Source organism: Desulfobaculum xiamenense (assembly GCF_011927665.1).
Lineage (GTDB): Bacteria > Desulfobacterota > Desulfovibrionia > Desulfovibrionales > Desulfovibrionaceae > Desulfobaculum > Desulfobaculum xiamenense.
This window is the reverse complement of record NZ_JAATJA010000001.1, coordinates 105,019-220,361: the sequence shown is the minus strand read 5'-3', so window position 1 is coordinate 220,361 and position 115,343 is coordinate 105,019. Positions and strand designations below refer to the sequence as shown.

Genomic DNA, 115,343 nt, shown 5'->3' with positions numbered 1-115,343 from the left:
ATGCCGCAAGTGCGTGGACCTGTGCCGCTTCAAGTCGCTGATCATGATGGCCGGATCGGTCATGGTTTTTCCCGAACTCTGCCACGGCTGCGGTCTGTGCACTCTGGCCTGCCCCGCACGGGCAATACGCGAGGGGGCCAGGGAGATCGGAGTCGTGCGCACAGGCGCGACCGCAGGCGCGGACTCGGCGCGCATTCCCGTCGTTGGCGGCGAGATGCGCATCGGCGAGGCCATGGCCCCGCCGCTCATTCTGGCGGTCAAGAGGACCGCGCCTGCCAGCGCCGTACGCCTCATCGATTGCCCGCCCGGAACGAGCTGCCCGGTCATCGCCTCCCTCGGCGGGGCGGACCTTGCCGTGCTCGTTACGGAGCCGACCCCCTTCGGCCTGCACGACCTCGAACTCGCCGTAGGCGTCCTGCGCAAGATGGACATTCCCTTCGGCGTGGTCATCAATCGGGACGGCATGGGTGACGACCGCACCCACCGCTACCTCGAACGCGAGGGCATCCCACTTCTGGGCACCCTGCCCCACTCCGCCGAGGCCGCGCACTGCTACTCCGAAGGACGGTTGCACGTGGACGCCCTGCCCGGATTCCGCGAAGCCTACGCGAGCATCTGGGAGAACATCCGCACGCTGGCCGCACGGGAGGTGTCGCGATGAAGGAACTGGTAGTCATCAGCGGCAAGGGCGGCACCGGCAAGACCACCGTCACCGCCGCACTGGCCGCGCTGGCCGGTCACAAGGTCATGGCCGACTGCGACGTCGACGCGGCGGACCTGCACCTGGTGCTGGCCCCTGAAAATCGCACGGCCACGGAATTCTACAGCGGACAGGTGGCGGTCATCGACCCCGAACGCTGCATCCGCTGCGGCGAATGCGCGACGAACTGCCGCTACGAGGCCATCGACGCGGACTTCACGGTCCACAAGGAGCATTGCGAGGGCTGCGGCGTGTGCGCCTACGTCTGCCCGACCGACGCGGCGGGCATGATCGAACGCATGTGCGGGCACTGGTACAGCTCCGAAACGCGCTTCGGCAAAATGATCCATGCCCACCTCGGCATTGGCGAGGAAAACTCGGGCAAGCTCGTGACCACCGTGCGCAAGGAAGCCCGCAAGGCCGCCGAGGAAGTCGGCGCGGAACTCATCATCACCGACGGCCCTCCCGGAGTCGGCTGCCCGGTCATCGCCTCCCTCGGCGGGACGGACCTCGCGCTGGCCGTGGCGGAGCCGACACTCTCGGCCCTGCACGACCTCAAGCGCGTGCACAAGTTGACGCGGCACTTCCAGGTGCCCATGATGGCCGTCGTGAACAAGGCGGACATAAATCCGCTGCTGACGGAAGAAATTCGGAATTGGTGCACGGAATCCGGCGTTGAAATCGCTGGCGTTCTCCCGTACGACCAGATCGTGACCGACGCACAGATCCACGGACTGAGCGTGGTCGAGCATGATCCCGACGGTTTCGGACAACACATGCGCAGCGTATGGGACAAGGTGTCCCGAAAGCTGTTCGCCTGAAAGGCATAGCCTAGGAGGAACGAAATGAGCGAATGCGGAAGCTGCTCCGGCGGAAACTGCTCCGGAGGCTCCTGCCAGGAGAACCCTCAGGATCTGAAGATCAAGAAGGCTCTTGGCAAGATCAAGCATAAGATCGTTGTCATGTCCGGCAAGGGCGGCGTGGGCAAGTCCACCGTCGCCACCAACATTGCCGTGGCCCTGTCCATGGCGGGCATGAAGGTCGGCCTTCTGGACGTCGACGTCCACGGCCCCAGTGTCCCCCGTCTGCTTTCCCTGCAGGACGAGAAGCCCCACATGGAGCGCGACTGCATGGAACCCATCGCATGGAGCCGCAACCTCGGCGTCATGTCCCTCGGTTTCCTGCTGCCCTCCAAGGAAGACGCCGTCATCTGGCGCGGACCGGTGAAGATCGGCCTCATCCGCCAGTTCATCTCCGACGTCACCTGGGGCGACCTCGACTTCCTGATCATCGACTGCCCTCCGGGAACCGGCGACGAGCCGCTTTCCGCCTTGCAGGAGCTTGGTCCCGACGCCAAGGCCGTCATCGTCACCACCCCGCAGGGCGTGGCCATTGACGACGTGCGCCGCTCCGTGACCTTCTGCAATCAGGTCGGCAACGAGATCTTCGGCATCATCGAGAACATGAGCGGTTTCGTGTGCTCCAAGTGCGGCAGCGTCGAAAACGTGTTCGGTGTTGGCGGCGGCGAGAAGCTGGCGCAGGAAACCGGCGTGCGCTTCCTCGGCCGCATCCCCATGCATGCGGACGTGGCACGCTCCGGCGAAGAGGGCTTCCCCATCATGAAGCTCGGCGATCACAGCCCCGCTGGTGAAGCGCTCAACCACATCATCAAGCCCCTGCTCGACCTCGCCGGTCGCCTGCAGGAGCAGCAGGACACCTCCAAGCCCGTCGATGGCGCCCTCTCCGGCGACAACGGAACGACCCGCGTGGCCGTGCCCGTGGCCGCAGGCCAGCTGTGCCAGCACTTCGGCCATTGCGAGAAGTTCGCCCTGCTCGACGTGGACAACGCCACCCGCACCATCACCAAGGGTGAACTGCTTACCCCGCCCCCGCACGAGCCGGGCGTTCTGCCCCGCTGGCTGGCCGAGAAGGGCGCAAAGCTCATCATCGCCGGCGGCATGGGCGCACGCGCCCAGAGCCTGTTCACCGAAAGCGGCATCAAGGTCGTCGTCGGCGCACAGGGTGGCGATCCCGAAACGATCGTCAACGCCTACCTCGCGGGTCAGCTGACCGTGGGCCAGAACATCTGCGACCACTAGCCCCCGCAATTCCCACGCATTCCCGGCGGCCGGAAGCGAAAGCTTCCGGCCGCTTCGCTTTCGTGCCCCAAAACTCCGCAAGATCATCCAATACGCCGCCACCGCCCCGCGCTACGGTGCAGTCGTTCGTTCGGCGAGAATGCCAACGGACGATACCCACCCACCGAAAGGAGACACGTATGGAATTCGCGGAAATTGCCCAACTCATGGATGGCGGAACGCTCCACCTCGCGGCAGGCCCGCTCGACGCATCGACCCTGCCGTGGAACGAGCACCCGGCCTTCGAAGGTGTGGCGCTCAAGCATCTGGTCACCGGCGCGGAAACGGCCGGAGCGTTGAGCTGCCACATGGTGCGCGTGGCCCCCGGCTGCACCCTCGCCATGCACGCCCACGCCGCGCAATGGGAACTGCACGAAGTCATCTCCGGCAGCGGCACGGCGCAACTGGACGAGACGGAAATGCCCTACGCTCCGGGCACGCTGACGATCATCCCGAAGGGGACGGACCACCGCGTCGCGGCGGGCGATGACGGCCTCGTGCTGCTTGCCAAGTTTTTCCCGGCCCTGCTATAGCTTGCGGTGCACACGCACACTCGCCACGCAGGAAGGACACGACCCATGCCGCGCAGGCCGAAAGCGCAAATCACCTTCCACAGTCTGCCCGGCATTCCGGGCTTTGAAGCCGTACGGGCGCGGAACATGGCCAATGCCTTCCCGCGCCACGTCCACGGCGTCTACGTGCTGGTGCTCGTCGAGGACGGTTCGCGCCTGCTGCGGCGTGGCGACGCGACCTTCACCATTCCCGAGGGCTGGATGTACGTCCTCAATCCCCACGAGGCCCACGCCTGCGCTCCGGCCTCCGAGGCGGGTTGCGGCTACCTCGCCCTATGCATGGACGGCGAGGCCCTGCGCGACATCGCCGCATGCACAGAAATGCCGTCCGCCCCGTTCTTTCGGTCCGAACCCTTCGCCGATGCGCTACTCGCCACGCGCATGCGCCAGCTCTTCGCCAAGCTGGAAAGCGCACCAAACGCCGCACATGCCACAGACGCAGCACATGCCCTGCACGGACTCGTCACCGCGCTGCTGGCCCGTCACGCCACACAGCCCCCCGCGCAGGACAGACAGCCGCACCGCGCCATCACGCCGATCAAGGACTTTTTGGAAACGCACTTCGCCGCGACGCCGACCCTCGTGACCATCGCGCAGGCGGCGTGTCTGAGTCCCTGCCACTGCCAGCGCATTTTCACCCGCGAGACGGGCCTCTCCCCGCATGACTGGCTCGTGCGCATACGCATACGCAAGGCCCGCGCGCTGCTCGACGCAGGCTGCCCGCCCACGCAGGCGGCCCTCGACGCGGGTTTCGCGGACCTAAGCCATCTCACCCGGACCTTTCGCACCGCCATGGGCACCACGCCCGGCCACTACGCCGCCAACCGCCACTGACCAGCGCAACGCGCGTCCTCACACAGCAACAATCGCGCTCGCACAATATGCAGTGCTCCAACGCCACCGCACGACGCATGCGAAGAACACTTGACCGCAGGGCACGCATCGCGGTAGCCGATGCAGGTGCACTTGCGGCGCAAACGCCGAATATCCCGCAACGACGGAAGAAACGGCATGCGCAATGGCCCACACGGCGCACCGGGTATACCCAAGCGCCGCGCAGGACCGTCCGCCGTTGCGCAACAGCACGAGCGGCATTAGAAACACCATCGCCACCGGCGGTTCTCCGGGCCTCGGTCCGGACTACATCCACAGCATGCGGACATTCGACCCGCGACGTCCCGTGGATGCGCCAGAACCGCCCGAGTGGCATCTCGCCGAAGGAGGATCACCATGAATTCCGATTGGATCACGGTTGCCGTCTACCCCGTCCTGAACGAGGAAGTGGCAAGGGAAGTGCAGCGCTGGGAGTACGTCGCCGAGGACATGGCCCTCTACCCCGAGCGCAACGTCCGCTACGTCGAGAAGGACAATCAGGTGCTCGTGCAGGTCAGCCAGAGCATCAATCAGGCCTTTGACGGCGCCCTCGGCGTCGAGTAGTCCGCGCGGCCAGACCACGCGAAACGGCCGGGGCAATCGCCCCGGCCGTCTCTTCTCCTCCCCCCTGATGCACCGTTTCAGCCAACAGCGCTACTGAATGCGCGTTGGCGGAAACAGGCGAAAGACCTCTCCCTGCGTCGGTGCGCCCTGCGGCAGCGGCTGCTCGATAACCGGCTGCGGCGCATCCATTCGCGTCGGCATCCGCAGCGGCTCGGCCATGGCGGGCATGCCCCCGGCCACCATCCGCCCCTGCGGATTCAGATACGACTCGAAAACATCCTCGGACGACTCGGGAGCCAGCAGCCGGGCGACAACGCCCTTTTTCGGCAACGCCCAGTCGAACGCCGACACCTGCACGCCATCCTCCAGCCGCACCACCCGCACGGACACGAAGACGTTTCGCGCGTCCACCGTGTAGCAGCCCACCAGCAGGGCTTGCGCGTCGAACTTCTCCTGCATGAGCTGCGCCGTCTGGCGGGTGAGGGCGAACTCGCCCTGCCCCTCTCGGATGCCGAGCTCACGACGCAGGCGGATTTCCACCACGTCGTACCCGCCCTGCACAAGGCGCGATACCACCTGCGCGGACACCAGCCGCCCAAAGGCCGACGAGCGGTCGAAGGCATCCCGATCCACGAACGTCGCGGCGAGCATGCGCGTCCCATGCGGCATGCGCGTGGCGAGATTGGCCGCCAACCCGTCAGCAGCAGCAAAGCTCCCAGCCAGAAGCGCCTCCCCCTCGAAGCCGCCGCCAACCTGCTGCCCGACCTGCTGCATGTACGGCCCTGCGGCCTTGTGCGAACTATCCCGACTGGCGCAGGACACCGTCGCCACGGCACACAGGACCACCAGCGCGATATGTATGGAAATGCGTGCGGACACGGCGAGCCTTCCTTGTCTAGTTGTTGGTCACGCCCATGGGACGCGACGCGTAGGGTTTCATGTCCTCGTCCGCAACGGGCGCAAGGGCGGTTCCGTAGTGCCCGCTGTCCGCGTCGTTGATGTAGTAGATGTCGGACGAATGCGTGACGAAGCGGTTGTGCCAGACGAGGCCCGACGTCACCACCACCTCGTGCGCGCTGTGCGGCGCAAGATGCCCAACAGCCACATCCGCCAGCAGTCCGCCGGCTCCTGCCGCATAGATGGCATCGGCCCCCAGATCGCGACTGACGGCCACGCCCGCGCCAAGGAGCGTCAGCAGGCCGGGCGGCGTGCGCTGGAACCGGCTACCGTGCTTCACGACCTGAACCTTGTAGCGCAGCACGAGCTGCCCCTCGTCCCGGTCCGCCACCTGCAAGCCCTCGTACACAAGGCGCGAGCGCAGAAGCTCGCGAAAGACCTCGGCAAAAGGCCCTTCCGTCTCGGGCTTCACGTCGATAGCCAGAAGCCGCAGCTCCACCCTGTCGTCGAGCGCCTTGGCCACCTGCGCCGCAACGTCGTCGGCCAGCACGCCCCAGTGCTGGGCCGCCTGCATGGTCCGCTGGGTCTTCATCGGGTAGGTCGAGGCCACGGGAATCTGCGAGTTGCACCCCGCAAGTCCCAGCCCTGCCAACACGACAGCCGCAGTAATGAACAATTTCCGCATTGGTCGCCTCTCCGATTGTGCGGCGTGAACGATCTTTCGCCGCGTTGATGGTCCTCGCGCGGGCACGCTGCCCTTGCGGCGAACGGACCATCGCAAATACTCCATCGACCGGATGGCAAATATTCTTTAGCGCTGTAGAGCTTTTTCCGATCCCCCCTGTCCGCACACGACGCGAAAGGCCGCGGGAGCACCTCCCACGGCCTTTCGCGTCGTCCAAATGAACGCCATCAGATCAGAATGCGCGCATACTCTTCCATCTCGACCTCGGTCCAGCGCTTGCTGACCCAGTAGGCCGTGGCCCAGATCATCACTGCGGCGGCCTGCGTGTCGTTGAGGCGCTTGAGCTTCGCTTCGAGGTTGGCCTTTCCCGCGCCATGGCGGGTATGCAGCAGCCCAATGTCGCAGGCGTCCTGCACGCGCAATTGGAGATAGGCCAGCCGGGACTGCTCGGGCAGAAGCTTCACGTCCCGGTGCGCTTCGAGGATGGTCAGAAGCTCCGCTGCGGAGAAAATGCCCTTGACCTGATTGATGGACCTGAAAAACGTGTCCGCCGCCCACGGGACCACGAATTCCGCTCCGGCGCTCTTGGTCCGGAAGTATTCCTTGAGCCACTGTTCGTGTTCGGGCGAAACCCGCGCCGCAACCTGAGCCATCACGTCCTCCCGCCACCTCGGCATTCAGAGCATGCGCACACACCACTTCAATCCATATACATTCCACACACAAGTCGATCAAGATTTTTTCTAGAAAGATGCACACAAAACACTATCACAGCAAAATATCATCGCATATGAAACAATGCGATGCATAGCCACGGTATTCCATTCGTCATAAAGCGGCTTTCCACCCAACATATCCCGTTTACATCCCATCCTGATCATCATACATGATTTCGACCACATGCACATGCGGCCAGTTCTTCCCCGTGACATAAAGCCGCCGCTGTACACAGTCCCACGCCAACCCGTTGGCCACCCCGCCCCCGGCCCGTTGCGCCTCACGCACAAGGTCAGACAGATCAATCCAGTAACGAACCGCGCCACTGTCCGGGTCGATGGCGGCCACGCGCGGGTCATGCCACACGTTGGCCAGTACCAGCCCGTCCATCCATTCCAATTCGTTCAACAGCCGCACGCTCTCCCCGCCGTCATGCACGCGCACGCGCCCGCATGCGGCGAAGGTCGCCGGGTCACGAAAAACCAGCACATCGGAGCCATTGCTCTGCACGAGCCGCTGCCCGTCGAAGGCAAGCCCCCACCCCTGCCCCGAATACTCGAAACGCCCCGTCCGCGCGAATGTCGCCACATCATGGACGTACGCCTCGCCACGTCGCCACGTCAGTTGGACCAGCGCATCGCCCACGCGGGCAAGTCCCTCGGCGAAGACATCATCCGACAGGCGCACCTCCCGCAGGACGCGTCCCGTCCGCACGTCCACCTCGCGCAACGCGGAGTGCCCGTAACGCCCCACGCTCTCATGAAAGACATCGCCATCCACCACCAATCCCTGCGTGAACGCTTCTCTGTCGTGGGGCAGGCTTGCGAGCACCCGGAAACGAAGAACCGGCGCGCCACTCTTCGCCTGTTCCACGCCACCAGCCAGACACGGCAATACAAGACACAACACGACAAAACAATGCACAACCGCGCAAAACGCCCAGCACGCGCTGCGTTTCAGACAATCACCAGCGCGCTTACACGGCATGAGTCATGTCGCCTCCCTTACATGTTCTCGAAACGCAACAGGGCACGCGCGCACAAGAGGATGCGCGCCAGTGGAATATTGTCTTTTTTACTTGACTTCGTCAGCCATAATGAAGACTACAAACTTGTCCCGCGTTATCATGAATGGATGATACAAACCGGCGCGGGGAGTTGCACACGTTTTCTTTCAAGGAGTTTTCGAAATGGTCAAGTCGATTTACGTGGGGAATCTTCCCTGGAGCTGTTCCGAAGATGATCTTCGCAAGCTTTTCGAGGCCTACGGCGATGTCAATTCCGTCAAGATAGTCGAGGATCGCGAGACCGGACGGTCCCGTGGCTTCGGTTTCGTCGAAATGGAGGCCGACGCTGCGCTCAAAGCCATCGACAATCTTACGGAGGCAACGCTCGGCGGCAGGTCGCTCCAGATCAACGAAGCCCGCCCCCGCGCCCCGCGCCCGCCCCGCAGGTGGTAGTCGCCCAAGACGGCGAAGGGACGCAAAGAAACAAAAAAGCCCGTACCGCGCATGGCGGAACGGGCTTTCCTTTCGTATGGGCATCTCGCGCGGAAGGTGGGACTACTTCTTGTCGAGTCCCTTGATCTCGCGACCAAGCTGGGCCATTTTCGCCCGAATATAGCACGAGGCGAGGTCGCCCATGTCCGAGTCATTCCCGGTCTGGGCAAGGCCGTACTGGTGCAGATCCTTGTCGATCTGCTTCTCCATGCGCTCGGATTCGAGGAACATGAGATAGATGAGGATCAGGGCCGCGTTGTTGTCGTCAGTGCCGTCGCACAGCGTTTCAAGCTGCGGCATGGGCACCGTCTCGAACAGTCGGTCCAGAAACATGGCGATCCACTTCTCATAGAGCTGGGGCAGAAGCGGCGGCACGATTTCGGCAAGGCGCTCGGTGGCGCGCTGATCGGCCTCGCCCATGGTCACGCCGAAGAACTCCACGAGGGCCTCACGGCGCCGCTCGGCAGTCTGGTCGAGCTTGCGCAGCAGCACCTCGCGGATATGGGCTCGCATATCCTGAACGTCCATGGCTACGCGTTCCCCCTCAAGGTGGAATTGGGGCAGGTGTCGCTCTGCATGCAGATTTCGCAACCGCCGCGATAGGGGAAAGGCGTGTAGACGGCGTACTGTCTGTTGATGCTACCGATCTGGTCGTTCCATTCGAGGCCCTGCGCCTCGAAGAAATCAAGCACCTCACCCATGGGGCGAGGCAGCGGCGTACAGCTATCGAGCAATTCGGGAATGACGTTCTGGGCGCTGCTCATGACCAGCGTGATGGCGAGATTATGGAAGGCCATGCCTTCCTGCGGGGACTTCTGCCAGGCTTCCTCCACGGCGTTCTCCACGCCCTCGCTCAGATAGAGGAAAAGGAAACCTTCGTCATTCTTGGCGGTGGACGGGATAAGCTTGAAGGCAAACATCCTGTCCGTCCAATCGTTCCAGGCAGTCTCAAGCCTTTCGAGCAATTCCTGCTCGATTCGGGACTCGCCGCAGATTTCGAGGAAATACATCACGTCGAATTCCGGCTTGGGCTGGACCGGCGTCACTTTCAGTTCACTCATGGCTGACTCCTTGGAGCTGTGATGCACGGGCCGCGATGGCCGCCCGTCGGGTGTGTGTATCCTCTTTGCGCCCAAGGCTCAACCGCTAACCCCGCGCAAGCCGTCACATTGCATCGGCAAAACGTCGCACGCTTGACTCCGCGCCCGCACACGCCTACCCATCGTATAATGAGCATGGACCACGCCGACACTGCGTCACCACGCACCATCGCATGGATTGGCAACCCATTCTTTGCGCAGGCCCTCGTGGCGCAGGGTTTCCGCATCGTCCACATCCCGCTGCCGACAAACCGCATGTTGGGCTTCGACGACATCGCGGCGGCCTGCGGTGGCACGCCCTACGCCACCGTGCTCGGCGACGTGAGCACCACGCCCCTCTTGCGCGACGTGGAATCGTGGCCGTGCCTCACGGCCTTCCACTGCGTGGACGCGCACATCCACAGTTGGCACCCACTCTACGCCCAAAGCTTCGACCTGTGCTCCGTGGCGCTTCGCGGCGAAATCGAACGCTTCCGGCATTCCGTGCTGCCGGACGAGCGCATCCTGTGGCTGCCGAACTTTGCCTTTGACGACATCCGCCCAGCCCCGGCCCGCGCCGCATGGGACCTGCTTTTCGTTGGCACTGTGGACCGAAAGACAACCCCGCGCCGCAAGGCCTTTCTCGACGCCCTTGCCCTGCGGCTACCAAATCTTGTGGTCATGCAGGGCGATTTTCGCGCCCTGTTTCCGAAGGCGCGGCTGGTGCTCAACTACTGCGAACGCGGAGATCTAAATTTTCGGGTCTTCGAAGCACTAGCCTGCGGAAGCTGCCTCATCACGCCACGCGTGGGCCACGGGTTAAGCGACCTGTTCGCCGACGGCGAGGATCTTTTCATCTACGACACGGACAACATGGACGGACTTGTGGCGCTTGTGCGCTCGTGCCTGTCCGACCCGCAGCGCTGCGCCCGCGTAGCCGAAAGCGGCCGCCGCAAGGTGGACGCCGCGCACCGGGAGACGCACCGGGCGGCGCAATTTGCCCAGTGGCTAAACGGATTCGACGCCCACGCCCTCGTGGCGCAGCGGCTTGAACGCCGGGCGGAAATCCGCAGCGCTCTGCGTTTCATGTATCTGCTTTTGGCGGAAGACACCCCCGGCGAGCGCCTGAAGAAGGAATACCTCGACATGGCCCTCCCACTCGGGGGATGACCTCGGGACGGATTTGCTCTATAGCCCATGGCTCAGGGCACGCGCCCATCGAAACGACATCATGAAAAGGAGATCTGATATGGCCAATCCCCAGGTCTGGATCGAAACCACCAAGGGCGACATCATCATCGAGCTTTTCGAAGACAAGGCTCCCGAAACCGTAAAGAACTTCCTCCAGTACGTGGATGACGAGTTCTACGACGGCACCATCTTCCACCGCGTCATCGAACGCTTCATGATTCAGGGCGGCGGCATGGACCTGATGATGCGCGAGAAGGAAACCCGCGAGCCCATCAAAAACGAGGCCAACAATGGCGTGGCCAACGCTCGCGGCACCGTGGCCATGGCCCGCACCATGGACCCGCACAGCGCGACCGCGCAGTTCTTCATCAACACCGTGGATAACGGCTTCCTGAACCACTCCAGCGAAACCCCGGACGGCTGGGGCTACTGCGTGTTCGGTCAGGTCGTCGACGGCATGAAGACCGTGGACAAGATCGCCAAGGCCCGCACCCGCACCCAGGGCTACCATCAGGACGTGCCTGCGGACGCCATCATCATCAACACCGCCCGCCGCGTCGACTAGTCGCCGCTTTTTTTCGCGCCGGGGGCACCAGCCTCCGGCCGCGAAAAAGGCGGGACGCACACGCCCCGCCTTCCAACCATTCCTTCCTACGCGAACTCTCCAGCCGCAAATCCGCTGGACCACGCCCATTGCAGGTTGTAGCCGCCAAGGCGGCCCGTCACGTCCTGCACCTCTCCCGTAAAGAACAGCCCGGGCACGCCGCGCGCCCCCATGGTCTTGGACGACAGCGCGGCCGTATCCACGCCACCCGCCGTCACCTCGGCCTTTTCCCAGCCCTCGGTTCGAGAGGGCATGACCGTCCATGCGCCGATGCGCCGCGCCACGTCGCGCAGGGCCTCGCGGTTGAGTTCGGCAACGGGCTTGCCGCCGTGCGCGCCGATCAGCATCTCCGCAAGCCGTCCCGGCACGTGGCGCGACAGCACGTTTCGCAACAGAGCGCGTCCGCCTCGGGTCGCACGCTCCTCGTCCAGTAGCGCCTCAACGTCGCCGCCCGACAGCAGGTCGATCGTCAGTTCCTCACCCTTGCGCCAGTGGCTGGAAATCTGCAACACGGCGGGGCCGGACAGACCCTTGTGGGTGATGAGCACGTCGTCCGTGAAGGCAATCCTTCCGCACGATACGCGCGCCGAAAACGACACCCCGGCAAGATCCGAAAACGACCACTGCGGCACCACCAGCGGTGCCAGCGCAGGCCGAGGCGGCACCACACGCACACCGAAACGCGTGGCGATCTCATAGCCGGTGGACGTCGCGCCGACGCCGGGCCACGAGCGCCCGCCCGTTGCCACGACGAGTGACGCGCTGGAAAAGGTCTCGCCGCCGGTACGCACCACGAAACGCCCTGCGTCCATTTCCACGCCGCGCACCTCACGCCCCATGTACAGCGAGGCTCCCGCCTCTCCGGCCATGCGCTCAAGGCATCCGGCCACCGCACCGCCGCCCTGCGCGCAGAACAGCTGGCCCGGGGCCTTCTCCTCGTAGCTCAGTCCGTTCTCCGCCAGCAGGGACACGATGTCCCACGGGGTGAAGCGCGACAGGGCCGACTTGCAGAAGTGGGGATTCTCGGAAAGGTAGTGCTCCGCCTCGCAGTCGAGGTTGGTAAAATTGCAGCGCCCGCCGCCTGCTATGCGCACCTTGCGTGCGGAACGCCTGCCGAGGTCGAGCACGGCGGTACGCCGTCCGCGCCCCGCTGCGCCAATGGCGCACATGAGGCCCGAGGCCCCAGCGCCGATGACGATGACGTCGAATGTATCCATGGTGTTCTGTCCTTTTCGCGCGGTCTGGCCGCGCCAAATATGTCGTAGCGCCTAGCGCCGGATTCCCCACGCGGCTTCGAGCTGCGCCCGGCCCTCGTGAATGATGCGCATGTATTCGAGTTCCATCTCAAGCATCTCGCCGTCGCGCCGCCGCAGCCATTCCGACAGCCACGCCATGCGCAGGCCAAGCACCAGCGGATGCAGCCAGCGGGCATTGTCCGCCGTCAGCACGCCTTCGGCCCACAGGCCATCGACAAACGCGGCGACAAGCCCCCGCGTCAGATACGCCGGGTCCTCGCTGCCCACGCAGCCGATGCAGTTGGCGGCGTCGTACAGTTCCGGCCGTAGCCCGGAGAATTCCCAGTCCACCACGACGCGCACGCCCGGTCCACCCCAGATGACGTTGAGGGGATGAAAATCTCCGTGCCCAAGGGCCATGGGTGCAGTGGCATAATCGGACACCAATTCGTCCAGAGCGCCCCGGACCGGCGCAAGGGCGGCGGCCACATCGGGCCGCAGGCGGGCAACGGTTCCGGACAGGTCGCTAATGTATCCCGCAAGGGAGAACGGCGCATCGTCGGCGGGACAGGGCACATGAAGCCCACAGCGCTTGAAGTCGCCAAGGAAAGCGGCCAACGCGCGCCCGCGCTCGCCATCGGCTATGTACTCGGGCCGGGGCAGCGGATCGCCTAAAACGAAAGGCGTCACCTGCCAGTCGTAGCCCTGCGCGGCCACCACAGCCCGCCCCTCGCGACCGGGAATTGGGGCGACCACGCCCGCACAGCCCGCGTCGGCCACTGCCCGCAGCATGGCGGCGATGCGTTCACGACGCGGTCCCTGTCCCGGATTGAGACGCTCCAGAACCCACAGGCGACCGCCGGTGTCCTCCACCACGCGCCGCCATCCGCAGCGCTCCGGACTCCCCGCCAAAGGAAGGTCCGCACGCACGCGCCCGAGTTCCAGTCCGAAATCCGAAAGCGGGGCAGCCAGTGCCTGTGCATCCATCACCATCGTCACCTCATTCGAATCGAAAAAGAATTGCCTTCGCAACAGGCGCGAAGCCACACGGCGATACGCCGCGCGCCCGGCACAGTGCCACGGGCACATGGGAATGTTCAACGCGAAAATGCACACTCCCCGCGCAGAACCGCCCCACCCCGCGAGAAGACGGACACCCGCAAAAAACACCCGACCGCAACTTTCCGCGCCGAGAAACATTGCGCTTGATCGCGTTCAGGGATACCCGAAACTGGTCGTTCACATTCCCTACACCATCAACACACTGGGTTCGCGCCCGATGCGTCGCCGCCCGAGGATTCGCCATGGACTTCCCCGCTGCCCTCCTTCCCCTGTTCAAAATCGCGGCCGTGTTCGCGACCATGCTTGGCGGCATCCGCCTCAAAATCGGCCTTGGCCTGTCCATCCTGTGCGGCGGCCTACTCACGGGCGCGCTGTTCGGTCTTCCCGTCGCCATGTGGCCGCAGACGGCGCTCTCGGGCGTGCTGAACGACAAGACCATCTTCCTCGTGGCCATCGTGGCACTGATCATGATCCTTTCCAACCTGCTGGAAAAGACCGGCCAGTCCGCGCGGCTCATGGACGCCCTGTCCGCCTACCTGCGCGAACCGAAACTGCGGCTGCTGTTCTTCCCCGCGCTCATCGGGCTGCTGCCCATGCCGGGCGGCGCGGTGTTCTCCGCGCCCATGGTGGACAGCGTCTCTCGCGGAATGGGCCTCTCGCGCGAGGACAAGGTGCTGGTGAACTACTGGTTCCGCCACATCTGGGAAATCGCGTGGCCGCTGTATCCGGGCATCATCCTCGCCTCGTCGCTGTCCGGCGTGCCCATCACGAGGCTCGTGCTGCACACTTGTCCGGGCATATTCCTGTGCCTGTTCCTCGGCTGGCGCTTCGTGCTCGCCCCGGTCATGCGCAGGCTGCCAAGCCGCACCGCCGAGGCCACCGACACACCGCGCAATCCCATGCGCGCGCTGCGTGAGGGGTTGCCGCTCGTCATCGCCATCGCCGGGGCCATCGGCATGGAAGCCGTGCTGAGCGCCTTCGCGCCGGACGTGCATTTCGAGATCGGCATCATCATCGCTCTCGCGGCGTCCATCCTCTGCGCAGTGATCCAGAACGGCCTGCCCATCGCGCCCATCCGCTCCACCCTCACCGGGCGCTACCTGTGGAGCATGCTGTGGGTGGTGGCGAGCATCTTCATCTTCAAGCAGTTCATGGAAGATTCCGGCGTAGTGACGGAGCTGTCGCAACTAGCTGGCGGCACGGCCGCGCTGATTGTGGCCACGGTATGTCTGCCGCTTCTGGTGGGCATCATCTCCGGCATCACCATGGCCTACGTGGGCAGCACCTTCCCGCTCATGCTCGGCATGCTTGCGCAGCTGGGCATGGAAGGCCAGACGCTCCAATACACGGTGCTGGCGCTCTTTTCAGGCTTCACGGGCATCATGGTTTCCCCGCTGCACATCTGCTTCCTGCTCACCTGCCGCTACTTCGAGGCGGACATGGCCCGCGCGTGGCGGGGACTTCTTGCGCCGTGCTCGCTCGTCATGCTCTTCGGGTGGGTCTGGTTCGCATTTCTTCGTGCATGACGCATCGGGGCGGTTGTCCGAAGCAGCCGTCCCATGTACACTAGCCCCATGAAAAAACACGCGAAAGGCGTTCTCGCGGCCCTCGCGCTGACTGCGGCCCTCCCGTTTTTCGGCCCACCGCAGGCCTGCGCGGAGACCTTCCTCCGCGAGGACTTCGCCACACTCGATAATTGGAAGGAACAGACCTTCAAGAAAATTCCCCGCCACACCACCTACACGGCGGGCAAGGTCAACGGGGTGGACGCCCTCATGGCGGACAGCCGCTCCTCGGCGTCTGGACTCGTCTTGCAGAAGGTCTTCGACGTGTACGAGCACCCGCTCCTGCGCTGGCGCTGGAAGGTGGGCAACATCATCCCCGAGGCCGACGGCACGAAGAAGACCGGGGACGACTACCCGCTTCGCATCTACGTGGTCTTCACCTACGATCCCGGCTCCGCCACGGGCTTCACCAAGCTGCGCTATTCGCTAGCGAAGATGGTGAACGGCGACTATCCGCCCCACTCCACGCTGAACTACGTGTGGGCCAACGTGGAGAACACGCCGGACCACTTCCGCAGCCCCTACACGGACCGCGCGGCCATCATCCCGCTACGGCGCGGCCCGGCGGACGCCGGAATATGGCTGGAAGAAAGCGTGAACATCGTGGACGACTACCGCCGCGTCTTCGGCGAGGACCCGCCGCACAAAGCGGCGCTGGCCATCATGACCGACACGGACAACACCCGTAGCCGCGCCACGGCCTTCATCGACTGGATAGAGGTGGACTAGGGACCGCCCGGTTCCAAACGCTTCACCCCTGAATCTGTGAGGCAGAATGCGGCCCGCCGGACCGCCACTTCTTCTACGTCAAAAACCCCGCCCTGCGCTCCCCGCGCGACAGTGCCCATCCCGAAAAGCTCATCGACCCAAAAAAATGGGGCGGACCGACATATGCCGGTCCGCCCACGAAATTGACACGCCAGAGTGAGCCGTCACGGACGAGATGCGAGATCCCGCCTGTTCCGGCCCACCCTGACAAGGGTTACTTTCAAGTTAGGCTTTCTTCTTCCTTCCCGCGATCTGGTAGCGCCGCTGCGAGTCGAGCTCGACCTTGCGCAGGCGCACGGACACGGGAGTGACCTCCACGAGTTCGTCCTCGCGGATGAAGTGCAGGGCGCGCTCAAGGGTCATGGGCTGCACGTTGGTCAGGATGACGGCGTCGTCCTTGCCGGATGCGCGCAGGTTGGTGAGCTTCTTGCCCTTGGTGGGGTTCACGTCGATGTCGTTCTCGCGGTTGTGCTCGCCCACGATCATCCCCTCGTAGACGGAGTCGCTGGGATTCACGAACAGGCGGCCACGCGGTTCGAGGTTGAACAGCGCGTAGGCAACGGCCTTGCCCGGACGGTCGGACACGATGGAACCGGTGAAGCGGGACGGGAACTCGCCACGGTGGTCGCCGTAGCCCTCCAGATAGGAGTTCATGATGCCCGTGCCCTTGGTATCGGTGAGGAATTCGTCACGGTAGCCGATGAGTCCGCGCGAGGGAATGGAGAACTCCATGCGCACACGGCCGGAACCGTTGTTGATCATGTTGGTCATGCGACCCTTGCGCTGGGAAAGCTTCTCGGCGATGACGCCCATGAACGCCTCGTCGCAATCCACATAGAGATGCTCGATGGGTTCGAGGAGCTTGCCGTTCTCGTCGCGCTTGAAAATGACCTCGGGACGGCCAACGTTCAGCTCAAAGCCTTCGCGGCGCATGGTCTCGATGATGATGGCCATCTGGAACTCGCCACGGCCCTTGACCAGAAACGCATCGCGGTCCTCGGTGTCTTCCACGCGAATGGCCACGTTGGACAGGGCCTCGCGCATGAGGCGCTCGCGAATCTTGCTGGAGGTGACCAGCTTGCCTTCCTGACCAGCCAGCGGCGAGGTGTTGATGCCGAAGCGCATGCTCACGGTCGGCTCGTCAACGGTGATGCGCGGCAGGGCCTGCGGAGCGTCGACGGTGCAAATGGTATCGCCGATCTTCACGGCCTCGATGCCGGAGAGCACGATGATGTCGCCGGGCTGGGCGGCAGAGGTATCGGCCACCTTGAGTCCGTCGTAGGTCTGGAGGCGGGACACGCGCAGGGTCTTCTGCACGCCGCCCTCGCCGATGCACACCAGCTGGTCGTTGCCGTGGGCCGTGCCGTTCAGGACGCGGCCAATGGCCAGACGGCCGAGGTAATCGGAGTAGCCGAGGTCGGACACCAGCATCTGGAACGGTGCGTCGGGGTCGTAGGTCGGAGCGGGAATCTCGTCGATGACCGCGTCGAGCAGCACGTGGAGATTGGTGGCCTCTTCCTCGATGGTGCGCTTGGCAATGCCCTGACGGCCAATGGCGTAGAAAAGCGGGAAGTCGAGCTGGCTTTCGTCGGCTCCGAGGTCGATGAGCAGGTCGTAGACCTCGTCGAGAACCTCGGCGGGGCGGGCGTCGGCGCGGTCGATCTTGTTGATGACAACCATCAGCTTCAGGCCGGCGTTCAGGGCCTTCTCAAGCACGAAGCGGGTCTGCGGCAGCGGACCCTCGGAGGCGTCCACCAGCAGGATAACGCCGTCGCACATGGAGAGGGAACGCTCGACCTCGCCGCCAAAGTCGGCGTGGCCGGGGGTGTCGATGATGTTGATCTTGCGGTCGCGCCAATGGATCGAGCAGTTCTTCGCAGAAATGGTGATGCCTCGTTCGCGCTCGATATCCCCGGAGTCCATAACGCGTTCGTCGACTTCCTGCCCCTCTCGGAACACGCCACCCTGCTTGAACATCTGGTCAACAAGGGTCGTCTTACCGTGATCGACGTGGGCAATGATTGCAATGTTGCGCAGCGACTCGTTGCGCGCGGTATTCTTAGGCATCTTCCTATCCTGTAAAGTGGGAAAAACAGCTTTTGATGGGGAGGCTCGAACCATTGGGCCAGCCCCGCGCCGGAGCGCGAACCGGGGTTTCTAACAGACCCATCCTCGAATAGCAATGGCAAAAATCATTGCCACCACGAATCGAGCACCACATACCGCCCGGAAAGCACATCCGCAGCGGGTCGAACGTCCCAGATCACGCGGCGCAGACCGCTGGCCGGATCGAGAAGCGGCAGCATCACGCGCACCGTCGCCAGCCCCACGGCCTCCCCCGCATCGCGAATGGCGACCTCGGTCCCAGTGGCAAGGGAGCGCGCCAGTTCCGGCGGGATGTCCGTGGTCAGTTCAAGATGCGTCACGTCCACCAGTTCCATGATCGGCTTGCCCCGCCCGGCCCACTCCGCCACGTTGCCCTCGGCGCGGGCCACCACGCCGGAAAACGGCGCACGTAGCGTGCAATCGTCCACGTCCAGCTCCGCCACAGCCTCGGCGGCCTCGGAACTGCGCTGCTGCATCTGCGAGTAGCGCACCTTGATCTCCAGATTCCTGTATGCCTCCTCGGTGATGATGTCGTCCTTCAGCAAATCCTTCTGCACGTCGCGGTCGTGGCGGGCCTCATCCACGCCGATGGCGGCGGCCTCAGTACGGATGCGGGCGTTGCGCAGATTCGCCACAGCCTGACGTTCATCCAGCCGCCCCAGCACGTCGCCAGCGGCGACTTCGGCCCCCTCGGCGGCGAGGAATACGATGAGGCCATCCCGGGCAAAGGACAGCACCGCCCGCCGCAGCGGACGCACCACGCCGCCCACGCTCTGCGCCCCGGTCTGGACAATGGTGGCGGCCCCACCCGGCGAACCATCCTGCGCCGCCACAGTCCACGGCACAGCAAGAACAAGCCCACACACCACCGTGAGCAACGCGAGACGAAAGACCTCAAGCCAACGCGCGACGTTTCTCATAGCCACAGGTCATACCTCGTCATTCGTTTGAGCGGCCGCAGCACATGCTGCCACAGCGGGCGCGGCTCGCCCATGATGACCGCCATGCCCCCGATGCCAGGCGGCGGTTCCGGCCCATCCGCAGCGAGGGGCACATGCACGCGCACGTCGAAGCGACGCGTCACCCCGTCCTTCTGCCCAACCTCGGCGATGCTCTGCACCACGCCAGCAATGGTTCCAACCGGCCCGGACGGCAGCAGAACGCGCACCTCCTGCCCCACCGCCACATACGACAGGTCAGTCTGGTCGATAATCACATCAGCCACGCGACTCTCGCGCGGAATAAGCGAGAGCACCGTTTCGCCCTTGGCGTAATGCCGCCCGAAAAGCGAACGCGGCGGTGGACCGTCCACGATCCATCTCCCCTGCGGCAGGCGCACGGCAAGGGCCGAGGTCCGCGCGTCAAGCAGGCGCGCCTCGGCTACGAGGGCCATCTCGCGGGCGGCCAAGCGCCGTAGCGCACCGCCCTGTCCGGAAAGCCCCGCCATGCGCCGCTCCAATTCCTGCGCCTCACGCCGGGCCTCCAGCTGCCGCCGTTCAAGTTCGAGGTCCGGCGATGACAGGGCCAGCAGCACATCCCCCGGCGCACAACGCGGCAGGCGGTCCTGACCGTAGGCCACGGATGTAACGAAACCGGACTCCGGCGCGTGAACGACGATCATCTGCGCCCCGACCTCGCACGGCGCGTAAACGCGCATGCGCGGCGACCACACGGCGAGAATCACGGCCAGCACGGCCAACGCCCCCACGGTGAACCGCCGACGCCCGCCCTTCCAGAAGGACCGGACCACCAGCGCCTTCAGCGTGCCGGGCCACGATCCGAGCAGCTTCGAAAACAGGCGAAACACAAGCCAATAAAAGATCAGCACGGCCACAAAGCCCTTGGACCGCGCGAAGCCGTAGCCCATGGACAGTATCTTGCCGAATACCGTCCCCAGATACAGGCACATCCCCGCTCCGTAGGTGATGAAGATGCGCGTCTCACGCGGGGACGGCTCCATCGGCGCGTCCACGGGCATACGCAGCAGGTGGCGCTTGAGCCCCCACGAGAGCATGGACAGCGAATTCTGCCGCAGGTTGGGCAGTTCCATGTAGTCGGACAGCAGATAGTAGCCGTCGAGCTTCATGAGCGGATTGAGATTGAAAAGCACCGTGGCGGAGATGCACACCGTGATGACCACAAAGGCCAGCCGCCCGACCAGCGCGCCGACGTCCGTGAAGAACCACACGAACACCGCAAGCGAACCGAGAAGCAGTTCGAAGTAGACCCCGGCGAAGACCACGTACATCTTGTGGCGCTTGTTCTCGAAGAGCCATGCGTCGTTGACGTTGCAGTACATGCAGGGATTGATGAGCACGAGGAGCAGGAAGCCCATGTCGTGAACCTCGCCGCCGAAGTTCTTGCATGTCAGGCCGTGGGCGAACTCGTGCAAGGCGATGACGACGAGGATGAGCGGCCACGCCGTGAGTAGCCCCGTCAGGCTGCCGAAGACGTACGACGACACCTCAAGGAAATCGCTGGCGAATCGCCTATGTTCCACGAAGACGAGAACCAGCGCCAGAAGCATGAGGCCGACGCAGACGTGAACCACCGCAGGGCTCCACATGAAGCGGATACGGTCGATGATGCGGTCGAACAGGGCGTCGGGATCGTAGACATGGAACCGCATGAAGAGCAACGAACCCTGCCGTTGCAGGAACCGCTGCTTGTGCGTCTCGCGCAGGCGCTCGACAAGCGCGGCGTTCTCCTCCTCACGCGTACGGCGCAACAGGCGGTATTCGCGCGCGGAATTGTAGAGCGCCACGGCGGAATCCCTATCGTACTCGTATTCCTCGCTCTTCGCATTAAAGGCGCTCACCAGCCGCGACAGGCTGCTATGCCCGTCAAAAAGTTCCAGCATGCCGTACTGGCCGGGGTCGAACCGGAAATACTGCTGACGTTCCGGCTCCTTGACCACGTACCACGTCTCGTTGGACAGCACCTGCCTGCGTATTTTCAGATCGTCACGCAGAGGCTGGGGAATGATGTCGGCCATGGCGCCCTCCGCCTACGGTCCCAGCCAGAAGGCCAGCAGGTTGACCACACGGCGCAACTGCCGCAGCACCACGGACACGCCCGGCGTCGCCACGCGCGCCTTGCCGCTCATGCCGGGACGCAACGCCACCTCGGATTCCGTCACCTCCACCTCGGCCACGAAGGCCTCGCGCCCTATCTCGCCAGATTCCCCATTTCCGGAAGACTCGGCGGCCTCGGCGGGCAGACTGTAGGACCGCCCCACATGCGCCACCCGCCCGCGAAAGCGCAGGTTCGGCGCGGAGCGCACCGCCCCCACCACGTCCTGCCCCACGGCGATGTCCATGACCACATCCTCCGGCACCTGCACCACCACGGTCAGCTTGCCGGATTCCGCGAGCCGCAGCAGTTCCGCGCCCACCGGCAGACTCGCGCCCACCAGCTCCTCCAGCCCTGTGGACAGCACCACCCCGCCACGCGGGGCACGGATGTCCACCTTGCCGAGGTCGGCCCCGGCCTTGATGGCCTCGGCCCGCAGCGCCTCGCGCTCGGCCGCCAGTCGCCGGACCTCGGCGGCGCTACCCGCCGCGCGAGCCTCCACGATCTTACGCTCCACCACCGCAAGCTGCGACGACGCCTGCGTCAGACGCAGACGCAGCGGTGCGGGGTCCAGCCGGGCCAGCATATCGCCCTCGCGAACGGTGTCCCCCTCCTTCACGACAACCTCGGCCACCGTCCCCGCCACTTGCAGGAAAACACCGTAGCCCAGCCGCGCTTCCACCTCGCAATCGCCGGTAAACGAGCGGAAACGGGGCACGAGATGCAGCGCAAGCAGAAGCACCAGCGCCACGGCTCCGGCGACCGCCCACTTGCGCCACCCGGCGAACGCCCGCTGCCCGCGCTCCGCAACCTTTCCGAGGGTTTCGGCAAAGGGCACGCGCTGATAGAGGCTGGCATTGCGCACGGCCACCGCGGTCTGATTGGCAAGGATCGACAGCAGGTCGGCCTTGCCACCATCCGCGAAGCCGGGCGTCGCACTCTCGAACCACAGGACGCCAAGCTGCCCTTCCTCGTCGGAAAGGGGCATGGCCCACACGGATTCAAGGCCGTTGCCTTCGAGGTATTCCAACCACACGGTCCGCTGCCCGCGCATCTGCCGCGTGTAGCTTTCACGATCGCGAACGTAGACGGTACGGCCAGCCTCGCGCGTCTTCTCCATAAGCGCGAGCATGGCCTTCTGGCGGGAATCGCCCGCATCTATGGACGTCTCGCCGGACAGGGCCGCGAGCATCAGGCTGTTCTTCGATTCATCGAGCAGGCCCACCGCGCCAAGACTCAATTCCACAAGCTCGCCCGTCATATTGACCACAAGGCCGAGAACCTGATTCAGATCCAGCGTGGACGACACCTGCCGCGAGATGCGCAGCAGTATCCCCATCTCCTTGACCTTGCTCTCGGATTCGAGAAGCCGGGCGTTCTTGATGGAAATGGCAGCGCTGCCCGCGATATCCTGCACGAGGAGAAAGTCGTCGTTGGTGAAACGGCTCTCGAAGCCGCTCTTCTTGTTGAGAATCTGGATAGCGCCGTAGACGTGGCAGTCCACGACGAGGGGAACGCAGATCATGGACTTGGTGGTGAAGCCCGAGGTCTTATCCACATCCGCGGCAAAGCGCTCGTCGCGGGTGGTGTCGAGCACGACCTGCGGCGAATTTTCCTGAATGACCTTGCCGACCACGCCCTTGCCCAGCGGGAGCCGCAGGCCGAGCACCTTGTCCGCCGCCGGTCCCTCGGCCTGATGACACACGCTCTCGCGCGTGCGCCAGTCCACCATCCACAGGGAACCGGCCTCGGCGTTTATCGCCTCCAGCACGCGCTGGAAGATCACGCCCATGAGCCGCTTCATGTCCGTGGTGGAAACGAATTCGCGCGTCAGATCACGGGCGAGCTTGCACCGCGCCAAACGCCGTTCGAGATGCTGCGCGCGTTCGACGGGATCGGACGGCAATTCGTCATCGGTAATCGCCCGATTGCACTGTGTGTCCATGGATTCGGGACTGTCCATGCCTCACGCTCCTCCATGCGGACGACAACCGTCCGAATGCGGATGTTTCGACACGCGGGCAGGCATGCTCCCGTCCCTCGGGAACTGCCCCAGAATGCAACGGCCCGGCATGGCGGAGCGCCGTTTCCAGCAACGACGCTCCGCCACAGGAATCCTAGACAGGCGGTCCCTCGGGCGGAGCGCCTATGTCGACCATCAGGGTGATGGTGCCGTCGCCATTGTCCACCATATCAGAAATCGGCCAGGAGTTGATCGTGTAGGAGCCGTCGGGATTGGGCGTTGCCTCGGGCGGCAGGGGCGAGGACGAATCAACCATGTCCGCCGGGACCGTGAACTGATTGGCACCCATGTCCACTGCATCCGGCGAGAGAGGCAGCGTCCACGTGCTGGCCGAGGGATCGGCCGCGTTGTAGTCGAGCCCCCATGCCGGTTCTCCGTCCGCGCCAGCCGGTTCGCCATCGAACAGCGGCGAGATAAACTCGTTGACGTATCCGTCGGGATGCGGCGGGGGCACATGGCCCATATCGCCCTCCATGAAGGGGCCTTCCTCGCCGCCGTAATCGTGGTGATCATCCATGTGTTCGCCCTCGTGCGGACCGCCGAAGAGCTCATCGGCCGTCATGCCGTCTGGCGGGAACGGGGGCGCGCCATCGGCCACCCACTGATCGAAACCGGCCTGCAACTGCGCCGCGATGTCATCGACCGGGGCATCCGGCGGCAGGCCCGCGATGAAGTCGTCCATGAGAGCCTTGGCCTCGTCGGGTGTCATCTCGCCCTGAAGCTGCGACGCGAACTGCTCGGCCTGCGCCTTCAACTCGGGCGAAGGCTCGAAGTGTTCCATATCACCCTCGCCGCCCGGGGGCATGTAGCCCTCATCGCCCGGAGGCATTCCCCCTTCGTCACCCGGGGGCATATAGTCTCCACCCTCGGGCGGCATGTAGCCTTCGCCTTCCGGTGGCGGATACATTCCGCCGTCATCGGGAGGCATGTATTCCTCACCCGGCGCAGGCCCGGCATATTCGCCTTCCGGCGGCATGTACTCGCCACCCTCGCCGCCCGGAGGCATATAGCCTTCATCACCCGGAGGCATTCCGCCTTCATCACCCGGAGGCATATAGTCTCCACCCTCGGGCGGCATGTAGCCCTCACCCTCCGGTGGCGGGTACATTCCACCGTCATCGGGAGGCATGTACTCCTCACCCGGCGCAGGCCCGGCGTATTCGCCCTCCGGCGGCATGTACTCGCCACCCTCGCCGCCCGGGGGCATGTAGCCTTCATCGCCCGGAGGCATTCCCCCTTCGTCACCCGGGGGCATATAGTCTCCACCCTCGGACGGCATGTAGCCCTCGCCCTCTGGTGGCGGGTACATTCCGCCGTCATCGGGAGGCATGTACTCGCCACCCTCGCCACCCGGGGGTATGTAGCCCTCATCGCCCGGAGGCATTCCCCCTTCGTCACCCGGGGGCATTCCCCCTTCATCACCCGGGGGCATATAGTCTCCACCCTCGGGCGGCATGTAGCCCTCGCCCTCTGGTGGCGGATACATTCCACCGTCATCGGGAGGCATGTATTCCCCGCCCGGCGCAGGCCCGGCGTATTCGCCCTCCGGAGGCATGTACTCGCCACCCTCGCCACCCGGGGGCATGTAGCCTTCATCGCCCGGAGGCATATAGTCTCCACCCTCGGGTGGCATGTAGCCTTCGCCCTCCGGTGGCGGATACATTCCGCCGTCATCGGGAGGCATGTACTCCTCACCCGGCGCAGGCCCGGCGTATTCGCCTTCCGGCGGCATGTACTCGCCACCCTCGCCGCCCGGGGGCATATAGCCTTCACCACCCGGCGGCATGTACTCTCCACCCTCGGGTGGCATGTCCGGTGGCATGTCCGGTGGCATATCTGGCGAAGGAAGGAACCCGGGACCATGCATAAGTTCCTCGGCGGTCAGGCCCTCATCGGGGAACGGCGGCGCGCCATCGGCAACCCACTGGCTGAAGCTCTCCTCGAACCCGGCCCGAATCTCCTCAATGGGCGCATCGGGGGGCAAGCCGTCTGCCCAGCCATCGAAAATCCCGCGCACCTCGTCGGGACTCATGTCCCCCTGAAGCTGCTGTGCGAATTCATCCAGCTTCGTCATCTCCTCGGGCGTCAGTTCCGGTCCCATGTCCTCAGGATGAAAATCATCCGGGGCATCGGTGCCGGTCATCGCCTCCGCGCCTTCCGCGAACTCTGCCCCGATCATGCCCGGAGCGATCCGGTCCTCAAGCTTCTCGATGCCCTTTCCAGGCTTCTTCTTCATGATGACCTCCTTGTGTTGCGAATGCCTCCATGTTTCACCGGGAACCCTTCGCGACGGCAGGGAGAATTTCTGGGCAATCAACTGAAAACCGTTATGTGGCAGGAACTATCGGCGATCATGGGTCCATGTTCAATGTCATGAATCACGCAAGCGATGTCAATCCATTCATCATGGCGGACCGCACAAGTCTCGCGCACCGCAAAAAAGCAGCCATCATTCCGGACGGCAACACACAAAAGAAAAGAATGACGCAAAACATCCTTCAATTCCAAAGGACATCACATGACGCCAATGACAATATTCAAGGCATTCAACCCACTCCACCTCCGCATACTGGCGCATTCCTCTTGCCTGCGCATTCTCCATTCATGTAATGATTGATGATGAACATCCTCCGCCAGGCAGCCGATACTCCAACACGAAACGGCCCGAAGGTTCTAATCTTCGCGCTTTTCATAACCGTTGCCCTCGCGACGGCTGGCGCATCGGCATCCCAGACGAATTCAACGCCCCCAAACGGCGAGCCCCCCATCATCGTGACCATGGACAGCGACGCACCTCCGCTGGCTTACATCGGGGCCAGCGGCAAGGCTGCGGGACTCCTCGTGGACATCTGGCAGCTCTGGGCGCAGCGTACGCAACGCGAGGTACGGTTTCTGCCCGCCAACACACAGGAGGCCCTTGCAGCCATCGCCAGTGGACGCGCAGACATCCATGCAGCCCTCGCGCCGACGCAGGAACTGCGTGATCGCTTCGACTTCGCCCCCGCCATTTACGAGACGGGCATCCATCTCTATTCGCCAGTCGGCCATGGCCCCAAAGCAACCCCACAAGGCCTCGGCGGATGGGATGTGGGCGTCATCGCCAATTCGCCAACAGGAAGTCACCTGCAACAAAAAATCCCCGACGCGCGCATCATCTTCTTTGGCAGTCCGGAACAGATGATCCTCGCCGCACATGAAGGGCGAATCGGCGCATTCGCCGGTCCGGCCCCGGTCATGGATTCCCGGCTGACTGCCCTTGGCCTATCTGCGGATTTCAACGTGTCGCCCTCGGCCATCATCCGAAGCATGCTCCACCCCGCCATTCCCCATGCGACGCCACACCTTTCCGCACTTGTCCGAAAAGGGTTTCAGTCCATCAGCCATGCGGAACTCGCCGAAATCGAAGCCCGCTGGATCAAGGACACGTCACTTCGCCACTTCCGCCCGCGTCGGGACGATCTCGGCCTCACGGAACACGAAAAGAAATGGCTGGCCGTGCATCCCGTCATCCGCATGGCCGTCGCGCCCGACGACCGTCCGCTGGGATTCATCGACGACGGAGAATTTCGCGGAATCACCCACGACATCCTCGCCCTCATCGCAACCCGCCTCGGCATCCGCTTCGAGTCCGTCCCTGCGGCCACCCCCACAGACGCCATCGAGCATGACCTCGCGGACATGCGTGTCGCCACGGACACCTCCGCAACTGGCGGCGAACGTCTTCTTCCTTCCGCACCATTCCTCCGGCTCCCCGGCGTCGTCATCGTCCGCGAAGGCCAACGCGACATCACGGCCATGGATTCGCTGACCGACAGGCTCATTGCGATCACCGGGGATTCTCCCATGCTCCGCCAACTCCTCTCTCGCCATCCGGACCTGCGCTACATTCCAACGCCGGATGCCCGCGCCGCCCTTGAGCTTGTCGCCTCCGGCGCGGCGGACGCCATGTTCGCCAGCATGCCCCACGCCAGCCATGACCTTTCGAAACCAGGCGTCACCAATCTGCGCACGGCCTTCACGACCGATTTCAACGAGGAGTACCGCTTCGCAATCCGTAACGACTGGCCAGAGTTGCCCGCCATCATCGACAAGGCCATCATCTCGATCAAGGAAAGGGAAATCACCGCCATCCGCGAGAAATGGATCAACATCCACAGCACCTGGACGCCAAGCCCCATGCTGCTCGCGGCCATGGGCTGCGTCGCGGCGGGCTTGCTCCTCAGCGTGTACTGGAACGGCCGCCTCTCACGCGAGGTAGCCCAAAGGACGAAAACCGAGGAATCATTGCGCCGCATGGCCGAGGCCGACCAACTCGTCTCCCGTGTTTCCCTGCTCATGATCGAGAACGACTTTGCCACAGCCATCTCGGAAGCCCTGCCCCACATCGGCAGGCACCTACGCGCAGACCACTGCCGCCTTGTGGAATTCAAGCCCGATGGAGAAAGCCTCTCCGTAACGCACGAATGGTGCGCAGGTAACATCCCACCGGCACGACAGGCCCTGGAAGGAAAACACATCTCCCTGTTTCCGACCCTCGCAATGGCCTTCGCCGACGGCCAACCGCAGGACATCCGCGACACGTCGGCCTTCGCGCTGGCGTCCCCTCAACAGACGGAGCTTGTCGAACGCCACGGCGTCCGCAGCATCCTTCATGTCCCGCTCATCTTTTCCGGAAAACCCATCGGCGGCATATCCGTCGATTCGGGCAGAAGCGCTCCGCCATGGGGCGAAGAGGGACAGCCGCTGCTCTCCCGTGTCGCGGAAATCCTCATCATGGCCTCTACCCGCTCCACGGCGGAACATGCACTACGGGAAACGGGCGAACGCTACCGCAACGCGACCAAGGCCGCCGCCGAAGGCATGTGGGACTGGAACCTCGAAACCGGCGAAGCCTACACCAGCCCGTCGTTCTGGAACAGCCTCGGCTACGACACCACAAGCGTCCCCGCGCGGGCTGAGGACTGGGTGGCCTTCGTCCACCCGGCGGACAGAGGCAGACTGGCATCGAGCATGCGCGATCCGCGACAACACGGGAATACCTTCGAGATCGCCTACCGCATCCGCAACGCGCAGGGCGAATTCCGCTGGATACTCTCGCGCGGGCAAACCGTTGAGCATGCCGACGACGGACGGCCACTGCGGGCCACGGGCACCCATGTGGACATCACGGCCCAGAAGCAGGCCGAGCGCGACCTGCGTCTGGCGCAGACATCCCTCGAAAATTCGCAGGACGGCATTCTGTGGGTCCGGCAAGACGGCACGCACATCTTCGCCAACGACTCGATGGCCCGCCTTCTGGATTTCGATCAGCAGGAACTGCTCGCCCTCACCGTGGGGGATGTCCATCCGGAACTCGCGCAGCGTCCATGGACGGAAACGTGGGCCAGCCTGGAACGGCAGGCACCGGCGATTTTCGAGACCCTCGCAAAGACCAGAACAGGTCTCGTCTTCCCCGTGGAAATCTCGACCACCTTCATATGCCTCGACGAGCAGAATTTCCTGTGCCTCTCCGTGCGGGACATCTCGGAGCGCAAGCATGCCGAACAAGCTCTCACCCAGAGCGAACGCCGTTTCCGCGCCCTCTACGAGCACGCCTCGGACGGCATCATCCTGCACGACAAAAACGCCAGCGTCATCGAAGGCAACCCAAGCGCCCGGGAACTGCTGGGATATGATGCGGAAGAATTCGGCGGGCAAACGCCATCCCTGCTCTTCACCCCGCAGGATGCGGACCGCTTCACACAAGGGGTGATCGGCATAGCCAACGGCGAGACCTGGCGGACCGAGCTGGACATGCTGCGCAAGGACGGTTCGTCCTTCCCGGCGGAATTGAGTTGCAGGCTCGTGGACAGGAACATCGTGCAGGTCATCCTGCGCGACATGTCCGAACGCCGGTCCATGGAGCGCGACCTCGTCCGCATGCGCGACGAAGCCAACGCTGCAAACCGGGCAAAGACCGTCTTCATGACCAACATGAGCCACGAAATCCGCACACCGCTCAACGGCGTGATCGGTATGACGGAATTGCTCGCCAACACGCACCTCACGCATCGGCAGCGGGAATACGTCTCTGGCATCCGCCAATCGGGCGACGCGCTGCTCGCCATCATCACCGACATTCTAGACTTCGCGCGGATCGAGAACGGCAACATCGAATTCGAGACCATCCCCTTCAGCCTGCGCGACAGCATCTTCGACATCCTCCATCCCCACTCGTTCGAGGCCGCGCGCAAGGGGCTGCACTTCGTCATCCGCATCGACGAAAACGTCCCCGACATGCTGCTGGGCGACCGCGCCCGCCTTGGGCAGATACTCGGCAACATCGCCTCGAACGCCGTGAAATTCACCGAAGAAGGCGAAATCTCCGTGGCCGCCAGCATGACGGAGGAAAGCCCCACCAGCGCCATCATCGTCTTCGCCGTCAGCGACACGGGCATAGGCATCGACAGCGACAAGCGGGAAGCCATCTTCAAGTCCTTCGAACAGGCCGACGGCTCCACGACGCGGCGCTACGGCGGCACGGGGCTCGGGCTGACCATAGCCGCGGAACTCGTCCGCCAGATGGGGGGGGCCATCACCGTCGAAAGCGCCCACACGCAGGGCAGCACATTCACCTTCACCATCGAATTCGCGAAATCACCCATCCCGCTTCCACCGCCAACTCCCGGCTCACAGATCACCCTGCGCGGCCGCAGGGGCCTCATCGTTGACGGTGGACGCGCCAGCCGAAAATATCTGCGGACATCACTCGAACAGCTCGGCATCCGTCCCATTGTCGCCACAACCGGCAAAGAGGCCCTCGATCTGCTCCAGACCTCCTTCGAGCGCAATGAACGCATCGACGCCGTTCTCGCGGACCGCGACCTCCCGGACCTGTCAGGGGCGTCGTTCGCCCGTAGCCTGCGCCGTCTTCCGCATTACGCGAACATTCCGCTCATCGTCCTGTCCTCGACGGACGAGCCGCAGGACCTGCTGGCCCTGCGCCGACATGGCGTCACGGACATCATCGCAAAACCCGTCCTCGCGGACCAACTTCGGCGCTCCCTCGTCCGGGCGATGGCCGAACCGACCGCTCCCCCGATGCTCAACGGCCATCCGGACTCCGCAAAACCGCGAATCCTCCTCGTCGAGGACATGGAGATCAACCGCAACGTCGCCGTCAACATGCTGCGAACCTTCGGGCTGGACGCCTCCGTGGCAACTAACGGCAAACAGGCCGTAGAGTTGTACGAAAACGAGGACTTCGACGTCATCCTTATGGACGTGCAGATGCCGGTCATGGACGGACTGGAAGCCACCGGCCGCATCCGGGAGCACGACGCGAAGCGGGAGAGGCACGTGCCCATCGTGGCGATGACAGCCCACGCCACGGACGAGGATCGCTCGACCATACTGGCGGCGGGAATGGATGACTTCATCGCCAAGCCCTTCCGACCTCACGAGCTTTTCGAGGCGCTGCGGCGCAACATCAACATTGCCCAACGGCTCGCGCCCGCGCAGGCACAGGGCGCAGCGTCGCACAATGCGCAGCGCGTCACGGACGGCTACGTGCTCGACACCGACCGACTGGCCATGAGCTTCGGCGGCAACGGCGACTTTCTGAAGGAAAACGTGGATCTGTTCCTGAACGATGCGGCACAGAAACTTACGCATCTCGAAGAACGTCTGAAGGCCGACGATGCCCCTGCGCTGGCGAAACACGCCCACGCGTTCAAGGGCACCATCGGCTACTTCGACGAAGGGGAAGTGTTCATGGCCGCTGCGCGGCTGGAAAACGCGGCGCGCGATGAGGATATGCGCACCGCACGGCAGGCCCTCGACGAGCTGCGGCTGCGCGTGGAACACCTGACCAGAGCGCTCGGCTCGCTATTCTGAAACCAACCAGAAATCACGTCACCCCGCGCTACTCCTCGCGCTCTTCGCCATCAGAGGTCACATGCCGACCGGCCTCGCCCCCGGAGGCGCCCATGCGGAAGAACGCCATGATGCGCTCAAGCTCCCGTGCCTGATTCGACAGCTGGGCTGACGTCGCGAGCGTCTGCTCCGAAGCGGCGGCATTGCCCTGAATCACCTGATCCAACTCCTGCAATGCCTTGTTGATCTGCTCGGCCCCGATGTGCTGCTCCCGCGTGGCGGCGGAAATCTCCTGCACCAGATCCGCCGTACGGTGGATGCCCGGCACCAGCTCCCGCAGGATCACACCCGCCTTTTCGGCAACCTGCGCACTGGAAGAGGACATCTCGCTGATTTCGCGTGCTGCCTGCCCACTGCGTTCGGCCAGCTTGCGGACTTCGGCGGCCACCACGGCAAAGCCCTTGCCGTGCTCCCCGGCCCGGGCCGCCTCGATGGCCGCATTCAGTGCGAGAAGATTGGTCTGCCGAGCAATCTCCTCGATGATCATGATCTTCTCGACGATGTTGTGCATGGCCGCAACCGTTCCGGCCACGGCGTCGCCGCCTTCCTGCGCCTTCTCGGCCACCTCGGCCGCGATGCGCTCCACCTGCTGCGCATTCTCCGCATTCTGCCTGATGTTGCCGGTCATCTGCTCCACGGAGGACGACACTTCCTGCACGCTCGCCGCCTGACGCGTCGCGCCTTCGGACAGACTCTGCGACGCGGACTGCAACTCCACACTGCCATTGGTGACGTTGGACGAGGCCAGCCCCACATCCCGGACCACGCTGTGCAGCCTATCGCTCATCTCGCGGAAGGCCCCGGCCATGCGCCCCATCTCGTCCCGGCCCCGCCGGGTGACCCTGCGCGTGAAATCGCCCTGCGCCATGGCTCCCGCCACGGACTGCATCTCCGATATCGGCTCAATGACGCTACTGCGCATCACGAGCCAAACCACCGCGGCCAAACCGACCAGCAAGACCGATGTCCACGACACCGTGCTCAACTGCGCCGAGGCGATCTCGCGATTGGCGGCCTCAAGGGAACTCACAATCTCGAAGGCCCCGTGAATGTCGCCGTCTTTCCATCCCTCGCGAATGCCTCCGGTAGGATCGACGCTTCCCTTCGGGTCGCCATGGCAGTGCAGACACTCCGCAGTCAGCCGAATGGGCCGGAAATAGCGAATGGCGTCGGCCTCGTACACGACATACTCATCCAATGCTCCGCCCCTCAACGCCTCGATAACGCGTCTCTCTAGGGGCGTCGGCTCGTTTTGTGGATTGCGCGGGGCGATCTTCGGCACCCGGAATTCGTAGCCAGCCTTCTCGGCATTGGCGCGCGCCATGTTCAGAGCGGTAATGACAGGCACTGCGTCCAGCACCTTGTCCGGAGGCAGCTGGTCCAAGGGCTGCATAATCCCGGCTTTCAGCTTGGCGGCCATCTCCTCGCGCCCGGCCTCGGCCATGAGCACGATGGCGCGGCTGCGGGCGAGTATCGTCTCATGCGCGCCCTCGCGGATTTCCGCCACCTGCATCACTGTCAGAACGATACCCATCAAAAAAGGCCCAACCAGGGCCACCGTTAGCGTCTTCCAACGAATGCTCACATTTCCGAACATGTTGAACCTCCTTTCGCCCAAGGCACCGGCACGCGCCTATGCCTGCATGTAATCGAGCAGACTCTCGACATCGAGCACAAGCGCGTCGCGCTCGCCGATCATGCCGTATCCGAGTATGGGAACGCGATAGATGTCCTTGACGGGTATGGTGAAGTTGGCCACCACCACCTGCTGCTGGCGCAGCACCTCGTCCACAAGGAAGGCCGCGCGGCGGTTGCCCACCTTGATCACCACGGCCTGCGAGGAACCATTGACGCCACCGCTGGCTGCAAGGCCGAAGTAGCGGTCCAGCCGGAAAAGCGAATAGAGTTCGCCCCGCACGTCGACGGTTTCCTCCCCGCCCGGCATGGACGCGATATCCCGCCTGCGCACGGCGTAGACCTCAAGGACGGACTGGCTGGGCACCACGAACAGTTCGCCCGCCAGACGCACGATGAGCGCGTCCACGATGCCCTCGGACAGGGAACGCTCAAGAGGGATGGCCAGCGTGAAAACCGAGCCCTGCCCCACGTTGCTGCGAATGCAAATTTCTCCGCCGAGCTTGCCCTCGATGGAATGCGCCACGGCATCCATGCCCACGCCACGGCCGGACACGTCCGTCACCTTCTCCGCCGTGGAGAATCCGGACTTGAGGATGAAGCGCAGTACCTCCTCCGGAGCGATGACCTCGTCTCCGGTCATGAGTCCCCGTTCCACGGCCTTGGCCCGTATCCGTTCGGGGTCGATGCCCTTGCCGTCATCCTCCACGGTGATGAAGGCCTTGTCGCCCCGCCGTTCGGCGGAAAGCGTCAGCGTGCCGGTCTCGTCCTTGCCCGCCATGGCGCGGTCCTCGGGCATCTCCATGCCGTGGTCCACGGCATTGCGCAGCAGATGCACCAACGGTTCGTTGATGTGCTCGACGATGGTCTTGTCGAGTTCGAGATCGTCGCCAACCACCTCGAAACGCAGTTTCTTGCCCATCTTGAGGGTCAGGCTGCTCACCAGCCGATGCATTGGCGTGAAAATCTGCTTGAGCGGCACGAGGCGTATCTTCTCCACCTCGTTCTTGATGCTGGCGATGACGGTCTCAAGCTCCTTCATCCCGGCGATGGCCTTGGCATCCAGCGAGGGATTCTGGGCGATGACCGCATACTGCGTCATGAGCTTGCCCACGTAATCGATGAGTGTGTCGAGCTTTTCGGTGCTCACGCGGATGGACGAAATTTCGGAGCCGCCCTTGCCGCCTTTGGCTGGTGCCGCTGGCTGGGCCTTGGCCTTTCCGGACTCGGCCTGCTGGGGCGCGGACACTTCGGCATGTTCGTCATCGGCGGTAGCGGACGCCGCCGCATCCTGCGGCGCGGACTCCGTTGCGGACGACTTTCCGGGCGCGCCATCTGCGTCGCTGCGCTCGCCGCCCGCCTCCTGCGGCTCCACGTACTCGCCACTGGCCCGCAACTCCCGAATCTTCTCCGCGCGGTCCTCCACGATGCCCGCCATGGAAAACAGCAGCTGGCGCTGCCCGTCCGCCATGCTCAAAAAAGCCGTGACCATCTCCGGCGTCACAGGGGCGATGCCGTCGATGAGCATATCCATGAGGGTGGCCACATTGGCCGACGGATAGCGAACGTTCAGCAGACCGAGGCGTCCGAGCGCATCGCTTAGCGCCTCCGGACTCACCCGTCCCTGTTCGAGAACGAGAATGCGCTCCTCAAGGGCCTCGATGCATTGTTCGATGCTCTGCTTCATCAGTTCAGCCCGCCATTGTCATCGGGCGTGGGGCCGGTATCCGGCGCGACGCCCTGCACGCGAATCGATGAATCGAACCCCCAGCCGTAAAATGTTCCCTTGCATCCGGGGCCCATGCCGGACACACGCAGGTCGAGGCGTCCGGCGAACTCTTCGAGCGTCTCGAATCCGGCGCGGTTCATGGTGAGGACTTCAGAAAGGTCGACGACGACGCGCATGCCGGAGTCCACAGCGCCAAGCGCGGCACGCAGAATCTCCCGGTGCGCGTCCAGATGCACGCGCGGCATCGACACGCGCGCCACCATGCATCCATCGGAACTTTCGATATCCACGCTGCCGACAGCAGCCGTCGCAGCCCCCTCGCCGCCACCGGAGGCCTTCTCCAGCCGGTCGAGGACGGAATCCATCTCGCCCTTGTCCGGCTCGCCCATCTCGCGAATCTGGTCCAGCAACTGGAAAACGTGCGTCACGGCATGCATGGCGGCGGTAATGTTCTCCTCGCTGTGCTCCAGTTCGCCCGCCTGCAATTTCTTGAGAAAGCTCTCGACCTTGTGGGTGAAGGTGGAGGCGATCTCGAATCCGCTCATAAATCCCGTAACACCCTTGATGGTGTGCAGCGGGCGCGCAAGAACCTCTATCCCGTCCTGCACGCGCCCCTGACCGAGCAGATCGGTCCCCTCCATAATCAGCGGATAGAAATCGTCGTTCACCTGCGAATAGAATTCCGTGACCATCTCATCACTTTCGCTCATGCCAGCCTCCGGCCTCTCACTCGAAGATGAACCCCGCGCGCACGAGTTGATCGCGAATCTTCTCGCCATCGTATGGCTTCACGATATACCCGGCAGCCGCACACCCGTTGAAGGACTGCATCACGGTCTTCGGGTCCGAAAGCGCTGTGGCCATGATGACCGTCACGGGGTCGAGATCGCGCTCGGCCTCGAACTCGCGGATGCGCTTCAGGGCCGACAAGCCGTCGAGCACAGGCATCATGATGTCCATGACAACAAGATTGTATGGCCGACGCTCCTCGCTCGCCATGCGGAATGCCGACACGGCCTCCTCACCGTTGACGACGATGTTGACGTCGAAAAACGGCGCAAGATGCTTCCGCAAAACCTCACGCGATACGAAATCGTCCTCCACCACAAGGGCTCGCATCATGTCCTCCCCTTGGCCTGTGCCGAATCACTCAAGACAGCGCGCGATGTAGTGGGCCAGCTCCTGCTCCTGCATGGGCTTGGCCAAAAAGAACGTCGCACCAAGTTCCAGCAGGTTGCTTATGTCCTTCACCCCGACCACCGCGGACATGATGATGATCGGAAGATCCATGAACTGGCTGTCGCCCCTAAGCGTCTTGATGAGCTGCTGCCCATCCATTTCGGGCATCATGATGTCCGTGATGAGCAGATGGAACGTGTTGGCGGCCTTGAGCGCCTCGTAGGCATGTCTCCCATTGGGGCTAACGAAGGGAACATGCCCGAGTTTGCTGACCATTTTCGAAACCGTGAGCTGCGCCACGTAGTCGTCTTCTGCAATGAGTATTTGTGCCATCGCTTTTACCCCCACACCTGAAAATAGCATGATTCGGCCCAGCGCTGCCACCGAAAAACCGTTTTCCGCGGCCAGTCGCCGCGCCTTTCGTCATATGTCCCGCAATTCCCGTATCATGGCGTCCACATGTTCACGCAGGACCGCCACCCCCTCCCCCGCGAGGGACAGATCGCCCGACCGGCCTATCCTTTCGAGCCCAAGGGCCGCCTCGTACACCCGCCCAGTGCTGAAACAGCCGATCGTCCCCTTGAAGGCATGGGCCAGCTTCCCAAGCGCCTCGGCATCGGCCGCGCGAATGGCTTCCTCGAACTGACGGAAGCGCTCTGGAGCGTCATCGATGAATATCTGCGCGTTTTCGAGAATGAAGTCCCGCTGGCCGCCGAAGCTTTCGGCCATGCGTCGCGGGTCGAGATGCGGTCCGCTTGCGGACGCCTCCGCAGATGTGGGCACCGAATCCTCCTCCACGCCAAACGCCGTGGGGAGAGCCTCGCCACCGGTCATGGCCTCAACCGTCACGCCGTCCGGCTTCGCAGCCTTCGCCACGGACGACGCCACAATGGCGTCCACCTCCTGAGCAGGAGCATTGCCCGGCACTGGCACGTCCTGAGACCCGCCCGCCATCGCGGAGACGACGCGCTCCACGGCCTCGAACATGACCCGAGGCGACACGGGCTTCGGCACGAAATCGTCCATTCCGGCGGCCTCGAAACGTTCGCGGTCGCCGCGCATGGCGTGGGCGGTCATGGCCACCACGGGCAAATGGCCGCCAGCGGTGCGCTCGCGCTCGCGGATGATGCGGGTGGCCTCCACCCCGTCCATCTCCGGCATCTGCACATCCATGAACACCATGTCGAAACGGCCATCCTCAAGCAGGCGCAACGCCTCCACACCGTTTCCGGCCACGGTGACGCTGTGCCCGAAGGAGACAAGCATCCCCTTGGCCACGTTCTGATTGATGACCGTATCCTCCACGAGCAGAATCTCCAGTTCCCGCCGTGATTTCAGATGACGCGAGGTAGGCTCCGCCTGCCCGGATATCCCCACGTTCTCCCAACTGCCCACGGCGAGCGCCACCGCGCGCATGAGCTCCGCTGGCCCCACCGGCTTGACGAGGCAGGCCACCGCGCCCAGCTCACGGGCACGGCGCTCCTCCTCCTGCGTCGCGGCCGAGGTGAGCATGATGACCTTCATGCCCTCGAATTCCTTGCGACGGCGCACCGCGCCAAGGAAATCCAGTCCGTCGGCTCCGGGCATCATGCGGTCGACGATGGCAAGGGCGTAGGGCCGCCCACGCACCACTGCACCCTCCATCAACCCTATGGCTTCGGAGACGCCGGACGAGGCCACCGGCGTCATCTTCCACTGACGCAGGCTCTCGGACAGGATGCGCCGATTCGTTTCGCTATCGTCCACCACGAGCACCCGCACGTTTTCGAGCACCGACAGATCGGGGATGCCCGTTGCGGGAGCGACCGGCGTTGGCGATTCCTCAAGCAGGACATCAAAAACGAATTCGCTACCCTGCCCCGGCTCGCTGCGTACGGCGATCTCGCCACCCATGAGGTTCACGAGCTGCGCGGAAATGGCCAGCCCAAGCCCCGTCCCGCCGTAGCGCCGGGTGATGGTGCCGTCCGCCTGCACAAAGAGATCGAAGATGCGGCGCTGGTCCTCGTGATTGATGCCGATGCCCGTATCCCGCACGGAGAATCGCAGCAGCACCCGCACGCCGGAGTATCCACCGAAATCGACCTGAACGACGATCTCGCCAACGTCGGTGAACTTCACGGCATTGCCAACGAGGTTCAGGATGATCTGGCGCAGACGCTTGGGGTCGCCGAGCAGATGGTCCGGCACGTTTGGGGCGACGCGCATGACCAGTTCAAGCCCCTTCTCCGCCGCCCGGCCGCCAATGGCGTGCAGGTCGGTATAAAGAGAATCGCGCAGGCTGAAGGGCACATGGTCGATCTCCAGCTTGCCCGCCTCGATCTTGGAGAAGTCGAGAATATCGTTGATGACGGTGAGGAGCGATTCGCCCGAAACGAGAATGGAGTTCACATACTCCCGCTGGCGATCGGTCAGCTCGGTATCGAGCAGCAGTTCGGACATGCCGATGACGCCGTTCATGGGCGTGCGTATCTCATGGCTCATGTTGGCAAGGAACTGACTTTTGGCGCGGTTCGCGCCCTCCGCGGCCTCCTTTGCGACCTGCAACTCGGCCTCAATGGCCTTGCGCAGAGTGATGTCCGTATAGGTGCCAACCACACGGGTGGCCACGCCGGTTCCCGCCTCGTCGAGAATGAAGGCCCGCGCCATCACCCACACCGTGGAGCCGTCGCGATGCACCATCCGGTAGTCCATGCGGAACATCTCAACGTTTTCGATATGCCGTCGGTAAAGTTCCTGCACACGCTCGCGATCCTCTGGATGCACAAGGCGCGCCCACGTCTCCGCCGTATGCGGCAGGTCATTCTCCGCGTAGCCGAACATGGAGAGGAAGCCCGGACTGAAATACATCTCCCGCTGACCGATGCGCCAATCCCACAGCCCGTCGGACGTGGCCTTCATGGCCAGCAGAAAGCGCTGCTCGCTCTCGAAAAGCGCCATCTCGACGCGCTTGCGGTCGGAGATGTCGAGCATCACGCCCACCACGCCGCCCTCGCCATCCAGGGAACCGACAAGGGAACGCGACACGATGTAGTCGTGCCGTCCGCCCTTTGCGTCTTCGAAAGCGGCCTCGTATTCGAGGATGCGCTCGCGCGTCGCGGCGAGGGAATCGTCCGCACGAATCCCGCTCTCGGCCAGCGTAGGCGGCAGGCATTCCTTTTCGCTGCGCCCCAGCACCTCAGATTCCCGCTTGTCGAAAAGCGTAAGAAAAGCCTCGTTCACGGTCACGTAACGACCGGAGGCGTTCTTGAGGAAGACGGGCGTCGGCAGGCAATCTATGAGATTCTGCAAAAAGCTGTGGCTGCGCGCCAGTTCCTCCTCGGCGCGCATGCGCACCCGCACCTCGGACGCGAGACGGCGATTCCAGTAGGCAATGACGAAGAAGACCAGCAGGACCACCGCCCCCATCTGCATGCCCACTATCCACACCCGTCCGGAATCCAGCCCGGCCTCCACACGCACCCCCACCCAGCGCCGCAGGATGCGATCACGCTCGGCGGGCGGCACGGCGCGCAGACCCTTGTCCAGAATGCCTGCCAATTCCGGCCAATCCCGACGCACGCCCACCGCGAGACGCAATTCGTTGCGCAGCACGCAGGCGACACGCAGATTGGCTATGCCCTGCCGGGGAATGGAATAGCTCGCAGTGGCGAAATTGCTCAGGCAGGCATCCGCCCCACCCATGGACACGGCGGACCACATATCCTCCAGCTTGTCCACGCTCGTCAGATCTATGTCCGGATAACGGCTCAGGATGCCGTACGCCGCGTCATCTGCCAGCGAAACGACACGCTTGCCGAGAAGGTCCTCGATGCCGGAGTAAATGCCGTCCTCGCTACGGGCCACGATGACCCACGGCGTTTCGTAGTACGCCCCGGAAAAGATCAGCATGGAGCTGCGTTCATGGGTTGGCACCTCGCAGCCTATGCCGTCCAGGACTCCGCTGCCGACCTGCTCGACAAGCCTGCCCCACCCATCCACGGGCACCAGCCGAACGCCCAGCCCCACGCGTTCGCCAACACTGCGCAGGAAGTCCACAGCGATTCCGGCTGGCTCGCCCTTGTCATCCACGAAGGAATACGGCGGGAAATGGGCCGGGATACCAAGCGTCACGGAGGGATGCCGCGACAGCCAGCCACGTTCCCACGCGCTCAGGCGCAGTTCCTGCGGCTGCGCACGGAACCGGAAGTCGTCCGGATTGCTGATCCAGCGCTTTTCAAGCTCCAGCAGCTCATCGCGCCGAATCGACTCGAAGCCGTCGTTGATCGTGGCCACCAGTTCCGATGCGCCCTTGACCACGCCCGGTCGCACATCCTCCACATGTCGCCACGTGGTGAGCTTGGCGAACAGGGCCTCAAGGCCCGCCTCCCGCAGAATGGCGCGCGCGGCGACCGTCGGCGCGAGAAACCCGTCCAGCCCGTTCTCCTCCACGGCGACCACGGCCTGCCGCACGTTCGCGAAGGGAATCTGCCGAATGTAGGGAGCCTCCCATTCCAGACTCCGCGCCGCTGCGCTCCCCTCGGGAACGGCTATGGCCGCGCCAAGAAAATCGTCGAGACCGTGAGGTCGGAACCTGTCGCTCCTATAGAAGACAGCCCACTCCTCGCCGTACACGGGCCCGGCGAAGTCGAGCTTCCAGGCGACATCGGGCCGCGACACAAGGCCCGCATGCAAATCCGCGATGCCGGACTGGACATCGCGCACCGCGCCAGTCTCGTCGTTCAAGAGAAACGACACGCCCCTTCCCGTCCGCTCAGACCACAGACGCCAAATATCCGCGAACAGGCCTGCGGCACGCCCGTCCTCCGTGGCGAAACTCCACGGCGGATCGTCCCTGTTCATGGCAACGACGAGGGAGCGTCCACGATGCTCCTCGCGCAACGGATTCCAGCGGTGTTGCAGGCTACGTAATTCATCCTCGCCGATGGCGAGCATCCCCTCGCGCACGGCCCGCAACAGCAGGGCGTCGTCGCTTCGAACCAGCGCCTTCAAGGCGCTACGTTTCAAGGGACGGTCCGCGTGATAGCGAAACGCATCGAGAATGCCGCGACTGCGCAGGGCGCTCAACGCGGGCTGTGTGGGATGGACAAAAGCCAGCACCTTGCCGGATGCTACGGCACCAAACAGCCCGTCCACCGTCTCGAAGGTACGCACGGCCACCGCGCCGCCGTCCTGAAGCCCCGGAACGCTCCCCCCCACGGGCCACGACGCGCCAAGCTCGAAACCATGCAGATCGGCGGGAGTCTTCACACCATACAGCCGCGCGCTGAAGAACAGACTCGTCGTATTGTCGATTGGCAGAGCGAGGCTCTCCATTCCGGGCACGGTACCATCCGACGCCGAGAAGTCATGCGCAATGTCGGCCTGATCGGCAAGGACCAGCTCCCTGCCATCCCTGTCGGCGGGCACGAAGGTCACACGAACGCCCGTGTGACCGCTCCAGGCCTGCCACAGATCGGGCAGCAGCCCCCGCATCCTGTCCCCCGCCCGCGCGACGGAATATGGCGGCAAATCACGTGGCAAGGCCACACGCACGCCCCCGAGTTCGTCGAACTGCCCGGATTCGGGCTTCTCCAACGGCGCGGCCCCCATCCAGTCCCGAAACACGGCGGCAAGTTCCTCCTCGGAAACGCCACCGAGGGTGGCCTGCACCGTTTCGAGCAGCCTTCGGTTTCCCTTGTGCACAGCGGCGCACACCTCGACCGTCAGCGCGGGATTATCCGACAGCGTCACCTGCGCCCCGGCCCCGGCGTACGCCAAATACACGGAGGCCAGAGCCTCGGGCATGACTGCGGCGCTGACCCGGCCATGAGCCAATGCTAGACACAGTTCCCCATAGGTCGGGAAAATGGTCGCACCATCGAGCATTCCCGCATCAGCGGCCATCTCGTAATCGAAATTTCCTGCGACGACGCCGAAATCATGTCCGGCAAGTTCGGCAATGGTTTGGGGGGCGCCATCGGGAAAGACCTCCGGGCGCGAATAGACATACATACGTATGGAGGCGAAGGGACTGGTGAAATCGAACAACCTTTCGCGCGATGGCGTCCGCGCGACGGCTGGCAGCACGTCCGCCTCGCCCTCGGCGACCATCCTCAGGGCTTCACTCATGGGCGCGATCTCGAAACGGACATCATGGCCGCTGCGGGCCGAGGCCATTTTCCACAGATCGACGAGAATGCCTCGCGCCTCGCCCCGCGCCCCCAGAAAATAGTAGGGACGAGCTTCCATGAACGCCAGCCGCACCGGCGGGCCGACATCGTCGGGTGCGGCACACACCCGCCCGGAACCGAGAATCCCGCACACGAGGACAAGACAGCCGAGCGCCAGTGCGATGCGGCATAGCGAATGTCCCGCCACGCGGCAGACGCCGCGGGTGGACTGCGGGCGGTTCCTATCCCTCGTCCGGATAGGCGTCTCGAATCTTGAGGATGTCATCCAGATTCCCCAGCAGCAGATCCGCCAACGCAGGTTCGAAAAGCCCACCCCGCTCGTGACGCACAAGCTCCACGATGCGTTCCAGATCCCATGCCGCCTTGTACACGCGCGGCGTGGCAAGAGCGTCGAACACGTCGGTTATGGCCGTGATGCGCCCGAAGACGTGTATGTCCTCCCCCTTGAGTCCTTCGGGATATCCCTTCCCGTCCCAGCGCTCATGATGCTGCAAAGCCACCACGGCCGCCGAACGGATGATCTTGCGGCTCGAACTGCGAAGTATCTGATAGCCGAGCACGGTATGGCTCTTCATGACCTCGAACTCCTCCGTGGTCAGTCGGCCCGGCTTGAGCAGTATCGCATCCGGAATCCCGATCTTGCCGACGTCGTGCATGGGCGAGGCGAGCCGCAGGAGTTCGGCCTCCTTCTCATCGAGTCCATAGGCCAGCGCCAGAAAACGCGAATACTCGGCCACCCGGCGAACATGATTCGCCGTCTCGTGGGAACGGCTCTCCACCACGTCGCCAAGGGTGAAGATGAGTTCCTTCTGGGTGCTGATGATCTCGCGATTGAGCAGGATATTGTCGAGCGCGGTGCCCGCGTTGGCCCCAAGAATCCGCAGGAGCCTGTCTTCGAGCGCTTCGAGGGGGCGACAGCAGCGTAGGTAGATGTAGTTTGCTGTGTCGCTCTTGCCGGTAAAACGCGCGGCAAAGGCGTTTCCTTCGCAGAACCAGCCGCCATTGCCCTCCGCCCCGGCCAGCATGGGCATGGCCTCCGGCGCTGCCTCTCCCACGGATGCGCCGAGCATCCGCTCATAGCCGCCGATCCCGGCGACAACGCTCATGTTCTCTCCCGAACCGGACGCGGCAAAGCCCGATGCCGTGCACTCCCGCCCTGTGTTGCACTCCTGCCGGACAAGACCTCGAAATTCCTCCAGCCACTCGCGGCAGAACTCCTCGGCGTCGCGCTGCATGAGTAGCCGCCCGGACGATGCGATCACTCGCTCCAGCCCGCGCATGCTCCGTTCGATGGTCACGAGGTCCTTGTAGGAACGCACGGCCCCGATGATCGTGGTGTAGAGCCGCTCCGCGGTCAGTTCCGTCTTCTGCTTGTAGTCGTTGATGTCATACTGATCGACCACCTCGCGCTCCGGCGCATGGCCGGGCTGTCCGGTGCGCAGAATGATCCGTACGCGCCTATCCCTGACCTCCTCGCGAATGAAGCGGACGAACTCCAGCCCGGCCTGATTGGTTTCCATGACCACGTCGAGCAGGATGACCGCGGTATCCGGATGCTCCCTGATGAGCTCGCGCGCCTGTGCGGCGGAGTATGCGCTCAAGCACTCGAACCCTCGACCCTCGAAGGAGAAATCCCGCACCACCATGCGCGTGACGCGATGCACTTCTTCCTCGTCATCGACAATCATGAGCTTCCACAGCGGATCGTCGCTCGTCGCGGCCGCCTTCTCGGCTGCAAACACCATATTTCGATTTTTGTCGCGCATTCCCATCACCCCATCACCCGGCCATCGGTTCCGCTACCCTGAAGCACAGGGAAAAATAGAACTGACTGCCTTCCGTGGGTTCGCTCTCGACCCAGATGCACCCGTTCATGCGCTGGATGATGTCGCGGGAAATGGCCAGTCCCAATCCAGCGCCCGACAGCCTCTTGGTCATGTAATCCTCCCCGAGGGAGAACGGCTCGAAGATAGATTCGAGCCTGTCAGCCGGAATCCCTATCCCCGTATCGCTGACCACGAAAAACAGGGCTATCTCGTCCTCATCGCGAGGGGATGGCGTCCTGTCGCCGATGGTCGCCGCGAAATTCTCGTCCAGCAGGAAAACCGACAGCGTCACCGCACCGCGCTCCGTGAACCGGATGGCGTTGACGAGCATGTTGACGAGAATCTGCCTGAGTCGCGCAGCATCGCCGATAAGGCGCTCGGGAACCCTCGGATCGACATTCCAGTGCAGTTCGAGGCTCTTCCAGCCCGCCTGAATCTGCATCACGTCCATGGTTCGCGCTATCTCGGTGCGCAAGCGGAACGGGCGCTCCTCAAGGACCAACGTCCCCTCGCGGATGCTCGACATCTCAAGGGCGTTATTGAGAATGGCCAACAGGCCCTCGCCGGACTTGCGGATCATCCGGCAGTATTCCATGTCCTCGCCCGCCACCATCTTTTCCATAAGGAGATTCGTCAGCCCGAGGATGCCGTTCAAAGGCGTGCGCAATTCGTGACTCATGTTCGCGAGGAACTGGTCGCGAGCCAGACGGGCGGACTCGGCCCTATCGCGCTCGACCTCCAGCTCCGCTCTGCTCCGCTCCAATTCACGCAGATGCCGATACGAGCGCACCGCCGTGGTCAGAGACGCGAAGAGGCGTTCGTCGGTCAGTTCCGTCTTGTACTTGTAGTCGTTGATCTCGTATTCGAGGAGCACTCGCTTCTCCGGGGCCTCGCCGGGCTGCCCGGTCCGCAGCACGATGCGCACGAAGGGATTGCCCAGCTCCTCGCGTATCCACTGCGTCAGCACCAGTCCGGCGTCCGGGGTCTCCATCACCACGTCGAGCAGGATAACGGCCACGTCGCCATTCTGTTCGAGCACCCCGCGCGCCTCGGCCGCAGAATAGGCATGCAGGAATTCAAGCCCCACGCCATCGAACAGGAAATCGCCGAGCACCAGCCGCGTCAGCGCATGGACCTCACGCTCGTCGTCCACGACCAGCAGCTTCCACCGCTCCCGGTCGGCGACGGCCGCATCATCCTCGCGGGCGAAGACCAATGGTTCGCCCCCCTGCCCGCCGGGGAAAAGAAGCCTGTCATCCCTCATTCGTCATCTCCAGACACGCGGGTACCGTTATCGTGAACCGCGTCCCCTTTCCGGGAGCGCTCTCGCAGCGGATGTCGCCCTTGAGCGTCTGGGTCACGAGATTGTAGACAATCTGCATGCCAAGCCCCGTGCCGCCACGGGCGCGCTTGGTGGTGAAAAACGGCTCGTAGATGTTCTTGAGCGTCTTCTCGTCCATCCCGACGCCATCGTCGGCATATTCGAGAACGACATCGCCCCCCGCGCGACGGGCGGAAATGGATATGCTGCCGTCCGAGACCCCGTCGAAGCCGTGCATCAGCGAATTCATGACGAGATTCGTGAGAATCTGCATAAACGCTCCGGGATAGCTCTCCAGCTCGATACCCTCGTCACATTCCACTTGAATGGAATGCCCGGCTCGGCGGCACTCGTGGCCAATGCTCACGAGCACTCCACGGATATAGGCGGCAAGGGCGAAGCGCCGCTTCTCGCCGGAGGTCTGGTCCACGGCCACCTTCTTGAAACTGCGGATGAGCTCCCCCGCGCGGTCCAGATTGGCGAGGATGGACGACGACGCCTCCTCGACATTGCGCAAATAAGCCTCGAACTGACTACGCGTCAGCGTCTCTCCTTCCAGATGCCCCCGCATCTCTTCGGTCTTTCGGACAAGGAACGATGCCGCCGTAAGCCCGAGCCCCACCGGGGTGTTGATCTCGTGGGCGACGCCCGCCACCAGCCCGCCAAGCGACGCCATCTTCTCGGACTGAACGAGCTTCTGCTGCGTACGGTGCAATTCATCAAGAGACTCGGACAGGGAGCGGTTGATCTCCTTCTGTCGTCGTTCCAGCGCAAGCAGCCGCTCCCCGACCTGAAGCCGGACTTCAAGTTCCGAGGCCACGAAAGGCTTGACCACGTAATCGTCCACCTCGCCCTCCCGAAACCCCGTCACCATGTCGTCGATGTCCGACTTGGCCGTCAGCAGAATGATGTAGGTATACTGGCGCTCTCCGCCGTCCCGGCGCACGCGGCGCGCCAGTTCCAGACCGTCCATCTCCGGCATCATCCAGTCGGTGATGAGCATGTCCACACCTTTGGCGGTCCCTCGGAACACGTCGTAGGCCTCGCGCCCGTCGGCGGCCTCGACGACCTCATGTCCCCACGAATTGAGCGTATGCCGCAGGACGTTGCGGGGGATCTTCTCGTCCTCGGCAATGAGAATCCTCACAGTCGTGGCTCCTCCATGCTGGCGCTCCTGCAAACCAAACGGTCCGCCCCGCACGGGGGCAGGCCTCCGACTCCACCGATCGACGGTGGAAAGACAGTTACCGATACTGCCCAGTATCGCACCCGGCAGAAAAATCGCAAGCCGATTCTCCCGATTCGTCGCTCCCTCCAAGGCTATTTTGCCATCAACCACGAAGCGCCCTTGTCTTTCCTTCCCCCATTCCGGTAGAATGACCCGGTACTGTGCCCAAACCGAAAGGAAGACGATGACCTACCTCATCCTGTTTCTCGCGATCATCTGCATTGCCATCCCAGCCGTGGCGCTGTGGCCATGGCTGACGCTCTCGCACGAGCGCCTGCGCAGAAAACAGACCGAACGTCAGCTTGAACGAACGAGCATTCGCGATCAGGTCTTCGGAGACCTCTCCCAGACCTTCCTCACCGAACCATATCCGAAAGCCTGCGCCCACGCGCTCGAACGCGTCGGCACCCATCTGCAGGCCGACCGAATCGTGCTGTGCTCATTCTCCCCGGATCACGAGGAATTCACGGTGACTTCGGAATGGCTCGCCCCAGGTGTCACAGCACTGACCCCCGTCCTAAGAGAAGTGAAAACCGCGCAGCACACCGCGTTCACAGCCCCGCTCATCGCGGGCGGGAAGCTCTCTCTCCCCTCGCCGACCGCGCCATTCGCGAACCACGTCCTTCCGCCCAACTGGCAAACGGCCTCCCTCCTCGCCATTCCCCTGCGCGACGGAACGCGCACCACGGGATTCCTCTGCGCCGACAGCGCGGCCATACCCGCGCCGTGGACGCAGTCCGACGCGGAGCTTCTCGAACGGCTCGCGCTGCTCATCGAACGCTACGCGCTCCAACTGAAGGAACAGCAGGCCCGCAAGGAAAGCGAACAGCGCTACAACATCGCCGCCCGCGCAACGTCGGACGGCGTATGGGACTGGAACATCACGACCGATCAGGCCTACTTCAGCTCCAGTTCCATGCGGATGCTCGGCCTCGACGCGCACGACGGACCCCGCACCATGGAGGACTGGGAGAGCCACATCCTTCCCAGGGACCGTCAGGCCATATCCGAACGCCTGCAACAACTAACCGCCGAAAAGCCGCAGGGCTTCGAGCTCGAACTGCCCATGCTCGACGTGCGCGGCAGGCTGCATTGGCTTCTGGCAAAGGGGCTGGTGGTCGCCCATGACCACGCGGGCAAACCGAAACGCGTCATGGGCACCCACACCGACATCACGGACAGAAAACTGGCCGAACAGGCGCTGCGCGAAAGCGAGGAACGCTTCGCGCTGGCCATGGACGCCAACATGGACGGCATATGGGACTGGGACATCCCGTCGGGAAAGGTCTACTTCAGCCCCGGATGGTTCAGGATGCTCGGCTTCGGTCCCGGCGCCCTTCAGGGACGTCCGGAAACATGGCAGGAACTGGTCCACCCGGACGACAGGGTGGATATCGACGAACACATCAAGCAGCTCATGGATGTGCGGCAGGGATTCTGGACGCAGGAATTCCGCATGCGCACGAGTCTCGGCACCTATCGCTGGATACTCTCACGCGGGCGGATCGTCGCGCGCGACGAAAATGACCGCCCACTGCGCGCCATCGGCACCCACACGGACATCACGACACTCAAGCAGGCCGAACGGACCGCTGGCGAAGCGAGCAAGGCCAAGAGCATCTTCCTCGCCAACACGAGCCACGAAATCCGCACGCCCATGAATGGCATCATCGGCATGGCGGAAATGCTGCTGCAAACGCAACTGTCATCGCGCCAGCGCGAATTCGCCCAGACCATCCGCGACTCCGGTTCGGCGCTCCTGACCATGCTCGACGACCTTCTCGACTTCTCGCGCATCGAGGCAGGAAAGCTGCGGCTTGACCCGCAACCGTTCAGCCTGCGCCGCTGTCTGGCGGATGTCGTCCGCCTCGTCTCCCCGCTTGCGGCGACCAAGGGGCTCAACCTCGTGCTCGACGTGGACCACGACGCGCCCGACGCCCTCATCGGCGACGACTCCCGTCTGCGGCAGATTCTGATCAATCTGCTGAACAACGCCCTCAAGTTCACCGCACATGGGGAAATCGTCGTGCATGCGCGCCACGGCATCGACGACGGCAAGGTTCGGCTGGATCTAGCGGTCTCCGACACGGGCATCGGGATACAGCCCGAGCGCACGGCCAGCATCTTCGAATCCTTCGTGCAGGAGACGACCTCCACATCGCGGAAATACGGCGGATCAGGCCTCGGGCTGTCGATATCGGCCCAACTGGCCCGGCTCATGGGCGGCGACATAGGTGTGCGCAGCATCCCCGGCAAGGGAAGCACGTTCTACTTCCATGTCCTCATGGAGTTGGATGACGCGGAACCGCAGGACACGATCAGCCTCCCCGATCCGCTGAAGCTCCTTGGCACCACGGCTCTCGTCGTGAACCACAGTCCTGCCTGTTCGCGTGTCATGCGCGAAACCCTCTCGCTCTGGGGAATGCGTGTACTGACCGCCGAAACTTGGGAACAGGCCCGCGACGCATTGGGAGAACTGTCCCGCGCCGAACGGGCCGTTCTCGTCGTGGAGCACAAGCCACCCGAAATCGACACGTTCGTCTGCGCGGAGGACGCCCGCACCTCAAGCGGCATCCCCGCGCTACCGATCATTCTGCTTAACCCCAATGGGCATCCGGGCATCTGCTCCACCGCTCGGGAAAGAGGGTTCCTGTGCCTCGCCAAGCCGATTTCGGAAACGGAACTCGTTTGCGCCATAGCAGCAAGCGTGGGGCTCATCACACCGCAGGAGGCGGCGTGCGTAAAATGCGCAAACGACATCCCCCACGAGCAAAAGCTTTCCCTGCCGCCACTTAGCATCCTGCTGGCCGAGGACTCGCCCATCAACCAGAACGTGGCCCGCAGCATGCTCGAAAGCTTCGGGCACAGGGTAACCATCGTCGCCAACGGGCATGAGGCGCTGGAGGCGTTTGCGAAAGCGGAATTCGATCTTGTTCTGATGGATGTCCAGATGCCGGACATGGACGGTGTGGAGGCCACGCAGGCCCTGCGCAAAACGGAACGCAGCGGGAAAAGGACGCCCATCGTCGCCCTGACGGGTCACGTCATGGAAGGGGACAGGCAATGGCTGCTGGAATCCGGGATGGACGGCTACATCAGCAAGCCCATCTTGCCGGCCACGCTGAAGCAGGTCATCAGCGACGCGCTCGTCAAAGCTGACGACAAGGACGCGCCGCCACTCACTCCTCCATCAACCCGATGAGGCGACGAAGGCCGGATTCGCCCTCGAAACTGCCAAGGTCGGTCTCGGGAAACATGGCGTCCACTGCGGCGGGCATCCCGAACACCGCAAGCGACAACGCGTTCGCCAACTCCATGTCCCGCCGGAGCGCTTCCGGCTCGAAATGCGGCTCGCGCATCCCGCGCATGACCATCGTCTCGTAATTGCTCCGGGCCAGCGTGTCCCGAAAACGATCACTGCGAGTGAGCGCACCCCGCGCACGCTCGTAACGCGTCGCCAACGCTCCGGCCAGATCACCGTCGGGCGGCACATCCTCCAAAAAAGCTGCCGTCCAGCGCAGAGCATCGCCCATGCGCCGGACATCGCCCTCCACCAGCGCAACCACGTCCGCAACGAAAGCGGCATGCGGTTCATGCCACGCAAGCCGCGCATGGCGAAGCGTGACCAGCAGCTCCACGGCGTCCTCGCCCTCGCCGAAGCGCTCCCGGATGGCCGCACGAACCACCGACGGCGCGGTCCGGTCAATATGCAAACGCTTCACGAGCAGACGTGCGGCGGCAACATCGAATGGCACATGCAGCCGCTGCCCATCCCCGCAGGTGACCACGGGTGAAGGCGCTGCGGCCAGCAGGTCCGCAGCGAGCGGCGCGACGTCCTCCGCGCCAGGCTCCACACGGCACAAAAGCGGCTCCAACGCGTTACAGAGAGCGTTGTCAGGATACACCAGCAGTTCCGCCAGCGGCGCATGCTCCGGATGCTCCGGCTCCGCCAGCACCCCGGCCAGCGTTGCACCGTCGCAGTCGCCAAGGGTCCGCTCGGCATAACGAACACCTTCCGTCCCCAGACCATGCCCCTCGCAAAGCCACCGCGCGATGACGGCGACGATCTCCGCCCGATACGCCTCCCGGACGCCCTCCCCCTTCACTACGACCATGACTGCACCTCCGAATCCCCCCACGAACGCTATGATTCCACATGCAGCGATTGCGCCACGCGCTCAAGCGCGGCTTCGGCGGCGGAATGATCGAAGGCCCGAATGGCGGCGTCCAGCGCACTGAGCGCGGCTGCGTCCCCGTGCCCCAGAACCATGTCCGCGAGCCGCTCGTAGGCGGCCCCGGCCCCGAAGCTGTGCCGCGCAAGCTGTTCGCGCAGATCGTCCATCGCCTTGCGCACCTCCTGCGCGTCAAGCGGTCCCACCTCACGCGAAGAAGCTTCCGGCTGGCCCGTTTGCACCGGGAGCATGCCAATCCCCGAAAGAACCATCTCCAGCGCGCGCACGAAGGAGGAAAAGACCACGGGGGGCAATTCCTCCGCCCCGGACGCGATAGTGCGCTCCACGGCCTCCGCCGCCGCATGCAGATCGCGCATGCCAAGGTTGCCCGACACGCCCTTGATCGTATGGACCAGCCGCCGGGCCGTCTCGCGCTCGCCCTCGGTGAGAAGGCGCGCTAGCTCGGCCGACGCGTCCCGGTACTGAACGTCGAATTCGCCCAGAAGATTTCTGAAAAGCTGAACCTTGCCGCCCACCTTGCCCAGTCCGCCCACGATGTCGATGCCCGGCAGGCTGTCCGGCAATCCTGCGCCCCCCTGCTCCGTAACGACCTGCGTGGCGTCCTTCACCCGTGCGACGGGCGGCCCGCCGCGAACCAGCCGAGCGAGCACGGACAGCAGCACGTCGGGATCTATGGGCTTCGGCACATGTTCGTTCATGCCTGCCTGAAAGCATCGCTCGCGGTCGCCCGCCATGGCGTGCGCCGTCATGGCGATGATCGGCAAATCGGCGAAGCGCTCCTCGGCACGGAGGCGACGCGTCGCCTCGTAGCCGTCCATCTCCGGCATCTGAATGTCCATGAGCACCGCATCGTAGACCTTCGCCTCCACGGCGGCCACGCCCTGCGCGCCGTTGGCAGCGATATCGACCTCGTACCCGGCGTCGGCGAGAATTTCCCGCGCGACCTGCTGATTTATGCTGTTGTCCTCCACCAGCAAAACACGCGGCCCACCGCTTGCGGTCGGCGCTGACGAAAACGCGGCTGGCTCCGCTTGCGGTTCAGGCTCGTTGTCACTCGGGACCTCTTCCTCGGGGACAGGCGCGATGCCGCCCCCCAAAGCTCCAACTAGCGCGTCCGCCAACGTGGACTGGCTGGCGGGCTTGTTCAAATATCCCGAAATGCCCGCCCCCGCCGCGCGGCGCATGGCCTCCTCCCGCCCATGCGCGGTCAGCAGCAACACTATCGGCTTCGGCATGATGGCAGGGTCCTCGTGGATGATTCTGGCCGTGGCGATGCCATCCATCCCAGCCATTCGCCAGTCGATGATCACCATCTCGAAATGCCTGCCCATGGACGTCGGCTTGCGTAGCATGTCGAGGCCGGCACGCCCGGACGACGCCGTTTCGACCTCCAGTCCCAGATTCAGAAGCATGGCCTGCACGATCTCGCGCGAGGTGGAACTGTCATCCACCACCAGCGCTCGTCGGCCACGCAGATCGACCATGCTCGGCAATCCGCGCACGGCGCTGTCATCCACCACGAACGGAATAGTGAAGGCGAAGGTGCTTCCTTCCCCCGGCGCGCTTTCAACACGAATTTCCCCGCCCATCATCTCCACGAGCCGCTTGCTGATGACCAAGCCAAGTCCGGATCCGCCAAACCGACGCGCCGTGGAGTCTTCCGCCTGTCCAAAGGACGAGAAAAGCCGCGATCGCTGTTCCCCAGTCATGCCTATGCCGGTATCGGTCACTGTAAAACACAGCACCACGCCATTCTCCGCCGCATCGGCGGCCTCGTCCCGGCGCACGGAGAGCATCACCCGGCCACTTTCGGTGAACTTCACGGCGTTGCTCACCAGATTTGTTAACACCTGCCGCAACCGAAGAGGATCGCCCCGCACCCCGCGCGGCACGTCCGGAGCGACCTCCACATCAAGGTGTAGCCCCTTCTCCTCCACGCTCATACTCATGAGGGATGTCACCTCGGACAAGACCGCTTCGATGCCGAAGGGCACGGTCTCCAGCTCCAGCCGCCCGGCCTCAATTTTGGAAAAATCCAAAATGTCGTTGATGATCCCAAGTAGCGACACCGACGCCATGTGCATCTTCTGGATGTAGTCCCGCTGGCGCGGCGTGAGTTCCGTCTTGAGCACCAGATGGCCGAGTCCGATGACCGCATTCATGGGGGTGCGGATTTCGTGGCTCATACGGGCGAGAAAATCGCTCTTGGCCCTGTTGGCTTGGTCGGCCGCCTCCCTCGCACGGAGCAGTTCGGCCTCCATTTCTCTGCGCGCGGTGATGTCGTGTTCCACGGCGATGAAGTGCGTCAGCGTCCCATCCTCGTCCCGCACGGGCTGCACGTCGAGCGCCAGCCAGAATTCCCGCCCGTCCTTGGCGTAATTGAGCAGTTCCGTACGGAACCCCTCGCCCATGCGCAACCGCGCGGACATGAAGCGGAGCGTGGCGGGATCGGTGTCTGGTCCCTGCAACACGGAACCGGGAGTGCGACCACGCATGTCCTCAAACGTGTATCCGGTAATGCGCGTGAACGCCTCGTTCACCCACTGCGTCCGACTGTTCCCATCGGTTATGATGACCGCGCTGTCCGTATACCGTGCCACCAGCGACAGTTTTTGCAATTCTTCCTCGGTGCGCTTGCGCTCGGTAATGTCACGTATGGACCCCACCGCGAACCAGCGCCCCTGATGCTCGAAGGACGATACCGCGCGCTCAACCAGAAATCGCGAACCATCCTTGCGAATCGCCTCGAAGTCCATGACGCTACCCACAACAGGACCGCTGCCGCTACGGGCGAACTGCGCAAGGCCACGCGCCGCCTCATGACGGACCTCCTCCGGTGCCATCAGGGCATGAGCATCGCTGCCGATCGCCTCGTCAGCCGTATAGCCGAACATCGCCTCCGCAGCGTTATTCCAAAAAATCACCTTTCCGTCGGAGTCCATCATCACTATCGCATCGTGAGACGACTCGTTCATCGCCCGGACCACGGACTCGCGTTCGCTCACCGCCTCAAGGGCGGCATGCAACTCCCGCGTCCGCTCCAGAACGTGCAGCTCCAGTTCCTCGCTCGCCTGCTGCAACGCCTTCTCGCGACCGGCCACCCGACGGGCCATCACGTTGAAATCGCGCGAAAGCAGCGCCAGCTCCTCGATGAACTGCACATCCGGCGTTTCGACTCCCGGCACGCCTTCAGCCACATCATGCGCCGCACGACGCAAACGGGTCAGCGGTCCGGCAAAAAGCCCCCGCATGGCATACATAACAGGCAAAAGCAGAAAGGCCGTCAGCACGACCACTCCAAGGGTCATGCGCATCAGAAGCCGCCACCGCCCCCTCTCCTGCGCCTCCCTATCCCAATGGAAACGCAGTACCACGTTCATTCCCGCAAGCGACTGCTCCTGCGTCGCGCCGGATGCCGTGTCCCCGAAGGTGGCAACCCGTTCCCCATCCACGATGACGTCAAACCCGCCATCATCGAACAGTGACGAGACATTTCCGCGGCGGTCGAGGCTTTCCACCGGCAATTCCGCCACCAGCACACCCTCCACCCCCACGTTGTAGCGAACGGGAACGGCAATCCGCCAATAGGCCCTACCGTCCTTGCGGGAAACGGAATAGACACGGTCGGCGTCGCCAGACATCAACGGCTCAAGCTCGGGGATGGATGAATAGTCGAACAGCGGTGTTTCACGGGTGGCGTGAATGATACGGCGGCGGAAATCGAGCAGGACGAATTGCGGACGTTCGCCGAACAGTGACAGCCCGCCCATGAAGTCAACAAGAATCGTGCGCGACGTGTCTGGTTGCATAACGCCCTGTCGAATCACGGAAAAAGCCGCATGATCCTGCAACACGAAACTGTTGTATTCGAGAAACGACTCTATGGCCTGCCTTGCTCCGCGCAATTGACGCGACAGCAATTCTTCCTGAAACGACGCAACAACGCTGTTGAGCTGGATGAACATCCCAAGCCCCGCGCCAGCGACGAGAAGCGTGCCCACCACGATATGAAAGATGATGACAGCCCGCGATACGGGCATGCTGAAGCGTGACATCCGGTGCTTTCCTCCGGCTTCAGCGCGGCAGGAGAACTATGGTGCCGTCCTCGGCATACCGCGCCATCACCAGCTCATCGTATCCGAGCGCGTCGTGCGCATCGGGATCGGTCTCGGAGAAGGGCCTGAACGGCCGAACGTATGTCTTCACCAGCCCCTCCACGGGAACCGGCAAGTGCTCCAGAGCGTCGCGAATCCGCGCCCGGTCGGCCCGAATGTCGTCGGTCAGGCCGCCAGCGGTCCGAACGGCCGCCGCAAGGAGCAGCCCCATGTCGTACGCATGAATGAATCCGGCCGGGGCCGCGATGTCCGCTCCTGTGGTGATGACGTCCGGATACAGTCGGCGGGCCAACGCCAGCACGGCCCGCCCCACGGAGTCGTCTGGATCGCTGACGAACGAAAACCGCGTTTGCAGGAAGGACAGGTCGAGGTCACGACGGATTTCCGGCCCCACCGCCTTGTGGAAATCCCCACCGGTCAATCCCCAATGGCTGAGCACCGGCAAACGCTCAAGGGGGCCGAGACTCGCCATGGACAGCATGAAGGCCTTCCCCTCGGGCGCGTTACCAACAAAGAGGATGCAATCCGCCAGCCCGGACCGCACTTCACGCAGCAAAAGCCGCGCGGCGCTCTCGGAAATGCCCCAGTTGAACCAGTAGGTTCCCGCTGGCCTCACTCCCCGCTTGGCAAGTGCCTCAACCATCACGGCCTCGTTCGAGTGCCCCCACCCCGTCTGCTCCAGAAGCAGCGCCGGACGCCGAAAGCCTCGCACGTCCACCGCATGGGCAACCATGACCATGCCAGCCTTGGCGTCATCCACGGAAACACGGAAGATCCAGTTGTCGCGCGACGGATGCCGGGTGATGCTCGACGCCGCCGCCCACGGCACAAGCGTCAGGATGCCGTTGGCGTTGATGAAATCCCTATTGGCCAGAAGCGGTGGCGAATGCAGCCCCGTGACCACGGCCAACGCCCTATCATCCGCAAGAAAGGCCTTGAGATTCTCCAGACTGCGGCGGGAATTCCCCCGATGGTCCGCCCTGATGATCTCCACCGGCACCCCGCCGAGCGTTCCGCCGCTCGCGGCGATGGCTGTCATCAGTCCGCGCTCGATGGACTCGCTGGACTCGCGCACCCCCGTCCAATCGGCATCCATGTGGATACGAACGACATCCGGCCCGGCAAGGGCGCTACCGCACCCCGCACACCACCAGATGACGACCGCCAGACACAGGCGGCACGCAACGCGCCACCACGACAGAATACACCCATCCATGCTTCACTCCCGGGATGTACCGCACAGCCACAACGCTCCACCGCGCAAAGTCATCCACCATCCGGCATGATAGCAGATTTCCGCGCTGTCCGGCAAACCGGGGAACCCCGCACGCGTCACGAGCGCCCGCCGGCTGCGCTTTGGCAGGAACCGCTTGACTTGCGGCGCAGGAACGCTATTTCTTTTCGACCGGTCACCAGACGCGGGAATACATCTCGGCACAGTCAGGGCGCGCTTTCAGCCCGCCGCCCCGCAGACCGGCATACGCCAGCAACGCAAAGGAGACGCATCCATGTACAATCTTGTCCTCATCCATAAAGGCAAGGAACTGATCATCTACAATTCCGAGAATCTTCTCGTGATGAAGCTCGAAAAGGAAAAGCACATCCGCGGCCAGCGCCCCGGCCTCGTCGAAATCCGCGACGCGGAAACCGGCGAAACCATCGAGTAGGCGTCTCCCTATCGGGATTCCAGAGGAAAAGGCCCGCAGCGCATGCTGCGGGCCTTTTCTCGTGCCTAGAAATGGCAGACCCCCGTCGGTGGTGGGGCACCGGCGGGGGTCATGTCCAATCTGTTGGTACTTCCGTGAGATCACCATCCCGATTGTGGGATGGGAGGATGATCCCTATGTTGCATCGCCCCAATTGTGGGAGAGGGGCGAATGAACGCGCTTGTCGGGCTTACTGGGCCTGAGGCTGAACCTCGACGGCCGGAGCGATGCCCTGAATGTTCTTGGCGGCTTCGGCCATCTTCATGGCGCGATACTGCTCGATGGTCAGGAACTGCAGTGCGCCGAACTTGCAGGCCTCAACGCACGCGCTGACTTCCTTGCCGTTCTGGGCGCGCCACTCCTCGCACTGGTCGCACTTGAGGGCGACAGCGCGGCTGGAGCGAACGGGGTTGTTGTCACCGAACACGGGGTCCTTGTCCGCGACGACGATAGCGCCGAACGGGCAGGCCATGACGCACATCTTGCAACCCACGCAGTACTGGTGGCGCACACGCACCACGTTGCCGTCCTGCACGATGGCACCGGTGGGACACACCTTGGCGCACGGCGCATTCTGGCAATGACGGCACTGGATGGGCATCTTGAGATCATCGGACTTGTAGACCTTGATACGGGGCTCAAGCTGATCCCTGTTCTTGATGATCTCCTTGCGGGTCAGGTTGTAGTGGGCCTCGGCGCAAGCGATCTCGCACTTCTGACAGCCCTTGCACTTGGACGGATCCGTGTGGATGACGTATTGCTGCTTTTCCTGCTTATCCATTTTCCGCACCTCTCGATTTAATTTTCCACATCAAGACTTTCAACGAGAAGCTCACGGCCGGTCTTCAAATCCAGCGATTCACTGCCGCAGGATGGGCAGGCGTAATGGTCGGGCTCCTCGAAAACGTTATGACACTCGTTGCATTCCCACGTGACGGGAACCAGCGTGATGGCCAGTTCCGCCCCCTCGGCCGGAGTCCCCTCCGCGCATATCTCGAAACAGGACGTCAGCGTACGCGCCTCGAGACAGGACATGGCACCCACCTTGAGCCGCACGCGCGTAATGCGCTTTGCGTCGTGGCGGGAGGCCTCCTCCTGTGCGATGGCGAGTATGCTCGTGACTATTGACAGTTCATGCATGTCGGTTCCGAACTCCGGCCGGGCGCGCGGTCGGTCAGTCTAGCGCTCCGTGCACGAAAGGCACGGGTCGATGCTGTTCACGATGAGCGCGATGTCGGCGACCTTGCAGTCCTTGAGCATCACGCGCAGGGCTTCCCAGTTCACGTAGGTGGGCACTCTCCACTTCAGGCGCTCGGGCTTGAGGGTCCCGTTGGTGCGCAGGTAGTAGATGAGTTCGCCACGGGGTGCCTCGGACCGGGAGACGGCCTCGCCAGCCGGGATCTCCGGCAGCGGGTTGCACACCGTCGGTCCGGCGGGAATATCCCGCAGGCACTGCTCCAGAATCGAGATGGACTCGAAAATCTCGCGCAGGCGCACAATGGCGCGAGAGCGGACGTCGCAGCCCGTCTCGGTGACGACGTCGAACTTGACGCGATCGTATGCGGCGTAGGGGGTTTCCCTGCGCACGTCGTTGTTCAGATTCGAAGCCCTCGCAACGGGGCCAACGGAACCGTGGTACACGGCCTGCTCGTAAGGGAACATGCCAATGCCCTCGGTCCTTGCCTTGATCTGCGGATGGGTCAGGTAGATGTGCAGAAACTCCTCGCAGGGCTTCTTGATCTCTTCGAGGGTCTGCTTCATGTACGCGATGAGGTCGTCAGTGAGGTCGTACTTCGCACCACCGATGATGTTCGCGCAGATGTCCATGCGGTTGCCCCACACGGTTTCCTTGAGGTCCTGCATCTTCTCGCGCAGTTCCATGGCATGCATGAACAGCGACGCGAAGCCGATGACATGGATGCCAATGCCCACGTTGAACATGTGGGACGCGATACGCTTGACCTCGTCAGCGATGGTCCGCAGGTACAGCGCGCGCTCGGGCACCTCGATGCCAGCGACGTGCTCCACGGACATGCAGTAGGTCAGCGGATGGTTGTTGGAGCACAGGGAGCATACGCGCTCGGTGAGCACCACGTTCTGGAACAGGTTGCGCTCGCGGGCGAGGGCCTCCATGCCGCGGTGCGCGTTGCCCGCATACATCTCGATGCCCTTGACGATTTCGCCCTCGACGTTGACCTGGAAGTACATCGGCTCCTCAAGAGCCACATGCAGCGGTCCGACAGGAATGGTGAAGTTGCCCATTAGTGAACGACCTCCCCGGACTTGTCGCCCATGATCTTCTCCCAGAGCGTGTTGGTGCACGCGCCGTTGCCCATGGTGGACAGGGGCACGAGGCGCTCCATGGCCTTGGGCTGCGTTTCGTTGGTCAGGAACAGCGGGCGCGGATTGGGATGGCCGGAGATCTCGATCTGATACAGCTCGTGAATCTCGCGTTCCGCCCAGTCGGCGGCCTTGTGGTAGGGCGTGATGGACGGGACGGTGGGCGTGGTGCCCTCCGGCACGACGCGCAGCGTCAGCGTGGTTCCCTTGACCACGAAGTGATAGCACACTTCGTAGAAGCCCTTTTCGGACGGATTCTGGGGCGCATGGGCGGTGATGGTCACCAGACGGCCGGACAGGGGCACCAGCCCCTTGGCCATCGGCACCAGATCGGCCGCCGTGGGCACCTCGACCCAACCGTAGTCGTTATCCTTGTCGTCCGTGGTCCACCGAATCTCGGCGTCCGCGGAGACGCTCTTTACGAGCGCCACGATGGAATCCTTGCGTTCGATATTCATCTCGTTACGCTCCAAGCTGTCGAGCGGCCCTCTGGCGTCTGCACTCGGGGCAGAGCCGGTAGAGCTTCATGATGTCTTCCGTGGGTTCCCCATAGATCTTCTTGAGCATGGCAAGCGGCACACGCGGCATGCGGGTGCTGCATTTCTCGCACTTGTCGTAGGTAATGAACTCGTGCTCGCGGAAGGTGAACTTCTCGCTATTGAGATGCGCGGTGGACCAGTCATTGGAGAGCTTGATGGCTCCGGTGGGACAGAAGCGCTCGCACAGCCCGCAGAAAGTGCAGGTGTTGTGCCACACGTAGAAGTCCTTGCCGGAACCGTCCTCGCGCTCGACCTGACGGATGGCACCGCCCGCGCAGACGTTGATGCACATGCTGCAACCCGCGCACGCCTTGGAATCCACGCGAACCTTGCCGCGCAGACGCTTGGGCGTGTGGGTCTCGCCGAAGGGGAACGGGTCCGTCGAGGGGCCCTGCAGGAGATTTCTCCAAAGTACTTTCAGGAATGTAAGCATGACGGCCCCCTTAAATCCTGGTCTTCCAGATTGCCAGCGCCTTGGCCACACCTTCGATGATGGCCTGCGGTCTGGGCGGACATCCCGGGACGTTGACGTCCACGGGAATGATGGAATCGAGCGGTCCGGGAATGGAATAGCTGTCCCGGAACACGCCGCCGGATATGGGGCAGATGCCCACAGCCACGGTCACCTTGGGATCGGGAATCTCGTTGTAGACGCGCAGCACCTTGTCCTTCACCGCCGCCGTGACCGGGCCGGTGATGAGCACGATGTCCGCGTGCTTGGGGCTGCCACAGTACTTGCAACCCAGCCGCTCGACGTCGTAGCGGGGAATGAGCGCCGTGGTAGCAAGCTCCACGTCGCATCCGTTACAGGAGCCCGCGTTGATGCGGTACAGCCAGGGCGACCGGGCCGCCATGCTCTGGAGTTTTTCTGCAATCTGCATGTCGGTCACCTGCCTATCGGATGAAATAGGTTAACCCGAGGCTGACATATGCGAGAGTCGCGGGGTATTTCAGATAGAACTTGAAGGTCTGGTCGGTGCGCAGACGGCCCATGGCCGCACGCACCAGCGTCACGGAGAACAGCATCAGCAGCATGCACTTCACCGCGAACCAGCCCATGTTGGTGATCCAACCGCCGGGAATGGTCCCGGGGAAGAACATCACCACGCCAAGACCCATGACCACGACCATCTTCAGCGCCGCGCCGAGGTGGAACATGGCCAGACCCGGGCCGGAGTACTCCAGCAGCGGGCCTTCCAGCACTTCGGTTTCGGCCTCGGCGAGGTCGAACGGCACGGAGCCGAGCGTTCCGGGGATGAACATGAGGAACGCGAGGAACGCCGGGAACATGGTCCAGTCGAAGATGAGCGAACCGTTCTGGAGCTGGTATTCCACGATCTTCGCGAAGGAGAACTCCGCGACGCCGCCGGTGGCGTGGCCGACCTTGAAGGCCACCGCCAGAATGACGGCCAGAAGCGGAATCTCATAAGCGAACATGAGGATCATCTCGCGCGATGCGCCGATGGCGCCATAGGGCGAGCTGGACGAGGAACCGGCCAGCATCAGCGCCAAGGCGGGCATGGGCAGCAGGTAGAGCATCATCAGCATGTCGCCAAGGCCTTCGGCACCGTTCCACACGCCGGGGATGGGCAGCACCATGGCTGCCACCATCATGCCCATGAAGCCCAGAATGGGGGCGAAACGGAACATGGGGGTGTGGCCCGAGGCCGGAAGGATGGTCTCCTTCCGGCCGAGCTTGACGATGTCGAAGAACGGCTGGAGGATCGGGGGACCGACCCTCCTCTGCATTCTTGCAAGAACCTTCCGATCAACACCCTTCAGAAGCAGTCCCAGGCACAGGGCGAAGACGCCGCCCGGGAACACGAGCATATGGAAGGCGTAAGAGAACAACTCTTTCATGATCAACCCTTCCTGTTGAACGCGAGAAGTGAAGCGGGCACGGAAATCCACTGACGCAGCACGGTGATGGCCGGCTCGTAGAGGTTGTCCGCGGAGATGTTCAGTTCCTTGGGACCGAGGTCATTCACGCCACAGGTATGGATGGCGTTGGTGCGCTCCTTCTTGCTCATGAAATGGAGCACGAGGCGAGCGGCACCGTAGGCCAGACCCATGAGGATGGCGGTGTCCACGGCATTCCAGGAACCCGCACCGGAAACTACGCCGCCGAGCGAGATGTCGAGCGGTGCGAAGCCGGCGTCGGCAATAATCGCGTTAATGGGCGCAAGCAGCATGCCCGGGAACACGCCGAACAGCACACAGCCGCCAGCGAGAATCATCATGGGCACGCGCATGTTCTTGGGCACTTCGGTGACATGCGCCAGCTTCTCGGACGGCTGTCCAAAGAATGCCGAGTGCAGGAACTTCACGAAGTACGCCATGGTCAGGACGCTACCGGTCAGCGAAAGCAGAGCCAGCAAGATTTCGTCCTCGGCCATGAGGCCATGGTAGAGCATCCACTTGGAGGTGAAGCCGTTGAACGGCGGCACGCCAATGGCCGAGAAGGCCGCGATGGCGAAGACCGTCAGCGTCAGCGGCATCTTCCTGCCGATACCCGAAAGCTGGTTCAGGGAATCGGCGTGGGTGCGGTACATGATGGCGCCCGCGCACAGGAAGGCGAGGTTCTTGAAGAACATGTGGTTGGCGAAGTGCAAGAGGCCAGCAGACACCGTCAGCGAGGTTCCCGCACAGATGCCGAGCACGATGTAGCCCAGCTGGGAAACCGTCGAGTAGATGAGCATCCGCTTCAGGCCGGACTGGATGACGGCCATGGCCGCCGCGTAGAAGATCGTGATGCCCGCCACCCAGGCAAGGGCATACATGATCGTGGGCTGTCCCCAAATTCCGGACTTTCCGGCGAAGAATCCCGCGCCGCCCAGAATGAAGAACAGCTTCAGCAGGCCAAAGGGTCCGGACTTCAGAAGCACGGACGAGATGTAGCCGCTGACGGGGGTCGGGGCCGTGGCCGGGTGCATCCAGATGTCGATGCGCACGGGCAGCATGGCCGCCTTCATGGCGAAGCCGATGGCAATGAGCGCCATGGAGGTGTAGCCGACATAGCCGGGCATCTGCCCGAGGGACTTGGCCAGAACGCCGATCTCGAAGCTTCCGGCCGCAGAGCTGAGCAGGACGATACCGAAGAACATGAACGTCGCGCCCAGCACGTTGAAGATGAAATACTTGAAACCTTCACGCAGGGACGCTTCCGTCTCCTCGTGAATGATGACGAAGTACAGGGTCCAGCTGCTCATGATCTCCCAGAACATGAAGAAGCTGAACAGGCTGTTGCTTCCGGCCACACCCAACAACCCGCCGATCATAAGCAGCAGGAAGCTGAAGTAGCGCCACTGGGTGTGGCTGTGGTCCATGTAGCTCACCGAGTAGACGGTGTTCAGGATGCCCATCAGCACGATGAGCAGCGCGTAGCACAGGGACACGGTGTCGAGGCTGCCCCAGTAGAACAGCACGGCGACGAAGGACAGAACCAGAACGCCCACGGAAGCCCATCCACATTTCTCAAGGTCTTTGCGCATGAAGTACGGCACGATGCCGCCAAGCATGGGGATGAGCGCAAACGCGGGCCACGGAACCGAGAGGTCCGGCAGGGGCTGGGCAGCCAGCTTGCCGCTTGCGACCAGGGTATCCGCCACGGGCACCACATATCCGAGCAGAGCCTGCGGATTGATGCCCATGTAGAGGGTCAGGAAGGCCAGCACGGCCATGGGGGCCAGGCAGGTCGCCGGGGCTTCAGCCACGGCGGGGCCTTCGTATTTCTCGAAGAACATGATGCGTACCAGGCGCATGTAGTACAGAACGCCGATCAGTCCGCCGCCCAGAATGGCGCATGCCAGAAGCATGTTGCCGGAGTCGAGGCAGGCATAGACCATCAGGAACTTACTCGCAAAGCCGCCGAAGGGGGGGAGGCCCATGACCGAAAGCGTGGCCATCAGGAAGCACACACCTGTAACGGGCATTACGCGCCCCATACCCTTGAGCTTATCTATAGAGTAGGAACCTGCACGCATGATCACCACGCCGATGCACAAGAAGAGAAGGTTCTTCATGATGGCGTGGTTCATGACGTGGGCGAGGCCGCCCACGACGCTCAGGTACGTGCCAAGGCCCAGCGTGACGGTGATTTCACCGACCTGCGCCATGGTGGAGTACGCGAGCATGCGTTTGACGTTGGTCTGTCTGAGCGCCATCACCTCGCCGTACAGCAGCGTTACCGCGCCGACGAGGGACAGGAGCGATCCGATGTGGAGCGCGCCGGTCGTTCCGTTCATCACTCCCGAGCCCATGATGCCGAAGCCGACAAGCACGATGCCGTAGATGCCGGTCTTGGTCAGAATACCGGACAGCGGAGCGGAGATGGAGGACGGAGCGACGGGGTGGGCTTCAGGCAGCCAGCTGTGCAGCGGCATGAGACCGGCCTTGACCGCGAAGCCGATGAGGCACGCGAACAGGATGCCGGCCGCAGCGCCGGGAGCCAGCGTGGCGGCGGCCTGCGGCAGCGCGGCCAGCTCGAAGGTACCCGTCTGCGCGTGAAGCAGCAGCAGGCCAAAGAGCATGGCGTACGCGCCGGAGGCGCACATGAAGAAGTACTTGAAGCCCGCCTTGATGGCGGCATCGGTCTGCTCGTGGATGACCAGGAAGTACGAGGTGAAGGTCATCAGTTCCCAGAAACAGTACAGGGAACCGAGATCGCCCGCCATGCACAGACCCACCAGCGATCCCTGCATAAGCAGCAGGAAGAACCAGTAGCGGTCAGTGTTCTCCTTCCCCTCCATGTAACCGATGGAGTACGAGGTCACCGCCAAACCGATGAAGGCCATGATCAGCGCGAAGAATCCGGAAAGCGGAGTCGGCGCGTCGGTGGCCAGCACCAGCACAAGCGAGAGGCCGGAAAGAAGAACGGCCAGACTCTCGCGAACGCGGAATCCGGCCACAACCTTGGGAGCGAACCTCGACACGAGAAGCAGCAGGAAGCCGCCCACGTACGGAACCACCGCAGCCATGGGCCAGGGAGATTCGAAGTGCGGCATGTTCTGCGGCACGTCGTAGCTCGCGGCCACCCAGCCCTCCACCATGTGGATGAGGGACTCGGGCATGGCATGGGTGAAGGCCACCAGCAGAGCGAGACCACCAGCCAGAAGCGTCAACGGAGACATGGCTTCCGGGGCGGATTCCTTTGCGGCGTCCGCCGCATCGCTCGTTTCGAAACAGATGGCCTGCACGATCTTCAGCGTGTACCAGACGGCGACGATGCTGCCTGCGAGCACGAGGATCGCGCTGAGAAGGTGGCCCGTCTCGATGGCTCCGTAGACGACGGCGAGCCTGCTCACCGCACCCTTAAACGGCGTGAAGCCGAGGGCGGCGAACATGGCGAAGCCGAAACAGTAAGCCATGAGAGGACTGGAGGCGTGCATCCCGCGAAGCCGGTCGAGATCGAATGACCCGACTTTGCGGTACATGGCGTACAGAGTGACCAGCGCCAACGCACGGATGGAAAGTTGATAGAAGAGGTGCAGCGCACCACCGGCGATGCCGGTGAAGGACCCGGCGCCAAAGCCAACCAGCGTAACGCCAACTTCTGCAACGCACGACATTGCAAACAGTTGGAGCACGTTCCGGTAGCGTTTGAGCGCCCCCAGTTGTGCTACCAAACAGATGATAGCACCCAGACAGACTGCAAACGAAATGGAATAGATAGGTTGCACAGTGTCCATGTCAAAATACCCCCCTTAAGGTACACACAAAGACATGGACACCGTACAGTATGTTAAAACAAAAAACCGTAATCTGGGTGACACTTTTACATCTTTTTGTCGTCTTTCCGACGGCTTTTTTCCCCAGACAACAGTGATTTCCGAGCGCTCGACCCCGCTGTCAGAGTCAGTCCGCGCGGCGACGAACCATGGTAGGCCGCTGCGAGGACGATGCACCGTTTTCAAGCTCGCCAAGCTCGTGGATCACGTACTTTCCACGGCTCAAACGCGTCAGCACACCATCCTTCTGCATCTCGTTCAACAGCGTGGATACGGTCTGCCGCGTCGAACCGACGAAATCCGCAATCTGCTTCACGGACAATCCTGTCGAGACAACAACGCCAGCGCGGTTCTCCTCGCCCTTGTCACGGGCTTCCTGCAGGAGAAAATCACACAGACGCATTTTGATGTCCTTGAAGGCGAGGCGATTGATGATGTTCAGCGTATTGCGCAGATGCTCGCCAAGCACTGTGAGCGTCGCCAAAGAAAAATAGGGGCTGTCGGCGGCCTGCCGCCCGAAGGTCTGCATCTCGGAGACGAGAATCGTCGTGTCCGTCAGGGCCTGAAGGGATGCGCGGGTATGCGTGGTGTACGCGTCTCCTTCCTTGAGGATGGCGAGATTGAACTCCTTGTCCTCGTCGGCGAGAAACACGCGAATCCGCCCACGCTTGACCACAAAGATCTGGTTCCCAGCCTCTTCGGGCGTGAAGATCATGTTGTTCTTCAGAAACCTGCGTTCGCGAAACATACGGGAAAAGTCCGAATGCTCAGGGCTTTCGAGAACTTCCAGCATGTTCATGGGCGCCATACTCGTATGCGTAATCATAGTGGATGCCTTCCTCGGCTCATTTTTCGCCTGCCTCGTATCCGGCCTCGTCCACTTCGGTCAGCCTTCCGAAGCGCGGTGCCAAAGCCTGAACAAGTTCACGGCTTCAAATGGTGCCAAACCCTGGACAAGTTATCAATCCCTAATTCCGGAAGCATTTCGGGGCATTCAGCCTTTGCCCGTCCATTTTGCTCGACCAGCCGGGAATTTTAAGCCACTCGTCCCCGAAAAATGCAGCCCTGCCTTTCCGGTCGGGGGTCTGTGTTTATCCGAATGAGAAAATCTTCGCAAGACAAGATTTTCGTCATACCCAACTATCCGAAAACCTTTCCTATTCACGCCAAGTCCATATTTTATGGCATGAGATCACAAATTGATGAAAACAGAAAACATGTCATATGGCCGACATTCTCTTGCACAAAGACAATGTGCATTCTGCAATGTATGTATCCTTTGCGAACTCCATCGCACATTCAATCCGAAATCACACTCTTGAGTCGCTTCATTATCTTTAGTGCAACAGCATATTTGCATCGGCAATTCCCCCACACGTCAGCACACCAACGGCATTTACCTGCCAAGACATCATTCGCGTCAAAACTCGATAAGTATCCAATGTCAGCGCGGCGACAGTTTTGACACGCAATACAAAATCGAGCAAATACACTCTTACATGATCATTTTTGCTTGACGAAACGATCTTTTACAAGACGATCTTGCAATGCAGAACACAAAAAATACATAAGCATTGCATACAAAAAGCATTGCGAACGGCATTTGTGTCATACGGAAGACAGTCCATTTTGAACGCAAAGCCGTTTTGGGACGATATATACAGCGACCAACGCCGCGTTAAATTTTTCACAAAAAATTTTCCAATGAGGTAATCCCATGCGCAACATGTTTTCCGTACTCGTAATCGAAGACCCCTACTCCACCCGCAAGGCGTCCAATCGGCTCCGTCAGGCGGGCTGTTACGTGCTCACCGCCTCCAGCTGCACCGAGGCGCTCGACAAGATGCCCGAGTATGTCGACGCGGTCGTCATCGATTCCGACACGCCCAACCTGTGCACCCGCAGCTCCCTCTCCAATCTGAAGGAACGCGCCCCGAGAACCGCGGTGGTCGTTCTGGCAGGCGAAAACAAGTTCGCCATGCTACGCAATCTGAAGGGTGCCGACGGCTTTCTTTCCATGCCCTGCAACACCCCCCAACTGCTCGACACGCTCCGGCAGGGCTTTCTGAACAGCCCCAAGGGCCGAAGCGCCGCCGACCGCGCAGCTCTCCTCGTGGGTGCCCGTCCGCACATGGACAGCCCCGCGCCGATGCACGCATAGCGTCGCCAGCGCACGGAGTTGCCGCTTCGGATTTCTGCCATATCCGCTGACCGCGCACTCTGCCGCACAGACAAAAAGCCCCCGCAGGCACTGCCTGCGGGGGCTTTCATGTATAATGGACAATGGATCAGATGCCGTAACGCCGAATCTTACGCTGCATGGTCCTGATGTTGAGACCGAGTATGTCTGCGGCCTCGTTACGCCGCCAGCGGCATGTTTCGAGCGCCTTCACGATCATGATCCGCTCCAGACGCTCCACGGCATCCTTGAGGGTTCCGGAGCAGTCGGGTTCCGCCACGGTCACGAGACCCGCCGTCGCCGCGGAAGCCAGCACGGCTTCCTCCGTAAGGCGCACGTCCGAAAAGTTGATCTCGCCGAAGGCCACGTAACGATCCAGAACGTTCTGAAGTTCACGCACGTTGCCCGGCCAATCGTAATCCTCAAGGGCGATGCGCACGGCCGTGGGAATGGTGGTCCGTCCACCCTCGCCACCCTGCCGTGAAAGAAAATGGTCGATGAGCAGAGGAATATCCTCACGTCGGTCGCGCAGGGGCGGCACCGTCACCGGCAGAACGTGGATGCGGTAGAAGAAATCCGCACGCATGTCACCCTTGCGAACCATTTCCTTCAGGTCGCGGTTCGTGGCGGCGATGATCCTGAAATCCGAACGCCTCGGCACCGTCTCGCCGACCGGGGTATACTGCTTACTTTCGAGGGCACGCAGCAGCTTGACCTGAAGATTAAGGTCCAATTCACCAACCTCGTCGAGGAACAGCGTGCCGCCGTTAGCCGCGGCCAGAAGTCCCGGCTTGTCCGCGTTGGCGCCGGAGAACGCCCCGCGCTTGTGACCAAAGAACTCGCTTTCGAGTAGCTGCTCGGGAATGGCGCCGCAGTTGACCGGCACGAACTTTCCGTCGCGTGTATTGAGGTCGTGGATGGTCCGCGCGACGAGATCCTTACCCGTGCCGGTTTCGCCATAAATTATGACATTTGTGCCGCTTTCGGCGGCCTTCATGACCAGCCTGTAGACCTGCTGCATGGCGTCACTACAGCCGACAATGTCGCCGAAACGGTAGCGGCCTTTCAGAGACGATCGCAGCCGCTCGTTTTCCTGCTTCAGCTCAACCTCACGTAGCTTCTGGGCGCTGACGTCGAGGATGATGCCGTCGAGCGTCTGGGGCACGCCATTTTCGTCATACCCCGGCTCGCCCTGGTCCCATATCCACTTTATGTCGCCGGACGACATGGTCACCCGATACATGAGCTGGTAGGGGCGATGCTCAAGAATGGCCATGCGCGCCTCCTGCTGAATGCGCGAAAGGTCCTCGGGATGGGTCATGCGCTCAATGGTGTTCCAGTTGTCCCGCACCATCTCGTCTGGCGTGAACCCGAGCAGTTCCAAACTGCCCCGGCTGGCGAATTCGAGCGTATTGTTAAGGTCGGCGTCGATTCTACAGCGATAGGCCATGCCCGGCAGGTTATGGAGCAGCCGCGCCAGCCGCGTCTCGCTCTGTTGCAGGCGTCGACGAATATCATGAAATTCCTGCATCCGAATGCGCAATTCGTCACATTCCTTCCGCAGTTCCTCGTAGCTCTTGTTGTCCATCGAACTATCCTGTCGTGTTTCGCGACATTTCTGTCGCCATGGCATTATCCCTTGCGCCACAGGGTTTAGTGAGAATTATCACGACATTTCTGTCGTCTCGCAGGGAACCTTGTTACTCATTTCTCAAACCATTGCAACCGCCATTCCCGCCGGTCACCATTTCCGGCCATTGGCACGAAGGATGCTAGCTTTTCGCGGATACTCCCTGTGCAAACGCACCCACTCACGTTCAACATCGGAGAGCTCGAAGCAATGATGACAACAAGCGCAACCATCGCGCAGCTCAAGGAGCGGCACGATCTTGCCTTTGCAAAGAAGGGCCTGGCATGGGCACTCGGGTCGGGAATGATCTGGGGCCTCGAAGGCGTGGTGCTCGGCATGGCGCTGGCGCTGGCTCCCTTCGCCGATTCTCCCCTGTGGCTGCTCGCCCCGCTCACGGCGTCGTGCATGCATGACTGCACGGCGGCCCTGTGGACACTGGCCTACAACTGGCGGACGGGACGCCTGCGCGAGGTGGGCCGCAGCATCTTCAGCAAGCCCGGCCGATTCGTGTGCCTCGGCGCGCTGTGCGGCGGCCCCATCGGTATGGGCGGCTACCTCGTGGCACTCAAGCTGGCCGGACCGGCCTACGTGATGCCCATCACATCGCTGTATCCCGCCGTGGCCTCGGTGCTGGCCATGATCTTCCTCAAGGAGCGCATCTCCCGGCGCGCGTGGCTGGGCCTTGGCCTGTGCATCGCCGGAGCCTTCATCATCGGCTACACGCCGCCCGAAAGCGGTGTGAGCGACCATTTCTACCTCGGGCTGGGCATCGCCCTGCTGGCCACTATCGGCTGGGGTTCGGAAGGCGTTCTGGCGACCTACGGCATGGACCTCATCGACCCCACCGTGGCGCTCAACATCTACCAGATCGTCTCCGGCGTCTTCTACCTGTTCGTCATGCTGCCCCTGCTCGGCGGGTGGATCGTGCTCTCAAGCGCGCTCACCAGCACCTCGGGGCTCATCCTCGTCGGCGCGGCCTTCCTTGGCTCGTGCAGCTACCTGCTGTGGTACAGGGCCATGAACATGACCGGCGTGAGCCGCGCCATGGCCATGAACATCACCTACGCCCTGTGGGGCATCCTGTTCAGCGCCCTGCTCACCGACGTGGAAATCACCCGCAATCTCATCGCCGGTGCGGTGGTCATCACCATCGGCATGGTACTTGTTGTCGGCAATCCCAAGGAAATCGCCAACCTGCGTAACGTCGCCTAATCAGGAGAGCCGGACATGTTCAATATGAAACCGCCCTTCCGCATGATGATCGCGAGTAACCTCACCGACGGACACCCGCGCAACAGCCTGGAACTCATGGATGAACTGCGCCCGCTCTACGGAACGGAACGCCAGTTCACACGCGAGGTGGTGGAAAGCCATCTCCAGTCCCTCAAGGCCGTGGGCATCGTCCGCGATGACGAGGCCGAGGTCGACGCGGATGGCCGCCTCCTCGTCCGCTACGCGATAACGGACTTCGGCCGGGACAAGCTGCGTAGCTCCCTGTAGCGCCACCGCGCGCAACACCTTTCGCACGCCAAGGGCGGCGGACCACACGGTCCGCCGCCCTTTCCATTCACCGCACGGCGCTGCTTTCCTATGAAAATCCGCGAAGATGCGGACTTTTTCCCAAAAAGCACCGCTCCCACTGGCGAGATCGTTCCAAATGGGCTAGAACCCGATCTGGCCCACATTGTGACATGGCGCACATTCGCCGCAACCGCCGCCACTCGCCATTATTTCGCGCGGCACAGACACCACCCGCATCCGACATGTCCACACATGCCTCAAAAGTATCCACACCAACTGCGGACCTGAGAATCGCCCTCCCTGCTGCGGCGGTCATCCTCTGCGCGAGCGCGCTGTTCATCCTGTTTCCGCAGCGCAGCGCCATGGCCCTCGACGCCGTGTTCCGCGCCATCACCACAAACTTCGGCTCGCTCTTTCTGTGGTGCACCCTGCTGCTGACGGGACTGGCGATATACTTCATATTTGGCCGCTACGGAAACGTGCGCTTCGGCGGCGCGGACGAAAAGCCTGCCTTCTCCGACTTCTCGTGGATTTCCATGATGTTCTGCACGGGGGTGGCCGGGGCGGTCATGTACTGGGCCGTGGCGGAACCGCTGTTCACGCTGTCCTCGCCGCCCATGCACGCGGAACCTTTCTCGGCGGACGCCTACGGCTGGGCCACGACCTACGTCCTCTTCCACTGGGGACCGCTGACATGGTCGTGGTACGTCATCTGCGCGCTGCCGGTCTGCTACATGCACCACAAGCGTCACTCCCCGGTGCTGCGCATCAGCGCCGCCTGCCGCGACGCCCTCGGCCCTCGGGTGGACGGTCTGCCCGGTCGGATCATCGACATTTTCTTCTGCATCGGCCTCGTGGGGAGCAACTGCGCGGTCATGGGCATATCGGTGCCCATCATCGCCCACTCGCTTTCGCGTACGCTGGGCGTGGAACCGACCCTCGGCCTCCAGTTCGGCATCCTCGGGCTGAGCACCGTCGTCTTCAGTGCAAGCGTCGCCCTCGGGCTGGAGCGCGGCATTGCCCGGCTGAGCCACCTGAACGTCTGCATCGCCCTCGCGCTGGTGGCCTTCGGTCTCTTCGCCGGGCCGACGCTGTTCATCGTGGACAACTTCACCAACGCCGTGGGCCAGCTGCTCAGCCACTTCCCGGCCATGTCGCTGTGGACGGACCCACACACGTCCGGGACCTTCCCGCAGGACTGGACGGTCTTCTACGCGCTGTGGATGGCCTCCTACGGGCCGTTCATGGGACTATTCATCGCCCGCATCTCGCGCGGGCGCACCGTGCGCCAGATCGTATCGCTCGGGATGGTCTCCGGGATTCTCGGGGGCTGGCTCATCCACGGGGTGTTCGGCGGTTTCGCCCTGCATCAGCAGCTTACCGGCGCGGTGGACGGCGTGGCCATCCTGCGCGAATCCGGAGCGGCGCAGGCCGTGGTGGCCATGCTCGGCTCGCTTCCGTGCGGCACACTGGTGCTTGGCGCATATTGCGTATTCTCCACGATCTTTCTGGCCACCAGCGTCGATTCCTCGGCCTACGCACTCTCGGCCGCATGCACGCGCAGGATGCGCCCCGGCGACAATCCCAGCGTTTCGCACCGCTTCTTCTGGGCCTTCCTGCAGGCCCTGCTGCCCGGCTCCATGCTCCTCGTCGGCGGGCTCGGCCCAATGAAGACGTGGGCCAACATCGCGGGAAGCCTCATGATCGTCGTCATCGTGCCCATGCTGCTCTCGCTGGCCGCCATGCTGCGCTCCGAGGACACGGTCGCCCTCAAGTATCCCGAACTCGCCCCACGCCTGAAGCGGCTGGACGAGCTGGAGCGCCTCGTGGCGCAGCTTGATGCGCAAGGACCGAACGCACCCGCGCAGCAAGCACAAAACCTCGCCGCACGCAGGCCCGACACGCCGCCCGTTCGCCAAACATCTATTTGACAACCGATACGCACGGACGTATCGCATGGCGTCCGGCAGGCACCTCTCACGCGCCGGGGGGCACGCCGCCTGCCGACATCCGCACCCCGCCCGGCGCAAGCCCGACTGCTCGGCCATCCGGATACGCCATGAACGAGGAATGCGCCCGCCTCTCCACCCTGCGTGACAGGCACTGGCTCTTTACGAAAATCTACACCGCCTCCGCGCTGATCCTGTGCGTCGTCGTCATGTTCCTGGGCACGCGCATTCCGACCGCGCTCTTCGATGCCGCATGCATCGCCTTCCTCGTCAGCCAAGCCCGCCTGGCCGCACGGCCCCTCTCCAACGGTGAAGCCAATGCCACCCACCTTCGCCAAGCCTACAAATCTCTACGAAACGATGCATTGTTCTGGATCGTGTGCATTACCATCTTCTGGGTGCGCTGGGTCTACCATCCGGATTACGGGCCACGCCTCTGTCCCACCGCACTGGGCTTCACGAACTGGTTCACGATGCATGACGTGCTCGTCAAGGCGACGCAGAACGCGGCCGGTGACAACACGGGCGCAGAGCACGCGACGAACGAAGTGGGCGCACCACACGATGCGCTCTGACGGATTCCGATAATCGAAAGGAAAGAGGGAAGAGGAAGGGACCAGACGAGCGGAAAGCTCGTTGGCAAGAAAGGGAAAGTGTGGGCTCCCTGCCGGTTCGGATCCCCATCACGAATCCGGCAGGGAGGATCCACTATGCCTAATCTCTATTCATACACCTTGCGCGGGCTGAAGTCCGCACCAAAGACGTTGAACGTGTTCTCGACGATGAAGATGGCGTCCGGGTCCTCGTCGAAGACAAGGCCTTCGAGGGTCTTCAGACGCAGATTGTCCGTGATGCAGTACAGCATGTTCGCCTCGCGCCCGGAGTAGGCCCCCTCGGCGCGGATGATGGTGGCCCGCATGCCACGCTCGGTCAGCTTGTCGGCAATCTCGCGGAAGCGGGCGGACATCACCACCACGGACTTGCGCTGGTTGAACAGGGACAGCGCATACTCAGTGGCCACGGAGTTGATGAACAGCACCACCAGCGACGCCACCACCAGATCAGGCTCGAAGCGCGAGGCAACGAGCGTCATCAGGCAGGCGTTGATAAGAAAATAGAACACACCGAAACGGATGTTGTAACGGTGGTGGAGCATCACGGCCACGATGTCGAGTCCGCCGCCAGCGCCGTAGGAACGCAGGATGATGCCCGCGCCGGCGCCCATGAGGGCGCCCGAGGCAATGGCCGCGCACATGCGGTCCCTGATGCCGAAATCAAGATGCAGCGTTGCCGTCAGCAGGGTGACCACACCCATGCAGAACAGGTTCAACCAGAAGAACCGCCGCCCCACGCCCTTCCATGCCAGCAGAAAGATCGGCCCATTAAAGAGCAGATACCACACGCTGGTGTCGATGTTGGGCATCACATACGAACTGAAGACGGCGAAACCGTACAGTCCAGACGGCACGAAGGAGTGGTGTACGGCGATGCCGTTGAACCCGAGGATGAAGACGAAGGATCCCGCCGTCAGCAGGAACACGTTCCACGGCAGTGACGCTGCAAGCTTGTGTCTATTCACGAAACGCCTCCCTCCCCGACCACGACGCCGACCACACCGTTACGGCGTGGCGTCTGCCGCCGGGTCAGACAGATGATGATTCCGCCAAAGATGAATACGCCGCTGTACAACTGGGCCGCATTCACTTCCTCCCCGAGCATGAACCACGCGAGCAGCCCGCTGCAGAAGGGAATGGTGTAGTAGAACAGCGTCGTACGGCCCGCTCCGATGATGGCCACGGCCATATTCCAGAACAGGTAGCACAGGACCGACGCGAACACGCCGAGATAGACCAGCACGCCCCACGTGCGGGCGGTGATCTCCGGAATCTCGGCTCCGCGCCAGACCTCCCACGCGAACATGGGCACGATGAAGACCACGCCGAGAATAAAGGTACTCATAAGCATGGCCGACTGGCTGAGGCGGCCGGAGACCCTCTTCACGAAGATGTTATACCCCGAGGACATGCACGCGACGATAAGCATCAGCAGATCACCCACCGAAAAGGTGAGGTGACAGATGCTGGCCACGTCGCCGCCGGTGACGAGGACAACCACGCCGCACATACTCACGAACACGCCAAGGGCGGTGCGCGGGCTCATCTCCTCGCCGAGGAAGAAATGGGCCAACACGAAGGTGAACACGGGCGACAGCGTGGAAATGAGCGACATGTTCAGCGCTGCGGTAGTGCTTCCCGCCACAAAGGTCAACACATCGAACAGCGAAATGCCGAACAGGGCGATGAGGCACAGCTCGGGCAGCGCGGACATGACGGCCTTGCGCTCGCGCCACATGGGGCGGATGCCAAAGGGCAGAAAGACCAGCGTCGCAATGGCCCAGCGGATCAGGTTGAGGGTGGCGGGGGGAAGAATGTCCGCCATGGCCCGCGCGGCAACGAAATTGCCAGACCAGTTCACGATGGACAGGGCCACGAGAACATAGCCGAAGGCCAGGGACGAGAAAAAGGTGCCAAAACGACGCATTGGATACTCCTTGGAGCGGGGGCTGTCCCGCTCGCTCCCGGCCCGGACATCCCTGCCCTGCGCCAGAAACTGAAAAACCGCGGCAAGGCCGCGGGCAAGAGTAATATCGCACCGCCCCCACCCCGCCTCGTCCCCGGACGGCGCGTTACGCGGTCCGGAGACGGGGAGGAGGCATCCGCGGGGCGGCGGAACGCGCCCCGTGCCGCAGGCCGTTTTGGCTAGGCCTACGATCGCGGAGAGGAGCTGTGCATTCGCTCGACTCCCGCGGGTGTGCATGTGCAAAGCTTTCGGCGGCGGGCAGGACGAATTGGGCTGAGTCCTGTTCCATCCACCGGCATGTTCCTTCGACAACGCCGCGCATTCCCGTGCGTTCCTTCGGCGCTTCAGGCTAGCTCCCGCATGATCGGGCAGTCGCTCTGGCATGATGACCGCCCTTTCCCTGCATCCTGAAGACGCGTCCGGCCCGCTGGAGGTACTACGGGCATGCAGCGGCCCCTTGGGGCCACGTCCGCGGCGGGATTCACCGCGTCCGACTGGTGCTGCCGAACAATTCGTGCATCATCTCGACGCACATCCGACACGGCATTAGCATGCTTCGTGCCAGCCACTCATTCAACGCTAATGCGCTGATTTCATGGACTTTATCCCGAAGGGTTGATGACATTTTCGACGCCGCTGCGGACATTTCTGTCGCAATGCGCGGACCAACACCAGCAATCCACCGAAATCATTGCGCTTTTGCGCTGGCGACACTCTTGTCGCAGGCGACATACCTGTCGCCATCGCCGACACGTCGCGACGCAAGCTAGCGGCAATACATTCGCGCGTCGAACCTTTCAAGAAAAAAATGTACCGAACCCGACATTTCCCGCCACCACACCGCCCGCGAACACGGCCGAAAAACGCAAATCGGGGTGGTTCCACGGCCCCAAGACCGTAAAACCACCCCGAAGAGGAAACTTCATACCCATGCCAATAACCGGGACCGGACCACCCGGTCCCGGCAGATACTCCCGTCAGGGAAGCAGACTAGGCGCAGTCGTGCTTGTCCCAGGGCTCGCGATTGTCACGCTGGAGGGCAGCCTCCATGCGAGACAGGGCTTCCTTCAGCTTGTTGATCTCGTTCATCTTGAGGTTGGGGTCCTTGAGGACCTGATAGAGCACCGCGCCGGTGGTTTCGGCAGGCACTTCGAGGTCGGCCACGTAGCAGATGGTGGGCACCACGTCGCAGGCAGCGGCAGCACGGGCGATCTCTTCCTTCTTCTTCACGCCAAGGCCGTAGAAGAACAGGCCGTTGTCGGCGGCAAGCACAACGAGGGTGCGGCGGTCGGCGGCTTCGAGCACGGCGTCCATGGTGGCGTTCAGGTCCGCGCCAGCCTCGACGATGGCGAATGCGGCGTCGCCTTCGAAGGCGGCGGCAAGGCCCTCGGGGGCAACCTTCACGGCACCGGCAACCTGCGAAGCCTCGGCGAGGACGTCGCCAGCGGCGTAGGTGTTCAGGGAAACGGCCTTCTTGGCGAACTTCTTCACGGCGTCGCCAGCGGCGAGGTCGGCGGTTGCTGCGGTCAGCAGGATAACTTTCTTGTCAGCCATTGTGGATCTCCTTCATGTATGCCGCGCGCATCTCGTGCTGCGCGGCCTGTTGCTCAATTCGTTACGAAAGACGAAAGACAGTTTCGTTTACGCGGTGACCATGCTCAGCTTGTAGTCCACGTCCATGGCCTCTTCGAGGGAGTAGGTCAGAAGCGAACCGTTGAGCATGTTGTCCTTCACTTCCTCGAAGGCCTCGCGGTACTGCTCGTCGAGGCCGACCTCGACGGTGATGTCCAGCGTGCAGTACTTGGTGCGCATCACTTCGTCCTTGTCCTTGGACGTGGTTGCGTTGGCGCGCATGAACTTGATCTCCGCGCCCTTGCGCTTGAGGCTGTTGGCGAAGGTGTTGGTGTAGCAGGCCAGTGCGGCCATGCACAGCAGCCGGGCGCCCATGTGCTCCTGATTGCGGTCTTCAGCGCTGAGGGCGGCGTAGTCCACACGAATTTCGGGCAGCGCCTGCGCTCCGAGGGTGAACAGATCGTTATTCTCGTCGAGTCGTTCGTAGGTTACGTTAACGGCCATTTTTCTCTCCTGAAATCGGGCTAGAAGTAGCTCACGGTTTCGCATTCATCACACAGTTCCCGCACATCGGACTCGTCGATAACCTCGACGCCGTCGATCAGGGCATCCTCATCAATGCCGCGCAGCTCAAGGGACTGGCGGATGCAGTACACCTCGCCGTCCTGCCCGAGAAAGTCCTCCAGCATGGAGGTGTGGTACCCGGGGTTGCCAATGAGGCACCACACGCCATCCTCGGCAAAAAGCAGCTTGGTTTCGAAACCGTTCTGGTGGGTGGCCCAGGCGGTGCGGATTCCCAGTGCGGAAGCCTCAACGCCAAGGGGCTTGCTCACGACCCAGCATGCGGATCCAATCATGTCAGTCTCCCCTAGTGACCCACGGTCAGCAGAACGTCCGTGGTCATGAGATACTTGCTGAACGTGCCGCCCACATCGCCCCACTTGATGCCACCGGCATACTCGCGCGACTCGATGCCGCGGGCGTGCTCGTTGGTGTGGCAGGTGGAGATGTCGGCTCCCTTCTCGGTGAGCGCGCCGAGCGCGTCGATGACCTTGGTCGGCTCGATGTGCTCCAGCAGCCTGCCCGCGATGTGCAGGTCGCCCTCGATGGGGAATTCCTTCTTGGAAAGGTTCACGCCGTTGCCGAAGAGATAGATCTGCACCTTGTGACCCTTGGCCAGTGCGGCCTCGGTCAAACGGGTGGCGAAAACGGAATCCTCGTTCTCCGCAGCACCCGAAAGCAGAATCATGGTCAGGTTAGCCATCGCTGATCTCCTTATAACGAAATGACCTTTTCGCCGCCGGTAAGCAGCAGGTCCACCATTTCGTCGTAGTCGACAACCGAGCATTCGTCGCTCAGTTCAAGGTTGCGGGCCTCGACGGCGTCCTTGGCGGCAAAGACCTCGTCCACGTCCAGTTCCTCAAGGCGTTCCTCGAAGAACGGCGTGGCGAAGGTCACGGCGTCGCCGACCAGAAGCAAGAGCTTCTCCTCGTCGCCACCGATCATCCTGACGCGGTCAAGCATCTTCACATCGGGCTTGTTCATGAAAAAAAGCATCTCAATGCGTCCGTATATGACTTTAAGGTTCACGCCCCGTCCGTTTCCGGGCCATCCGGACCCGCAATGCCGGGGCTTCATCTCGTGCACCAGAGTCAGCATTCACCCACAACCATCGTCGCCACTCGCGGTCCACGGCATGTGCCGGACCGCCCCGGTTTCGAACAGGATGTCAGGCCTGCCCTTCGACGCCTCGGGAAAATCCGCTGCGGTCTGGGCCGTCCACCGCGCGACGCGCAGAGACGATTGCCTGTGTTGGACGGGGCGGGCACCGGCTGATGCGCCGGTGCCCAGCCCGCGGTTGGGGCCTGTTCAGGTCGACTAGTCGACCAGGTTCGGGTTCTCGAAGATCTGATAGATCGGAGCACCCTCTACGTCAGCCGGAACGGGGTTGCCGGTGGCGTAGCAGAAGGTCGGAACCACATCGACGAGCCAACGGGGGCGCTCGTAGCGGTAGTTCTTGCGGATGCCGGGGCCCTTGAAGAACATGCAGTTCTTCAGGGTGCCGAGGCCGCATTCGCCGGTGGGCAGGCCGTAGCCGTGCTCGGCCATGTACTCGGGCTTGAGGACGTAGACGACGTCACCGGCCTGGGCTCCGCCCATGCCGAAGACGGCGGCGTCTTCCTTACGCACCGCGAGCAGCACCGGGCGTTCGCCGGTCTCGGGGTGCTTGTAGTCGTAGAGGGCGTCGATGATCTCACCGCGCACCTTTTCGTAATCCTCGTCGGCCACGATGCCACCGGGGTACTTGGAGGCGAGGTTGACGTAGACGAACATGTAGCGCTGGGGCACGGCCTTGGACTTGGTCACGTCCAGCTCGTAGTTGAAGCCCTCGGACTCCTCGTAGATCTCCCAGTAGTTCTCGGTCTTCTTGGGCTCGTAGGAGGTCAGACCCTTGGCCTTCAGGGCCTCGGCGGTGTTGAGGATCGGACCGAGGCGGGTTGCGCCGTGGTCGGACACGCAGCACACGAGGGTCTCGCCGTCATCCATGGCTTCCATCATGCGGCCGAGGAAACGGTCCTCGATCTGGTAGATGGCGCGCTCCATGTCGAGGGCCTTCTTGGCGACCTCGGGATCGGTGCTCTCCATCTCGGACAGCCAGCCGTGATAGAACCAGTCGATCAGGTGGGTGTGCATGTAGAACAGATCCCAGTTGGGATTGGACTCCATGGTCTTCAGGCACAGCTCGGTCACCCACTGGGAGTGGAACTCGGCCACCTCGACCACGGTCTGCATGTCGATGATGCCGTGGACGAAGGCGACGAAGCCCATGTCGTTGCAGATGATGTGCTGATCCCAGTCCACGCCCTTCACGCCGTCGGCCGGGGCGATGAAGCCGTGGCGGCCGGAGATGCCGGTGACGTAGAGGGTGAAGTCCTCGGCGTCGTCGGAGAGCTGGAGCAGCTTGGCGCGGAAGGTGCCGGGCTCGGTGCGGCCGTCGGACTTGATGACGAAGTCGTGCTTCACCACGTCGGACCATTCACCCTGGCGCAGGACGAAGAAGGCCTTCTCGAAGTCCTTTTCGGGGCACAGGGCGAAGATGTCGTAGCCGTCGTCCTCGGACTCCCAGGTCAGGCCGTACCAGACCTGATCCTCAAGAGGATCCATGGATTCCTTAAAGTGCATGCGCACGGCGAATTCGAGGGGCTCCTCGGCGTTCTCGGGCAGATTCTTCCAGCCCTTGGCGTCGTCGAAGCGAACCTGCTCACCCATGGGGTAGAAATCCGTGGCAATGACGCCTTCGGAGGCGAGCCATTCCTTATGGCCGTTGCCAAGCTCCTTCCAGCGGGACTCGGCCGGGGACAGACCCTGACCCTGCACCATCACGCCGTTCTTCATGTGAGACGGCCAGGACATGGGGTAGTTGACCACGAGGCACTGCTTGCCCTGCTTGTCCCACGCGTCCCAGATGGTCTGGGCGGTCAGCGGCTCGGAACCGAAGGCCTGGCAGGTCTTGTGGTGTTCGAGGCTGCTGCCTTCGAGATAGTAGTAGTAGTCTTCCACGCCGTGGGTACGGGGGTAGGCACCGGTGCAGATGCTGGCCCAAGACGGCGGGGTAACGGTGGGCATGTTGAAGCCCTCGGTCATGTAACTGCCGCCCTCGATGAACTTCTGGAAGTTGGGCAGTGCGCCCTCGTCAACCAGAGCCTGAAGGCGCTTGGGAATCATGCAGTCGAAGCCCAGAAGCGCGGCACGCTTTGCTACTCTAGCCATTTGATCCTCCTGATTGTTCTCGATAAATCGACCGGACGGGGGGGGACGTTCAGCCCTACTCGCCCGCTCCGGCCTGTGCGGTTACAGTCTGTGCGACGCTTTCCACGCGCTCTTCCCTGCGCTCAGCGGGGGCCTTGTAGCCCTTGATCATCTTGAACCAACTGATCACGACGAACGTGATGGGGATGAGCATCAGTGCGCCCGCGAAGTTCGCGAAGATCTTCACCGGTCCAAGGCCTCCAAGGGTGATGGCCGCAAGGGCCAGACCGGCCTGCATGGCTGCCCAGAAGAAGCGATGACCTCGGGTCGGCTCCGTGCCGGGCACCAGCTTCGTGGTGGCGGCGCAGGAGATGACGTAGGCGCAGGAGTCCACGCTGGTTGCGAGGAAGATGGTGGAGAAAACGCAGTATCCAATGAGTACGATCACGCTGCCGGGCAGGGAATTCAGCACGGCAACGAGGGCGGCGGGACCGCCGGAGGCCTTGAGCACGCCCACGGCATCAACGGCACCGGTCCACTGCTGATGCAGGGTAAAGCCGCCGAACACGCCATGGATCAGGAAGGAGCCGGCAATGCCACCGAAAATGCCCATCATGATGACCTCACGCACGGTGCGGCCACGCGAGATGCGGGCGATGAAAAGCCCCATGAACGGACCGTACGATGCCATCCACAGCGCGTAGAAGACCGTCCAGTCCTTGGGGAAGCTGTTCGCCTCGAAGGGCGCGGTCCAGAACAGCATCTCGAAGAAGTTGCCAGTCATCTTTCCGAAGGCGTTGGTGAAGTTGTCCACGATGAACGTGGTGGGACCAACGATGAAGGTGAACGCCACCATGGACAATGCGATGAGCACGTTCACGTCGGAAAGGATCTTGATGCCCTTCTTGAGACCTGCACAGACCGAAGTGGTGAAGATGACGGCCGACACACCGAGAATCACAAGCTCCATGCCGAAGCTCGGCTCGAAGCCGAAGGTGCTGGCAAGGGCGTGGTTCACGATGGGCAGCGAGACACCCATGACGGCGGCGTTGGAGAACATGAGGCCAATAATGAAGAAGACCTCGATGAACTTGCCGAGCCAGCCGTCAACACGGCTCTTGCCGAGAAACGGTTCAGCGGCGGAACTGATGCGCAGCACGGGTTTCTTCTGCGTGTGGAACATGTAGCAGATGGGCAGCGCGACGATGACGTACCAGGGCCAAGTCACCGGTCCCCAGTGCAGCATGACGTAGGCCAGCGACCACTCGAAGGCCTCGCGGCTCATGGGTTCTGCATACTGCGGCAGGGAAATCAGGTCCCACAGGGGTTCAACAATGGACCAGAACATCACCGCACCGGCAACGCCGGAACAGAACATCATGGCCAGCCACGAGTAGGTATTGAACTCGGGCTTCTCGTCCGGCGCTCCGAACTTGATGTCGCCATACTTGCTCATGGCGAAGAACGCGGAGAGACAGATCATTGCGAAAGTCACCCACAGGTACCAGGTTCCGGTTGCATTGACGAAGGCACCGTACATCGAGCTCAGTATGGCCTGACTCCTCTCGGGGAAGAGCACAGACGAACCGATGATCACGAGCAGCACGATGGCGGCGGGAACGAGAATCCTCATATCCGGCCGCAGATCAGCCATGCCGTTAGGTGTCCGAGTATCAGCCATGTTACCTCCTTGTTTTCGATCCAGCGGGGGGTGCCAGAATCCCCCGGACTCCCTGTGCGGGAGCATCCCTTGGACACGTTCGACCGGCCTGCGGACTTTCGCGGAACAGCCCATTCCGTCGTTTGTGCGCATTTGCCCAAACACTTCCAGCCGCGCCAGCCGAACGCCCCTCCTAAATCAAGATACGGGCCATTATGGATAACATACTGATTTCAATGTATTTATTACGAAAACCCTCCTCATCACCCCTACCATGACCCGCATAAAACGCTTGTGAAAAACGACACATTTGTCGCCGCTGTCGTTTTATGTAGCCAATTGCTTGTTTTACTTGAATTTTTTGTATAGCGACATATTCGTCGCATTTGATGTCTCTTTCGTCGTCAAAGGGCAGACGAGCACGCGCACGAAGAAATGCGCAGCAGAAAATACTGCGCGCACAGTTGATTCAAACGAAATTGCTGTATGAATTCGGGATGTTGAGGCGTGAATAAAAATTGCGGACAACGTCCATTTTTTCACGCAAGGCGAAGCTTCGCGCACCGTCGTGGCGGCAATGACGTCGCATATGGCGGAAGGTGGAGCACGCAAGGGACCTACGCGCACGCGAAAAAGGTCAGCTTTTCACAAACGAGGAGATAAGGAAGGAGGATGTCGAGAGAAACCTCGGCGCGCGAAACGCGCCGAGGCAATCAGGAAAAGCGGGCGCGAATGCGCGAGAAGAGATGGGGAACGCGGTCGTACTGATGAACGATGACGGCGGGCCGACCGCCGTCGCCCAGCACGTCGCCACGCTCGTCGCACACGGGTTCGGCCCGGCGCGTCGCGAGGGTAAGGATGGGGCCGGAATTATCGTGAACGCTCACGCGTGGCAGCAGGTCGTTATGCAGCAGGTGATTGTGCACGCCTTGATCGAACCCCGCCATGTTCCGCCCCGGAACGAAGCCGTTCATGAGGTCGATCATGCGGTCGAGGTAGTCCAGCACGGCCTCGTGATCGCCCACTGTGGTGCCGGAGCAGGAAATATGACGGTCGCCGATGGCGCGCCATGCGTCCTCGCCAAGGTGCCCGCAGAGCCAACGCGTCATGTACGGGCACGCGCCGATGGTGCCATGCCTGTCCTCAAGCGTGACGTTCAGGCCGTCCGCCCACGGGTAGCCCATGGGGTCGGACTGGAAGACCACGTCCCGCACATCGGCAAGAAGAATGCGCGAATAGCGGCAGGTCGCGGAGCGCAGGAAATCACGGTAGAGATGATAACGCAGGGCATTGTACGGCAGATCTGCCAAGGACTCGGACCGCTCGAAGCGCATGACGCGAACCCCGTGGGCCTCAATGCGCTCGACATCGCGAGTGGTGGGCGAGGCAAACAAGACGCACTGGCCGCTGAAGCCGCTGCATTCGAGGGACACGGCAAAGGGCCGCACGTCGCCGTAGTGATACCCGGCCGCAAGGCCGAGAACGAGTGTATTGTCCGCCATGGTTTCTCCTCCGGGCGTCGGGCTGTCGGGAGCGTCACTCTCCCTGCCGGTCGGGTACGCACTTTGCCGCCGATGATCAAGCCCTTCTCGTCACGCCTTGCACAAGCTCCATATTATAATGATATGCACTTGGGCAGACGCCCCCAACGGCCATTGACATCACTCGCATTTTGCTATTCTTGTTCCAGCACGCTACGATATTTCCGACACATCGGCGCACCAGCGCCAAGGAGGCTTTTCATGAAAAGATTCCTCGCCGTGACGGCGATTCTTCTCGGACTCGCCCTGAGCGGCTGCGGCAGCGAACCGGCGGAAAAGGCGAAGCCTGCGGCTCCCGAAGCACAGGCCGAGCCCACCGTGCTCACCGTGATGACCCACGACAGCTTCAGCGTCAGCGCTGAGGTCATCGCGGAATTCGAAAAGGCCAACAACGCCGCCGTGAAGTTCCTGCGCACCAGCGGTTCCGGCGCGGGGCTCAATCAGGCCATCCTCGCCAAGGGCAATCCCCTCGCGGACGTGTTCGTCGGCGTGGATTCCACCTTCTTCAGCCGCGCCGTGGAATCCGGCATCTTCGACCCCTACGCCTCCCCGGCGCTGGCCGACATTCCGGACTCCCTGCGCCTCGACCCCGAAAACCGCCTCACACCTGTCTCCTTCGGCGACGTGTGCCTGAACTACGACAAGAAGTGGTTCGCAGATAAGGGCCTCACGCCCCCGGCCACGCTCGAAGACCTCACGAAGCCCGAATATCGCGACCTGACCGTGGTCGAGAACCCGGCCACCTCCTCGCCCGGCCTCGCCTTCCTGCTGGCCACCGTGTCCGCCTTCGGCGAGGACGGCTACCTCGACTACTGGAAGGCACTGGCCGCCAACGGCGTGAAGATCGCCGATAGCTGGAAGAGCGCCTACTGGGGCGATTTCACCGCAGCGTCCGACGGCACGCGGCCCATCGTGGTCAGCTACGCGTCCAGCCCTGCGGCGGAAGTTTTCTACGCGGAGAAGAAGCCCGCCGAAGCGCCCACCGCCGCCGTCCTCGGCCCGCTGACCGGCTTCCGACAGATCGAATTCGCGGGCGTGTTGAGCGGAACCGGCAAGCCCGAACTGGCCCGGAAGTTCATCGACTTCCTGCTCTCGCGCAGCTTCCAGGAAGACATTCCGCTGCAGATGTGGGTCTACCCCGCCAACGTGCACGCCGAGTTGCCGGAAGTGTTCCAGTTGCACGCCAAGGCGCTCGACGTCCCGGCCAGCCTTGATCCCAAGGCCATCGCCGAAGGCCGCGAGCGCTGGATCGAGGCCTGGACCACCACCGTGCTCCGCTAGCGGCGCACGACTGACGCACTTCACCGGGCCTTTCCCACCGTGGGAAAGGCCCGGAAACGACTCCGCAACCCAGCGTCCCGGCCATGGTCGGGCCTTCCGCCACGGAGGAACAGGCCATCCGCCTCAAGCCCGCACTTCTTCCGGCCCTGCCGCCGCTTCTGTTTCTGGCGGTCTTCTATTTCCATCCGCTGCTGTCCATCTTCGGTCTCGGCCTCTTCCCCGACGGCACCTTCGATACGGACAGGTTGCGCGGGCTGGTCGCCTCGGACTACTACCTGCGCACCCTGTGGTTCACCACATGGCAGGCGGCGGCAAGCACGGCGCTGACACTCGCGCTGGCCACCCCGGCGGCCTATGTCTTCTCGCATTATGAATTTCCCGGGCGACGGATTCTGCGCACGCTGACCGGCATCCCCTTCGTGCTGCCGACCATTGTGGTGGCGGCGGCGTTCCGCGCCCTGCTCGGCCCCAAGGGCCTCGTCAATGAAACGCTCATGGCGCTCTTCACCCTGGATGCGCCGCCAATCCGGCTGGACAACACCATCTGGATCATCCTGCTGGCCCATGTGTTCTACAACTTCACGGTGGTGCTGCGCATTGTGGGCGGCTTCTGGAGCAAACTCGATCCCTCGCTGGTCGAGGCCGCACGGATGCTCGGCGCGTCACGCCTGCGGGCCTTCCGCGAAGTGACGTTGCCGCTTCTCGCGCCAGCGCTCATCACCTCGGGCCTTCTGGTGTTCATCTTCTGCTTCTGTTCCTTCGGCGTGATTCTCGTGCTTGGCGGATCGCGCTTCGCCACGCTGGAGGTCGCCATCTACAGACAGGCCGTGCACATCTTCAACCTGCCCATGGCCGCCGCCCTCTCGCTGGTGCAAATCCTGTTCACCTTCTGCCTCATGTGGGCCTACACGTGGCTGCAACGCCGCACGGGGCACCGCCTGCGTCAATCGGCGCGGCCCGTGGCGCGGCCCTGCGCCTGCCTGCGCGAACGACTGGCCGTGGTCTCGCAGGTCGCGGTGGTCTGCGTGCTGGCGGGCCTGCCGCTGGCGGCACTGGTGCTGCAATCCCTGCGCACGCCGCACGGCATGGGCGCGGACTTCTACGAAACGCTGTTCACCACGAGCGAGAGTTCACTGTTCTTCGTGCCGCCCATGGCCGCCATCGGCAACTCCGTGGCCTTCGCCACGGCAGCGCTGGCACTGGCGCTGATCCTCGGCCTATGCGCCGCACAGGCGCTGGACAAGTCCTCGGGCCGCATCGGGGCGCTGCTCGATCCGCTCTTCATGCTGCCGCTGTCGACCTCGGCCGTGACTCTCGGCTTCGGCTTCATCATCGCGCTGGACGAACCGCCGCTGGACCTGCGCTCCTCGCTGGCGCTGGTGCCGCTGGCGCACGCGCTGGTGGCCTTTCCCTTCGTGGTGCGCACCATCCTTCCGGTCATGCGCTCCATCCCCGCCAACCTGCGCGAGGCGGCGGCCATGCTCGGCGCGTCGCCATGGCGCGTGTGGCGGCTGGTGGATCTGCCCATCCTCGGGCGCGCCGTGGCCGCTGCGGCGGTGTTTGCCTTCACCGTCAGCCTCGGCGAATTCGGAGCCACGGTCTTCGTGGCCCGCCCGCAGACGCCAACCATGCCGCTGGCCATCTATCGCTTCCTCGGCCAACCGGGGGTGCTCAACTACGGTCAGGCCATGGCCATGAGTTCTCTGCTCATGCTCGTCACTGCGGCAGGATTCCTCGTGCTGGAGACCTTCACACCCCGCGAATGGGGAGAATTCTGACATGCCCATCCTCGACGTACGCAACATCCGCAAGCGCTTCGACGAGCGCTATTCCCTCCACGACATCGGCTTCGAGCTTACGCGCGGCGAGGTGCTGTGCTTCCTCGGCCCCTCGGGCTGCGGCAAGACCACCCTCCTGCGCATCATCGCGGGGCTCGAAGCGGCGGATTCCGGCGAAGTGTTCTTCGATGGCCGCCCGCTGGCGGGCATTCCCCCGCACAGGCGCGGTTTCGGCATGATGTTTCAGGAGTACGCGCTATTCCCGCATCTGTCCGTGGCCGCCAACGTGGCCTTCGGCCTGCGCATGCTCAAGATGTCCGATGCGCGCATACGCAGCCGCACTGACGAGATACTCGAACTCGTCGGGCTGACCGGATTCGGTCCGCGCAACGTGGACGACCTCTCCGGCGGCGAACGCCAACGCGTGGCGCTGGCCCGCAGCCTCGCGCCCCAGCCCCGGCTGCTCATGCTCGACGAACCGCTGGCCGCGCTGGACCGCGCCCTGCGCGAACGCCTCGCCAACGACCTGCGAAGCATTCTCAAGACCGTGGGCGTAACGGCCATCTTCGTCACCCACGACCAGTCCGAGGCCTTCGCCATTGCCGACAGAATCGCCGTATTCGACGACGGGCGACTGTTGCAGCTCGACACGCCGGAAGCCGTCTACACCTGCCCGGCCAACGCCACCGTTGCCGCCTTCCTCGGCTTCCGGAACATCCTGCCCGCCCATCCGCTGGCAGACGGCAGCGTGCAGACGCCCGTGGGCGTCACCCCCGCCGCGATGGCCGCGACCGTTCCCGGACACCCGCAAATCGACGCAAGCCGCCTGCACCAGCGCCCGCTCTCGCTGCTCATCCGACCAGAGGGCGCACGCCTCGCCGATGCGCGCGAGTCCGCCGCAGACACCATCGTCATCGAGGGCCACGTCACCACGCGGACCTTCCTCGGCCACGGCGTGCAACTCGGCATCTCCTGCGCGGGAAAAACCGCCCTGCGCTTCCTTTTGCCGCTCAGCCCACCGCCGCCCGCATCCGGCCCGGTCCGCATTGCCATTCCGACATCGTCGCTGGTCTTTCTACACGGCTGAACGCAACCGCCAGAATTCCAGACACAAAAAAAGGAGGCCTTCCTTGGGGGGAGCCTCCTTTTTTTGGGGTGCCATGCGGTGGGTGTCGCATGACCGTGGGTAATCGTCACATGACGAATATCGCGCCGCCCAGCACGCAGAACACGAGTCCGGCGCAGGCGTTCAGGACGTTTTGCCTGCGTTCGAGCACGTGCCGCAGGGCGGGAGTGTATAGAAGAAGCACGAAGGCCATCCACACGGCCACGGTCTCGACGACCAGAGCCGAAGCGTAGACCAGCTTTTCCGGAAGCGGCGTTTCGGGACGCACCAACTGCGTGAAGACGCTCAACACGAAAAGCGTGACCTTGGGATTGAGCAGGTTGCAGAACAGGCCGTTACGAAAGCCTTCGAACCAGCCGCCCGCCGCGCAGGCCGCACCGTCGGAGAAATTCAGCCCGGAACGCGAGCGCAGGCACTGCGCGCCGATCCACAGCAGATAGCAGGCCCCGGCGTAGCGGACCGCGTTGAACAGTTCGACGTTCTGCCGCAGCAGGACGGCCAGTCCGAACACGGACAGACACACGTGCACGCAGAATCCGGTGCTGACGCCGAGCACGCAGGCCAGCGCGGGAACGCGCGTACGCCCCATACTGTGTCGCACCAGCATCATCATGTCCGGTCCCGGACTCATCTGCCCGACGAATCCGATTCCGACCAGTGTAGCGAGAGTTTCGACCATGTATCCCTTCTTTCTCCTGAAATCGCGACGTTGGGTCGCAGGGGCAAGGGATACCCGTCTTGAATCATGATTGGAAATGAATAGTCGGCACGATTCTCATGCCTGAAAGGAATAGCTAATGCCCGAATGGCGAGGCGAACAACTCGCGCAGCAGATGGCCGCGCAGCCAGATGTTGCCGGGGTCGGCGTCCGTGCGGCGATGCCACATGATGCCGAACGAGAAACGGGGCGCGTCGAACGGAAGGGGGCGGGCGAAAAGCCCGTAACGCGGGCCGAGGTTGCGGCCGATGTGCGCGGGCACGGTAAGCAGAAGGTCCGAACGGGACACGATCTCCATGGCGGAGGCATACAGCGGCACGCGTAGCGCGACCCTGCGCCGTTCGCCCTCGCGGGCGAGGGCCGTGTCGATGACGCGCTGCTTGTCCGTGCCGGAGGTGATGACCACATGGGAATGGGCGACATAGTCGGCAAGGGTCAGCTCCCCGCCCGCCAGCGGATGATCGGCCCGCATAAGGCAACTGAAGCCGTCCTCGCCGGTGACGCTGTAGAGCATGTCCGGCGCAACCGGGCCGTACAGGATGCACGAGGCCACATCCACGCGACCATCGCGCAAAGCCTGCTCCACGTCCACGTTCCATATCCGGATGTCCACCGAGACGTAAGGGGCCTCGGCATAGGCGGGTGCCAGCGCCGCCGGAAGCACATACTGTGCGAGATAGTCTGTGACGGACACCGCGAACTCGCGTCTGCTGACGGCGGGGTCGAACCCGCCGGATTCGAGAACTCCGGTAACGTCGCGCAGGATGGCGTCCACCCGGGGCACGAGGCTCTCGGCCAAGGGCGTACGCACCAACGCGTTGCCGCTGCGCACCAGAATCCTATCGCCCAGCATGTCACGCAGTCGGGCAAGGTTCTTACTCATGGCCGACTGGGTCACGTGACAGCGCACGGCGGCGCGGCTCACGTGCCGCTCGTCGAGCAGGGCCTTCAGCGCCACGAGGAGATTGAGATTCACGTCCGCCAGATGCATGGGCGGAGTCTCGCAAAGCACTGTGGGGCGCGTCAAGCGGAAGGAGCCGTACGGCGGGCGAACGCTCCGCATTCCCCCTGCCCGGCGCATGCGGAGGAGGCTGCAAACCCGCCCCCGTTCTGGACAGCATGGACGGCATGGCGTATCCCTGCCGCAGGGCGACAAACGGCACAGATGTGGTGGGACCACCCTCCCCCAAAGTTGCGCCGCTCGCGTCGGCGGGCTACCACCGAACCTGCGGCGCGGCCATCTCCGCATCCGCAAATTCCGACGCTAAAGGATTTCCAATGGTCACACCCGGTGCACCGCACGAGGACGCGCTCCTGCCCATTCAGGAGTTTCTCTCGTGCTATCTCAATGCCACCCCCGCCCTGTTCTGGCGCATAGACATCGTGCGCAACGAAATCATCTTCCTCAACACCCACACCATACGCGGACTGGACAGCAAGGCGAGCCTGCTGCTGCGCAACACGCAGTTCGCCCGCGAAGTGATCCTCGACAAGGACTGGGAACGTTTCGAGGAATGTTTCGAGCTCGCCCGCAGACGCAGACCCTTCACCGGCGTGTTTCGCGTCAAGAACGCCGACGGCACCATCATCTGGCTCAAGATTGCAGGCATGCCGGACCCCGTGCTGTCCTCCTGCTCCATCGGCTTCCTCATGGACTTCACCTCGCAGATGAACGCGCTCCACACGCTGGCCGGGCTCCCCGGCCTGTCGGACAAGATAGACCTCTTCGACACGCCGGTGCTGCTGGTGCGCTTCCATGACCGCAGTGTGGCCATGGCCAATCAGGCCGCCTGCCGACTCCTCGGCTACGACGAGTCGGATATCCGCCGTCTGAACATCGGCCGCCTGCTGCGCGAAACGCCGCCCTGCACACTCCACGCCGTCTACGAAAACCTCATCTTCGCGGATAGCTGGAACGGCGAGCTTACGGTGACGGACCGTAGCGGCAATCGACACTGCTGCGACGCCCGCGTACGCGCCATTTCCCGCGAGGGCGAAAATCTGCTGTGGCTCTCGCTGAACCACATCCACCAGCCCGCCGCCACCTCGGAACGTCCGCTACGCATCAGCGCCGATATCCCTGAGGATGTCCTAAAAGCCATGTCCGCCAGCCGCACGCTCAAACAACTGCTGGAAGCCATGCTCACTGGCCTACCGGAAGGACAGGCCACGGACGCCATCATGCTCTCGCGCATCTTCATCGATCAGAACAAGGTGCAGGTCACCGGCGTGGGCACTCCCTTCGTCAGCGTGGCGGAGAACGATACCCACCTCTACGCAGGCTCCATCGCCGAAAACATCGTCCAGTTCGGTCTGGACTCGCTCATGGTCGAGGACACGTCCAAGAGCATCAAGCCCATCGACTGGGCGCTGTTCATCCCGCGCGGCATCCGCTCCTACTACGCGCGCCCCTTCTTTGAGAACGGCGTCCTGCGCAACGTGCTCATCTTCTGTTCCACCCACCCGGAAGGCTACAGCGAGGACGCCACGGCCACCCTCGACGCACTGTTGCCAAGCTTCGCCGAGAATCTGCGGCGAGTGCTCTCGCGCTAGCCACCTATCTGGACCAACCAGAACACAAAAGGCCCTTCCTTCACCGTCTCAAAACGGTCATAAGGAAGGGCCTGTTCCTTTTTCCAATCCCCGGCGATACAAAAGGAATGGCTCACAATTCCCCGCCAGTTCTCGCTTTCCGCAGCCCTCCGCCCCTATGCTCTCTTTTCTGGTCCAATCTGGCCCAACCAGTTTTCGAACAAAAATTCACAAACCCCTTGCCCAACCCGCAACCACTTTATATCGAATGGCGACGAGTCCACGACAAAGGAAACAACACGTAAAACTGGTTGGACCAGATATGTCTCTCGCTCAAAAGAATACCGTTTGCGAAAAGATCGCGAGCATGATCCAGCGCGGAAGGTTCTCCGTTGGCGACCGCCTGCCCGGCGAACGTCGGCTCGCCGAAATGTTCGGCAGCAGCAGGAACACCATCCGCGAGGCGCTCTGCAATCTCGAAACCATGGGATATGTGGAAATCCGCCGTCGAAGCGGATGCTACATCAAAAGCACCCAGGGCCGACTGGAGTGGGAGGCTCTGCGCTCGCGCGCATCGAGCCGCACCGCCGCCCAGATGGTCGAGGCGCTGTCCCTCACGGTTCCGGGCCTGTCCCGGCGCATGGCGGCCATGCATGGCGCGGCGGACATCGACGTACTCGAACGGGCCACCGCCCGCCTCGGGCGAGCCATCGTCAACCGGCAGCCCGCCGAGGTCGGCAGGCAGTACGTGCGCTTTTTCCTGACGCTGGCCGAAACATCGGGCAACGACTTCCTCACCCTGCTCATGCGCGAACTCGTCACCGCCGCCGACGGACTGGAACCGGGCGGCACGGGCATGTCCGAGGTGATCATCGACGCGCTGTTCGCCTGCCATGTGGAATTCATCAATGCCCTGAAGCGCGGCGATCAGAGCGCGGCGGCCACGCTGGCCGAAAACTGCATCGAGACCTTCGCCCGCCTTGTCGCGGCGGACTAGGAAATCGCGAAGCCGGATCCCAACCGGCAGGCGCAAGCACGAATCATGAGACGAAGAGAGTTTTTCAGCCGAATCTTCACCGGCCACGGCGCACCGGAGCAACCGGAACGAAGGCCCCTCGACGAGAGGGAGCTTTTCATGCGCGCGATGGCCATGGGAATAGATCCGGCTACTATCACGCCCGGGCGTTTGCGTGAACTGGTTCCGGACGCGGAGCCACCATCAACGAGAGTCAAGGGGCACACGGACGAAAACGGGGACTGAGCAAGCCCCCCGTCCACACACCTGCCAAGGAGCAAAAAGACATGGACAGCAGCAGCTTCAGCTATCTCGAAAGTCGCAAGCTGGTGAAACGCTGGAACGGGCCAATTCCGGCCCTGGTGAACACGCTGCTCATCGCGGCGTTCTTCTACCTGACCTGGTGGATTTTCCAGGATCCGCGCGGCATGATGCGCATGTACACCCCCTATGTGGGCTACATGGTCTGCCGTTGGCTTCTCATCCTGTTCATCTGGGTTGCCTACATCTTCGACTTCTGGCCCTTCAAGCGCTCGTGGCTGACGCGGACGCATCCATTGGTGAAGGGCACCGTGCTCACGCTGTTTAGCGTGGCGGCCATGGTGCTGCTCATCAAGGGATTCTTCGTGGACATCCTCGGCAACTTCGGCATCGCCTACTTCAACCCGGACCGTCTCATCGAGATGGGCATCACGGACTTCTACTCCATCGAGTACGCGGCCGAGGCCATCATGATGTTCGCGGCCATCGCGTCGTGGCTGTCGCCCAGCTGGGTGGTGGCCTGCGAGAACGCTCCGTGGGCCAAGCTCCGCCAGCCCGCGCGCGGTATCACCATCGTGCTGGTGACCTTCTTCTTCAGCATGATCGTCTACTTCCTGACCATGCACTCGCACATGGCCATTCTCTTCTACCCCTGGCAGAAGTACACGGCCATCTGCCCGCCCTACTGGGAAGACTTCGCCAACACCGTCTCCGGCAACTTCCACATCGCGTGGATCATGTGCTGCACGGTGGTGGTGTGGCTCTACGAGACCATCTGGGAGCGCTATCCCTTCAACCTGATCAAGACCGACTGGCTGCGCCGCACGGCGTCGTTCTTCGGCATCATCGCCATCGCCCTCGCCCTGTGCTACTTCCTCTACTACGCGCAGGATCTCGTGTGGGGTTCGACCATCCGCGGCACCCGCCGTCTCATGGCTCCGGACTGGCGCTGGCTGCACGTGGGTGAAATGGCCATCTTCTGGCTGGTGCCCACCCTGTACCTCAACTTCTACTGCGGCAACTGGCCCAACAAGTTCAGCCGCCCCGTGAACGTGTGCCTGCGTACGCTGCTGACCGCCGTGATGGCCGTCGTGGTCTACGTGATCTACTACAAGACCTCGCACCTGTTCCTCGGCACGCAGAAGGGCTTCTCCCATCCGCAGCAGTTCCCCATGATTCCCATGATCTGGCTCATCAACATCTTCCTGATCAACGTCTGGTTCATGGATGGCTGGCCGGGCTGGAAGGCCGTGCCCAAGACCGAGGCCGAGCTTGAACACGTTCACGCCGAGGTCGTCGCGACCGACGTGAAGTGGAGTTCCACCCTCGCCAAGGGTCTGGCCGTGGGCCTTGCCGCAGGCATCGCCCTGTACGCCCTCATCATCAACGTCCTGCCCTGGATCGGCGCGAACCTCACCATCATCGAGTAGGCGCAGGGAAGAAAGGAGCACATCATGAGCAACGACAAGAAAGTCAGCAGACGCGACTTCATGAAGGGCGCGGCCACCGGCCTGTGCGTGGGCGCCTTCGCGGGCATGGGACTCTATTCCTACAGCCCGTGGGCCTACAGCCGCCTGCCCAAGGTCCAGCGCAAGCTGGAAGACTTCGGCGCATGCCGTAGCGTCCGCGTGACCAACATCTCCGAGACCAGCTGGTTCAACAACGCCCACCTCATCGGCGACATCCACGAGGCTGGCGGCCTGCTGGTGAACCAGTACACCCTCAACTGGGCACCCTTCGCCAACGGCAAGGGTTCGGCCAAGGGCTCGTACGACGAGGCCATGGCCACCATCAAGGATCTCATCCCGCACGACCTCGAAAAGGCGTGGGAGATCCAGAAGGGCCTGTCCCTGCATCCCGAGAATCCGGGCGGCTACTCCTGCCTCATCGAGGTGGAAGCCCTCGACGGCACCATCACCAAGTACCTGCTGGACACCGGCTGGTCCTACGAGTGGATGGACGCCTCCTTCAAGCGCGAAGGCATCGACGAGATGCTCAAGGCCCACGAGATCGAGGCCCTGTTCATCTCGCACGAGCACTGGGACCACTTCTGGGGACTGCCCGTCACCACCAAGTACGACCCCAGAATCCCCCTGTACGTCCATGATGGCTTCTACAAGGAAGGACTGCAGTACATCAAGGACTGCAAGCACACCGGCGACCTCAAGGTCATCAAGGACCCGGTGACGCGGATCGAGTCGGGCATGGCGCTGCTCAAGTTCGACGTGCCGATCATCAACCGCGTGTTCGGCGAGACCTCGCTGGCCTTCAACGTCCAGGGCAAGGGCCTCGTGCTGATCTCGGGCTGCTGCCATCAGGGCATTCTGCAGTTCGCCGACTTCGCCTACACCAACCTGAAGTACGACAACGACAGGTTCTACGGCATCTACGGCGGCCTGCACATCTCGCCCTTCGAGGACTGGGACCCCAAGTACGACGACCTCGTCATCTCCCTCGGCAAGTGGGGATTCGAACGCATCGGCTGCAACCACTGCACCGGTCACCTCACCGCCAAGAAGTTCATCGAAGCCGGATACCCGGTGGTGCGCGGAACCGCGCGCTTCCGCTCCGCCTCCAAGGACTACCTCGGCAACGGCGACAAGATCGCCTTCGGCTGCTAGCGCCTCATGCGGGGGCGGCCCACCGCCCCCGCACCTCGCCCCCGGCCCGGACGCCCCTCCGGGCCGGGACAACTTTCACCGTCAGCACGAGCCATCGTCATGAATCTTTCCGCCATTCTGCCCCCTTCCCGCACCCGGACCGAAGCCCGCGCCCTGCCGCGCACGCTTGCCAACAGTCTCCTCGTGGCCTGTCAGGAGCGCCCCTTCAAGCGCCTCACGGGCTGGCGGGGCATGGCCCCCTGCATCGGGGGTAGAGGCTGGACCTGCCGCCTTGCCGCGCACCCCGGCATATACGGCGTCAGCGTGACCGACGCGCAGGACACCGCGACCGGCCCCACGGCCCGCCTGACGCTGCACTATTTCCCCACCCCGGACGAGGACATCCTCGAACGCATGCCGCTGGCCGCCGTGCTCGCCGCGACGCAGCCCGAATACCCAGCAGCGGTGCGCGAATTCGCATCGTGGCCCGATGGGGCGCAGTGCTTCGCCATCGCCTCCGTCAACCTCGCCCTCGCCGACAACGACGCCGCGCTGGGCCTGAGCCTCATGGCCGTGGAACACTCCCGCGTCATCGCCGAGGACGGCGTTCCCCTTCCCGACGGCGACGGCTGGCTCGTCGCGCCGGGGGATGCGGAGGTTGACCTCGCAGAGCGTGAGCTCGCCATGCCGCTCTTCGAAACGCTGGCCGCCGCGCTGTCACTGAGCCTCGGCGAACGCCCGACGCTCTTCACGCGCACAGAAAGGATGGAGCCGGGGCGCGAAACCATGACCCCCGACGGACGCCGCTTCAGGACCATGGACGCGACCATCGTCACGGACAGCATCGTCTGGGGCGACGCAACGCGCCTCCCGGCCGAAGACCTCTGCGCGGACGCACGCTCCATCGCCCATGGCGGTCCGGATGGCGAGCTGCCCGAGGACGTCCACAAGGCCCTGTGGTGGACCACGCACGACCTCGCGGCCCTCGAACGCGCGGGCGAGCACGCGGCCGCCTTCGACATGCGCCCGCGCCTCGTGGTCTTGAGCGGCTTTCTCGGCGCGGGCAAGACGACATTTCTCAACCAACTTCTCGAATACCACGCCAGCCGCGACGAAATGGTCGCCATCATCCAAAACGAGATCGGCCAGACCGGCGTGGACGGCAAGCTGCTCGAAGGCGACGACTCCATCGTGGAGCTCGACGAGGGCTGCGTGTGCTGCACGCTGGCCGGAAGCCTCGCCCGTGGCATCGAGCGGCTGACGGCCAGCTTCCACCCCGAGGTCATCGTCCTCGAAGCGACCGGATTGGCCAACCCGTTCAACCTGCTCGACGAAATCGGTGCCCTGCGTCACCTCGTGCGCTTCGATTCCGTGACCACCCTCGTCGATGCCGACAATGCGGCGCGTATCCTCGACGACTGCGACATCGCGCGCAATCAGGTCCGCGCGGCGGACATCCTCGTCCTCAACAAGTGCGACCTCGTGGACGACGCGACCCGCGCGGCCATCATCCGCCGCATCAGGGAACTCAACGCCCGCGCCCCCCTCGTGGAGACCTCCCACGCGCAGGTCAACCCCGCCCTGCTCTACGACACGGACCCCGTTCAGATCGCGCCGTCCGGCCTGCTTCCGAACATGCCGGAACAGCACCACGGCTCGCACGCGGACGAGGGCTTCATCTCCACGCGCTTCGGCTTCGCCGCGCCGCTTAACCGCGCACGACTCGTCGAGGCACTCGTGTCCTGCCCGCCGGAAGTCTTTCGCATCAAGGGCATCCTGCGCTTTGCGGACAGCGAGGAGCCGGAAGTGCTGCAATACGTCGGCGGGCGCTTCGAGTTGTCGCGCCTCGGCGGAGCGTTCGATGACGAGCCGTTCCTCGTGGCCATCGGCAGACCATGCGACCTTTCCGTCCTCTCGGCCCTGTCCGACACATGCGAGGGAGACGCGGCATGATGAACATCCTCGCGCAGGGCGGCATCATGATCTGGCCCATCATGGCGCTATCCGTCCCCGCGCTGGCCATCATCGCCGAGCGTTTCGTGGCCTTCACCACCACGGGTAGCCCCGCCGGTGACGCGCTGGAACGCATCATCGGCTCCGCGCTGCGCGGGGACGCCAACGCCGCGCTGTCCACGGCGCGCACCCAGTGCCCCGGATGTGCGGACATGTTCGAATCCATCCTCGCCACCAGTGGCCGCACCGCCCGCGAGCGCGCGGCCACGGCGGCGGGGGAGGCAATCCTCTTCCGCCTCGGCAGACGGCTCGATTTCCTCTCCGCCACGGCGACCGCCGCACCGCTCATGGGTCTGCTCGGCACCGTGCTCGGCATGATCGACGCCTTCTCGCGCCTCGCCTCGGCAGGAAGCGGCGTGGACATCACCACGCTGGCGGGCGGCATCTGGCAGGCTCTGTTGACCACCGCCGCAGGACTGACCGTAGCCATCCCCGCGCTCCTGGCCCACTCGTGGTTCCGCCGCCAGCTCGAAAAGCGCGCCTTCGCCTTGCAGAGCGCCGCCAATTCCCTCATCGACGCGCTGGAGGACGACAATGGTTGAGCTGACGCGCCGCCTGCCCCAGCAGGCCCGGCCGGACCTCACCCCGCTGCTCGACGTGGTCTTCATCCTGCTCATCTTCTTCGTCGTGTCGGCGGTGTTCACGGCGCGCGGCATGAACGTGGACCTGCCCGAGGCCGAAAGCTCACGCCCCGTCTCGGGCCGCAGCCTCGAAATCGACCTCGCCGCCGACGGCGGCATCCGCTGCGCCGGGGAGTCCACCACGCTTCGCGAACTGGGCTACACGCTGCGTACCATGGCCGAAGATCGCACCAATCCACGCCCCGCGCGCATCCTGTTGCGCGCGGCACCGGACGCGCACACAGGGCTTTTCGTCTCCGTAATGGACCTCGTGCGCCTGAACGGATTCGAGAATCTGGTCATCGCCACCCGCGAACCGGCAGGCGTAGGAGACAGGGCGCAATGATGTCCAAGGGCGTCTGGACCGCCTGCCTCGCCGCCTCGCTCGTCATCCACATCGCCATTCTCGGGGCGGACTTCCGGCACAGGACAGCGCATACGGGCAAGGTCATCGCCATCCCCATGAATCTCTCAGTGCCCGTCGCGGATACGCCGGCCGCAGGCATGAGCCTGCACGCCGCCGCCTCGGAACCGGGAGCTGAAAACGGCGAGGGCGACCACGAATCCCCCGAGGCCCGGCGCAAGCGCATCCTCACCCATTATCTCGGCCAGATTCGCCGCGAGGTGGAACGCATGAAGTTCCAGTCCGCCCAGGGCGACTTCCGACGCATGATCGGCAACGCCCGCATCGCCCTTGCCATCCGCGCGGACGGGAGCTTTTGCGATGTGCATCTGGCGCGTTCCTCCGGCGACACGCGGCTCGACGATACGGCTTTGGCCGCCGTGTGCAGCGCCAGCGCACGCATCCCCCGCCCCGTAGCCACCGGCACATCCGAATTGCACACGAGCATCACGGTCAAATACCAGTACGGCCTGTAGCCTCCCACCCAAAGAAAAAAGGCGGACAGCCCATGCCGCCCGCCTCGAAAAAATCACGCCCCGCTCATTCAGAGCGTATGCAACACCACAGATAGCGCCTTGAACGCGAAAATCACCCTGTCGCCGGGCGCAATGGGCATTCCCTCCAGTTCGGACTCGCAGACGAGGGCGCACAGATTCGTCCCGTCCACACCAACGGCCGACACCTCGGACAGCACACCGTTGCCGCGTACGCCGCTCACGGTGACGGCAATCCGGTTGCAGCCGCCCTGCGTCCCGCGCAGCACGTCCACATAGGGAGCCTTGACCGTCGCGACCACGGATACGCCCACAGCGATACCCAGCGTCTCAAAGCTCTCCAGCGTGATGACCGACCGGACGCACAGCCCGGCCGCCGTCTCCAGCGCCACCTCGGCCATGACACCATCCTTGCGGACCCACGTCACGCGGCCCCGGAAGGTGTTGCGCGCGCTGGAACGCACCGGAGCATCCTGTACGGCCAGCCGCCGCACGATGCCCTGCACGTCGCCCTCGGACCAACGCTGGAACACGGCCACGAGGTCCGCCGAGGACTGACCGAGCACCTCGCGCACCACGCCGAGGGGCACGCCGCTACGCAGCATCTCCACCGCCCGCGAGCGCCGCAGCACGTTGGGCGCACCAAGCTCGCGGGGCAGGCCGCAGTCCTCGGCGCGGGCGTAGAACATGCGCCGCACGTATCCGGGGTCCAACGAGAACAGACTGCCGCGCAGGCCAGCGCCAAGTGGACTGGCGAGGAAGCCCGTCAACTCGCGGCACACGGCGCGAGGCAGCGGCACCTCGCGCACGTGCGGCTCACGCCCGAGGAGCACGACTGCACGCTGCGGATCGAGCGCTTCGCCCTCGTCCATTCCGAGCACTTCGCCAAGTTTCGCCCCGCTGTGGCGAAGCATCAGGAACAGACACAACACCCGCAGACGCGAACGCTCGCGGTCGGGCCGCCCGGCCTGTGCGCACCAGCGGCGAAAGGACCGCTCCAGCCGCTCCAGCGCCTCGGCATCCAGATACCGCACATCCTGCGGCACCTCGAAGACATCACAGGGCGCAAGCCGCCCCCCGCCGCCTTCCGACAGCCGCGCGTGTGTCATCTCGTCACTCGTCATGATTTCTCCCTCATACCCCGTCATGGTCACGCTTCCCATAATCCCCGTGACACGGTTGTCCCCGGCTCGCCGGAATCCTAGGGTGCGAATCGCACCCTATCGGCAACCAGCCGCAATCTCAACTCTATGGAGTCGCAGCAATGAAACGCATTTTCGCCCTCGTGCTGGCCGCATGCCTCGTTCTGCCCGCAACGGCGCGCGCGGCGGACCTTCTGATCGCGCAGGCGGCCAACTTCATGCCCGCCATGCAGGAAATCATCCCCGCCTTCAAGGCCGCCACGGGTCTCGAAGCGCAGGCCACCTACACCTCCACCGGCAAGCTCTACGGCCAGATCACCAACGGCGCGCCCTTCGACGTGTTCCTCTCCGCCGACGAACGTCGCCCGGCCATGCTCCACGAGGCCGGGCAGGCCGACGCGCCCTTCGTCTACGCCAAGGGCCGCGTGGTGCTGTGGTCCTCCGACCCCGCCATCGCCTCCCGCCCGTGGGTCGAGTCCGTCAAGGACCAGAAGCTCGCGCGCATCGCCATCGCCAATACCGAGACCGCGCCCTACGGCACCTCGGCCATGGTCGCGCTCAAGGCCGTGGGCCTGTGGGACGCCGTTCAGCCCCGCCTCGCGCACGCCCAGTCCATCGCGCAGGCCTTCCAGTACGCGCAGACCGGCGCGGCCGACGCGGGCTTCTGCGCCTACTCGTCCACCTTCACGGACGCCGGTCGCAAGGGCGGCTTCGTGATGATTGATGAGGCCCCGGCCATCATCCAGTCCGCCTGCGTGCTCAAGAACGCCGAGCACCGCGACGCGGCACTGGCCTTCGTGAAGTTCCTCGCCACCCCCGAGGTGCAGTCCATCAAGGCGAAGTACGGCTACGAATAACATGGATCTCTCCCCGCTCTTCCTGTCCGCCAAGCTCGCGCTGGCGACAACGCTTCTCATCCCGATTGCGGCGGCGCCAGCGGCATATCTGCTGGCGTTCTGCCGCTTTCGGGGCAAAAGCCTCGTCGATGCGGTGGTCTCGCTACCCATGGTCCTGCCGCCCACGGTTCTCGGCTTCGGGCTGCTGGTGGCCATGGGTCCGCGAGGCCCCCTCGGCGGTCTGTGGGAGGACGCCACCGGGCAACGGCTGGTGTTCAGCTTCACGGGCATCCTCATCGCCTCGCTGGTCTACAACCTGCCCTTCGCCGTGCAACCCATGCGCGCCGCCTTCGAGAAGCTGGACATCCGGCTGCTCGAAAACGCCGCAGTGCTCGGCGTGTCGCCACTGGCCACATTCTTCCGCGTGGTGCTGCCCAACAGTCTGCCCGGCCTCGCCGCCGCGGCGGTGCTCGTCTTCGCGCACAGCCTTGGCGAATTCGGCGTGATTCTCATGGTCGGCGGCAGCATTCCCGGCACGACCAAGGTCGCCTCCATCGCCATCTACGAGGCAGTGGAAGCCCTGCGCTACGACGACGCGCTGTGGATGTCCGCCGCGCTCGTCCCGGTCAGCTTCCTCGCGCTGGTGGCCATCAACTGCATCAACCGGAGACGCCCATGACCCTGCGCGTGGACATCACGAAAAAGCTCGCCAACTTCACACTCGACATCGCCTTCGAATGCGCCCCCGGCACGCTCACCGCCGTGGTCGGCCCTTCCGGCGCAGGCAAGAGCACGCTCATCCGCACCATCGCGGGGCTCGAACGGCCCGACTCCGGGCGCATCACCCTTGGCGACGCCACATGGAACGACAGCGGGCAGGGCCTGTTCGTGCCGCCGCAGAAGCGCGGGCTGGGCATGGTCTTTCAGGACTACACGCTCTTCCCGCACCTCACCGTGGCAGGCAACGTCGCCTTTGCCGCGCGCGACAGGGCCTGCGTGCCGGACCTGCTCGAACGCTTCGGCATCACGCACCTCGCCTCGCGCCGCCCCTCGTCCATCTCCGGCGGCGAACGACAGCGGGCGGCATTCTGTCAGGCTCTGGCGCGCTGCCCGGTCATGCTCCTGCTCGACGAACCCTTCTCCGCGCTCGACGTCGCCACGCGAAACGCCCTGCGCGTCGAACTGTTACGGCTCAAGGACGACCTCGGCATCCCCATGGTCCACGTCACCCACGACCTCGAAGAGGCCTACCAGCTCGCGGACGACATCCTCGCCGTGGAAGCCGGTCACGCCTCTCCCGAGTGGCTGGAGCGGCAGGGCATGGGACGCCCGCGTTCAAACGGCGGGGCACGGTCCGTGGCGCCTGCGGACGACGGCCCGGCGCTGCGAGCCACCGGCACATTCTGATTTCGAAAAACGCGCGGGGGCGAAAGGATGTTCAATCATCCCTCCGCCCCCGCAACGTCGCCCCGCATATCCCTTCAGTCAAAATCAAGCGGAAGCAGTTCGCGCGCGCCGCGTTCGGCCTCGGCCCGCACGCGGGCGTCCCACGCCTCGAAGGCCTCCAGAAGCTCCCGCCCGAAGACGGACAGCCGATACCCGGCCTTGTTGCCGCCCTTCTTCTCCACCAGCGCGACGCCAAGCCCGGCCTCGGTCTTCTTGAGCCTGCCCCACGCGGCGCGATAGGACATGCCGAGTTCACGCGCCGCACCGGCCAGCGATCCTGTACGCTCCACTTCCCGCAGCAGGGCGGCCCCGCCCATGCCGAAGGCCGTTCCATCGGCGTCTTCCAGCCACACCTTCATCCGCATCCGCATCTTCGGACGTTCCACGGCACCTCTCCTCGCTTTTCTCATGATGCGCGGCCATGCCGCCTACCGCTGCATAGCATCCGTCGCCACGGCCTTCCAGCCGCAACCCCGCGAATATTTCCGGAAAATCCGGCGATTGGCATTGACTTGTTATGTTTCGCGGGACATATAAAAATCAAAATCAAACGGAATTACAGACGAATACGAACCTTTCCCGACGAATATCGACAGCCAACCCGCGCGACAGAACGCCGCGAGGACCATACGGAGCCGATACGCAATGATGAAAGCAGTTCCAGTCGAAGATTCCATTGGCAGTATCCTCTGCCATGACATGACCCGCATCGTCCCCGGCGAATTCAAGGGCCCCGCCTTCAGAAAGGGTCACATCATCCGCCGCGAGGACATCCCCGCCCTTCTCGAAATCGGCAAGGAGCACGTCTACGTGCTCTCCCTCGACGACCGCCAGCTCCACGAGGACGACGCCGCCCGGCGCATCGCCGCCGCCACGGCCGGCCCCGGCATCACCCTGTCCGACGTCTGCGAGGGCCGCATCAACATGACGGCCGCGCCCGGCATGCTGAGCGTCAACGTCGAGGCCCTGCGCCGCATCAATTCCATCGACGAGGTCGTGCTGGCCACCATGCACGACGGCCTGCACGTGTCGAAGCCGCGCCCCGTGGCCGGAACGCGCGTGGTGCCGCTAGTCATCGACGAAGGCAAGATCGAACAGGTGGAGGCCATCTGCGCCGAATGCGGCCCCGTGGTCAGCGTGAAGCCCTTCCGCCACCTGCGCGTGGGCGTGGTGACCACGGGCAGCGAAGTCCTTCACGGCCGCATCACGGACAAGTTCGGCCCCGTCATCCGCAAAAAATTCAAGGCGCTCGGCTGCGAGGTCATGGGCCAGAGCCTCGTCGGCGACGATCCCCTGACCACCCGCGACGCCATCATGAATTTCGTCAACGCAGGCGCGCAGATGGTCGTGGTCACCGGCGGCATGAGCGTGGACCCCGACGACCAGACCCCCGCCAGCATCCGCGCCACGGGAGCCGAGGTCGCCACCTACGGCTCGCCCACCTTCCCCGGCGTGATGTTCATGCTGGCCTACCTCGGCGAGATTCCCATCGTGGGCCTGCCCGGCTGCGTCATGTACTACGGGGCGAGCATCTTCGACCTCGTGGTCCCGCGCATCGTGGCGGGCGAACGCCCAACCCGCGCGGACATCGCGGAACTCGGCCACGGCGGCTTCTGCGCCGGGTGCGAGACCTGCCGTTTCCCCATCTGTCCCTTCGGCAAATAGTGTCCCGACGGTCCGGCGCCTAAGTGGCGCCCTTCCCATACGAGGCAACGCAGAAATCAGAAGGAGGATCATTCGATGATCAAACGGACCATCAACGTGAACGGCGTGGACCGCATGGTCATGGCCGACGGGGATGACGCGCTGGCGACGGTCCTGCGCGAGACCCTCGGGCTGACCAGCGTCAAGATCGGCTGCGGCACGGGTCAGTGCGGCAGCTGTTCCGTGATCGTGGACGGCAAGCTCAAACGCTCCTGCTCCCTCAAGATGTCCAAGGTGCCCGACTACGCCAAGGTCATCACCGTGGAGGGCATCGGCACCCCGAACCAGCTCCATCCCATCCAGGTGTCGTGGATGGCCCACGGCGCGGCCCAGTGCGGCTTCTGCACGCCGGGCTTCATCGTCTCCACCTACGCGCTCCTGCTTGAGAACCCCTCGCCCTCGCGCGAGGACATCCGCGACTGGTTCCAGAAACACCGCAACGCCTGCCGCTGCACGGGTTACAAGCAGCTCGTGGACGCCGTCATGGACGCGGCGGCCGTCATGCGCGGCGACATGAAACTCGACGACCTGCTCTTCCGCGTGCCCGAGGACGGCCGCATCTGGGGGTCCAAATATCCCCGGCCCACGGCCGTGGCCAAGGTCACCGGAACGCTCGACTACGGCGCGGACCTCGGCCTGCGCATGCCCGACGACACACTTCGCTGCGCGCTGGTACAGGCGGACGTCTCCCACGCGAAGATCGTATCCATCGACACCTCCGAGGCCGAGAAGATGCCCGGCGTGTTCAAGGTGGTCACCCACAAGGACGTGAAGGGCAAGAACCGCATCACCGGTCTCATCACCTTCCCCACCAACAAGGGCGACGGCTGGGACCGCCCCATCCTCTGCGATGACAAGGTCTTCCAGTACGGCGACGCCATCGCCATCGTCTGCGCGGACTCGGAAAAGAACGCTAAGGCGGCCGCCGCCAAGGTCCGTGTGGAACTCGAACAGCTCCCCGAGTACATGAACGCCTACGCGGCCATGGCCGACGACGCCATGGAAATCCACCCCGGCACGCCCAACGTCTACTTCATCCAGAAGATCGCCAAGGGCGGCGAGACGGCCCCCATCTTCGACAAGGCCAAGGTCATCGTCGAGGACGATTTCTACGTCGGCCGTCAGCCGCACATGCCCATTGAGCCGGATGTGGGCTTCGCCTACCTCGACGACGAAGGCAAGCTGTGCATCCACTCCAAATCCATCGGTCTGCACCTGCACGGCGCGATGATCGCCCCCGGCATCGGCATAGAGCCGGAGCGCCTGATCATGGTCCAGAACCCCACCGGCGGCACCTTCGGCTACAAGTTCAGCCCCACCATGGAAGCGCTGGTGGGCGTGGCCTGCATCGCCACCGGTCGCCCGGTGTTCCTGAACTACACCTGGTACCAGCAGCAGACCTACACCGGAAAACGCTCGCCCTTCTTCATGAACGTGCGCATGGCCGCCGACTCCGACGGCAAGCTCCTCGGCATGGAGACGGACTGGACCGTGGACCACGGCCCCTACTCCGAATTCGGCGACCTGCTCACCCTGCGCGGCGCACAGTTCATCGGCGCGGGCTACGACATCCCGGCCATCCGTGGCGAGGGCCGCACCGTATGCACCAACCACGCATGGGGTTCGGCCTTCCGTGGCTACGGCTCGCCACAAAGCGAATTCGCCTCGGAAGTGCTCATGGACGAACTGGCCGAAAAACTCGGCATGGACCCCTTCGAACTGCGATTCAGAAACCTCTACCGCGAAGGCTCAACCACGCCCACCGGCCAGGTGCCCGAGGTACTGAGCCTGCCCCAGATATTCGAAGCCATGCGCCCGCGCTACGAGGAAGCGAAGAAACGTGCCGCCGCGAAATCCACCGCAGAGGTCAAGCGCGGCGTGGGCATCTCCCTCGGCGTGTACGGCTCCGGCCTCGACGGTCCGGACTCGGCGGAATCCGAAGCCGAACTGAACGCCGACGGCTCCGTGACCATCTACGCCTGCTGGCACGACCACGGACAGGGCGCGGACATGGGCGTCCTCGGCACCGCGCACGAGGCGCTTCGTCCGCTTCGCCTCGCGCCCGAGCGGATCAAGCTGGTCATGAACGACACCCGCACCTGCCCCAACGGCGGCCCCGCCGGCGGCAGCCGCTCGCAGGTGGTGGTGGGCCGTTCCATCAAGGCCGCGTGCGAGCTACTCCTTGGCGGCATGCGCAAGGGCAGCGGCTTCCGCACCTACGACGAAATGGTCGCCGAGAATATCGCCGTGCGCTACAGCGGCAAGTGGACCGCCCCGGCCACGGCGTGCGACGAGAACGGACAGGGCAGCCCCTTCGCCTGCTACATGTACGGCCTGTTCCTCGCCGAGGTGGCGGTGGAGCTGTCCACCGGCAAGACCTCCGTGGAGAAGATGACCCTCGTTGCCGACATCGGCAGCATCAACAACAAACTCGTCGTGGACGGGCAGATCTACGGCGGACTGGCACAGGGCATCGGCCTCGCCCTCACCGAGGACTACGAGGACATCAAGAAGCACTCGACCATGGTCGGCGCGGGATTCCCCTACATCAAGCAGATCCCCGACGACATGGAGATCGTCTACGTCGAGACCGACCGTCCGGAAGGCCCGTTCGGCGCGTCCGGCGTGGGCGAGCTGCCGCTAACCTGCCCGCATGCGGCCATCATCAACGCCATCCACAACGCCTGCGGCGTGCGCATCACCAAGCTCCCGGCCCTGCCGGAAAAGGTGCTCGCGGGTCTCAAGGCGTAGAACCACGGTCCTACTGACAACGCCCGGCCGGAGCCGCCAGTTCCACGGCTCTGGCCGGGCCTCACCATCGAACCTTCATCCGGGAACGGAAACGACATGGATCAGGCGGAACTGCACCGCATCGAAGCCCGCTGCATTCAGGAGGAACCTCCCCGCTGCCGCGCGGCCTGTCCGCTGCACGTGGACGCCCGCGAATTCTGCACCCTGCTCGCCGCCGGACGAATCGACGCCGCATGGGCCGTGCTCTGCCGCACCCTGCCCCTGCCCGGCATCCTCGCCCGCATCTGCGACGCTCCCTGTCGTGCAGCGTGCCTGCGTTCGCAGTGCGGTGGCGGCATCGACATGGCGGCCCTCGAACGCTTCTGCGCCACATCGGCCCGCAAAACGCCACCCCTGCATCCCCTGCCATCGCGCGGAAAAAACGCCGCGATCATCGGCTGCGGCCTGCCCGCCCTCGCCGCCGCATGGGACCTCGCCAGAAAGGGCTTCGCCGTGCGCATCCACTGCCGCGCCATGGCAGACATCCCCGCCAGCGCATATCTGGAGGACTGCCCGACAGACATCGTGGAGCGCGAGCTGGAGCGCCTGCGCACACTCGGGGTCACCTTCGTGGAGGATGCGGAACCCGCCCCCAAATTGGTCGAGGCGCTCCTCGCCGCCACGGACGCCGTGTTCGTCGATCCCCGCGCGTGTCCAGCCGAGGCACTCGGCATTCCCGCGCCCGATCCCACCACACTCGAAACCACGCGCCCCGGACTCTTCGCCGCCCCCAGCCCCGCGCCGGGCACTTCGCCCGCTGCACTGGCCGCCCTCGGGCGCAAGGCGGCGCTGTCCATCGAGCGTCTGATGCAGGGCGCATCCCTCACCGCTGGTCGCGAACGTGAAGCCCCCTTCGCATCGCGACTGTACACAAACATTTCGGACGTCGCGCCCCTCGCGCCCGTGCCCGTCCCCCCAACAGGATACGACGACACCTCGGCCCGCGAGGAAGCCCGGCGCTGCCTGCGCTGCGAATGCATGGAATGCGTGCGCCACTGCGCCTACCTCGAACACTTCAAGGGCTACCCCAAGACCTACGCCCGCCAGATATACAACAACGCGTCCATCGTCATGGGCACAAGGCAGGCCAACACGCTTATCAACTCCTGTATGCTATGCGGACTGTGCGAGGAGCTCTGCCCCGAGCACTTCCCCATGGTCGCCCTGTGCCTCGACGCCCGGCGCGACATGGTCCAGCGCGGAAAGATGCCGCCCTCGGCGCACGAATTCGCCCTGCGGGACATGACCTTCGCCAACGGCGAATCCTGCGCGGTCGCCAAGCTCCAGCCCGGAACCACGACCAATCGCTGGGTCTTCTTTCCGGGCTGCCAGCTCCCGGCCTCGGCCCCGGACGCCGTGGAGCGGACCTACGCACACCTGCGCGAGACGCTACCCGGCGGCACGGCGCTCCTTCTGCGCTGCTGCGGCGCACCGGCACACTGGTCCGGGCGGCAGGACCTCTTCGCCGCGAGCGTGGACGCACTGCGCGCGGACTGGGAGGCCCTCGGCACACCGACACTCGTCACCGCCTGCCCCACCTGCGCCCAGATGCTTCGCGAGCACCTGCCCGAAGCGAATACTGCATCTCTGTGGGCGGTCCTCGGACAATACGGCATGCCGCCGTCGCCAGCCGTCCCGGCCGGACCGCTCTGCCTGCACGACCCGTGCACCACGCGTCATGACGACGCGCTGCGCGCACAGGTCCGCACCCTGTGCGCCGCGCTCGGCATTACTCCAACGGAGCCGAGCCTCTCCGGTCGCCTCACCGAGTGCTGCGGGTTCGGCGGACTGCTTGCCGACGCCAACGCCCCGCTGGCAGCCACCGTGGCCGCGCGGCGGGCGGAAAAGCTCGACGGGACGGGCCTCACCTACTGCGCCATGTGCCGCGACCTGCTGGCGCAGGCTGGCAAGCCCTGCCTGCACCTCCTCGACCTGCTCTTTCCGGCGGACGACACGCCGCCCACGCCGCGCCCCGCGCCGGGCATTTCCAAACGTCGCGAAAACCGCGTGCGCCTGCGCGAACGCCTCATGGACACCCTCTGGCGCGAAGCGAACGCCCCACGGCCGGAGCACGAATCCCTCGCCATCGCCTACACCCCTGCGGCGAAGGAAATCATGGAAAAGCGGCGCATCCTCGAAAGCGACGTGGCACGCACGCTCTTCGCCGCGAAGCGCGACGGGCACATTCTGGCCCGCGCGGGGTCGCCGCGCCGTCTGGCCACGCACCGGCCATCCACGGTGACCTACTGGGTGGAGTTTGAGTGCGACGCGGCGGGCGGCTACGTCGTCCACAACGCATGGAGCCACCGCATGCGCGTCTCGGGGGTGGAATCATGAGTACGCTGAAGGTGTTGAGTGAGGATTTCTCCAACTGGACATGCGAAGCCTGCGGCGAAACGCTCGTCCCCCGGCCCGTGACGCTCGACTATCTGGAAAGCCGCTTCCGCGTGGAGTTGCCCGCCTGCCCACGCTGCGGGCTGGTGCTGGTGCCCGAATCGCTCGCTCTGGGGAAAATGGCCGAGGTGGAGCGCCTGCTGGAGGACAAGTAGACATGACGGCCGACGGCTGCGCCCAACCGCTCTGGCGGCATCCGGTCCTTCGCGCCGTGGCGGGGCAGACCTTGCGCCCCGGCGGACTCGACTTCACGGATCAGGCCGTGCACCTCGCCCACATCCCCGGGGATTCGCGAGTGCTGGACCTCGGCTGCGGCACGGGCGCAACGGTGGAACATCTGCGTAGCCATCACGCATTGGCGGCCGTAGGCGTAGACCTCGCCATCCCGCAAGGGGCAAAAAAGGGTCTGCCCTTCGCGCAGGCCGACGCGCAATCCCTGCCGTTTCGTGACGCCAGCCTCGGTGCCGTCATCTGCGAATGCGTGCTCTCGCTCCTGCCGGACCAGCGCGCGGCGCTCCACGAATGCCGCCGAGTCCTCATGCCGGGCGGACGCCTCATCCTCGCCGATCTCTATCACCGCAGCATCTCGACAACCGCCTGCACCGCGACCACGACCGCACACAGCGCCGCAAAATCCTGCGTCACCCATGCTCTGAACATCGACACCCTGCGCCGCGACCTCGCCGATGCAGGCATGCGCGTCGTTCTCCTCGAAGACCACACACGCCTGCTGGCCGAGCTCGCCGCACGGATGATCCTCGTCGGGGCGTCCGACATCCTCCCCGAATGCCCGAGCAAGCGCCCCGGCTATCTTCTGCTCATCGCCGTCACCGACGGCATTCCCACGGAGGCCCACCATGATGATGGATGATCCCGGTCTGCGCATTCTGCAACTGGCCGGTGCCGGATACTGCTGTAGCCAGATCATCGTGAAACTCTTCCTCGACGATCTGGGCCGCGACAACCCGGACCTCGTGCGCGCCGCGCAGGGCCTGTGCCACGGCCTTGGCGAATGTTCCGGAACCTGCGGCATCCTCACCGGCGGTGCCTGCGCACTTGGCCTGTACGCCGGACGCGGCACGGACGGCGAACTCACCGACGAGCGCCTACCGCTGCTCCTCGAATCCTATGTGGAATGGTTCAGGGCCACGGCCACGGCCCGCCACGGCGGCATCACCTGCGGCGACATCACGGGTGGCGACTGCTCCGCGCCCAATCCCTCGCGCTGCGGAGTGCTCCTCGCCGATGCCCACGCCGCGCTGTGCGGCATCCTTGCCAACGCTGGCTTCGACATCACCACAGGGCGGGGGGACGATGACGCCTTCTGATTTCTGCTTCGACAGCGTGCCCACGGCCAGCGTCTGCCCAATCTGCCTGCGCCGCATCCCGGCCCGGCGCGTCACGGCTGGCGGCGAGACCCGCCTCGTCAAGGACTGCCCGGAGCACGGACGCTTCAGCACCCCGGTCTGGCGTGACAGCCCGTCCCTTGGCGAATGGTCGCGCCCCAAGACACCCTCGGCCCCGCCTGCCACGGCGACGGCCATCGAACGCGGCTGTCCCTTCGACTGCGGCCTGTGCCCGGACCACGGCCAGCACACCTGCACCGCGCTCATCGAAATCACATGGCGCTGCGACCTCGGCTGCGAGGTCTGCTTTGCCAGCGCCGGGGGTACTGCCCGGCCAGACCCCACGCCAGACGAACTCGACCATCTGCTGGAAACGATCCGCCCCAGCGCCGGGGCCTGCAACATCCAGCTCTCCGGCGGCGAACCCGCCGTGCGCGACGACCTGCCCCGCATCGCCGCCATGGCCAAGGCTCACGGGTTTCCCTTCGTGCAGGTCAACACCAACGGCCTTCGCGTCGGGCGCGAACGCGACCTCGCCGCACGCTGGGCCGAGGGCGGCGTGGATTCGGCATTTCTGCAATTCGACGGCACCCGCGACGACATCCACCGCGCCATCCGGGGCCGCGAACTGCTGGACATCAAACTCGCCGCCATCGAAAACCTCACTGCGGCGGGCATCGGCGTGGTCCTTGTGCCCACGGTCATCCCCGGCGTCAACGACGACAACCTCGGCGACATCCTGCGCCTCGCGGCGTCGCTGTCACCGGGGGTGCGCGGCGTGCACTTCCAGCCCATCAGCTACTTCGGGCGCTATCCGCAGGCCCCGGCGGACAGCCTACGCATCACGCTTCCAGAAATCATGACCGCACTGGAACGCCAGACCGACGGAGCCATCCGCGCCACGGACTTCCAGCCCCCGGCCTGCGAGCACGCGCACTGCTCGTTCCACGGCAACTATCTCGTCATGGAGGACGGACGCCTCGAACGGCTCTCCGGCGGGCGCTCGGCCTGCTGCTGCACGCCTCACCCCGCCGCCGAGGGAGCCGAGCAGTCACGCGCCTTCGTCCGCCGCCAGTGGGCCGCGCCCGACGCGCCACCAACCGCCACCGCGCCGGAACCCGCCGACGATCTGGACCGCTTCATCGCCCGTGCGCGCACGCACATCCTCGCCGTGTCGGGCATGGCCTTTCAGGACGCATGGACTCTCGACCTCGAACGCCTGAAGGGCTGCTGCATCCATGTGGCGGCACCGGACGGCAGGCTCGTCCCCTTCTGCGCCTACAACCTCACGGCCGCGGACGGGACCGCGCTGTACAGGAGCACGCAGCATGCCGCGTCCACCACTTGACCGCTGGCTCGTCTCGCGCATGGGGCTGCCGCCCGACGCCCCAACGCCGGACCGCGACACCCTTCGCGAATGGCAGTTCCGTCAACTGCGTCGAACCATCGCCCACGCCCGATGCGCCAGCCCCTTCTATGCTCGCCGTCTTGCGCGGGTCGATCCCGACGCGGTGCGCACACCACAGGCCCTCGCCATGCTTCCGCGAACCTCCGCCGATGACCTGCGCACCCGCCCCGAAGATTTCCTGTGCGTCTCGCAGGACGACGTGGCCCGTGTGGTCACGCTGTCCAGTTCCGGCTCAAGCGGCGCGCCCAAGCGCTTCTTCTTCACGTCCGGAGACCTCGAACGCACCATCGAATTCTTCCGCCACGGCATGGAGTCCATTGTCCCGCCCGACGAAACGGTCCTCGCGCTTCTGCCCGGAAACCGTCCCGGCGGCGTGGGCAAGCTCTTCGCGGAGGCCGTGGCACGGCGTGGGGCGACGGCCGTCTTCGCGGACGATGCGTCGAACATCCCCGACGTACTCGACCTGCTGTGGACATCGCGGGCCTCGTGCATCATCGGGTCCCCCGTCCACGTGCAGGCAGTGGCCAAGCTCTGGCGGCATCTCGGGCTGGAGCGGGGCATCATCCGTTCCGCGCTCATGTGCTGGGACACCCTGTCCGGCGCGGCGGCGACCACCATCGCCCGCGCCTTCGGCTGTGACATATTCACCCACTGGGGCATGACGGAAACCTGCCTCGGCGGGGCGGTGGACTGCGCCGCCGGCTCCGGCATGCATCTTCGCGAACCGGACTTTCTCATGGAAATTACGGACCAGGATACCGGGCTTCCCGTCCCCGACGGCGTCTACGGCGAAATCGTCATCACCACGCTCTCGCGACGAGCCATGCCCCTCATCCGTTACCGCACGGGCGACATGGGCCGCCTCGTCCCCGGAACCTGCGCCTGCGGCTCGCCCCTGCGGCGACTGGCCGATGTCCCCGGCCGCATCGGCCACGCTACCATCCTACCGGACAACACACCGCTTCATCAGGCGGAACTGGACGAACTGCTCCTGCGCATTCCCGACGTACTCGACCTACAGGCCAGCCTCAACCCGGCCCGCCCCGTGCTGACACTGGAGATAGACACACTGCCCGGGGCAGACCCCTCGCGCACGGTACGAAACGCCGCCGCGCTCATCCCGAAGATCGTCCACGCCCGCCAAACATGCGGCCTCACCATCGAGACATGCGTTCGCCACAGCGACGGACGCATCGGCTCGGGCTTCGAAAAACGCGCCATCACCTCTTCCACACCGGAGGTTGCAACCACATGAAACAGCTCATCCGCAACATTCGCCAGCATCTCGAAGCGGGCGAAGACCTCGTCATCGCCACCATCATCGACAACTCCGGCTCCACACCGCGCACATCGGGCAGTAAGATGCTCGTCTTCCGCGACGGCTGCATCGACGGCTCTGTTGGCGGCGGCATCGTGGAAGCCATGGTCCAGCGCGCCGCGGCCGAACTCTTCACGCAGGGCGACTGCGCCGCGGCGTTCCGGGAGTTCGACCTCTCCAACGAGTTGGCCGCGCGTTCGGACATGATCTGCGGCGGCAGGATATCCGTGCTGCTGGAGCATCTTCCATCCAGCAGCTGGGCCAGCGCGGCCTACACGGCGCTGGACGACAGGCTACGCCACGGCCAGCGCGCCGTCCTCTTCACCCGCATAGACAAAGGCGACACGTCGCGCATCTCCGGGCGCACAGTTCTGTCCGACAGCCAGCCCGTGCCCGACTGGCCGGAACTCCCCGCCGACGAAGCCACCACGCTGCGCAACGCATCCCTCACCGCAGGCAAGCCGGTGCTGAGCATGCGAAACGGCCAGTGCTACATGGCCGAATCCTTCCTCCCCCTGCCAAGTCTGTACATCTTCGGCGCGGGGCACGTCTCCCGCCCCACGGCGAGCCTTGCCGCGTCGGTGGGATTCCGGACCATCGTCCTCGACGACCGCGCGGAATTCGCCTGCGACGAACGCTTCCCGAACGCCGACGAAATCCGCGTCCTGCCGGACTTTCATGACCAGTTCAAGCAGCTTGGCCTCGGCGAGGATTCCTTCATCGTCATCGTCACGCGCGGGCACATGCACGACAAGACCGTGCTAGCGCAGGCCCTGCGGACCCCCGCCCGCTACGTCGGCATGATCGGCAGTATCCGCAAGCGCGACGCCATCTACGACGCCCTGCGCGCGGAAGGCTTCACGCAGGCGGATATCGACCGCTGCCACTGCCCCATCGGACTCTCCATCGGAGCGCAGACGCCGGAGGAAATCGCCGTGAGTATCATCTCCGAACTCATCATGAAACGCGCGGAGGCGCGAAAGTGAACATAACGGCCATCGTGCCCGCTGCCGGGCAATCCTCGCGCATGGGACGGCTCAAGGCGCTCATGCCCCTCGGACACGGCAGCGTCCTGTCCTGCGTGGTCGAAGCGCTACGCACGGCTGGCGTCATCGACATCATCGTGGTCACCGGGCACGCCGCCGAAGACATCGAGCAAGCGGCGTGGGGCGTCCATGCCCACACGGCCCACAACCCGGACCACGCGCATGGCATGTTCAGCTCCATCACGGCAGGCATGGACGCTCTGCCCACCGATGTGGACGGATTCCTCGTCCTGCCGGTGGATATTCCGCTGGTGCGCAGCGAAAGCATCCGTGCTCTGCTTGAGGACTTCGACCGCGCCCATGCCCCGGTGACCTATCCGACGTTTCGAGGCGAGCGAGGGCATCCGCCGCTCATCCGTGCCGATCTGCGCGATGCCATCCTCGCGCATGACGGCGCAAACGGCCTGCGCGGCGCTCTCGAACGCTTCGACGCGCAGGCCAATGACATCGCCGTGCCGGACAGCGGCATTCTCCTCGACCTCGACACGCCCGCAGACTACGTGGCGGCGCGCAACCTCGCCCAGCACCGCGCAACGCCCACCACTGACGAATGCCTCGCACTATGGGACATGGCCGACACCGCGCCCGACACCCGCGAGCACTGTCGTGTGGTGGCGCAGGCGGCGCGCATCATGGCCGAAGCGCTGAACAGAACCCGACGGGACGCTCCACCGCTGGACACGGAAATGGCCCACGCCGCAGCGCTGCTGCACGATCTCGCCAAGGGGCGGCACCATCACGAAGCGGCCGGAGCGGAACTCTTGAAGACATGGGGATTCGACGCCATCGCGGAAATTGTCGGGGCGCACCGCGACATTTCACTCCCAGAAGACGCGCCGATCACGGAACGGGAAATCGTCTTTCTCGCGGACAAGTTCGTCAGCGGCACGCGCATCGTCACCATCAACGAGCGCTACGGCGAGCGCCTGCGGCAATGGCTGCGCGATCCGGCGGCGAGCCGCGCCATCCGCGAGCGCCTCTCGCGTGCGCGCGCCCTGTGTACCCGCTTCGAGACCGAGGCACGTGTCCACATGCCGGACTTGCTCATCGAGGCGATACCGGAGTTGGAAGGATGATCATCCTGGTCAGACATGGAGAGGCGGAAAACGCCGCCGGGCGTGCCATCGGCAGAACGGACCCGCCGCTTTCGCCACGCGGCGAGGAGCAGGCACTGCGAGCCGCAGAGGCGCTTCGCGACGTGGAAATCAGCACCATCGTCACAAGCCCCCTCTCGCGCACGCGACGCACGGCGGACGTTATCGGCGGGGTGTGTGGCCTTGAACCGCTGCTGCGCCCGGCCCTCGCTGAAATCGACCTCGGCGAGTGGGACGGCATGCGGTTCGAGGATATCCGCAACACACGCCCAGCGGAATTCGCGGCGCGCGGGCGAGACATCGCGGGCTATCGCCCACCCGGCGGCGAGAGCTTCACGGACCTCGCACGGCGCGTCATGCCGGAATTCGAGGCACTATGCGCCATGCCGGGAACAACGCTCGCCGTGACGCACGCGGGAGTCATCCGGGTCATCCTCGCGCAGACGCTCGGCATGCCCCTCGCGAAGATCTTCGCCCTAACACCGCTCCACTGCCACATGACCATCATCGACACGACACGCGCCACACCACGCCTCACGGCCTTCAACCTCCCGCCAACGACAGAGGCGGTGACCGTAACAGTGGCAACGCTGACCAACATCCAAGGATAAGCGAGATCCAACCGC

General features: G+C 63.7%; 94 protein-coding genes (1 of these 94 running past the window's edge). 45 read left to right on the top strand and 49 right to left on the bottom strand.

The window, feature by feature from the left end; genetic code table 11:
- The 6 genes from GGQ74_RS00955 to GGQ74_RS00930 all read left to right on the top strand — a co-directional run.
- A protein-coding gene (locus tag GGQ74_RS00955; protein WP_167939681.1) for a nucleotide-binding protein crosses the window boundary here: on the top strand, positions 1–661 show its 3' portion. 224 nt of this gene lie to the left of the window's left edge; the window shows 661 of its 885 coding nt (coding positions 225–885); its start codon lies beyond the left edge, outside the window; its stop codon occupies positions 659–661.
- A complete protein-coding gene (locus GGQ74_RS00950; protein ID WP_167939680.1) occupies positions 658–1,521 on the top strand; it encodes an ATP-binding protein in 864 nt (287 codons plus the stop codon). Before GGQ74_RS00955 ends, GGQ74_RS00950 begins: the two co-directional genes overlap by 4 nt.
- A gap of 24 nt (positions 1,522–1,545) precedes the next feature.
- Positions 1,546–2,799, top strand: a complete 1,254-nt coding sequence (locus GGQ74_RS00945; RefSeq protein WP_167939679.1) for an iron-sulfur cluster carrier protein MrpORP — start codon at positions 1,546–1,548, stop codon at positions 2,797–2,799.
- 179 nt (positions 2,800–2,978) lie between these two features.
- Positions 2,979–3,371: a cupin domain-containing protein gene (locus tag GGQ74_RS00940; RefSeq protein ID WP_167939678.1), complete on the top strand. Its 393-nt coding sequence runs from the start codon at positions 2,979–2,981 to the stop codon at positions 3,369–3,371.
- A gap of 45 nt (positions 3,372–3,416) precedes the next feature.
- Positions 3,417–4,244, top strand: a complete 828-nt coding sequence (locus tag GGQ74_RS00935; protein WP_167939677.1) for a helix-turn-helix transcriptional regulator — start codon at positions 3,417–3,419, stop codon at positions 4,242–4,244.
- A gap of 396 nt (positions 4,245–4,640) precedes the next feature.
- On the top strand, positions 4,641–4,847 hold the full coding sequence (locus tag GGQ74_RS00930; protein ID WP_167939676.1) for a hypothetical protein: 207 nt from the start codon (positions 4,641–4,643) through the stop codon (positions 4,845–4,847).
- 90 nt (positions 4,848–4,937) lie between these two features.
- Here the strand turns inward: GGQ74_RS00930 and GGQ74_RS00925 are convergent, their stop codons facing one another.
- The 4 genes from GGQ74_RS00925 to GGQ74_RS00910 all read right to left on the bottom strand — a co-directional run bounded on the left by GGQ74_RS00925 (position 4,938) and on the right by GGQ74_RS00910 (position 8,133).
- Complete coding sequence (locus tag GGQ74_RS00925) at positions 4,938–5,726, bottom strand: FlgO family outer membrane protein (protein ID WP_167939675.1); 789 nt, start codon at positions 5,724–5,726, stop codon at positions 4,938–4,940.
- A gap of 16 nt (positions 5,727–5,742) precedes the next feature.
- Positions 5,743–6,429, bottom strand: coding sequence for a hypothetical protein (locus GGQ74_RS00920; protein ID WP_167939674.1), 687 nt, complete (start codon positions 6,427–6,429; stop codon positions 5,743–5,745).
- A 227-nt stretch (positions 6,430–6,656) separates the two neighbouring features.
- The gene (locus tag GGQ74_RS00915; RefSeq protein WP_167939673.1) at positions 6,657–7,082 is read right to left on the bottom strand and encodes a hypothetical protein; all 426 of its coding nucleotides are present in this window, start codon (positions 7,080–7,082) and stop codon (positions 6,657–6,659) included.
- Between the two features lie 208 nt (positions 7,083–7,290).
- Positions 7,291–8,133, bottom strand: a complete 843-nt coding sequence (locus tag GGQ74_RS00910) for a glutaminyl-peptide cyclotransferase (protein WP_167939672.1) — start codon at positions 8,131–8,133, stop codon at positions 7,291–7,293.
- A gap of 202 nt (positions 8,134–8,335) precedes the next feature.
- Here GGQ74_RS00910 and GGQ74_RS00905 point away from each other — a divergent pair, with 202 nt between their 5' ends.
- The gene (locus GGQ74_RS00905; protein ID WP_167939671.1) at positions 8,336–8,605 is read left to right on the top strand and encodes an RNA recognition motif domain-containing protein; all 270 of its coding nucleotides are present in this window, start codon (positions 8,336–8,338) and stop codon (positions 8,603–8,605) included.
- A 102-nt stretch (positions 8,606–8,707) separates the two neighbouring features.
- Here GGQ74_RS00905 and GGQ74_RS00900 read toward each other — a convergent pair whose 3' ends face one another.
- Both GGQ74_RS00900 and GGQ74_RS00895 read right to left on the bottom strand, forming a co-directional pair.
- A complete protein-coding gene (locus GGQ74_RS00900) occupies positions 8,708–9,157 on the bottom strand; it encodes a hypothetical protein (protein WP_245168062.1) in 450 nt (149 codons plus the stop codon).
- A gap of 17 nt (positions 9,158–9,174) precedes the next feature.
- Positions 9,175–9,705 carry a hypothetical protein gene (locus GGQ74_RS00895; RefSeq protein ID WP_167939669.1) on the bottom strand — a complete coding sequence of 177 codons (531 nt, stop codon included), beginning with the start codon at positions 9,703–9,705 and terminating at the stop codon, positions 9,175–9,177.
- 174 nt (positions 9,706–9,879) lie between these two features.
- On the opposite strand from GGQ74_RS00895, the gene GGQ74_RS00890 reads away from it, so the two are divergent.
- Positions 9,880–10,893 carry a glycosyltransferase family protein gene (locus GGQ74_RS00890; RefSeq protein ID WP_245168058.1) on the top strand — a complete coding sequence of 338 codons (1,014 nt, stop codon included), beginning with the start codon at positions 9,880–9,882 and terminating at the stop codon, positions 10,891–10,893.
- Between the two features lie 79 nt (positions 10,894–10,972).
- Positions 10,973–11,479 (top strand): peptidylprolyl isomerase, encoded by a 507-nt coding sequence (locus GGQ74_RS00885; protein ID WP_167939667.1) that lies wholly within the window; start codon positions 10,973–10,975, stop codon positions 11,477–11,479.
- Positions 11,480–11,565: 86 nt separating this feature from the next.
- Here the strand turns inward: GGQ74_RS00885 and GGQ74_RS00880 are convergent, their stop codons facing one another.
- Both GGQ74_RS00880 and GGQ74_RS00875 read right to left on the bottom strand, forming a co-directional pair.
- The gene (locus GGQ74_RS00880; protein ID WP_167939666.1) at positions 11,566–12,735 is read right to left on the bottom strand and encodes a BaiN/RdsA family NAD(P)/FAD-dependent oxidoreductase; all 1,170 of its coding nucleotides are present in this window, start codon (positions 12,733–12,735) and stop codon (positions 11,566–11,568) included.
- Positions 12,736–12,786: 51 nt separating this feature from the next.
- A complete protein-coding gene (locus GGQ74_RS00875; RefSeq protein ID WP_167939665.1) occupies positions 12,787–13,746 on the bottom strand; it encodes a phosphotransferase enzyme family protein in 960 nt (319 codons plus the stop codon).
- 311 nt (positions 13,747–14,057) lie between these two features.
- On the opposite strand from GGQ74_RS00875, the gene GGQ74_RS00870 reads away from it, so the two are divergent.
- Together GGQ74_RS00870 and GGQ74_RS00865 are read left to right on the top strand one after the other, a co-directional pair.
- Positions 14,058–15,341 carry a DUF401 family protein gene (locus GGQ74_RS00870; RefSeq protein WP_167939664.1) on the top strand — a complete coding sequence of 428 codons (1,284 nt, stop codon included), beginning with the start codon at positions 14,058–14,060 and terminating at the stop codon, positions 15,339–15,341.
- A 33-nt stretch (positions 15,342–15,374) separates the two neighbouring features.
- The gene (locus GGQ74_RS00865; protein WP_245168055.1) at positions 15,375–16,109 is read left to right on the top strand and encodes a DUF3047 domain-containing protein; all 735 of its coding nucleotides are present in this window, start codon (positions 15,375–15,377) and stop codon (positions 16,107–16,109) included.
- Positions 16,110–16,373: 264 nt separating this feature from the next.
- Here GGQ74_RS00865 and typA read toward each other — a convergent pair whose 3' ends face one another.
- The 5 genes from typA to GGQ74_RS00840 form a co-directional block, all read right to left on the bottom strand.
- Positions 16,374–18,215, bottom strand: a complete 1,842-nt coding sequence (typA, locus tag GGQ74_RS00860; protein ID WP_167939663.1) for a translational GTPase TypA — start codon at positions 18,213–18,215, stop codon at positions 16,374–16,376.
- Positions 18,216–18,340: 125 nt separating this feature from the next.
- On the bottom strand, positions 18,341–19,180 hold the full coding sequence (locus GGQ74_RS00855; protein ID WP_167939662.1) for an RND family efflux transporter: 840 nt from the start codon (positions 19,178–19,180) through the stop codon (positions 18,341–18,343).
- Complete coding sequence (locus tag GGQ74_RS00850) at positions 19,171–21,249, bottom strand: HlyD family efflux transporter periplasmic adaptor subunit (protein ID WP_167939661.1); 2,079 nt, start codon at positions 21,247–21,249, stop codon at positions 19,171–19,173. The genes GGQ74_RS00855 and GGQ74_RS00850 overlap by 10 nt, the downstream gene beginning before the upstream one ends.
- Positions 21,250–21,261: 12 nt before the next feature.
- Positions 21,262–23,289: a GAF domain-containing protein gene (locus tag GGQ74_RS00845; protein WP_167939660.1), complete on the bottom strand. Its 2,028-nt coding sequence runs from the start codon at positions 23,287–23,289 to the stop codon at positions 21,262–21,264.
- Positions 23,290–23,443: 154 nt separating this feature from the next.
- Entirely contained in the window at positions 23,444–25,585 is a 2,142-nt protein-coding gene (locus tag GGQ74_RS00840) for a hypothetical protein (protein WP_167939659.1), read from the bottom strand.
- A gap of 29 nt (positions 25,586–25,614) precedes the next feature.
- On the opposite strand from GGQ74_RS00840, the gene GGQ74_RS00835 reads away from it, so the two are divergent.
- The gene (locus GGQ74_RS00835; protein ID WP_167939658.1) at positions 25,615–25,959 is read left to right on the top strand and encodes a hypothetical protein; all 345 of its coding nucleotides are present in this window, start codon (positions 25,615–25,617) and stop codon (positions 25,957–25,959) included.
- Between the two features lie 168 nt (positions 25,960–26,127).
- Complete coding sequence (locus GGQ74_RS00830) at positions 26,128–31,224, top strand: response regulator (protein WP_245168154.1); 5,097 nt, start codon at positions 26,128–26,130, stop codon at positions 31,222–31,224.
- A 28-nt stretch (positions 31,225–31,252) separates the two neighbouring features.
- Here GGQ74_RS00830 and GGQ74_RS00825 read toward each other — a convergent pair whose 3' ends face one another.
- From GGQ74_RS00825 to GGQ74_RS00785, 9 genes are all read right to left on the bottom strand, one after another.
- On the bottom strand, positions 31,253–32,797 hold the full coding sequence (locus GGQ74_RS00825) for a methyl-accepting chemotaxis protein (protein ID WP_167939656.1): 1,545 nt from the start codon (positions 32,795–32,797) through the stop codon (positions 31,253–31,255).
- A gap of 99 nt (positions 32,798–32,896) precedes the next feature.
- Positions 32,897–34,585 (bottom strand): chemotaxis protein CheA, encoded by a 1,689-nt coding sequence (locus GGQ74_RS00820; protein ID WP_167939655.1) that lies wholly within the window; start codon positions 34,583–34,585, stop codon positions 32,897–32,899.
- A complete protein-coding gene (locus GGQ74_RS00815; RefSeq protein ID WP_167939654.1) occupies positions 34,585–35,337 on the bottom strand; it encodes an Hpt domain-containing protein in 753 nt (250 codons plus the stop codon). Before GGQ74_RS00815 ends, GGQ74_RS00820 begins: the two co-directional genes overlap by 1 nt.
- A gap of 16 nt (positions 35,338–35,353) precedes the next feature.
- Positions 35,354–35,749 (bottom strand): response regulator, encoded by a 396-nt coding sequence (locus GGQ74_RS00810; RefSeq protein WP_342448561.1) that lies wholly within the window; start codon positions 35,747–35,749, stop codon positions 35,354–35,356.
- 24 nt (positions 35,750–35,773) lie between these two features.
- Positions 35,774–36,139, bottom strand: coding sequence for a response regulator (locus GGQ74_RS00805; protein ID WP_167939653.1), 366 nt, complete (start codon positions 36,137–36,139; stop codon positions 35,774–35,776).
- 90 nt (positions 36,140–36,229) lie between these two features.
- Positions 36,230–42,241, bottom strand: a complete 6,012-nt coding sequence (locus GGQ74_RS00800; RefSeq protein WP_167939652.1) for a transporter substrate-binding domain-containing protein — start codon at positions 42,239–42,241, stop codon at positions 36,230–36,232.
- Positions 42,198–43,742, bottom strand: coding sequence for an HD domain-containing phosphohydrolase (locus GGQ74_RS00795; RefSeq protein WP_245168053.1), 1,545 nt, complete (start codon positions 43,740–43,742; stop codon positions 42,198–42,200). The genes GGQ74_RS00800 and GGQ74_RS00795 overlap by 44 nt, the downstream gene beginning before the upstream one ends.
- A gap of 13 nt (positions 43,743–43,755) precedes the next feature.
- Positions 43,756–45,066, bottom strand: a complete 1,311-nt coding sequence (locus GGQ74_RS00790; RefSeq protein ID WP_167939650.1) for an ATP-binding protein — start codon at positions 45,064–45,066, stop codon at positions 43,756–43,758.
- On the bottom strand, positions 45,056–46,270 hold the full coding sequence (locus GGQ74_RS00785) for an ATP-binding protein (RefSeq protein WP_167939649.1): 1,215 nt from the start codon (positions 46,268–46,270) through the stop codon (positions 45,056–45,058). Before GGQ74_RS00785 ends, GGQ74_RS00790 begins: the two co-directional genes overlap by 11 nt.
- Positions 46,271–46,535: 265 nt before the next feature.
- Here GGQ74_RS00785 and GGQ74_RS00780 point away from each other — a divergent pair, with 265 nt between their 5' ends.
- Positions 46,536–49,553, top strand: coding sequence for a PAS domain-containing protein (locus GGQ74_RS00780; RefSeq protein WP_167939648.1), 3,018 nt, complete (start codon positions 46,536–46,538; stop codon positions 49,551–49,553).
- Here the strand turns inward: GGQ74_RS00780 and GGQ74_RS00775 are convergent.
- The 3 genes from GGQ74_RS00775 to GGQ74_RS00765 are packed head-to-tail and all read right to left on the bottom strand — an operon-like array spanning position 49,531 to position 55,875.
- On the bottom strand, positions 49,531–50,466 hold the full coding sequence (locus GGQ74_RS00775; protein WP_167939647.1) for a hypothetical protein: 936 nt from the start codon (positions 50,464–50,466) through the stop codon (positions 49,531–49,533). The genes GGQ74_RS00780 and GGQ74_RS00775 overlap by 23 nt on opposite strands.
- Before the next feature lie 29 nt (positions 50,467–50,495).
- Complete coding sequence (locus GGQ74_RS00770) at positions 50,496–54,599, bottom strand: response regulator (protein ID WP_167939646.1); 4,104 nt, start codon at positions 54,597–54,599, stop codon at positions 50,496–50,498.
- Positions 54,600–54,618: 19 nt separating this feature from the next.
- Positions 54,619–55,875: an ABC transporter substrate-binding protein gene (locus tag GGQ74_RS00765; RefSeq protein ID WP_167939645.1), complete on the bottom strand. Its 1,257-nt coding sequence runs from the start codon at positions 55,873–55,875 to the stop codon at positions 54,619–54,621.
- Positions 55,876–56,167: 292 nt separating this feature from the next.
- Between GGQ74_RS00765 and GGQ74_RS00760 the strand changes: the two genes are divergently transcribed.
- Positions 56,168–56,326, top strand: coding sequence for a hypothetical protein (locus GGQ74_RS00760; RefSeq protein ID WP_167939644.1), 159 nt, complete (start codon positions 56,168–56,170; stop codon positions 56,324–56,326).
- Positions 56,327–56,555: 229 nt separating this feature from the next.
- On the opposite strand, the gene GGQ74_RS00755 is transcribed toward GGQ74_RS00760, so the two are convergent.
- The 9 genes from GGQ74_RS00755 to GGQ74_RS00715 all read right to left on the bottom strand — a co-directional run bounded on the left by GGQ74_RS00755 (position 56,556) and on the right by GGQ74_RS00715 (position 65,769).
- A complete protein-coding gene (locus GGQ74_RS00755) occupies positions 56,556–57,146 on the bottom strand; it encodes a 4Fe-4S dicluster domain-containing protein (RefSeq protein WP_167939643.1) in 591 nt (196 codons plus the stop codon).
- Between the two features lie 17 nt (positions 57,147–57,163).
- Entirely contained in the window at positions 57,164–57,505 is a 342-nt protein-coding gene (gene hypA / locus GGQ74_RS00750; RefSeq protein WP_167939642.1) for a hydrogenase maturation nickel metallochaperone HypA, read from the bottom strand.
- 39 nt (positions 57,506–57,544) lie between these two features.
- Positions 57,545–58,627 carry a hydrogenase large subunit gene (locus GGQ74_RS00745; protein ID WP_167939641.1) on the bottom strand — a complete coding sequence of 361 codons (1,083 nt, stop codon included), beginning with the start codon at positions 58,625–58,627 and terminating at the stop codon, positions 57,545–57,547.
- On the bottom strand, positions 58,627–59,163 hold the full coding sequence (locus GGQ74_RS00740) for an NADH-quinone oxidoreductase subunit C (protein ID WP_167939640.1): 537 nt from the start codon (positions 59,161–59,163) through the stop codon (positions 58,627–58,629). The genes GGQ74_RS00745 and GGQ74_RS00740 overlap by 1 nt, the downstream gene beginning before the upstream one ends.
- Positions 59,164–59,167: 4 nt before the next feature.
- Complete coding sequence (locus GGQ74_RS00735; protein WP_167939639.1) at positions 59,168–59,677, bottom strand: 4Fe-4S dicluster domain-containing protein; 510 nt, start codon at positions 59,675–59,677, stop codon at positions 59,168–59,170.
- 10 nt (positions 59,678–59,687) lie between these two features.
- On the bottom strand, positions 59,688–60,125 hold the full coding sequence (locus tag GGQ74_RS00730) for an NADH-quinone oxidoreductase subunit B family protein (protein ID WP_167939638.1): 438 nt from the start codon (positions 60,123–60,125) through the stop codon (positions 59,688–59,690).
- Between the two features lie 13 nt (positions 60,126–60,138).
- Positions 60,139–61,104, bottom strand: a complete 966-nt coding sequence (locus tag GGQ74_RS00725) for a respiratory chain complex I subunit 1 family protein (protein ID WP_167939637.1) — start codon at positions 61,102–61,104, stop codon at positions 60,139–60,141.
- 2 nt (positions 61,105–61,106) lie between these two features.
- A complete protein-coding gene (locus GGQ74_RS00720; protein ID WP_167939636.1) occupies positions 61,107–64,931 on the bottom strand; it encodes a proton-conducting transporter transmembrane domain-containing protein in 3,825 nt (1,274 codons plus the stop codon).
- A 166-nt stretch (positions 64,932–65,097) separates the two neighbouring features.
- Positions 65,098–65,769, bottom strand: coding sequence for a Crp/Fnr family transcriptional regulator (locus tag GGQ74_RS00715; RefSeq protein ID WP_167939635.1), 672 nt, complete (start codon positions 65,767–65,769; stop codon positions 65,098–65,100).
- A 918-nt stretch (positions 65,770–66,687) separates the two neighbouring features.
- On the opposite strand from GGQ74_RS00715, the gene GGQ74_RS00710 reads away from it, so the two are divergent.
- Positions 66,688–67,131, top strand: coding sequence for a response regulator (locus tag GGQ74_RS00710; protein ID WP_167939634.1), 444 nt, complete (start codon positions 66,688–66,690; stop codon positions 67,129–67,131).
- A 127-nt stretch (positions 67,132–67,258) separates the two neighbouring features.
- On the opposite strand, the gene GGQ74_RS00705 is transcribed toward GGQ74_RS00710, so the two are convergent.
- The gene (locus GGQ74_RS00705) at positions 67,259–68,737 is read right to left on the bottom strand and encodes a sigma-54 interaction domain-containing protein (protein ID WP_167939633.1); all 1,479 of its coding nucleotides are present in this window, start codon (positions 68,735–68,737) and stop codon (positions 67,259–67,261) included.
- A 252-nt stretch (positions 68,738–68,989) separates the two neighbouring features.
- Here GGQ74_RS00705 and GGQ74_RS00700 point away from each other — a divergent pair, with 252 nt between their 5' ends.
- From GGQ74_RS00700 to GGQ74_RS00685, 4 genes are all read left to right on the top strand, one after another.
- Positions 68,990–69,991 (top strand): DMT family transporter, encoded by a 1,002-nt coding sequence (locus tag GGQ74_RS00700; RefSeq protein ID WP_245168051.1) that lies wholly within the window; start codon positions 68,990–68,992, stop codon positions 69,989–69,991.
- Positions 69,992–70,006: 15 nt separating this feature from the next.
- Positions 70,007–70,279, top strand: a complete 273-nt coding sequence (locus GGQ74_RS00695) for a hypothetical protein (RefSeq protein ID WP_167939632.1) — start codon at positions 70,007–70,009, stop codon at positions 70,277–70,279.
- A 263-nt stretch (positions 70,280–70,542) separates the two neighbouring features.
- Positions 70,543–72,231 carry a BCCT family transporter gene (locus GGQ74_RS00690; RefSeq protein WP_167939631.1) on the top strand — a complete coding sequence of 563 codons (1,689 nt, stop codon included), beginning with the start codon at positions 70,543–70,545 and terminating at the stop codon, positions 72,229–72,231.
- Between the two features lie 128 nt (positions 72,232–72,359).
- Positions 72,360–72,824, top strand: coding sequence for a hypothetical protein (locus GGQ74_RS00685; RefSeq protein ID WP_167939630.1), 465 nt, complete (start codon positions 72,360–72,362; stop codon positions 72,822–72,824).
- 146 nt (positions 72,825–72,970) lie between these two features.
- Here GGQ74_RS00685 and GGQ74_RS00680 read toward each other — a convergent pair whose 3' ends face one another.
- The 10 genes from GGQ74_RS00680 to GGQ74_RS00635 form a co-directional block, all read right to left on the bottom strand.
- Complete coding sequence (locus GGQ74_RS00680; protein ID WP_167939629.1) at positions 72,971–73,828, bottom strand: YitT family protein; 858 nt, start codon at positions 73,826–73,828, stop codon at positions 72,971–72,973.
- Positions 73,825–74,790: a DMT family transporter gene (locus tag GGQ74_RS00675; protein ID WP_167939628.1), complete on the bottom strand. Its 966-nt coding sequence runs from the start codon at positions 74,788–74,790 to the stop codon at positions 73,825–73,827. The genes GGQ74_RS00680 and GGQ74_RS00675 overlap by 4 nt, the downstream gene beginning before the upstream one ends.
- Positions 74,791–75,819: 1,029 nt before the next feature.
- Positions 75,820–76,383, bottom strand: a complete 564-nt coding sequence (locus tag GGQ74_RS00670; protein ID WP_167939627.1) for a hypothetical protein — start codon at positions 76,381–76,383, stop codon at positions 75,820–75,822.
- 87 nt (positions 76,384–76,470) lie between these two features.
- Positions 76,471–76,905, bottom strand: coding sequence for an OsmC family protein (locus GGQ74_RS00665; protein ID WP_167939626.1), 435 nt, complete (start codon positions 76,903–76,905; stop codon positions 76,471–76,473).
- Between the two features lie 20 nt (positions 76,906–76,925).
- Positions 76,926–77,258 (bottom strand): DsrH/TusB family sulfur metabolism protein, encoded by a 333-nt coding sequence (locus GGQ74_RS00660; protein ID WP_167939625.1) that lies wholly within the window; start codon positions 77,256–77,258, stop codon positions 76,926–76,928.
- Positions 77,259–77,269: 11 nt separating this feature from the next.
- Positions 77,270–77,665 carry a DsrE family protein gene (locus tag GGQ74_RS00655; RefSeq protein ID WP_167939624.1) on the bottom strand — a complete coding sequence of 132 codons (396 nt, stop codon included), beginning with the start codon at positions 77,663–77,665 and terminating at the stop codon, positions 77,270–77,272.
- An 11-nt stretch (positions 77,666–77,676) separates the two neighbouring features.
- A complete protein-coding gene (locus GGQ74_RS00650) occupies positions 77,677–77,946 on the bottom strand; it encodes a DsrH/TusB family sulfur relay protein (protein ID WP_245168049.1) in 270 nt (89 codons plus the stop codon).
- Positions 77,947–78,279: 333 nt separating this feature from the next.
- Complete coding sequence (locus GGQ74_RS00645) at positions 78,280–80,172, bottom strand: alkaline phosphatase family protein (protein ID WP_167939623.1); 1,893 nt, start codon at positions 80,170–80,172, stop codon at positions 78,280–78,282.
- 55 nt (positions 80,173–80,227) lie between these two features.
- Positions 80,228–81,832: a BCCT family transporter gene (locus tag GGQ74_RS00640; protein WP_167939622.1), complete on the bottom strand. Its 1,605-nt coding sequence runs from the start codon at positions 81,830–81,832 to the stop codon at positions 80,228–80,230.
- A 692-nt stretch (positions 81,833–82,524) separates the two neighbouring features.
- Positions 82,525–83,313: a hypothetical protein gene (locus tag GGQ74_RS00635; RefSeq protein WP_167939621.1), complete on the bottom strand. Its 789-nt coding sequence runs from the start codon at positions 83,311–83,313 to the stop codon at positions 82,525–82,527.
- A gap of 240 nt (positions 83,314–83,553) precedes the next feature.
- Between GGQ74_RS00635 and GGQ74_RS00630 the strand changes: the two genes are divergently transcribed.
- From GGQ74_RS00630 to GGQ74_RS00620, 3 genes are all read left to right on the top strand, one after another.
- Positions 83,554–84,633 (top strand): thiamine ABC transporter substrate-binding protein, encoded by a 1,080-nt coding sequence (locus GGQ74_RS00630; protein WP_167939620.1) that lies wholly within the window; start codon positions 83,554–83,556, stop codon positions 84,631–84,633.
- An 83-nt stretch (positions 84,634–84,716) separates the two neighbouring features.
- Positions 84,717–86,411 (top strand): ABC transporter permease, encoded by a 1,695-nt coding sequence (locus tag GGQ74_RS00625; protein ID WP_167939619.1) that lies wholly within the window; start codon positions 84,717–84,719, stop codon positions 86,409–86,411.
- A gap of 1 nt (position 86,412) precedes the next feature.
- A complete protein-coding gene (locus GGQ74_RS00620) occupies positions 86,413–87,498 on the top strand; it encodes an ABC transporter ATP-binding protein (protein ID WP_167939618.1) in 1,086 nt (361 codons plus the stop codon).
- A gap of 106 nt (positions 87,499–87,604) precedes the next feature.
- On the opposite strand, the gene GGQ74_RS00615 is transcribed toward GGQ74_RS00620, so the two are convergent.
- Positions 87,605–88,216: a LysE family translocator gene (locus tag GGQ74_RS00615; RefSeq protein ID WP_167939617.1), complete on the bottom strand. Its 612-nt coding sequence runs from the start codon at positions 88,214–88,216 to the stop codon at positions 87,605–87,607.
- Between the two features lie 115 nt (positions 88,217–88,331).
- Positions 88,332–89,318, bottom strand: a complete 987-nt coding sequence (locus tag GGQ74_RS00610) for a LysR family transcriptional regulator (RefSeq protein WP_167939616.1) — start codon at positions 89,316–89,318, stop codon at positions 88,332–88,334.
- Between the two features lie 215 nt (positions 89,319–89,533).
- Here GGQ74_RS00610 and GGQ74_RS00605 point away from each other — a divergent pair, with 215 nt between their 5' ends.
- The 8 genes from GGQ74_RS00605 (at position 89,534) to GGQ74_RS00570 (ending at position 98,175) form a co-directional block, all read left to right on the top strand.
- Positions 89,534–90,808, top strand: coding sequence for a PAS domain-containing protein (locus tag GGQ74_RS00605; protein WP_167939615.1), 1,275 nt, complete (start codon positions 89,534–89,536; stop codon positions 90,806–90,808).
- A 247-nt stretch (positions 90,809–91,055) separates the two neighbouring features.
- Positions 91,056–91,784 carry a FadR/GntR family transcriptional regulator gene (locus GGQ74_RS00600; protein WP_342448560.1) on the top strand — a complete coding sequence of 243 codons (729 nt, stop codon included), beginning with the start codon at positions 91,056–91,058 and terminating at the stop codon, positions 91,782–91,784.
- Positions 91,785–92,089: 305 nt separating this feature from the next.
- Positions 92,090–93,493, top strand: a complete 1,404-nt coding sequence (locus GGQ74_RS00595) for a hypothetical protein (RefSeq protein ID WP_167939613.1) — start codon at positions 92,090–92,092, stop codon at positions 93,491–93,493.
- A 24-nt stretch (positions 93,494–93,517) separates the two neighbouring features.
- Positions 93,518–94,684, top strand: a complete 1,167-nt coding sequence (locus GGQ74_RS00590) for an MBL fold metallo-hydrolase (protein ID WP_167939612.1) — start codon at positions 93,518–93,520, stop codon at positions 94,682–94,684.
- A gap of 99 nt (positions 94,685–94,783) precedes the next feature.
- A complete protein-coding gene (locus GGQ74_RS00585) occupies positions 94,784–96,616 on the top strand; it encodes a CobW family GTP-binding protein (RefSeq protein WP_167939611.1) in 1,833 nt (610 codons plus the stop codon).
- A complete protein-coding gene (locus GGQ74_RS00580) occupies positions 96,613–97,218 on the top strand; it encodes a MotA/TolQ/ExbB proton channel family protein (RefSeq protein WP_245168044.1) in 606 nt (201 codons plus the stop codon). Before GGQ74_RS00585 ends, GGQ74_RS00580 begins: the two co-directional genes overlap by 4 nt.
- Entirely contained in the window at positions 97,211–97,642 is a 432-nt protein-coding gene (locus tag GGQ74_RS00575; protein ID WP_167939610.1) for an ExbD/TolR family protein, read from the top strand. The genes GGQ74_RS00580 and GGQ74_RS00575 overlap by 8 nt, the downstream gene beginning before the upstream one ends.
- Positions 97,639–98,175: an energy transducer TonB family protein gene (locus GGQ74_RS00570; RefSeq protein ID WP_167939609.1), complete on the top strand. Its 537-nt coding sequence runs from the start codon at positions 97,639–97,641 to the stop codon at positions 98,173–98,175. Before GGQ74_RS00575 ends, GGQ74_RS00570 begins: the two co-directional genes overlap by 4 nt.
- A 68-nt stretch (positions 98,176–98,243) precedes the next feature.
- On the opposite strand, the gene GGQ74_RS00565 is transcribed toward GGQ74_RS00570, so the two are convergent.
- Positions 98,244–99,317 carry a TOBE domain-containing protein gene (locus tag GGQ74_RS00565; RefSeq protein ID WP_245168042.1) on the bottom strand — a complete coding sequence of 358 codons (1,074 nt, stop codon included), beginning with the start codon at positions 99,315–99,317 and terminating at the stop codon, positions 98,244–98,246.
- Positions 99,318–99,457: 140 nt separating this feature from the next.
- Here GGQ74_RS00565 and modA point away from each other — a divergent pair, with 140 nt between their 5' ends.
- From modA to GGQ74_RS00550, 3 genes are read left to right on the top strand one after another with little or no spacing between them, the layout of a single operon-like run.
- Positions 99,458–100,192, top strand: coding sequence for a molybdate ABC transporter substrate-binding protein (modA, locus tag GGQ74_RS00560; protein ID WP_167939608.1), 735 nt, complete (start codon positions 99,458–99,460; stop codon positions 100,190–100,192).
- 1 nt (position 100,193) lies between these two features.
- Positions 100,194–100,850, top strand: coding sequence for a molybdate ABC transporter permease subunit (gene modB / locus GGQ74_RS00555; protein WP_167939607.1), 657 nt, complete (start codon positions 100,194–100,196; stop codon positions 100,848–100,850).
- Positions 100,847–101,578 (top strand): ATP-binding cassette domain-containing protein, encoded by a 732-nt coding sequence (locus GGQ74_RS00550; RefSeq protein WP_167939606.1) that lies wholly within the window; start codon positions 100,847–100,849, stop codon positions 101,576–101,578. The genes modB and GGQ74_RS00550 overlap by 4 nt, the downstream gene beginning before the upstream one ends.
- Positions 101,579–101,652: 74 nt before the next feature.
- Here the strand turns inward: GGQ74_RS00550 and GGQ74_RS00545 are convergent, their stop codons facing one another.
- Complete coding sequence (locus tag GGQ74_RS00545) at positions 101,653–102,003, bottom strand: LysR family transcriptional regulator (protein WP_167939605.1); 351 nt, start codon at positions 102,001–102,003, stop codon at positions 101,653–101,655.
- Positions 102,004–102,262: 259 nt separating this feature from the next.
- Here GGQ74_RS00545 and GGQ74_RS00540 point away from each other — a divergent pair, with 259 nt between their 5' ends.
- The 11 genes from GGQ74_RS00540 to GGQ74_RS00490 all read left to right on the top strand — a co-directional run bounded on the left by GGQ74_RS00540 (position 102,263) and on the right by GGQ74_RS00490 (position 115,328).
- Positions 102,263–103,282, top strand: a complete 1,020-nt coding sequence (locus GGQ74_RS00540; RefSeq protein ID WP_167939604.1) for a molybdopterin-binding protein — start codon at positions 102,263–102,265, stop codon at positions 103,280–103,282.
- 75 nt (positions 103,283–103,357) lie between these two features.
- Complete coding sequence (locus GGQ74_RS00535; RefSeq protein ID WP_167939603.1) at positions 103,358–106,072, top strand: molybdopterin-dependent aldehyde oxidoreductase; 2,715 nt, start codon at positions 103,358–103,360, stop codon at positions 106,070–106,072.
- A 96-nt stretch (positions 106,073–106,168) separates the two neighbouring features.
- On the top strand, positions 106,169–108,448 hold the full coding sequence (locus GGQ74_RS00530) for a pyridine nucleotide-disulfide oxidoreductase/dicluster-binding protein (protein WP_167939602.1): 2,280 nt from the start codon (positions 106,169–106,171) through the stop codon (positions 108,446–108,448).
- A complete protein-coding gene (locus tag GGQ74_RS00525) occupies positions 108,445–108,660 on the top strand; it encodes a DVU_1557 family redox protein (RefSeq protein ID WP_167939601.1) in 216 nt (71 codons plus the stop codon). The genes GGQ74_RS00530 and GGQ74_RS00525 overlap by 4 nt, the downstream gene beginning before the upstream one ends.
- A 2-nt stretch (positions 108,661–108,662) precedes the next feature.
- Positions 108,663–109,376, top strand: coding sequence for a DVU_1556 family methyltransferase (gene trsM, locus GGQ74_RS00520; RefSeq protein WP_167939600.1), 714 nt, complete (start codon positions 108,663–108,665; stop codon positions 109,374–109,376).
- Positions 109,363–109,833: a DVU_1555 family C-GCAxxG-C-C protein gene (locus tag GGQ74_RS00515; RefSeq protein WP_245168040.1), complete on the top strand. Its 471-nt coding sequence runs from the start codon at positions 109,363–109,365 to the stop codon at positions 109,831–109,833. Before trsM ends, GGQ74_RS00515 begins: the two co-directional genes overlap by 14 nt.
- A complete protein-coding gene (gene trsS / locus GGQ74_RS00510) occupies positions 109,820–111,199 on the top strand; it encodes a radical SAM (seleno)protein TrsS (protein ID WP_167939599.1) in 1,380 nt (459 codons plus the stop codon). Before GGQ74_RS00515 ends, trsS begins: the two co-directional genes overlap by 14 nt.
- Positions 111,180–112,514 carry a DVU_1553 family AMP-dependent CoA ligase gene (locus GGQ74_RS00505; RefSeq protein WP_167939598.1) on the top strand — a complete coding sequence of 445 codons (1,335 nt, stop codon included), beginning with the start codon at positions 111,180–111,182 and terminating at the stop codon, positions 112,512–112,514. Before trsS ends, GGQ74_RS00505 begins: the two co-directional genes overlap by 20 nt.
- Positions 112,511–113,563, top strand: coding sequence for an XdhC family aldehyde oxidoreductase maturation factor (locus GGQ74_RS00500; RefSeq protein WP_167939597.1), 1,053 nt, complete (start codon positions 112,511–112,513; stop codon positions 113,561–113,563). Before GGQ74_RS00505 ends, GGQ74_RS00500 begins: the two co-directional genes overlap by 4 nt.
- Positions 113,560–114,699: a DVU_1551 family NTP transferase gene (locus tag GGQ74_RS00495; protein WP_167939596.1), complete on the top strand. Its 1,140-nt coding sequence runs from the start codon at positions 113,560–113,562 to the stop codon at positions 114,697–114,699. Before GGQ74_RS00500 ends, GGQ74_RS00495 begins: the two co-directional genes overlap by 4 nt.
- On the top strand, positions 114,696–115,328 hold the full coding sequence (locus GGQ74_RS00490; RefSeq protein WP_167939595.1) for a histidine phosphatase family protein: 633 nt from the start codon (positions 114,696–114,698) through the stop codon (positions 115,326–115,328). Before GGQ74_RS00495 ends, GGQ74_RS00490 begins: the two co-directional genes overlap by 4 nt.
- Positions 115,329–115,343: the final 15 nt, after the last annotated feature.

Coding starts and splice junctions, on each gene's coding strand:
- GGQ74_RS00950 (WP_167939680.1), top strand. CDS start 658: ATGAAGGAACTGGTAGTCATCAGCGGCAAGGGCGGCACCGGCAAGACC.
- GGQ74_RS00945 (WP_167939679.1), top strand. CDS start 1,546: ATGAGCGAATGCGGAAGCTGCTCCGGCGGAAACTGCTCCGGAGGCTCC.
- GGQ74_RS00940 (WP_167939678.1), top strand. CDS start 2,979: ATGGAATTCGCGGAAATTGCCCAACTCATGGATGGCGGAACGCTCCAC.
- GGQ74_RS00935 (WP_167939677.1), top strand. CDS start 3,417: ATGCCGCGCAGGCCGAAAGCGCAAATCACCTTCCACAGTCTGCCCGGC.
- GGQ74_RS00930 (WP_167939676.1), top strand. CDS start 4,641: ATGAATTCCGATTGGATCACGGTTGCCGTCTACCCCGTCCTGAACGAG.
- GGQ74_RS00920 (WP_167939674.1), bottom strand. CDS start 6,429: ATGCGGAAATTGTTCATTACTGCGGCTGTCGTGTTGGCAGGGCTGGGA.
- GGQ74_RS00915 (WP_167939673.1), bottom strand. CDS start 7,082: ATGGCTCAGGTTGCGGCGCGGGTTTCGCCCGAACACGAACAGTGGCTC.
- GGQ74_RS00910 (WP_167939672.1), bottom strand. CDS start 8,133: ATGCCGTGTAAGCGCGCTGGTGATTGTCTGAAACGCAGCGCGTGCTGG.
- GGQ74_RS00905 (WP_167939671.1), top strand. CDS start 8,336: ATGGTCAAGTCGATTTACGTGGGGAATCTTCCCTGGAGCTGTTCCGAA.
- GGQ74_RS00900 (WP_245168062.1), bottom strand. CDS start 9,157: ATGCGAGCCCATATCCGCGAGGTGCTGCTGCGCAAGCTCGACCAGACT.
- GGQ74_RS00895 (WP_167939669.1), bottom strand. CDS start 9,705: ATGAGTGAACTGAAAGTGACGCCGGTCCAGCCCAAGCCGGAATTCGAC.
- GGQ74_RS00890 (WP_245168058.1), top strand. CDS start 9,880: ATGGACCACGCCGACACTGCGTCACCACGCACCATCGCATGGATTGGC.
- GGQ74_RS00885 (WP_167939667.1), top strand. CDS start 10,973: ATGGCCAATCCCCAGGTCTGGATCGAAACCACCAAGGGCGACATCATC.
- GGQ74_RS00880 (WP_167939666.1), bottom strand. CDS start 12,735: ATGGATACATTCGACGTCATCGTCATCGGCGCTGGGGCCTCGGGCCTC.
- GGQ74_RS00875 (WP_167939665.1), bottom strand. CDS start 13,746: ATGGTGATGGATGCACAGGCACTGGCTGCCCCGCTTTCGGATTTCGGA.
- GGQ74_RS00870 (WP_167939664.1), top strand. CDS start 14,058: ATGGACTTCCCCGCTGCCCTCCTTCCCCTGTTCAAAATCGCGGCCGTG.
- GGQ74_RS00865 (WP_245168055.1), top strand. CDS start 15,375: ATGTACACTAGCCCCATGAAAAAACACGCGAAAGGCGTTCTCGCGGCC.
- typA (WP_167939663.1), bottom strand. CDS start 18,215: ATGCCTAAGAATACCGCGCGCAACGAGTCGCTGCGCAACATTGCAATC.
- GGQ74_RS00850 (WP_167939661.1), bottom strand. CDS start 21,249: ATGGCCGACATCATTCCCCAGCCTCTGCGTGACGATCTGAAAATACGC.
- GGQ74_RS00845 (WP_167939660.1), bottom strand. CDS start 23,289: ATGGACAGTCCCGAATCCATGGACACACAGTGCAATCGGGCGATTACC.
- GGQ74_RS00840 (WP_167939659.1), bottom strand. CDS start 25,585: ATGAAGAAGAAGCCTGGAAAGGGCATCGAGAAGCTTGAGGACCGGATC.
- GGQ74_RS00835 (WP_167939658.1), top strand. CDS start 25,615: ATGTTTCACCGGGAACCCTTCGCGACGGCAGGGAGAATTTCTGGGCAA.
- GGQ74_RS00830 (WP_245168154.1), top strand. CDS start 26,128: ATGGACAGCGACGCACCTCCGCTGGCTTACATCGGGGCCAGCGGCAAG.
- GGQ74_RS00825 (WP_167939656.1), bottom strand. CDS start 32,797: ATGGGTATCGTTCTGACAGTGATGCAGGTGGCGGAAATCCGCGAGGGC.
- GGQ74_RS00820 (WP_167939655.1), bottom strand. CDS start 34,585: ATGAAGCAGAGCATCGAACAATGCATCGAGGCCCTTGAGGAGCGCATT.
- GGQ74_RS00815 (WP_167939654.1), bottom strand. CDS start 35,337: ATGAGCGAAAGTGATGAGATGGTCACGGAATTCTATTCGCAGGTGAAC.
- GGQ74_RS00810 (WP_342448561.1), bottom strand. CDS start 35,749: ATGATGCGAGCCCTTGTGGTGGAGGACGATTTCGTATCGCGTGAGGTT.
- GGQ74_RS00805 (WP_167939653.1), bottom strand. CDS start 36,139: ATGGCACAAATACTCATTGCAGAAGACGACTACGTGGCGCAGCTCACG.
- GGQ74_RS00800 (WP_167939652.1), bottom strand. CDS start 42,241: ATGACATCCTCAAGATTCGAGACGCCTATCCGGACGAGGGATAGGAAC.
- GGQ74_RS00795 (WP_245168053.1), bottom strand. CDS start 43,742: ATGCGCGACAAAAATCGAAATATGGTGTTTGCAGCCGAGAAGGCGGCC.
- GGQ74_RS00790 (WP_167939650.1), bottom strand. CDS start 45,066: ATGAGGGATGACAGGCTTCTTTTCCCCGGCGGGCAGGGGGGCGAACCA.
- GGQ74_RS00780 (WP_167939648.1), top strand. CDS start 46,536: ATGACCTACCTCATCCTGTTTCTCGCGATCATCTGCATTGCCATCCCA.
- GGQ74_RS00775 (WP_167939647.1), bottom strand. CDS start 50,466: ATGGTCGTAGTGAAGGGGGAGGGCGTCCGGGAGGCGTATCGGGCGGAG.
- GGQ74_RS00770 (WP_167939646.1), bottom strand. CDS start 54,599: ATGTCACGCTTCAGCATGCCCGTATCGCGGGCTGTCATCATCTTTCAT.
- GGQ74_RS00765 (WP_167939645.1), bottom strand. CDS start 55,875: ATGGATGGGTGTATTCTGTCGTGGTGGCGCGTTGCGTGCCGCCTGTGT.
- GGQ74_RS00760 (WP_167939644.1), top strand. CDS start 56,168: ATGTACAATCTTGTCCTCATCCATAAAGGCAAGGAACTGATCATCTAC.
- GGQ74_RS00755 (WP_167939643.1), bottom strand. CDS start 57,146: ATGGATAAGCAGGAAAAGCAGCAATACGTCATCCACACGGATCCGTCC.
- hypA (WP_167939642.1), bottom strand. CDS start 57,505: ATGCATGAACTGTCAATAGTCACGAGCATACTCGCCATCGCACAGGAG.
- GGQ74_RS00745 (WP_167939641.1), bottom strand. CDS start 58,627: ATGGGCAACTTCACCATTCCTGTCGGACCGCTGCATGTGGCTCTTGAG.
- GGQ74_RS00740 (WP_167939640.1), bottom strand. CDS start 59,163: ATGAATATCGAACGCAAGGATTCCATCGTGGCGCTCGTAAAGAGCGTC.
- GGQ74_RS00735 (WP_167939639.1), bottom strand. CDS start 59,677: ATGCTTACATTCCTGAAAGTACTTTGGAGAAATCTCCTGCAGGGCCCC.
- GGQ74_RS00730 (WP_167939638.1), bottom strand. CDS start 60,125: ATGCAGATTGCAGAAAAACTCCAGAGCATGGCGGCCCGGTCGCCCTGG.
- GGQ74_RS00725 (WP_167939637.1), bottom strand. CDS start 61,104: ATGAAAGAGTTGTTCTCTTACGCCTTCCATATGCTCGTGTTCCCGGGC.
- GGQ74_RS00720 (WP_167939636.1), bottom strand. CDS start 64,931: ATGGACACTGTGCAACCTATCTATTCCATTTCGTTTGCAGTCTGTCTG.
- GGQ74_RS00715 (WP_167939635.1), bottom strand. CDS start 65,769: ATGAACATGCTGGAAGTTCTCGAAAGCCCTGAGCATTCGGACTTTTCC.
- GGQ74_RS00710 (WP_167939634.1), top strand. CDS start 66,688: ATGCGCAACATGTTTTCCGTACTCGTAATCGAAGACCCCTACTCCACC.
- GGQ74_RS00705 (WP_167939633.1), bottom strand. CDS start 68,737: ATGGACAACAAGAGCTACGAGGAACTGCGGAAGGAATGTGACGAATTG.
- GGQ74_RS00700 (WP_245168051.1), top strand. CDS start 68,990: ATGATGACAACAAGCGCAACCATCGCGCAGCTCAAGGAGCGGCACGAT.
- GGQ74_RS00695 (WP_167939632.1), top strand. CDS start 70,007: ATGTTCAATATGAAACCGCCCTTCCGCATGATGATCGCGAGTAACCTC.
- GGQ74_RS00690 (WP_167939631.1), top strand. CDS start 70,543: ATGTCCACACATGCCTCAAAAGTATCCACACCAACTGCGGACCTGAGA.
- GGQ74_RS00685 (WP_167939630.1), top strand. CDS start 72,360: ATGAACGAGGAATGCGCCCGCCTCTCCACCCTGCGTGACAGGCACTGG.
- GGQ74_RS00675 (WP_167939628.1), bottom strand. CDS start 74,790: ATGCGTCGTTTTGGCACCTTTTTCTCGTCCCTGGCCTTCGGCTATGTT.
- GGQ74_RS00670 (WP_167939627.1), bottom strand. CDS start 76,383: ATGGCTGACAAGAAAGTTATCCTGCTGACCGCAGCAACCGCCGACCTC.
- GGQ74_RS00665 (WP_167939626.1), bottom strand. CDS start 76,905: ATGGCCGTTAACGTAACCTACGAACGACTCGACGAGAATAACGATCTG.
- GGQ74_RS00660 (WP_167939625.1), bottom strand. CDS start 77,258: ATGATTGGATCCGCATGCTGGGTCGTGAGCAAGCCCCTTGGCGTTGAG.
- GGQ74_RS00655 (WP_167939624.1), bottom strand. CDS start 77,665: ATGGCTAACCTGACCATGATTCTGCTTTCGGGTGCTGCGGAGAACGAG.
- GGQ74_RS00650 (WP_245168049.1), bottom strand. CDS start 77,946: ATGAACAAGCCCGATGTGAAGATGCTTGACCGCGTCAGGATGATCGGT.
- GGQ74_RS00645 (WP_167939623.1), bottom strand. CDS start 80,172: ATGGCTAGAGTAGCAAAGCGTGCCGCGCTTCTGGGCTTCGACTGCATG.
- GGQ74_RS00640 (WP_167939622.1), bottom strand. CDS start 81,832: ATGGCTGATACTCGGACACCTAACGGCATGGCTGATCTGCGGCCGGAT.
- GGQ74_RS00635 (WP_167939621.1), bottom strand. CDS start 83,313: ATGGCGGACAATACACTCGTTCTCGGCCTTGCGGCCGGGTATCACTAC.
- GGQ74_RS00630 (WP_167939620.1), top strand. CDS start 83,554: ATGAAAAGATTCCTCGCCGTGACGGCGATTCTTCTCGGACTCGCCCTG.
- GGQ74_RS00625 (WP_167939619.1), top strand. CDS start 84,717: ATGGTCGGGCCTTCCGCCACGGAGGAACAGGCCATCCGCCTCAAGCCC.
- GGQ74_RS00620 (WP_167939618.1), top strand. CDS start 86,413: ATGCCCATCCTCGACGTACGCAACATCCGCAAGCGCTTCGACGAGCGC.
- GGQ74_RS00615 (WP_167939617.1), bottom strand. CDS start 88,216: ATGGTCGAAACTCTCGCTACACTGGTCGGAATCGGATTCGTCGGGCAG.
- GGQ74_RS00610 (WP_167939616.1), bottom strand. CDS start 89,318: ATGCGGAGCGTTCGCCCGCCGTACGGCTCCTTCCGCTTGACGCGCCCC.
- GGQ74_RS00605 (WP_167939615.1), top strand. CDS start 89,534: ATGGTCACACCCGGTGCACCGCACGAGGACGCGCTCCTGCCCATTCAG.
- GGQ74_RS00600 (WP_342448560.1), top strand. CDS start 91,056: ATGGCGACGAGTCCACGACAAAGGAAACAACACGTAAAACTGGTTGGA.
- GGQ74_RS00595 (WP_167939613.1), top strand. CDS start 92,090: ATGGACAGCAGCAGCTTCAGCTATCTCGAAAGTCGCAAGCTGGTGAAA.
- GGQ74_RS00590 (WP_167939612.1), top strand. CDS start 93,518: ATGAGCAACGACAAGAAAGTCAGCAGACGCGACTTCATGAAGGGCGCG.
- GGQ74_RS00585 (WP_167939611.1), top strand. CDS start 94,784: ATGAATCTTTCCGCCATTCTGCCCCCTTCCCGCACCCGGACCGAAGCC.
- GGQ74_RS00580 (WP_245168044.1), top strand. CDS start 96,613: ATGATGAACATCCTCGCGCAGGGCGGCATCATGATCTGGCCCATCATG.
- GGQ74_RS00575 (WP_167939610.1), top strand. CDS start 97,211: ATGGTTGAGCTGACGCGCCGCCTGCCCCAGCAGGCCCGGCCGGACCTC.
- GGQ74_RS00570 (WP_167939609.1), top strand. CDS start 97,639: ATGATGTCCAAGGGCGTCTGGACCGCCTGCCTCGCCGCCTCGCTCGTC.
- GGQ74_RS00565 (WP_245168042.1), bottom strand. CDS start 99,317: ATGACGAGTGACGAGATGACACACGCGCGGCTGTCGGAAGGCGGCGGG.
- modA (WP_167939608.1), top strand. CDS start 99,458: ATGAAACGCATTTTCGCCCTCGTGCTGGCCGCATGCCTCGTTCTGCCC.
- modB (WP_167939607.1), top strand. CDS start 100,194: ATGGATCTCTCCCCGCTCTTCCTGTCCGCCAAGCTCGCGCTGGCGACA.
- GGQ74_RS00550 (WP_167939606.1), top strand. CDS start 100,847: ATGACCCTGCGCGTGGACATCACGAAAAAGCTCGCCAACTTCACACTC.
- GGQ74_RS00540 (WP_167939604.1), top strand. CDS start 102,263: ATGATGAAAGCAGTTCCAGTCGAAGATTCCATTGGCAGTATCCTCTGC.
- GGQ74_RS00535 (WP_167939603.1), top strand. CDS start 103,358: ATGATCAAACGGACCATCAACGTGAACGGCGTGGACCGCATGGTCATG.
- GGQ74_RS00530 (WP_167939602.1), top strand. CDS start 106,169: ATGGATCAGGCGGAACTGCACCGCATCGAAGCCCGCTGCATTCAGGAG.
- GGQ74_RS00525 (WP_167939601.1), top strand. CDS start 108,445: ATGAGTACGCTGAAGGTGTTGAGTGAGGATTTCTCCAACTGGACATGC.
- trsM (WP_167939600.1), top strand. CDS start 108,663: ATGACGGCCGACGGCTGCGCCCAACCGCTCTGGCGGCATCCGGTCCTT.
- GGQ74_RS00515 (WP_245168040.1), top strand. CDS start 109,363: ATGATGATGGATGATCCCGGTCTGCGCATTCTGCAACTGGCCGGTGCC.
- trsS (WP_167939599.1), top strand. CDS start 109,820: ATGACGCCTTCTGATTTCTGCTTCGACAGCGTGCCCACGGCCAGCGTC.
- GGQ74_RS00505 (WP_167939598.1), top strand. CDS start 111,180: ATGCCGCGTCCACCACTTGACCGCTGGCTCGTCTCGCGCATGGGGCTG.
- GGQ74_RS00500 (WP_167939597.1), top strand. CDS start 112,511: ATGAAACAGCTCATCCGCAACATTCGCCAGCATCTCGAAGCGGGCGAA.
- GGQ74_RS00490 (WP_167939595.1), top strand. CDS start 114,696: ATGATCATCCTGGTCAGACATGGAGAGGCGGAAAACGCCGCCGGGCGT.